This window comes from Streptomyces flavidovirens DSM 40150 (genome assembly GCF_000429085.1).
GTDB lineage: Bacteria > Actinomycetota > Actinomycetes > Streptomycetales > Streptomycetaceae > Streptomyces > Streptomyces flavidovirens.
Window position 1 is genome coordinate 230,687 of the sequence record NZ_AUBE01000005.1, and the last position, 115,343, is coordinate 346,029.

At 70.8% G+C, this 115,343-nt stretch carries 101 protein-coding genes, 2 pseudogenes and 1 riboswitch (1 of these 104 cut by a window edge); of the genes and pseudogenes, 63 read left to right on the forward strand and 40 right to left on the reverse strand.

The genetic code is table 11. The features are described 5' to 3' along the window. Positions 1–30: 30 nt before the first annotated feature. The 7 genes and pseudogenes from G412_RS0110260 to G412_RS33880 all read left to right on the forward strand — a co-directional run bounded on the left by G412_RS0110260 (position 31) and on the right by G412_RS33880 (position 5,485). Entirely contained in the window at positions 31–939 is a 909-nt protein-coding gene (locus G412_RS0110260) for a dihydrodipicolinate synthase family protein (protein WP_028812022.1), read from the forward strand. Positions 940–1,011: 72 nt separating this feature from the next. Beyond that, positions 1,012–2,016: a proline racemase family protein gene (locus G412_RS0110265; protein WP_028812023.1), complete on the forward strand. Its 1,005-nt coding sequence runs from the start codon at positions 1,012–1,014 to the stop codon at positions 2,014–2,016. Positions 2,017–2,226: 210 nt separating this feature from the next. Then, entirely contained in the window at positions 2,227–2,712 is a 486-nt protein-coding gene (locus G412_RS41705; RefSeq protein ID WP_425274464.1) for an aldehyde dehydrogenase family protein, read from the forward strand. Beyond that, on the forward strand, positions 2,670–2,852 hold the full coding sequence (locus G412_RS41370; protein ID WP_279626764.1) for an aldehyde dehydrogenase family protein: 183 nt from the start codon (positions 2,670–2,672) through the stop codon (positions 2,850–2,852). The genes G412_RS41705 and G412_RS41370 overlap by 43 nt, the downstream gene beginning before the upstream one ends. A 213-nt stretch (positions 2,853–3,065) precedes the next feature. Then, complete coding sequence (locus G412_RS40775; RefSeq protein ID WP_028812025.1) at positions 3,066–3,323, forward strand: hypothetical protein; 258 nt, start codon at positions 3,066–3,068, stop codon at positions 3,321–3,323. Between the two features lie 24 nt (positions 3,324–3,347). Beyond that, positions 3,348–4,070, forward strand: coding sequence for a GntR family transcriptional regulator (locus tag G412_RS33875; protein ID WP_037648294.1), 723 nt, complete (start codon positions 3,348–3,350; stop codon positions 4,068–4,070). A gap of 149 nt (positions 4,071–4,219) precedes the next feature. Then, positions 4,220–5,485, forward strand: a pseudogene (locus G412_RS33880) (alpha/beta fold hydrolase). A 443-nt stretch (positions 5,486–5,928) separates the two neighbouring features. Here the strand turns inward: G412_RS33880 and G412_RS0110290 are convergent. Further along, complete coding sequence (locus tag G412_RS0110290; RefSeq protein ID WP_028812026.1) at positions 5,929–8,307, reverse strand: collagenase; 2,379 nt, start codon at positions 8,305–8,307, stop codon at positions 5,929–5,931. A 318-nt stretch (positions 8,308–8,625) separates the two neighbouring features. Between G412_RS0110290 and G412_RS0110295 the strand changes: the two genes are divergently transcribed. Next, entirely contained in the window at positions 8,626–9,018 is a 393-nt protein-coding gene (locus G412_RS0110295; protein WP_028812027.1) for an MmcQ/YjbR family DNA-binding protein, read from the forward strand. 565 nt (positions 9,019–9,583) lie between these two features. Here the strand turns inward: G412_RS0110295 and helR are convergent. The 3 genes from helR to G412_RS0110315 all read right to left on the reverse strand — a co-directional run bounded on the left by helR (position 9,584) and on the right by G412_RS0110315 (position 14,117). After that, entirely contained in the window at positions 9,584–11,746 is a 2,163-nt protein-coding gene (helR, locus tag G412_RS0110305; protein ID WP_028812028.1) for an RNA polymerase recycling motor ATPase HelR, read from the reverse strand. Positions 11,747–12,017: 271 nt separating this feature from the next. Beyond that, positions 12,018–13,229, reverse strand: coding sequence for a glycosyltransferase (locus tag G412_RS0110310; protein ID WP_208857855.1), 1,212 nt, complete (start codon positions 13,227–13,229; stop codon positions 12,018–12,020). A 234-nt stretch (positions 13,230–13,463) separates the two neighbouring features. Continuing rightward, positions 13,464–14,117, reverse strand: coding sequence for a GntR family transcriptional regulator (locus G412_RS0110315; RefSeq protein WP_051338252.1), 654 nt, complete (start codon positions 14,115–14,117; stop codon positions 13,464–13,466). A 109-nt stretch (positions 14,118–14,226) separates the two neighbouring features. Here G412_RS0110315 and G412_RS0110320 point away from each other — a divergent pair, with 109 nt between their 5' ends. The 6 genes from G412_RS0110320 (at position 14,227) to G412_RS0110345 (ending at position 21,205) form a co-directional block, all read left to right on the forward strand. Beyond that, a complete protein-coding gene (locus G412_RS0110320) occupies positions 14,227–15,474 on the forward strand; it encodes a sarcosine oxidase subunit beta family protein (protein ID WP_028812031.1) in 1,248 nt (415 codons plus the stop codon). 26 nt (positions 15,475–15,500) lie between these two features. Beyond that, positions 15,501–15,824: a sarcosine oxidase subunit delta family protein gene (locus tag G412_RS41585; RefSeq protein ID WP_028812032.1), complete on the forward strand. Its 324-nt coding sequence runs from the start codon at positions 15,501–15,503 to the stop codon at positions 15,822–15,824. Continuing rightward, positions 15,824–18,685, forward strand: coding sequence for a 2Fe-2S iron-sulfur cluster-binding protein (locus G412_RS0110330; RefSeq protein ID WP_028812033.1), 2,862 nt, complete (start codon positions 15,824–15,826; stop codon positions 18,683–18,685). Before G412_RS41585 ends, G412_RS0110330 begins: the two co-directional genes overlap by 1 nt. Then, the gene (locus G412_RS0110335; protein ID WP_028812034.1) at positions 18,675–19,268 is read left to right on the forward strand and encodes a sarcosine oxidase subunit gamma; all 594 of its coding nucleotides are present in this window, start codon (positions 18,675–18,677) and stop codon (positions 19,266–19,268) included. Before G412_RS0110330 ends, G412_RS0110335 begins: the two co-directional genes overlap by 11 nt. Before the next feature lie 227 nt (positions 19,269–19,495). Beyond that, complete coding sequence (locus G412_RS0110340; RefSeq protein ID WP_028812035.1) at positions 19,496–19,981, forward strand: cation:proton antiporter regulatory subunit; 486 nt, start codon at positions 19,496–19,498, stop codon at positions 19,979–19,981. 6 nt (positions 19,982–19,987) lie between these two features. Further along, a complete protein-coding gene (locus G412_RS0110345; protein ID WP_028812036.1) occupies positions 19,988–21,205 on the forward strand; it encodes a cation:proton antiporter in 1,218 nt (405 codons plus the stop codon). Between the two features lie 66 nt (positions 21,206–21,271). Here the strand turns inward: G412_RS0110345 and sbnA are convergent, their stop codons facing one another. The 6 genes from sbnA to G412_RS0110375 all read right to left on the reverse strand — a co-directional run bounded on the left by sbnA (position 21,272) and on the right by G412_RS0110375 (position 31,972). Continuing rightward, positions 21,272–22,291 carry a 2,3-diaminopropionate biosynthesis protein SbnA gene (gene sbnA, locus G412_RS33885; RefSeq protein ID WP_051338253.1) on the reverse strand — a complete coding sequence of 340 codons (1,020 nt, stop codon included), beginning with the start codon at positions 22,289–22,291 and terminating at the stop codon, positions 21,272–21,274. A 46-nt stretch (positions 22,292–22,337) separates the two neighbouring features. Then, positions 22,338–23,408, reverse strand: a complete 1,071-nt coding sequence (gene sbnB, locus G412_RS0110355; protein WP_051338254.1) for a 2,3-diaminopropionate biosynthesis protein SbnB — start codon at positions 23,406–23,408, stop codon at positions 22,338–22,340. Further along, positions 23,405–24,409 (reverse strand): TauD/TfdA family dioxygenase, encoded by a 1,005-nt coding sequence (locus tag G412_RS0110360; protein WP_028812038.1) that lies wholly within the window; start codon positions 24,407–24,409, stop codon positions 23,405–23,407. The genes sbnB and G412_RS0110360 overlap by 4 nt, the downstream gene beginning before the upstream one ends. A 67-nt stretch (positions 24,410–24,476) precedes the next feature. After that, positions 24,477–27,770, reverse strand: coding sequence for a non-ribosomal peptide synthetase (locus G412_RS0110365; protein ID WP_028812039.1), 3,294 nt, complete (start codon positions 27,768–27,770; stop codon positions 24,477–24,479). Between the two features lie 17 nt (positions 27,771–27,787). Further along, complete coding sequence (locus G412_RS0110370) at positions 27,788–30,319, reverse strand: Pls/PosA family non-ribosomal peptide synthetase (protein ID WP_028812040.1); 2,532 nt, start codon at positions 30,317–30,319, stop codon at positions 27,788–27,790. 144 nt (positions 30,320–30,463) lie between these two features. Continuing rightward, complete coding sequence (locus tag G412_RS0110375; protein ID WP_028812041.1) at positions 30,464–31,972, reverse strand: glutamate synthase subunit beta; 1,509 nt, start codon at positions 31,970–31,972, stop codon at positions 30,464–30,466. A 250-nt stretch (positions 31,973–32,222) separates the two neighbouring features. Between G412_RS0110375 and G412_RS0110380 the strand changes: the two genes are divergently transcribed. Further along, the gene (locus G412_RS0110380) at positions 32,223–34,358 is read left to right on the forward strand and encodes a tetratricopeptide repeat protein (protein WP_028812042.1); all 2,136 of its coding nucleotides are present in this window, start codon (positions 32,223–32,225) and stop codon (positions 34,356–34,358) included. Here the strand turns inward: G412_RS0110380 and G412_RS41710 are convergent. Next, positions 34,339–36,117, reverse strand: a complete 1,779-nt coding sequence (locus G412_RS41710; RefSeq protein WP_028812043.1) for a glycosyltransferase family protein — start codon at positions 36,115–36,117, stop codon at positions 34,339–34,341. The two genes, G412_RS0110380 and G412_RS41710, sit on opposite strands and share 20 nt — an antisense overlap. Before the next feature lie 1,003 nt (positions 36,118–37,120). On the opposite strand from G412_RS41710, the gene G412_RS0110390 reads away from it, so the two are divergent. Next, positions 37,121–37,405, forward strand: coding sequence for a hypothetical protein (locus G412_RS0110390; RefSeq protein ID WP_157839075.1), 285 nt, complete (start codon positions 37,121–37,123; stop codon positions 37,403–37,405). Continuing rightward, positions 37,398–38,240 (forward strand): DUF2637 domain-containing protein, encoded by an 843-nt coding sequence (locus G412_RS33890; protein WP_078606899.1) that lies wholly within the window; start codon positions 37,398–37,400, stop codon positions 38,238–38,240. Before G412_RS0110390 ends, G412_RS33890 begins: the two co-directional genes overlap by 8 nt. Positions 38,241–38,621: 381 nt before the next feature. On the opposite strand, the gene G412_RS0110405 is transcribed toward G412_RS33890, so the two are convergent. Together G412_RS0110405 and G412_RS0110410 are read right to left on the reverse strand one after the other, a co-directional pair. Further along, positions 38,622–40,067, reverse strand: coding sequence for a glyceraldehyde-3-phosphate dehydrogenase (locus G412_RS0110405; protein ID WP_028812045.1), 1,446 nt, complete (start codon positions 40,065–40,067; stop codon positions 38,622–38,624). 485 nt (positions 40,068–40,552) lie between these two features. After that, the gene (locus G412_RS0110410; RefSeq protein ID WP_028812046.1) at positions 40,553–41,014 is read right to left on the reverse strand and encodes a hypothetical protein; all 462 of its coding nucleotides are present in this window, start codon (positions 41,012–41,014) and stop codon (positions 40,553–40,555) included. A gap of 347 nt (positions 41,015–41,361) precedes the next feature. Between G412_RS0110410 and bdeA the strand changes: the two genes are divergently transcribed. The 11 genes from bdeA to G412_RS33895 all read left to right on the forward strand — a co-directional run bounded on the left by bdeA (position 41,362) and on the right by G412_RS33895 (position 54,175). Further along, positions 41,362–42,306: a bis(hydroxyethyl) terephthalate hydrolase gene (gene bdeA / locus G412_RS0110415; RefSeq protein ID WP_037648298.1), complete on the forward strand. Its 945-nt coding sequence runs from the start codon at positions 41,362–41,364 to the stop codon at positions 42,304–42,306. Between the two features lie 256 nt (positions 42,307–42,562). Next, a complete protein-coding gene (locus G412_RS0110420) occupies positions 42,563–45,358 on the forward strand; it encodes a LuxR C-terminal-related transcriptional regulator (protein WP_028812048.1) in 2,796 nt (931 codons plus the stop codon). Positions 45,359–45,689: 331 nt separating this feature from the next. Next, entirely contained in the window at positions 45,690–47,999 is a 2,310-nt protein-coding gene (locus tag G412_RS0110425) for a nitrate- and nitrite sensing domain-containing protein (protein WP_244282899.1), read from the forward strand. Further along, positions 47,996–48,400: a roadblock/LC7 domain-containing protein gene (locus G412_RS0110430; RefSeq protein ID WP_028812050.1), complete on the forward strand. Its 405-nt coding sequence runs from the start codon at positions 47,996–47,998 to the stop codon at positions 48,398–48,400. The genes G412_RS0110425 and G412_RS0110430 overlap by 4 nt, the downstream gene beginning before the upstream one ends. Next, entirely contained in the window at positions 48,400–48,765 is a 366-nt protein-coding gene (locus tag G412_RS0110435; RefSeq protein WP_028812051.1) for a DUF742 domain-containing protein, read from the forward strand. The genes G412_RS0110430 and G412_RS0110435 overlap by 1 nt, the downstream gene beginning before the upstream one ends. Then, positions 48,752–49,342 (forward strand): GTP-binding protein, encoded by a 591-nt coding sequence (locus tag G412_RS0110440; RefSeq protein ID WP_028812052.1) that lies wholly within the window; start codon positions 48,752–48,754, stop codon positions 49,340–49,342. Before G412_RS0110435 ends, G412_RS0110440 begins: the two co-directional genes overlap by 14 nt. Positions 49,343–49,436: 94 nt before the next feature. Next, positions 49,437–50,219 (forward strand): amino acid ABC transporter ATP-binding protein, encoded by a 783-nt coding sequence (locus G412_RS0110445; RefSeq protein WP_037648301.1) that lies wholly within the window; start codon positions 49,437–49,439, stop codon positions 50,217–50,219. 77 nt (positions 50,220–50,296) lie between these two features. Further along, positions 50,297–51,136: a glutamate ABC transporter substrate-binding protein gene (locus G412_RS0110450; protein WP_028812054.1), complete on the forward strand. Its 840-nt coding sequence runs from the start codon at positions 50,297–50,299 to the stop codon at positions 51,134–51,136. Between the two features lie 76 nt (positions 51,137–51,212). After that, positions 51,213–51,878 (forward strand): amino acid ABC transporter permease, encoded by a 666-nt coding sequence (locus tag G412_RS0110455; protein ID WP_028812055.1) that lies wholly within the window; start codon positions 51,213–51,215, stop codon positions 51,876–51,878. Continuing rightward, positions 51,875–52,789, forward strand: coding sequence for an amino acid ABC transporter permease (locus G412_RS0110460; RefSeq protein ID WP_028812056.1), 915 nt, complete (start codon positions 51,875–51,877; stop codon positions 52,787–52,789). Before G412_RS0110455 ends, G412_RS0110460 begins: the two co-directional genes overlap by 4 nt. Before the next feature lie 117 nt (positions 52,790–52,906). Further along, entirely contained in the window at positions 52,907–54,175 is a 1,269-nt protein-coding gene (locus G412_RS33895; RefSeq protein ID WP_244282900.1) for a cytochrome P450, read from the forward strand. A 19-nt stretch (positions 54,176–54,194) separates the two neighbouring features. Here the strand turns inward: G412_RS33895 and G412_RS0110470 are convergent, their stop codons facing one another. From G412_RS0110470 to G412_RS0110480, 3 genes are all read right to left on the reverse strand, one after another. Further along, positions 54,195–54,791 (reverse strand): type-2Aa cytolytic delta-endotoxin, encoded by a 597-nt coding sequence (locus tag G412_RS0110470; RefSeq protein WP_028812057.1) that lies wholly within the window; start codon positions 54,789–54,791, stop codon positions 54,195–54,197. A gap of 98 nt (positions 54,792–54,889) precedes the next feature. Then, positions 54,890–57,640 carry a SpoIIE family protein phosphatase gene (locus G412_RS0110475; protein ID WP_028812058.1) on the reverse strand — a complete coding sequence of 917 codons (2,751 nt, stop codon included), beginning with the start codon at positions 57,638–57,640 and terminating at the stop codon, positions 54,890–54,892. A 132-nt stretch (positions 57,641–57,772) separates the two neighbouring features. Next, entirely contained in the window at positions 57,773–58,570 is a 798-nt protein-coding gene (locus tag G412_RS0110480; protein ID WP_028812059.1) for a LysM peptidoglycan-binding domain-containing protein, read from the reverse strand. Positions 58,571–58,574: 4 nt separating this feature from the next. Next, positions 58,575–58,739: riboswitch (cyclic di-AMP (ydaO/yuaA leader) on the reverse strand. A 475-nt stretch (positions 58,740–59,214) separates the two neighbouring features. Here G412_RS0110480 and G412_RS0110485 point away from each other — a divergent pair. Further along, positions 59,215–60,012: an SDR family NAD(P)-dependent oxidoreductase gene (locus G412_RS0110485; protein WP_028812060.1), complete on the forward strand. Its 798-nt coding sequence runs from the start codon at positions 59,215–59,217 to the stop codon at positions 60,010–60,012. Between the two features lie 17 nt (positions 60,013–60,029). On the opposite strand, the gene G412_RS0110490 is transcribed toward G412_RS0110485, so the two are convergent. The 3 genes from G412_RS0110490 to G412_RS0110500 form a co-directional block, all read right to left on the reverse strand. After that, positions 60,030–60,920, reverse strand: coding sequence for an SDR family oxidoreductase (locus G412_RS0110490; RefSeq protein ID WP_028812061.1), 891 nt, complete (start codon positions 60,918–60,920; stop codon positions 60,030–60,032). Positions 60,921–61,054: 134 nt separating this feature from the next. Beyond that, entirely contained in the window at positions 61,055–62,197 is a 1,143-nt protein-coding gene (locus G412_RS0110495; RefSeq protein WP_028812062.1) for a glycoside hydrolase family 12 protein, read from the reverse strand. A gap of 141 nt (positions 62,198–62,338) precedes the next feature. Then, complete coding sequence (locus G412_RS0110500; protein ID WP_028812063.1) at positions 62,339–63,364, reverse strand: LacI family DNA-binding transcriptional regulator; 1,026 nt, start codon at positions 63,362–63,364, stop codon at positions 62,339–62,341. A gap of 195 nt (positions 63,365–63,559) precedes the next feature. On the opposite strand from G412_RS0110500, the gene G412_RS0110505 reads away from it, so the two are divergent. The 3 genes from G412_RS0110505 to G412_RS0110515 all read left to right on the forward strand — a co-directional run bounded on the left by G412_RS0110505 (position 63,560) and on the right by G412_RS0110515 (position 68,781). Beyond that, positions 63,560–64,771: a glycosyltransferase gene (locus tag G412_RS0110505; protein WP_028812064.1), complete on the forward strand. Its 1,212-nt coding sequence runs from the start codon at positions 63,560–63,562 to the stop codon at positions 64,769–64,771. Positions 64,772–64,839: 68 nt separating this feature from the next. Then, positions 64,840–66,480 (forward strand): phosphoglucomutase (alpha-D-glucose-1,6-bisphosphate-dependent), encoded by a 1,641-nt coding sequence (gene pgm, locus G412_RS0110510; protein ID WP_028812065.1) that lies wholly within the window; start codon positions 64,840–64,842, stop codon positions 66,478–66,480. A 78-nt stretch (positions 66,481–66,558) separates the two neighbouring features. Continuing rightward, the gene (locus tag G412_RS0110515) at positions 66,559–68,781 is read left to right on the forward strand and encodes an NADP-dependent isocitrate dehydrogenase (protein ID WP_028812066.1); all 2,223 of its coding nucleotides are present in this window, start codon (positions 66,559–66,561) and stop codon (positions 68,779–68,781) included. Positions 68,782–68,864: 83 nt separating this feature from the next. Here G412_RS0110515 and G412_RS0110520 read toward each other — a convergent pair whose 3' ends face one another. Next, positions 68,865–69,845 carry a TIGR03557 family F420-dependent LLM class oxidoreductase gene (locus G412_RS0110520; RefSeq protein ID WP_028812067.1) on the reverse strand — a complete coding sequence of 327 codons (981 nt, stop codon included), beginning with the start codon at positions 69,843–69,845 and terminating at the stop codon, positions 68,865–68,867. Between the two features lie 298 nt (positions 69,846–70,143). Here G412_RS0110520 and G412_RS0110525 point away from each other — a divergent pair, with 298 nt between their 5' ends. After that, positions 70,144–70,560: a CBS domain-containing protein gene (locus G412_RS0110525; protein ID WP_028812068.1), complete on the forward strand. Its 417-nt coding sequence runs from the start codon at positions 70,144–70,146 to the stop codon at positions 70,558–70,560. 76 nt (positions 70,561–70,636) lie between these two features. Beyond that, positions 70,637–71,461, forward strand: coding sequence for a PhzF family phenazine biosynthesis protein (locus G412_RS0110530; protein WP_028812069.1), 825 nt, complete (start codon positions 70,637–70,639; stop codon positions 71,459–71,461). Positions 71,462–71,589: 128 nt separating this feature from the next. On the opposite strand, the gene G412_RS0110535 is transcribed toward G412_RS0110530, so the two are convergent. Further along, the gene (locus G412_RS0110535; protein ID WP_028812070.1) at positions 71,590–72,153 is read right to left on the reverse strand and encodes a hemerythrin domain-containing protein; all 564 of its coding nucleotides are present in this window, start codon (positions 72,151–72,153) and stop codon (positions 71,590–71,592) included. A gap of 127 nt (positions 72,154–72,280) precedes the next feature. Here G412_RS0110535 and G412_RS0110540 point away from each other — a divergent pair, with 127 nt between their 5' ends. Beyond that, positions 72,281–72,811: a hypothetical protein gene (locus G412_RS0110540; RefSeq protein WP_028812071.1), complete on the forward strand. Its 531-nt coding sequence runs from the start codon at positions 72,281–72,283 to the stop codon at positions 72,809–72,811. A 53-nt stretch (positions 72,812–72,864) separates the two neighbouring features. On the opposite strand, the gene G412_RS0110545 is transcribed toward G412_RS0110540, so the two are convergent. Then, complete coding sequence (locus tag G412_RS0110545; RefSeq protein ID WP_028812072.1) at positions 72,865–73,050, reverse strand: DUF2795 domain-containing protein; 186 nt, start codon at positions 73,048–73,050, stop codon at positions 72,865–72,867. A gap of 84 nt (positions 73,051–73,134) precedes the next feature. Next, the gene (locus tag G412_RS0110550; protein ID WP_028812073.1) at positions 73,135–73,581 is read right to left on the reverse strand and encodes a DUF6098 family protein; all 447 of its coding nucleotides are present in this window, start codon (positions 73,579–73,581) and stop codon (positions 73,135–73,137) included. 86 nt (positions 73,582–73,667) lie between these two features. Here G412_RS0110550 and G412_RS0110555 point away from each other — a divergent pair, with 86 nt between their 5' ends. The 12 genes from G412_RS0110555 (at position 73,668) to G412_RS0110610 (ending at position 86,264) form a co-directional block, all read left to right on the forward strand. Beyond that, complete coding sequence (locus G412_RS0110555) at positions 73,668–73,973, forward strand: hypothetical protein (protein WP_028812074.1); 306 nt, start codon at positions 73,668–73,670, stop codon at positions 73,971–73,973. 128 nt (positions 73,974–74,101) lie between these two features. Then, a complete protein-coding gene (locus G412_RS0110560; RefSeq protein ID WP_028812075.1) occupies positions 74,102–75,064 on the forward strand; it encodes an NAD-dependent epimerase/dehydratase family protein in 963 nt (320 codons plus the stop codon). A 78-nt stretch (positions 75,065–75,142) separates the two neighbouring features. Beyond that, complete coding sequence (locus G412_RS0110565) at positions 75,143–76,816, forward strand: carbamoyltransferase family protein (RefSeq protein ID WP_028812076.1); 1,674 nt, start codon at positions 75,143–75,145, stop codon at positions 76,814–76,816. Beyond that, on the forward strand, positions 76,813–77,886 hold the full coding sequence (locus tag G412_RS0110570) for a glycosyltransferase family 2 protein (RefSeq protein ID WP_028812077.1): 1,074 nt from the start codon (positions 76,813–76,815) through the stop codon (positions 77,884–77,886). Before G412_RS0110565 ends, G412_RS0110570 begins: the two co-directional genes overlap by 4 nt. A gap of 236 nt (positions 77,887–78,122) precedes the next feature. Continuing rightward, positions 78,123–78,815: a D-glycero-alpha-D-manno-heptose-1,7-bisphosphate 7-phosphatase gene (locus G412_RS33900; protein ID WP_078606911.1), complete on the forward strand. Its 693-nt coding sequence runs from the start codon at positions 78,123–78,125 to the stop codon at positions 78,813–78,815. After that, on the forward strand, positions 78,812–79,894 hold the full coding sequence (locus G412_RS33905) for a glycosyltransferase family 9 protein (protein ID WP_051338255.1): 1,083 nt from the start codon (positions 78,812–78,814) through the stop codon (positions 79,892–79,894). The genes G412_RS33900 and G412_RS33905 overlap by 4 nt, the downstream gene beginning before the upstream one ends. Further along, positions 79,891–80,856, forward strand: coding sequence for a glycosyltransferase (locus G412_RS0110585; protein WP_028812078.1), 966 nt, complete (start codon positions 79,891–79,893; stop codon positions 80,854–80,856). The genes G412_RS33905 and G412_RS0110585 overlap by 4 nt, the downstream gene beginning before the upstream one ends. Then, positions 80,853–82,115 (forward strand): glycosyltransferase, encoded by a 1,263-nt coding sequence (locus G412_RS0110590; protein WP_051338256.1) that lies wholly within the window; start codon positions 80,853–80,855, stop codon positions 82,113–82,115. The genes G412_RS0110585 and G412_RS0110590 overlap by 4 nt, the downstream gene beginning before the upstream one ends. Before the next feature lie 98 nt (positions 82,116–82,213). Continuing rightward, positions 82,214–82,846, forward strand: coding sequence for a D-sedoheptulose-7-phosphate isomerase (locus tag G412_RS0110595; protein WP_028812080.1), 633 nt, complete (start codon positions 82,214–82,216; stop codon positions 82,844–82,846). Continuing rightward, the gene (gene rfaE2, locus G412_RS0110600; RefSeq protein WP_028812081.1) at positions 82,843–84,246 is read left to right on the forward strand and encodes a D-glycero-beta-D-manno-heptose 1-phosphate adenylyltransferase; all 1,404 of its coding nucleotides are present in this window, start codon (positions 82,843–82,845) and stop codon (positions 84,244–84,246) included. The genes G412_RS0110595 and rfaE2 overlap by 4 nt, the downstream gene beginning before the upstream one ends. Before the next feature lie 45 nt (positions 84,247–84,291). Beyond that, positions 84,292–85,347 (forward strand): glycosyltransferase family 9 protein, encoded by a 1,056-nt coding sequence (locus G412_RS33910; protein ID WP_037648309.1) that lies wholly within the window; start codon positions 84,292–84,294, stop codon positions 85,345–85,347. A gap of 35 nt (positions 85,348–85,382) precedes the next feature. After that, positions 85,383–86,264, forward strand: a complete 882-nt coding sequence (locus G412_RS0110610) for a glycosyltransferase family 2 protein (protein WP_051338276.1) — start codon at positions 85,383–85,385, stop codon at positions 86,262–86,264. Between the two features lie 95 nt (positions 86,265–86,359). Here G412_RS0110610 and G412_RS0110615 read toward each other — a convergent pair whose 3' ends face one another. Next, a complete protein-coding gene (locus G412_RS0110615) occupies positions 86,360–87,649 on the reverse strand; it encodes an MFS transporter (RefSeq protein ID WP_028812083.1) in 1,290 nt (429 codons plus the stop codon). Positions 87,650–88,291: 642 nt separating this feature from the next. On the opposite strand from G412_RS0110615, the gene G412_RS0110620 reads away from it, so the two are divergent. Next, positions 88,292–89,041 carry an SDR family oxidoreductase gene (locus tag G412_RS0110620; protein WP_028812084.1) on the forward strand — a complete coding sequence of 250 codons (750 nt, stop codon included), beginning with the start codon at positions 88,292–88,294 and terminating at the stop codon, positions 89,039–89,041. Between the two features lie 38 nt (positions 89,042–89,079). Continuing rightward, positions 89,080–89,889, forward strand: coding sequence for an SDR family oxidoreductase (locus tag G412_RS33915; protein WP_051338257.1), 810 nt, complete (start codon positions 89,080–89,082; stop codon positions 89,887–89,889). Positions 89,890–89,904: 15 nt separating this feature from the next. Here the strand turns inward: G412_RS33915 and G412_RS0110630 are convergent, their stop codons facing one another. Further along, positions 89,905–90,132, reverse strand: a complete 228-nt coding sequence (locus G412_RS0110630; protein ID WP_028812085.1) for a DUF6480 family protein — start codon at positions 90,130–90,132, stop codon at positions 89,905–89,907. A 28-nt stretch (positions 90,133–90,160) separates the two neighbouring features. Continuing rightward, on the reverse strand, positions 90,161–90,568 hold the full coding sequence (locus tag G412_RS0110635) for a ChaB family protein (RefSeq protein ID WP_028812086.1): 408 nt from the start codon (positions 90,566–90,568) through the stop codon (positions 90,161–90,163). A gap of 177 nt (positions 90,569–90,745) precedes the next feature. Here G412_RS0110635 and G412_RS0110640 point away from each other — a divergent pair, with 177 nt between their 5' ends. Next, positions 90,746–91,165, forward strand: a complete 420-nt coding sequence (locus tag G412_RS0110640) for a CBS domain-containing protein (RefSeq protein ID WP_028812087.1) — start codon at positions 90,746–90,748, stop codon at positions 91,163–91,165. A 536-nt stretch (positions 91,166–91,701) separates the two neighbouring features. Here G412_RS0110640 and G412_RS40100 read toward each other — a convergent pair. Beyond that, positions 91,702–91,872: a hypothetical protein gene (locus G412_RS40100; protein WP_167546448.1), complete on the reverse strand. Its 171-nt coding sequence runs from the start codon at positions 91,870–91,872 to the stop codon at positions 91,702–91,704. A gap of 111 nt (positions 91,873–91,983) precedes the next feature. On the opposite strand from G412_RS40100, the gene G412_RS0110650 reads away from it, so the two are divergent. Both G412_RS0110650 and G412_RS0110655 read left to right on the forward strand, forming a co-directional pair. Continuing rightward, positions 91,984–92,424 carry a helix-turn-helix transcriptional regulator gene (locus G412_RS0110650; protein ID WP_028812088.1) on the forward strand — a complete coding sequence of 147 codons (441 nt, stop codon included), beginning with the start codon at positions 91,984–91,986 and terminating at the stop codon, positions 92,422–92,424. A gap of 10 nt (positions 92,425–92,434) precedes the next feature. Continuing rightward, positions 92,435–92,845 (forward strand): VOC family protein, encoded by a 411-nt coding sequence (locus tag G412_RS0110655; RefSeq protein WP_028812089.1) that lies wholly within the window; start codon positions 92,435–92,437, stop codon positions 92,843–92,845. Between the two features lie 27 nt (positions 92,846–92,872). Here G412_RS0110655 and G412_RS0110660 read toward each other — a convergent pair whose 3' ends face one another. Genes G412_RS0110660 through G412_RS0110670 form a run of 3 tightly spaced genes read right to left on the reverse strand, consistent with a single transcriptional unit; the run spans position 92,873 to position 96,518 of the window. Continuing rightward, complete coding sequence (locus G412_RS0110660; protein ID WP_028812090.1) at positions 92,873–94,975, reverse strand: xanthine dehydrogenase family protein molybdopterin-binding subunit; 2,103 nt, start codon at positions 94,973–94,975, stop codon at positions 92,873–92,875. A gap of 17 nt (positions 94,976–94,992) precedes the next feature. Next, the gene (locus G412_RS0110665) at positions 94,993–95,979 is read right to left on the reverse strand and encodes an FAD binding domain-containing protein (RefSeq protein ID WP_028812091.1); all 987 of its coding nucleotides are present in this window, start codon (positions 95,977–95,979) and stop codon (positions 94,993–94,995) included. Next, positions 95,976–96,518, reverse strand: coding sequence for a 2Fe-2S iron-sulfur cluster-binding protein (locus G412_RS0110670; RefSeq protein WP_028812092.1), 543 nt, complete (start codon positions 96,516–96,518; stop codon positions 95,976–95,978). The genes G412_RS0110665 and G412_RS0110670 overlap by 4 nt, the downstream gene beginning before the upstream one ends. 139 nt (positions 96,519–96,657) lie before the next feature. Here G412_RS0110670 and G412_RS0110675 point away from each other — a divergent pair, with 139 nt between their 5' ends. The 6 genes from G412_RS0110675 (at position 96,658) to G412_RS39030 (ending at position 100,141) form a co-directional block, all read left to right on the forward strand. Next, positions 96,658–97,047 (forward strand): VOC family protein, encoded by a 390-nt coding sequence (locus tag G412_RS0110675; protein ID WP_028812093.1) that lies wholly within the window; start codon positions 96,658–96,660, stop codon positions 97,045–97,047. After that, the gene (locus tag G412_RS0110680; protein WP_028812094.1) at positions 97,044–97,238 is read left to right on the forward strand and encodes a hypothetical protein; all 195 of its coding nucleotides are present in this window, start codon (positions 97,044–97,046) and stop codon (positions 97,236–97,238) included. The genes G412_RS0110675 and G412_RS0110680 overlap by 4 nt, the downstream gene beginning before the upstream one ends. Positions 97,239–97,343: 105 nt before the next feature. Beyond that, positions 97,344–97,520 (forward strand): CsbD family protein, encoded by a 177-nt coding sequence (locus tag G412_RS37895; protein WP_078606902.1) that lies wholly within the window; start codon positions 97,344–97,346, stop codon positions 97,518–97,520. An 87-nt stretch (positions 97,521–97,607) separates the two neighbouring features. After that, a complete protein-coding gene (locus G412_RS0110690; protein ID WP_028812095.1) occupies positions 97,608–98,276 on the forward strand; it encodes an HAD family hydrolase in 669 nt (222 codons plus the stop codon). 72 nt (positions 98,277–98,348) lie between these two features. Beyond that, the gene (locus G412_RS33920; protein ID WP_244282911.1) at positions 98,349–99,548 is read left to right on the forward strand and encodes an FUSC family protein; all 1,200 of its coding nucleotides are present in this window, start codon (positions 98,349–98,351) and stop codon (positions 99,546–99,548) included. A 143-nt stretch (positions 99,549–99,691) separates the two neighbouring features. Next, positions 99,692–100,141 (forward strand): ATP-binding protein, encoded by a 450-nt coding sequence (locus G412_RS39030; RefSeq protein WP_208857856.1) that lies wholly within the window; start codon positions 99,692–99,694, stop codon positions 100,139–100,141. Positions 100,142–100,154: 13 nt separating this feature from the next. On the opposite strand, the pseudogene G412_RS33925 reads toward G412_RS39030, so the two are convergent. From G412_RS33925 to G412_RS0110720, 5 genes and pseudogenes are all read right to left on the reverse strand, one after another. Then, positions 100,155–101,027, reverse strand: a pseudogene (locus tag G412_RS33925) (SigB/SigF/SigG family RNA polymerase sigma factor); the annotation flags it as partial. A gap of 121 nt (positions 101,028–101,148) precedes the next feature. Further along, entirely contained in the window at positions 101,149–102,186 is a 1,038-nt protein-coding gene (locus G412_RS0110705; protein ID WP_028812096.1) for an NAD-dependent epimerase/dehydratase family protein, read from the reverse strand. A gap of 160 nt (positions 102,187–102,346) precedes the next feature. After that, positions 102,347–102,688: a hypothetical protein gene (locus G412_RS0110710; protein WP_028812097.1), complete on the reverse strand. Its 342-nt coding sequence runs from the start codon at positions 102,686–102,688 to the stop codon at positions 102,347–102,349. Between the two features lie 33 nt (positions 102,689–102,721). Continuing rightward, positions 102,722–104,452 (reverse strand): aa3-type cytochrome oxidase subunit I, encoded by a 1,731-nt coding sequence (gene ctaD / locus G412_RS0110715; protein ID WP_028812098.1) that lies wholly within the window; start codon positions 104,450–104,452, stop codon positions 102,722–102,724. A 112-nt stretch (positions 104,453–104,564) separates the two neighbouring features. Then, complete coding sequence (locus tag G412_RS0110720) at positions 104,565–105,746, reverse strand: DUF6777 domain-containing protein (protein ID WP_078606904.1); 1,182 nt, start codon at positions 105,744–105,746, stop codon at positions 104,565–104,567. A 154-nt stretch (positions 105,747–105,900) separates the two neighbouring features. Here G412_RS0110720 and G412_RS0110725 point away from each other — a divergent pair, with 154 nt between their 5' ends. Continuing rightward, a complete protein-coding gene (locus tag G412_RS0110725) occupies positions 105,901–107,196 on the forward strand; it encodes a streptophobe family protein (RefSeq protein WP_028812100.1) in 1,296 nt (431 codons plus the stop codon). A 14-nt stretch (positions 107,197–107,210) separates the two neighbouring features. Here the strand turns inward: G412_RS0110725 and G412_RS0110730 are convergent, their stop codons facing one another. The 4 genes from G412_RS0110730 to G412_RS0110745 form a co-directional block, all read right to left on the reverse strand. Then, positions 107,211–108,221, reverse strand: a complete 1,011-nt coding sequence (locus G412_RS0110730; protein WP_028812101.1) for a serine/threonine-protein kinase — start codon at positions 108,219–108,221, stop codon at positions 107,211–107,213. Further along, a complete protein-coding gene (locus tag G412_RS41715; RefSeq protein WP_425274461.1) occupies positions 108,221–109,270 on the reverse strand; it encodes a hypothetical protein in 1,050 nt (349 codons plus the stop codon). The genes G412_RS0110730 and G412_RS41715 overlap by 1 nt, the downstream gene beginning before the upstream one ends. 12 nt (positions 109,271–109,282) lie before the next feature. After that, a complete protein-coding gene (locus tag G412_RS0110740) occupies positions 109,283–111,631 on the reverse strand; it encodes an FHA domain-containing protein (RefSeq protein WP_028812102.1) in 2,349 nt (782 codons plus the stop codon). 135 nt (positions 111,632–111,766) lie between these two features. Then, positions 111,767–112,246 carry an SPW repeat protein gene (locus tag G412_RS0110745; protein ID WP_028812103.1) on the reverse strand — a complete coding sequence of 160 codons (480 nt, stop codon included), beginning with the start codon at positions 112,244–112,246 and terminating at the stop codon, positions 111,767–111,769. 121 nt (positions 112,247–112,367) lie between these two features. Here G412_RS0110745 and G412_RS0110750 point away from each other — a divergent pair, with 121 nt between their 5' ends. Then, complete coding sequence (locus G412_RS0110750) at positions 112,368–113,093, forward strand: class I SAM-dependent methyltransferase (RefSeq protein ID WP_028812104.1); 726 nt, start codon at positions 112,368–112,370, stop codon at positions 113,091–113,093. A gap of 18 nt (positions 113,094–113,111) precedes the next feature. Here the strand turns inward: G412_RS0110750 and G412_RS33935 are convergent, their stop codons facing one another. Then, positions 113,112–113,552, reverse strand: coding sequence for a lysozyme family protein (locus G412_RS33935; RefSeq protein ID WP_051338258.1), 441 nt, complete (start codon positions 113,550–113,552; stop codon positions 113,112–113,114). Positions 113,553–114,046: 494 nt separating this feature from the next. Between G412_RS33935 and G412_RS0110760 the strand changes: the two genes are divergently transcribed. From G412_RS0110760 to G412_RS0110770, 3 genes are all read left to right on the forward strand, one after another. Then, positions 114,047–114,271: a hypothetical protein gene (locus tag G412_RS0110760; RefSeq protein ID WP_028812105.1), complete on the forward strand. Its 225-nt coding sequence runs from the start codon at positions 114,047–114,049 to the stop codon at positions 114,269–114,271. 183 nt (positions 114,272–114,454) lie between these two features. Beyond that, the gene (locus G412_RS0110765; protein ID WP_028812106.1) at positions 114,455–115,261 is read left to right on the forward strand and encodes an HlyD family efflux transporter periplasmic adaptor subunit; all 807 of its coding nucleotides are present in this window, start codon (positions 114,455–114,457) and stop codon (positions 115,259–115,261) included. Further along, positions 115,258–115,343: the 5' portion of an NHLP family bacteriocin export ABC transporter peptidase/permease/ATPase subunit gene (locus G412_RS0110770; protein WP_028812107.1), read on the forward strand. The gene runs 2,182 nt beyond the window's last position; the window shows 86 of its 2,268 coding nt (coding positions 1–86); it begins with the start codon at positions 115,258–115,260; its stop codon lies off the right edge, out of view. Before G412_RS0110765 ends, G412_RS0110770 begins: the two co-directional genes overlap by 4 nt.

Below are 115,343 nucleotides of genomic sequence, written 5' to 3' on the forward strand. Positions count from 1 at the left end.
ATGTCACCCGCCATAGAAGGGCTCACCGGCATGACCGCCACCACCTGGAACAACTCCCGACCCTGGCGCGGCATCATGGTCGCCACCGCGCTCCCCCTGCGCGCGGACCTCTCCGTCGACTACGACGCCTACGCCGAGCACGTCCGCCGGCTCATCGAGAACGGCTGCGACGGCGTGGTCCCCAACGGCTCGCTCGGCGAGTACCAGACCCTGACCGACGAGGAGCGGGCCCGCGTGGTCCACACCGCGGTAGAGGCCGCGGGCGACGGAGCACGGGTGATGCCCGGCGTCGCCGCGTACGGCAGTGCCGAGGCCCGGCGCTGGGCGGAGCAGGCGGCCGAGGCGGGCGCGGGCTCCGTACTGCTCCTGCCGCCGAACGCCTACCGCGCCGACGAGGCGGCCGTACGCGCACATTACGCCGACGTGGCCCGGGCCGGCCTCCCCGTGGTGGCGTACAACAACCCCATCGACACCAAGGTCGACCTGACCCCCGCCCTGCTCGCCCGGCTCCACGGCGACGGGCACATCGTGGCGGTGAAGGAGTTCACCGGCGATGTCCGCCGCGCGTACGAGATCGCCGAACTCGCCCCGGACCTTGACCTGTTGGTCGGTGCGGACGACGTCCTGCTGGAACTCGCCGTGGCCGGTGCGGTCGGCTGGATCGCGGGTTACCCCAACGCCTTCCCGGCCACCTGCGCCACGCTCTACCACGCAGCGATGGCCGGAGACCTGCGGACAGCGGTTCCCCTCTACAAGTCGCTGCACCCGCTGCTGCGCTGGGACTCGAAGACCGAGTTCGTGCAGTCGATCAAGCTGTCCATGGACATCGTCGGGCGTCAGGGCGGCCCGGTCCGCCCTCCGCGCGTCCCGCTCACGGGCCCGGTCGAGGCCGGGGTACGGGAGGCGACCGAGAAGGCCGTCGCCGACGGTCACCACTGATCACTGGTCACTGATCACCGATCACCTGATCACCCCCGATCACCGATCACCTGATCGCCGAAAGGATCCTCCGTGCGCACCCGCCACGTCTTCCACGCAGTCGACTCGCACACCGAGGGCATGCCCACGCGCGTCATCACCGGTGGCGTCGGGGTGATCCCCGGCACCACCATGGCCGAGCGCCGTCTCCATTTCATGGAACACCTCGACCACGTACGGACGCTGCTGATGTACGAGCCGCGTGGCCACGCCGCCATGAGCGGCGCGATCCTGCAGCCGCCCACCCGCCCCGACGCCGACTACGGCGTTCTCTACATCGAGGTCTCCGGTGTGCTGCCGATGTGCGGACACGGCACCATCGGGGTGGCCACGGTCCTCGTCGAGACGGGCATGGTGCCGGTCACCGAACCCGTCACCACCGTCCGCCTCGACACCCCGGCCGGTCTGGTCACCGTCGACGTACAGGTGACGGACGGTGCGGCCACCTCTGTCACGCTCACCAATGTGCCCGCGTTCTGCGCCGGGCTCGACCGCAAGGTGGACGTCCCCGGCTACGGGACGGTGACCTACGACCTCGCGTTCGGCGGCAACTTCTACGCCTTCGTGCGACTGGACGAACTCGGGCTGCCCTTCGACCGTACCCGCAAGGACGACCTGCTGGCCGCGGGCCTGGCCATCATGGAGGCGATCAACGCGTCGCCGACCCGGCCGGTCCATCCGGAGCAACCGGACATCGCCGGCGTCAAGCACGTCTACCTGGCGGCGCCCGGCTCCGACGCCGTCCGCTCCCGCCACGCGATGGCCATCCATCCGGGATGGTTCGACCGCTCGCCGTGCGGCACCGGCACCTCCGCCCGCATGGCTCAGCTCCACGCCCGAGGCGAGCTTCCCCTCGGCCGTGACTTCGTCAACGAGTCGTTCATCGGTACGGAGTTCACCGGCCGGCTGATCGGGGAGACGGAGGTCGGCGGTGTTCCCGCGGTCGTCCCCACCGTCACCGGCCGGGCCTGGATCACCGGCACCACGCAGTACTTCCTCGACCCGGCCGATCCGTTTCCCGGAGGCTTCCTCCTGTGACCGCAGACGTCACCTCTCTCATCTCCCCCGCCATCCGGCCGACCCAACCGACGTACCCGTCCGGATCACCACCCCTGGTGCCTTCGCCGCAGTGGATACCGTGGGGCGGGCCCGCGCGGCCCAGCCCGGCTGGCTGACCGGCGGGGAGGTCGCCCGGCCGTCGGCCCTCGGCGCGGTCGGCGCCGCCGTCGAGGGCCGACGGCCGACGAACTGGCCGCGCTCGCCGCACGCGAGGCGGGCAAGCCGCTTACCGAAGCCAGGGGGCCGAAGTCGCGCGGACCGCCGCGATCTGGCGGTAGTACGCCCAGGCCCCTTACGAGCCCACCGGGGCCAGCCCACGACCCCGCAGCCGGTGCGGGGCTGCTCCTTACCCGTCGCCGCCCGCACGGGGTGGCGGGCCTGATCACCCCGTGGAAAGTTCCCCTTCGCCATCCCGAGCTGGAGGCCGCACGCGCCCTCGCGGTAGGCAACGCGGTCGTGCTCAAGCCCGCTCCCGAGCAACGGCCTGCGCTCAGCGCCTCGTCGAGCCCCCCAACAGAGCCTGCCCGCCGCCGGTGTGTTCACTTGCTGCCCGGCGGCGCCACCGAAGGCAACGCGCTCGTCTCCGCCCCGACGCCGCCTCCTTCACCAGCTCGACCACCTTCGGCCGGGCGTTGGCGCGCACCGTCCCCGTTCAGGCCGAGATGGGCGGCCTGAACGCGGCGGTGGTCCTCCCGGACGCCGACATCGAGCAGGCGGCGGCCCACATCGCCGCCGCGATCTCCGGGTACGGTCGGCCGCCGCCTTCGACCGACAAGGCGAGGCGCTCGACGAGCCGCTGCGGGCGGTCCCGGTAGGGGACCCGGCCGACGCGGCGACGGTATGCGGGCCGCTCATCAGCGAACACGCCCTCGGCAGGTCAGCGTCTCCTGGCACGGTCTTGCGCGCTCGTCGGCGGCACCGTCTCCCCAGGCCCCGGCTGGGACGCGGCACCTGGTACGCGGCACGGACCCTGGTCGAGACGGTGCCGCCAGGCCAACCGGCTGCTGCGAGAAGAGGTCTTCGGTCCCATGGCGGCCCTGCTGCCCGCCGATGACCTCGCCCACGCGGTACGGCTCACCAACTCGGTTCCGTACGACAACTCCCCGTCCTCCGGCGTCGACTTCCACCTGCCGTTCGGCGGCGTCAAGGCGCCCAAGCGCCAACGCGCCAAGGCGTCAAGCCACGGCCACCGCGAACAGGGCCGGTCGGCTCTGGACTTCCGCACCGCGAGTCGCACCTACACCCCCTGTCACCCGCTGGAGCAACGTGACATTGTACTCTGGTGATCTCGGCGGTACGAAGGGAACACCATGGGGCACTTGACACAGCGCGACCTCAACGCCACCCGCGAGCGGCTGCGCGACCAGGTTGCCCACGCCCTGCGAGCTGCCCTGATCTCCGGCGAACTGCGGCCGGGCCAGGTGTACTCCGCACCCGCACTCGCCGAGGACTTCGGGATCTCAGCGACGCCCGTACGCGAGGCGATGCTCGACCTGGCTCGGGAGGGCCTGGTCGAGCCCGTCCGCAACAAGGGATTCCGGGTCACCGAGGTCTCCGAGAGCGACCTGGACCAGTACACGGCGATCCGCGCCCTGATCGAGGTACCGACGGTGGGGCAGGTCACCCGCAGCGCCACCCGCGAGGAGCTGGAGGCGCTGCGGCCGGTCGCCGAGGAGATCGTTCGGGCCGCCCGCGACCACGACCTGATCGGCTACCTGGAGGCCGACCGTCGCTTTCACCTCTCGCTGCTCGCACTCTGCGGCAACGAGAGGCTGGTCGAAACCGTCGGTGACCTGCGCAAGCGGTCCCGCCTGTACGGGCTCACAGCCCTGGACGAGAGCGGCGAGCTGATTTCCTCGGCCGACGAGCACCTGGAGCTGCTCGACCTGATGCTGGCGGGCGACGCGAAGGGTGCCGAGAAGTGCATGACCCGGCACCTGGGCCACGTCCGCTCCCTGTGGGCCAGGGGTGAGAGCGCGGAGGGCTCCGGAGGCCGGCGATCCCGGCTGGCGAAGCGGGCCGCGACCGGCTGACAGGGGAGGTCTCCATAACGCGCGTTATGCGCACGTGGGGGCTTCCCGACAATCCCCGTCCGCGGTACAGCCCGAATCGTGCCCAGACACGCAATGTCACACCGCACATCGCGCGGCTACTCGACCGGACTCGACCGGGAAAGGGATCCATGAACCCCGCGTACGCGACCGTCGATCACGTCTTCACCACCCCCCTGGACCACTCGGCCCCGCACGGCCCGACCATCCAGCTCTTCGCCCGCGAGGTGGCCGATCCGGGCCGGGTAGGGGATCAACTGCCGTGGCTGCTCTACCTGCAGGGCGGTCCGGGAGGCAAGTCACCCCGCCCGTACGCCGGTTCACCCGGCTGGCTACCCCATGCGCTCAAGACCCACCGTGTGCTCCTTCTCGACCAGCGCGGCACCGGCCGCTCCACACCCGTCACAGCGCGGGCGGCCTCCCGCTTCTCCTCCCCGGCCCGACTCGCCAACCACCTGAGCCACTTTCGCGCGGACGCGATCGTCGCCGACGCCGAACTGATCCGCCGGCGGCTGTGCGGCGACGAACCGTGGGAGACGCTCGGCCAGAGCTACGGCGGCTTCATCACGCTCACCTATCTGTCGCAGGCACCAGAAGGGCTGCGCGCCTGCTACGTAACCGGAGGCCTTCCCGGCCTGTCCGCCACAGCCGACGACGTGTACGCGCGCACCTACCCCCGAGTACGGGACCGCGTCCTCGACTTCTACGCCCGCTACCCGGACGACGCCGGCCGGCTGCGCGAGATCGCCCGCATCCTGACCGCCACCGACGTTCGCCTGCCCGACGGCGACCGGCTCACCACCCGCCGCCTGCTCACCCTCGGTCTCGCCCTCGGCATGGGGGACGGCTTCGAACGGATCCACTAGCTGCTCGACGAATCCCTGGACATGCGTGGCGAGTTGACCGACACCTTTCTCCAGCAGGTGATGGGCCTGACCGGCTTCACCGACAACCCACTGTTCGCCGTCCTGCAGGAGACGTTGTACGGGCAGGGGGACAAGCCCACCGGCTGGGCAGCGTCCCGCGCGATGACAGGCTTTCCGGAGTTCGCCGAAGACGCGGACCCCTTCCTCCTCACCGGCGAAATGATCTACCCCTGGATGTTCCGGGAGATCAAGGGCCTGCGCCCCTTCGCCGACGCCGCCGGCCTCCTGGCCGAACGCGCGGACTGGCCGCCGCTGTACGACCCTCGCCGCCTCGCCGCCAACCGGGTCCCGCTGGCCGCGATCGTCTACCACGACGACATGTACGTGGACGCCGAGCTCTCCCTGCGCACCGCGCGCGATGTCGGCGCCACCCGCGTGTGGGTCACCAACGAATGGGAGCACGACGGCGTCACCGCCTCCGGTGACCGTGTGCTGTCGCGCCTGATGGACCTGGCGGCGGGCCGCGCGTAACGCGTAACACTCCGCACACGACTCCTCGACCTGCCTCCGACGGGAGAGGCATGGTCAAACCGCCCCGCCGCCCGCCGCCCGCCGCCCCTTGCCCCAGCGCTCCTCCTCGCGCCCTGCCTGTCCGCCCCCGCCGCGGCCACCTAATCGCCCAAGCCGCCTGCCTCCGCGAGCGATTGCGCGCTACCAGGAAGGACCGTACGCCGCCCAACTCGCCCCAGCCGCCCGCCCTTGATGCACCGCGTCGGCTACGACCGCTTCCGGTCCTGCGCACCGCTGTCGTACAGACCCCGGCAGTCGGCGAACGCCTCGTCCACCAATGACAGGCCCCGTTGCGTGAGCGGGGGAGGACGGCGCACGGCTGGAGGAGGCGGTCACGGCCTTCCTCGAACACGGCCTGCGCGTGGAGGCCGCGGCGGGCAGCCTGTTCGTCCAGCAATTGGATCTCAGCTGCGCAGGGGCCCTTCGCAGGCGTAACGAGCCGTGCCCGAACGGCCGTTGGGCCAGATGTCGACCGGTCCGAACGAACAGTTCATGTCCTCGAAGTTGTCCCCGCCGCTCTCACTGCGCTCCAGGACGAAGTAGTCGACAGTCTCCGACATGTCCTTGAAGACGAGATCAGGACTGGTGGCGTCGCTGAGGTTGGCAGTGATACGCCCGGTGCACACGAATCGGCGCTTGCCCGTGGTGTCCGCCGTGTCCTTGCACGCCGGCGTGGACTGTGTGGCGGAGACGAAGGCCGACCGGATCTGTTCGGCCGTCGAATGCCGCAGGGAAGCCGTCGGCAGGAACGAGGTGTTGGGCACGAACAGGTCGTCCACCTTGGCGATCTGCGCGTCGAGGAACGCGTCGTACGCGCGCTGCAGCGCCGCGTCCGCACCCAGCCGGGCCCGCCAGGCGTCGAAGGCCGTCGGATTGTCGGCGCGCAGGTGCCCGTACATCTCCTGGAGCAGCGCCGGCCGGTCCCGCCACAGGAACTCGAAGAAGGTGCCCGCGTAGGAGTAGAAGCGGAAACCGTCTCCGTCGTACGTGGCGTGCAGCAGTTCGTTGACGGTCATCCGGGGGCCGCCGCCGGCCGTGTCGTTGATGACGCTGCGGACCAGCGATTTGCGGACCGCGACGCCGTCGTCCCGCGTCGCACCGTCGAAGAACTCGGCCGTACCCTCGTCCATCGCGGTCGTACGGTCACCGGTGTACCAGGCACCCTCGCCGAAGTAACCGGGCACGGCGAACCGGCCGTTGAGGTAGTGCACGTACTCGTGCCGGAACAGCTCCTCAAGCGTGAGGGACGAGTCCTGTGGCACCCGGCGCTGGTAGGTGTAGAACGTCGCACCACGCTCGATGTAGACGCCGCCGTTCGCCGTCCCCATGCCAGTGAGGATCGGGTGGTAGACCTCGTAGTCCCTGCGGGACGCGTACAGCACGATGTTGAGCGTGGTGTTCGTGTCGCCGGTCAGCGGCTGCTTCGTGCCGAGGACTCGGTGGAACTGCGCCTTGACCTGCTTGCTCGCGTAGTAGAGCTGGTCGACGGTGGTGCGGTCGAGAGCAGTGCGGACCTTGATGGCTCCGTTGTCGTAGGTGTACGTGTACGGGAAGATCCGCCGCTCGATGTCCTCCGTGCACACCTGGTACGGCTTGCACGCCTCGTAGAAGTTGAGCCAGGAGACGGTCTTTCCCCAGGGCTCGCTGCCCAGACCGAAGTTGCTCTCGGTCGTACCCAGGAGCGCGCCGAGGTCGGGCACGATCGTCGGCTTGAGCGCTGCTATCTGCCCGAAGCGGCCGTACTCGCCGAGGGCGTCGCGCACGACCCACTCATTGGCGGTGCCCTTGAGATGGACGTGACCGGCGAAGGCCTTGAAGGCGTTGCGGTACGAGGCGTTCTGTGTGACCACGGTGTGGAAGGCGGTGTCCTTGTTGCCGGGGTAGACCCCCAGGTAGTTCACGGAGAGCGCGGCCAGGGCCGCGTTGCCCCAGGCGGAGTCCTTGTTGGTCTCCGGGTGGTACCGGTCCATCGTGGCCAGCACCTTCTTGATCAGCCCCAGTTGTGAGTGGCGCAGGCCGGGGGCGCTGGCGGCGTAGAGCGCTTCGCGCAGGGTGTTGGCGTTGGAGCGCGTGACGTCGAAGGTACGGGCGGCCGTACCGAAGGCGTTGACGGCTCGGCGTATCGCCTCGACGGTCGGCGTGTCGGTGAGGTCGATCTCGTCACGCGAGAAGTCGTGGAACGCCGCCGCGTGCAGGAACGTGAACATCTCGTACAGGTGGCTGCCGTTCTTTCCGTCGTGCGACGCGGCCAGCGCGGAGACGCGGCGGGCGACGGCTTGGACGTGGGCGTCCGACATGACCCGGGCGAGCCTGGGATCCCAGGTCCAGATGAGCGTGCGCAGGCAGCCGTCGGCGGTCACCGCGGGGTCGGCGAGGAAGTCGGCGAAGTGCTCGGGGCTCAGGCCGGCGACACCGTCGAGCGTGCAGGGGACTCCGGCGGCATGAACGCCGGTACGGGGAGCGGCGCCAGGGGCGGTCTGCGGCCCTGGGATGCGGCCCGCGGCGTTGCGGCTGCCGCCGGGGGCCGGGGCGGGGCGTGCGACGGCCTTCGGGGCTTCGGCCAGTCGCTGGACCTCGTCGAACGGGTTGTCACCATGGGCGACGGGAGCGGCGGCCGCGGCCGGTCGGCCGCCGAACGTGGCGGGGAGGCTCCGCGGGTCTTCGGACGCCTGGACGGCCTGGACGTCCTGGGCGGTCTGGGCGGTTTGTGTGGCTGTGGCGAGGAGCGTCGCCGCGATGGCGCCGGCGAGCAGAGAGGTGCGCACGGTTCTGAGCTGGGACACCGGTGACTCCTGTGTGGGAGGTGAACGAAGGGGGGTGTGACAGCGGTACGGAGCAGTGAAACGACGTAACGCACGCGGGAGTTGAGAGGACCCACGCTCTGCGATGTGACCCGTAACATAGTAATGTGAAATTGCACTGACAACCCTTGTGCACCTCTGAATCAGCCCAGGGCGCACGCGGCCCGCTGCCGCCGCGCCGTGAGTCGAGTGACCCGGTGGGTCCGTAGCCGCTCCTCCCGGATGCTTCCGCTCGCTCGGGCTAGCGTGGTGGAACGGCTGTCCGCGCGGGCAGTGTGACCTGCGGTAGGAGGAGGCGTAGTGAAGGCTGCGGTGCGCAAGTGGGAGGCGGTGCGGGCGTTCGCTCTTGGGCTGCCGGGAGCCGGGGAAGAATTCCCCTGGGGCCCCGAGGACTGCGTAGTGAAGGTGAACAAAAAGATCTTCGTCTTTCTCGGCAACGCGGACGGGCCCCAGCCTCCCGGACTGTCCGTCAAGCTGAAGGACCCGGCGCTGCACGAGCACGCGATGACCGCGCCGGGGGCCGAGCCCACCGGTTACGGACTCGGCAAGGCCGGCTGGGTCTCCGTGCCACTGGGAGAGAAGGGAGCGCCGACGGCCGAGGTGCTGTGCGAGTGGGTTGAGGAGAGCTACCGGACCGTCGCCCTCAAGCAGCAGGTCAAGGAACTCGACGCGCGGATCGAGGCCAACGGCTAGACGAGCCGCGCGTGTCCGGAGGACTGCCGGTCAGCGGGTCGGCGACCGTACGCCACGCCGGCGGGGGCTGCTCGCGTACGACGTCGCCATCTGTGGGCCGGACGCCGTGCGGGTCGGCCGGTTCCGGCTGGAGCCGGATCGCGGGCTCGACCGGCTCGCCCTCGCGCCGACACTGTGATCGTCCCCTGCCATGGCGGACGTCGACGAGAGCCCGCCCCGCCGACCTGGTCGGCGCGGTGCCATCGCGGCAGCTACCGGTAAGGCCGGGCACCGCCACGGCGCTGCGCCGGCACTTCAGCCGCACGGCCGGCGTGCTCCGGACACCTACCGCCGCACGTCCGCGAGCACTGGGCCCATGGCCGCCCATGGCCGCCCGGAACCTTCCCGGCAGGTTGAGCCCGAGCGGCACAGCAACGCGCTACGGCTTCGTGACCGCGTCACCCGTACCGGCGCGGAGTCGGTCCCGTACCACCGAGATGGCTACGACCAGCGCTGCCACCAGCACGGAGAAAAACACCTGGTCGCGCCCCGCGCCGCCATGGGAGGGCGGTTCGTCCGGGCGTCGTCAGGAGCTCGTGAGGATGACGAGTTGCTGGGTTGCCCGGGTCATCGCGACATAACGGTCGACCGCTCCCTCAACGCCCTTGCCGAACGCCTCTGGGTCGATGAGGACGACCAGGTCGAACTCGAGCCCCTTCGACAGCTCCGGGGTCAGCGACCGGACGCGGGACGTCGTCCGGAATGTGCTGCCCTCAATCTCACCAGCGCCGATGACGCAGGCGATCCCGTCGGCATGTGCGGCGAGCCAGGTGTCGAGCATCGAGCTCAGATCCGAAGCGGGTCCGTGTACGACGGGGATATCGCTGCTCCGGATGGAGGTCGGCACGTTGGCGTCCGGGAGCACGGCCCGGATGACCGGCTCGGCTTCCGCCGTGATTTCTTGCGGCGTCCGGTAGTTGATGCTCAGGGAGGCCAGGCTGATCCGGTCGAGCCCGATCCGTTCGAGCCGTTCCTGCCACGACTCCGTGAATCCGTGCCTCGCCTGGGCACGGTCTCCGACGATGGTGAAGCTCCGGGACGGGCACCGGAGCAGCAACATCTGCCACTCCGCGTCGGTCAGTTCCTGGGCCTCGTCCACGACGATGTGCGCGAACGGACCGGCGAGGAGGTCCGGGGCGGCGGCGGGCGACGCGGTCGCGTCGACCAGGGTGTCCTTCATGTCCTGCCCGTGCAGCATCGTCACCGCACCTTCCCCATCGGCATCGGCCTCAAGCAGGGCGTCGATGACGCTGGCCATGTGCTCGCGTTCGGCGGCGACAAAGGCGTTGTGCCGAAGCTTACGCCGCGACGCCTCCAGGTCACCGAGCCGCTGCCGCGCCGCGTCCAGGAGCGGCAGGTCGGACACCGTCCAGGCCTGGGCGTCCCGGCGCTGCAACTGCTGTACGTCGTCGGGGCTGAGCCAGGGAGCGCACTTCCGCAGGTAGGCGGGTACCGACCACAGGTCTCCGACGAGGTCAGCCGCTTCGAGCAGCGGCCACGCGCGGTTGAAGGCCGTGAGCAACTCCCGGTTCTTCAGCAGCGACTTGCGCAGCAGGTCGGCCGGGGCGTCGCCGTCGTGCTTGTCCATCAGGATCGTAAGCAGCTCCTCCCAGACCTGGTCGCGCGCCTCGTTGTGCGGAGTACCTGGTTCTGCTGCTTCGAACGCCACGGCCCAGTCGTCGGCGCTCAGCCAGATGTCGGACCAGTGGGTAGTGACCGTCATCCCCCGGGTGGGCGGCTCCTCGTAGAACCTGACGGCCGTCTCGATCGCCTTCACCAGGTTCGCGGACGACTTCAGGAGGGCCACCTTCGGGTCGTCCTCGAGCAGTGCTGCGGCACCCTCGGCGACGAGGTCCCGCAGGGTGCAGGTCTGCACGCCCTCCTCTCCGAGGCTGGGGAGGACATCGGCGACGTAACCCAGGTAGGGCCGGCTCGGACCGACGAACAGCACGCCGCCCCGGCGGTGACCGAGGCGAGGGTCGGAGTAGAGGAGGTAGGCGGAGCGGTGCAGAGCGACGACGGTCTTCCCCGTGCCCGGACCGCCGTCGACGACGAGAGCGCCGCGGGATCCCGCGCGGATGATGGCGTCCTGGTCGGCCTGGATGGTGCCGAGCACGTCTCGCATCCGTGGCGACCGGCTGCTGCCCAGGCCGGCGATGAAGGCGGACTGGTCATCGAGCGCGGCGTGCCCGGCAAACCCGTCCGAGGTGAACACCTCGTCCCAGTAGTCGCTGATCCGGCCGCCGGTCCAGCGGTACCTGCGGCGGCTTGCCAGACCCATCGGGTTGGCGTGGGTGGCTCCGAAGAACGGCTCAGCCGCGGGGGAGCGCCAGTCGAGCAGCAGCCGACGGCCCGCGCTGTCCGTAAGGCCGAGCCGTCCGACGTACACGGGCTCGGGGTTGTCCGCGCTGACCATGTGCCCGAGGCACAGGTCCAGACCGAAGCGACGCAGTGCGCGCAGGCGGGCGGTCAGCCGGTGGATCTCCACGTCCCGGTCCATCGCCTGCCGGCCCATGCCGCCGGGCGCCTTGCGCTCGGCATCGAGGCGGTCGGACAGCTCGCCGACCGACTGCTCCAGGCACTGCGCGATGGCCGCGAAGTGCTGCTCATCGCCGGCGATCAGCGTTGGGTCGGCCTTGGGGGAGAGGCGGTCGGGAAGGTCAAACGCGCTGGTGGTCAGGGGGTGCAGGGGGTTCACGGCATCAGCTCCGATATGAGGTCGCTCGCGACCATTGCGCGCGGCAAGGCGTCTGGACCGGCGTGACGAACCTGGCGGCCATGGCGGGCAACGCTCCGCCTGACGTGGACCCGTGGCCGTTGTCGGCTCAGCTCGCCAGGGTGTGCGGTTCTCGCGTTCTGGGGTCTTGGGCTCTGGGCTCTGGGCTCTGGGTCCCGCGCCCTCGGTCCTCGGGCCTCGCTCCGTGGTCCCGCGTGGTTCACGCGGACACCGGCGGCGTTTCTCAGCCGGCCGCGTCGAGCAGCAGCTTCGCGGCCACCGTTGTCCCGTCGGTGCGGATCGTGCCGGCCACGGCGGTCGCTCGTGCGCGGGTTTCGGGGGTCAGGGCCGTCCTGAGCGCGGCCGACAGGGACTCGGTGGTCGGAGCAGGGCCGTCGTGTGCCGCGCCGATGCCCAGGTCGGCCACCCGGCAGGCCCAGTACGGCTGGTCCGCCACCTGGGGTACCACCACCTGCGGCGCGCCGGCCCGCGCGGCCGTCGTCGTGGTGCCCGCACCGCCGTGGTGCACGACAGCGGCCACCCGGCCGAACAGTGCCTGCTGGTTGACCTCGCCGACGGCGAAGCAGTCGTCCCGGTCGTCGATCAGGGCCAGGTCGGCCCAGCCACTGGCCACCACCACGCGGCGGCCCTGCGCACGGACCGCCTCGATGGCCACCCGGGCGGCGTCCTGCGAGTCGCGCATGGGCATGCTGCCGAAGCCCACGTACACCGGTGGATCCCCGGCGTCCAGGAACGCCACCAACTCGGCGGGGAGCGGGCGTTCGTCGGGCAGGAACCACGCGCCGGTCTGTACGACATCGAGGTCCGCCGGCTCCTGCCACGGGTCCAGGGTGGGGTCTGTCGCCAGCCATGGCCGGTCGCCGATGACGTAGTCGCGGATGTTGGCCACCGGGGACAGGCCGATCGACGCCCGGTTCGTGTTGAGCGCCGCACCGAACAACGCGTTGATGCTCCGGGCGTCCAGGTCCCACAGCTTCCGGTTGTCGGTCACCTCCGGCGGGAACGGCCGGCCCGGATACGCCAGTGGCGGGTGGTGCGGCGACGGCAGGGTGAGCTGCTGAAACGTCACGGACACGGAGGGGATGCCCAGTTTCTCGGCCACGGACAGCGCGCCGGCCGCCGCAGGCATCGCGCCGGTCGCCACCAGCACATCGCACCCCTCGGCCGCCGCGGTGACCGCCTCGAACTGGCCGGCGATCAACTCGGCCGCGCGCCGGGGCAGGTTCGCCGGCGACGGCGGCGGCGAACCGGTGGTCAGCGCGCGCGCCGACCGGCCCACCGGCACCAGCGGCACGCCGACACCGGCCAGCCGCTGCGCGAAGTCCTCGTCCGGCGGCGCGCACACCCGAACCTCCGCGCCGAGTGCCCGTAACCGCACCGCGAGTCCCACCAGCGGTTCAACGTCGCCGCGCGACCCATACGTAGACAACAACACACGCACTTCGTGACTCCCACATTCCCGCAGGTTCTGGCTTCGGCCGCCGATTCTGCGGCATAGACCGGGTCTTGCCGCAAGGCCCCCCGTGCGCTATATGTTGAGAGTGGAAAGGAGCGGGTACTCCCCTTTCCCCCTTTCTCGTCCGCTGTGGACGGACAATCTCCTGCGAAGCGGCGCCACCCCCCGGCCTACTGGCGTGCGGGCGAGTCTCTACGGGCGTGGCCTGCGGGGTCAGATGACGCTGCGGATCGCCGCCTCGAACCCTTCCACGTGGCCTGCGGCAAGGGCCGCGGCCTTCTGTGCATCGTGGTCGATGATGGCGCGCAACAGCGGCCCGTGCTCGTGCACGTGACCTGCCAGACCCGGCAGCCGGTCGATGAACAGACACCAGATCCGCGTGGCCAGATTGTCGTACCTGACCAAGGTGTCCTCGAGGTAGGGATTGCGGGTTGCGGCGTAGATGGCACGGTGCACGGTCATGTCGAGCCGAATCAGGTCCTCGCCGCCGTCGGATGTGTCCGCCAGTTGTGCGAGCAACCGGTTGAGTTCGCCGCGGTCGCCCTCGCCTGCGCGTTGGGCCGCCAGGGCCGCAGCGAGGGGCTCAAGCTGCTGACGGACCTCTGAGATGTGTCTGAGATCGGCGATCTGCACCTCGGTGGCAAAGGTCCCGCGCCGGGGGTAGGAGACGATGAGGCGTTCGTGCTCCAGCCGTTTCAGCGCCTCCCGGACCGGGGTGCGCCCGAAACCGAGTTCGGCGGCGATCCGCTCGTCATTGATGGGTTCTCCAGGGCGGATCCGGAGGGTCACAAGACGGTCCGAGATGGAGCGATAGGCCTGGTCGGCCAGCGTTCCAAGGCCCTGACCAGCGACGGTCGACGAAGTCACTCCACATCCTTCCTTGACGCGGCCCGATCCGCCCTCCTAGGGTATCGCAACAGAAAATTGATATATCAGTCGGCTTTTAGTTTGGTGCGGCCGAGGAGGCTGGTCAGTAATGCGCCCCCACGACAACGCTCCCCCCACGCCCGGCGACGTCCTGCCCGACCACCCTGAATTCCTGTGGCGCAATCCCGACCCCAAGCCGTCCTATGACGTCGTCATCGTCGGCGGCGGCGGACACGGCCTGGCCACCGCCTACTACCTGGCCAAGAACCACGGCATCACCAACATCGCGGTTCTGGAAAAGGGATGGCTCGCGGGCGGCAACATGGCCCGCAACACCACCATCATCCGCTCCAACTACCTGTGGGACGAAAGCTCCGGCATCTACGAGCACTCGCTGAAGCTGTGGGAGACCCTCGAAGAGGACCTCGACTACCCCATCCTGTTCAGCCAGCGCGGCGTACTCAACCTCGCCCACAGCCTGCAGGACATCCGCGACAGCAAACGCCGTGTCTATGCCAACCAGCTCAACGGCATCGACGCCGAGTGGCTGGAACCGGACGAGGTCGCCAAGGTCTGCCCCATCGTCAACATCTCACCCGACGTGCGCTACCCGGTGCTCGGTGCCACCTACCAGCCCCGTGCGGGCATCGCCAAGCACGACTACGTCGCCTGGGGCTTCGCACGCAGGGCCAACAGCTACGGCATCGACCTGATCCAGGACTGCGAAGTCACGGGCATCGACATCCACAACGGCCGCGTGGCAGGGGTGCGGACCACGCGTGGCCACATCGCCGCCGGGAAGGTCGCACTCGCTGCCGCAGGGCACTCCTCCGTACTGGCCTCCATGGCCGGCCTGCGGCTCCCCCTGCAGAGCCACCCGCTTCAGGCGCTGGTCTCGGAACTGCTGGAACCGGTGCACCCGACCGTCGTGATGTCGAACGCCGTGCACGTGTACGTCTCCCAGGCACACAAGGGCGAGCTCGTCATGGGAGCCGGCATCGACAGCTACAACGGCTACGGACAACGCGGCGCGTTCCACATCCTGGAACGCCAGATGGCCGCCGCGCTGGAACTCTTCCCCGTCTTCGCCCGCGCCCACATGCTGCGCACCTGGGCCGGCATCGTCGATGTCACGCCGGACGCCTCTCCCATCGTCGGCCAGACCCCCATCCAGGACCTCTACCTCAACTGCGGCTGGGGCACCGGCGGCTTCAAGGCCACACCGGGCGTCGGCTGGTGCTACGCGCACACCATCGCCACCGGCGAACCGCACCCGTACAACGCGCCCTTCACCCTCTCTCGCTTCACCACCGGCGCCCTGGTCGACGAGCACGGCGCGGCCGGCGTCGCCCACTGACCGCCACCCCGGCCAAGGAGACCGACATGCAGCTCATAGCCTGCCCCTGGTGCGGTGAGCGCGAGGAGACCGAATTCCGCTACGGAGGACAGGCCCACGTCGCCTACCCCGACGACCCGTACGCGCTCGATGACGAGCAGTGGGCCCAGTACGTCTTCTTCCGCGACAACCCCAAGGGCCCGTTCGCCGAGCGGTGGGTGCACTCGGCCGGCTGCCGGCGCTGGTTCAACGCCCTGCGCGACACCGTCACCCACGAGTTCCTCAGGGTTTATGTCATCAGTGCCCAGCACCCCCTCACCACGAGCACCGCACCCGCCGCGCAGCAGCGGAAGGGTCAGGAGGCGATCTGATGAACAGCCCATTCCGTGCCCGTGGCCACGGGCACATCGACCGTGACACCACACTCTCCTTCACCTTCGACGGCACCGCCTACACCGGGCACCCCGGCGACACCCTCGCCTCGGCCCTGCTGGCCAACGGGGTGCACCAGGTGGCCCGCAGCATCAAGTACGGAAGGCCGCGCGGTGTCCTGGCCGCCGGAGCCGAAGAGCCCAACGCGCTCGTGCAGATCGAAGTCCCCTTCCCCGAGCCCATGCTCACGGCCACCACCGTGGAGCTGTACGAAGGCCTCGTCGCGCGGGGGCTGTCCGGCCAGGGCCGGCTGAGCAGCCGGCCGGACACGGCCCGCTACGACACCATGCACGCCCACTGCGACATTCTGGTCGTCGGCGCCGGCCCGGCCGGACTGGCCGCCACCCTGGCGGCCGCCCGGGCCGGAGCCCGCGTGGTTCTCGTCGACGAACTTCCCCGGCCCGGCGGGTCGTTGCTCGGCACCCGGGAACTGCTCGACGGCGTACCGGCGACCGCGTGGGTGAGTGATGTCGCCGCGGAGATCGCCGCCTGTTCCGACGTGCGGGTACTGCAGCGCACCACCGCGTTCGGTTGCTACGACGACGGCCTTGTCCTGGCCCTGGAGAAGCGCACGGACCACCTCGGTGCCGCGGCGCCCGCCCACATCTCGCGGCAAAGGATCTGGCGCATCCGTGCCAAGCAAGTCGTCTTCGCCACCGGTGCCTACGAGCGGCCGGTCGCCTTCGACGACAACGACCGCCCCGGTGTCATGCTGGCAGGATCGGCGCGTGCGTACCTCAACCGCTTCGGCGTACTGTCCGGGCGGCAGGCCGTCGTGTTCACCACGAACGACAGCGTCTATCCGGCAGCGCTCGAACTGGCCGACGCGGGCCTTCGGACCGCCGCGGTGATCGACGCCCGCGAGGAGGTGCCGGCGTACTGGCGCACCGCGTGCGACGAGCGGGGCATCGACGTACGCGCGGGCCACGTCGTCACCGGAACCAGCGGGATCGAGCGCCTCTCCCGCGCCCACGTCGCGGCCTTCAGCCACGGACGCCTCGGCGACCGGCAGGGAATCGACTGCGATCTGCTGCTCGTCTCCGGTGGCTGGAATCCGGCCGTGGCGCTGTTCAGCCAGGCCCGCGGCACCCTGGACTACGACGCGGGGATCGGTGCCTTCGTGCCCGCGCAGGCGCCCGGCAATGTCCGTACGGCGGGAGCGGCAAGCGGCACCTTCACCCTGACCGGCTGCCTGGCCGACGGCGCGGACGCCGCCCGGCGAGCCCTGTCGGCCATCGGCAGGACCGGCCGGACGGTCGCCCTGCCGGCCGCCGCCCCGCTTCCGGACGCGGCACCCGGCAGGGTGCTGTGGCGGGTCCCGAGCCCGCGGGACAGCCCGGACGGCTCGCACCAGTTCGTCGACCTGCAGCGTGACGCGCTCGTCGCCGACGTGCTGCGGGCGACGGGGGCAGGCTTGCGGTCGGTGGAGCACGTCAAGCGCTACACCACCATCGGCACCGCCCACGACCAGGGCCGCACGTCGGGCGTGATGGCCTCCGGCATCGTCGCCGAGGCGCTCGGGATGGACGTCGCCGAGCTCGGCACCACCCGCTTCCGCCCGCCCGCCGTGCCGGTCGCCTTCGCCGCCCTCGCGGGCCGCAACCGCGGGGAGCTTTTCGATCCGGTACGGGTGACCGCGCTGCACCCCTGGCATGTCGAGCACGGCGCCCTGTTCGAGGACGTCGGCCAGTGGAAGCGTCCCTGGTACTACCCGCAGGCAGGCGAGACCATGGACGAGGCGGTCCTGCGCGAGTGCCGGGCGGCCCGCACGGGCGTCGCGCTGATGGACGGCTCCACACTCGGCAAGATCAACGTGCAGGGCCCGGACGCCGGCGTGCTCCTTGACCGGCTCTACACGAACATGATGAGCACGCTCAAGGTGGGCCGGGTCCGCTACGGCGTGATGTGCGGCATCGACGGCATGGCCCTCGACGACGGCACCGTGATCCGTGTGGCCGAGCAGGAATTCCTGCTGACCACCACCACCGGCAACGCGGCCAGGATCCTCGAATGGATGGAGGAATGGCTGCAGACGGAGTGGCCCGGCCTGCGCGTCCACCTCACCTCCGTCACCGAGCACTGGGCGACCATCCCCCTGGTCGGCCCCCGCTCCCGCGACGTGCTGGCGGTGGTGGCTCCCGGCCTGGACGTCGACAACGACGCCTTCCCGTTCATGTCCTGGCGGGACGCCACCGTCGCCGGCATCCCGGCGCGGGTGTGCCGCATCAGCTTCTCCGGTGAACTCGCCTACGAGATCAACGTGCCCGCCTGGGACGGCATCACCGTATGGAAGGCCCTGTACGCGGCCGGCAGCGCGTACGGCATCACTCCGTACGGCACAGAGACGATGCACGTACTGCGCGCCGAGAAGGCCTACCCGATCATCGGGCAGGACACCGACGGCACCATCACCCCGCAGGATCTGGGCATGTCGTGGGTCGTTTCCAAGAAGAAGCCGGACTTCATCGGCAAGCGGTCCTTCTCCCGCGAAGAAAACCGACGCGGCGACCGCAAGCAACTGGTGGGCCTGCTGCCCGCCGACGAGCAAGTCCTCCTGCCCGAAGGCGCCCAGATCATCGCCACCAGCAGCATTCCGGCGCCACCGGTACCCATGCTGGGCCACGTCACCTCCAGCTACCGCAGCGACGCCCTGCAGCGGACGTTCGCCCTCGCCCTGGTGCGCTCGGGAACTCGGCGCATCGGCGAAACCCTCTACGTCCCGCTGGACGGTCGGACCGTCCCTGTGACCGTGACCGAACCTGTGCTCTTCGACAAGGAGGGAACTCGCCGTGACGGTTGAGACGCCCACGCGCTACAGCCCGCTCTCCGCGTGGCAGGACGCCCTGGCCCGCCTGCCCACCGGAGTGCAGGTGAGGGAACTGCCCTTCCTCACCCAGCTCAACCTGCGGCTGCAGCCCGGCAGTGCTGCGGCACAGGCCGTCGAGGCTGCCTTGGGCCTCACGCTGCCGGGCCCCCTGCGCGCCGGGATGTCCGGCGACGTAAAGCTGCTGTGGATGGGCCCGGACGAGTGGCTGCTGGTGGCGCCCGAGGGCCGGCAGCACGATCTCGTCGCGCAACTGCGGTCGGCCATCGGTGACGAGTTCGCCACCGTCACCGACGTGTCGGCGCAGCGCACCACGCTGGCCCTGTCCGGGCACCTCGTCCGCGAGGTGCTGGCTCAGGGCTGTGCGATTGATCTGGATCCGCGGGTGACGCCCGTCGGCTCGTGCCTGACAACGGTGCTGGCACAGGCCCCGATCACCCTGGTGGTACGGGGAGACGCAGCCTCCAGCGTGTGGCTGCTGGTCCGCTCCTCGTTCGCGTCCTACCTGGCCACCTGGCTCGTCGACGCCTGCACGGAATACCGGGGCGGCACCGGATGAGGGTCAGTGTCTTCGCCAAGTTCGTGTGTGCGGCGGAGCAGGAAAAACCGCTGGGGGAGCAGAGCCGCGTACCTCTCGAGCAGACATGGCTTGCCGCATCCGCGCCGTAAACCTGCGTGATGCACAATCGCCTGCCCAACGGGCACTCGTGCACGCGCTGACAGGCTGTACCCGAGCGACCGCCGTGAAACCCGCACACCTGCACCCACGTTGTTTTGGAGCACGCCATGGAGCCCACGGCTCACACCCGTAAAACCGTCCTGCCCGGAGTCGGCACCCGCTACGACCTGGAAACCGAAGCCGGCCGCCATCTCTCGGTCGTCATCCACCAGGACGGGCGGCGGATCCTCGCCTTCCACGATCCCGAAGAGGACGACAACTGCCGGGACTCGGCCGCGCTCGCGCCGCACGAGTCGACGGCCCTGGGCAAGCTGCTGACCCCCGACCCGGTCGCACATCTCCATCAGCACATGGAGATCGACCTGGTCACCGAACACATCGAGGTCACCAAACGCTCGCCGTACGCGGGACGCACGCTCGGCTCGACCCGGGCGCGCTCGCGCACCGGCGCCTCCATCGTCGCCGTCCTGCGCCGTACGACGGCCGTCCCGTCACCCGCCCCCGACTTCCGCTTCGCCATCGGTGACACCCTCGTCGTCGTCGGTACGCGAGAAGGCGTCGACGCCGTCGCCGAACTGATCACCGGAGGATAGCCGCCCGTGCACGACACCACCGCCATGCTCATCGAACTCGGGGCCGTCATCCTTGGTCTGGGCATCCTGGGACGCCTCGCCGGCCGAGTCGGATTCTCACCCATACCTCTCTACCTGCTCGCCGGCCTGGCCTTCGGCCACGGCGGCATACTCCCGCTCCAGGCCAGCGAGGAGTTCATCGCCACCGGCGCCGAAATAGGCGTCATCCTCCTGCTCCTCCTCCTCGGCCTGGAGTACAGCGCCTCCGAACTCGTCACCAACCTCAAGACCCAATACCCCTCCGGCGCCGTCGACTTCGTCCTCAACGCCGTACCCGGCGCCGCCGCAGCCCTGATCCTCGGCTGGGGACCGGTCGCCGCCGTCGCACTGGCCGGAGTCACCTGGATCTCCTCCTCCGGCGTCATCGCCAAGGTCCTCGGCGACCTCGCCCGCCTCGGCAACCGGGAAACCCCCGTCGTCCTCGGCGTTCTGGTCATCGAAGACCTGGCCATGGCCGTCTACCTGCCCATCCTCACCGCCCTGCTCGCCGGAGTGAGCCTCGCGGGCGGCACGATCACCCTGCTGATCTCGCTGGGAACCGTCGGCGCTGTCCTGTACCTGGCCCTGCGCCACGGCCGCCTCATCAGCAAGGCCGTCTCCTCCGACAACGCCGAGATGCTCCTCCTGGTCGTCCTCGGCCTCACGCTCCTCGTCGCCGGGATCGCCCAGGAACTCCAGGTCTCCGCGGCCGTCGGCGCCTTCCTCGTCGGCATCGCCCTGTCCGGAGAGGTCGCCGAAGGTGCCAGCAACCTGCTGACCCCGCTCCGCGACCTGTTCGCCGCCGTCTTCTTCGTCTTCTTCGGTCTGTCCACCGACCCTGCCGACATCCCGCCCGTCCTCGTCCCCGCGCTGATCCTCGCCGTCGTCACCGCCCTCACGAAGATCATCACCGGTTGGTACGCCGCCCGCCGCGCTGGCATCGGCACGCGTGGCCGCTGGCGCGCCGGAGGCACCCTCGTCGCCCGCGGCGAGTTCTCCATCGTCATCGCCGGCCTCGCCGTCGGCGTTGAACCCCGCGTCGGCCCCCTGGCCACCGCCTACGTACTGATCCTCGTCATCATCGGCCCGCTCGCCGCCCGCTGGACCGAACCCCTCGCCCGCCGCCTCACCCGCCGCCCGGCCAACCCGGCGCCCGCCGCTGCCCCGGAGGCGGAACGAGCCGACGCCGTCCACACGGCCACCTGATGCGCCCCCTTCGCGCGGTGGCAGCCGGCTTGGGCCTTGTCACCGGCTGCCGTCCGCTGTTGCCGGTCAGGTGGTGGTGGCGCCTCGTCCGCGAGGGTCGGTGCCGGCAGGCCGGGAACCGGCCGGTGGCTCGTCGGAGTCGAACACGTCCTCGCCGTAGAGGGCCTGCAGCCAGTTGGTCTGGTACAGGGTGTCGAGGTAGCGCTCCCCGAGGTCCGCGGCGATGGCCACCGCGGTGAGGTCACGGGTGTCGTGCTGGTCGAGCCACCCCATCGCGCCGCTGACCACCGTTCCGGTGGAGCCGCCGAACAGGAATCCGCGTCTGGCCAGACGACGGCAGGCACGGATGGTGTTCGCCTCTTCGACGTGGATGACCTCGTCGACGTACGACTCGTCGAGCAGCGGTGGACGGACGCTCATGCCCAGTCCCGGAATCATCCGGCGGCCGGGGGGCCCGCCGAACGACACCGAGCCGACGCTGTCGATCGCGACGATCCGCACCGGACGGTGCCACTCCTGGAAGTAACGCGCGCAGCCCATCAGGGTGCCCGTGGTGCCGGCCCCGATGAACAGCACGTCCAGACGCGGGAACCCGCGAGCGATCTCCGGCGCCGTCCTGCGGTAGTGCGCCTTCCAGTTGCTCGGATTGGTGTACTGGCTGAGCCACACGTACCGGTCGTCCAAGTCGCACAGCGCGCGGACGTAGTCGAGCCGCGCGCCGAGGAAGCCCCGCTCGTTCTGGGCGGCGATGACGTGCACCTGGCTGCCCAGCGCCTCCATCATCAGCCTGGTCGCCAGGTTGCAGCGGGAGTCGGTCACGCACAGAAACCGGTAGCCCTTGCTCGCGGCGATCACGCTCAGCGCCACGCCCAGGTTCCCGGACGACGATTCGACGATGACCGACTCCGGTTTCAGGACGCCGTCCCGTTCGGCGGTCTCGACCATCTCGATCGCGGTCTTCAGCTTGATCGATCCGGCGAAGTTGAAGCCCTCGCACTTCAGGAAGAGCGAGTGCCCGAAGATCGGCCGGAGGTCGACGTAGAGGTCCTCCTCGTTGAAGGCCTGGGGAACGGATATGACGGGCACGATGGCCTCCTCATCTGCTGCGAAGCGCTCTCGGGCGTCTGTCGGTTCAGCCGTGTCGCCGCAGTTCGTGGAAGAAATCGTCGACGACGTGCAGTCCCCCGGAACGGGCCACCTCGTCGTAGACGTACTTGCCCACCGCCAGATCGAGAACCCCCAGGCCGAACGGCGAGAACACGACCGGCCGGTCGCTCGGAACCGTGACCCGTCCCTCCATCACGTCGTCCAGCGTGCCGTGCAGGAAGTCCCGGTTGCCCGTGAGCTGCTCGGCCAGGTGGGGCGAGGTGTTGGCCTTGAGGCAGTGCTCGACGTCGTCGACGATGTTGAACGAGTCGAGGATGATCTCCGGTGCCAGATCCCGCAGCGACACGTGCAGCACCAGCGGGTTGTGCTCGAACCACGACAGGTCGCTGACGTGCGGCTGCGCGGCGACGGTGGCGAAGACCACCAGGTCGCTGTAACGGATCAGCTCTTCGGCGCTGTCGTGCACGGTGATCCGCCCCGTGGTCCGCGACTGCTCCAGGTAGCAGCGGAGCCCGGCCGCGCTGTCGGCGGACAGGTCGTGCACGCCGACCTCGTCGAACGACCAGCCGGTGGCCGCCAGGAAGTCGTACACGTAACGGGCGATCAGGCCCGCGCCGACGAACCCGACGCGCGTCGGACGCGGTCGGTCGTTGCTGAGCCACTGGGCCGCCAGGACCGCCGAGGAGGCCGTCCGGGTGGCACTGATGATGGAGCCTTCCAGGCAGGCGAACGGGTAGCCGGTGCCATGGTCGTTGAGGATCAGCACCGCCGAGGCCCTCGGGATGCCGGCCGCCACGTTGTCCGGGAAGCTGGAGATCCACTTCAGGCCGTCCACCCGCATCGGCTCCCCGATCGAGGCGGGCAGCGCGATGATCCGGGAGGACGGGCGGTCGGGGAACCGCAGGAAGTAGGACGGCGGGTTCACGCTGTCACCGGCGCTGTGCAGCCGGTACGTGGCTTCCACCAGCTCCACGATCTGTTTCTCGCGCCCCTGCAGTACGCCCTCGACCTGGGCGCCGGAGACGACGGCGAACGTCGGCACGCCGACCGGCTCGCGCAGGGTGAATTCCATCGCGGGGGAACGCCTGGCAGTCATGGCGTGGTCACCTCCACGGTCGGCGAGCAGTCGGCCAGGCGCAACGGGTCGGCCATCCCGACGAGCACCTCGCGGGGTCCCTCGTAGGGCTCCCTGCTGTGTGCGGTGCGGACGTTGTCGACGATCATCAGGTCGCCGGCCTGCCACGGCTCGCGTACGGTGTTGTCCTCGTAGACCTTGTTGAGCAGTTGTACGACGTCTTCGCCGATGGGATCGCCGCCGCCGAACCGGGTGTTGAACGGCAGACCGTCGGCGCCGTACACGTCCACGAGGTACTCGCGCACCTCGGGGGCCATCGTCCACTCGTTGAGGAACGCGATCTGGTTGAACCAGCAGCGTGCGCCGGTGACCGGGTGACGCACCACAGCGCTGCGGCGCTGCCTGGTGCGCAGGGACCCGTCCGGCTGCCGGTCGAATGCGATCGCGTTGGCACGGCAGTAGCTCTCGACAGCGCCGACGTCGTCCGTGCCGAACGACTCGGCCACGGATGCCCCGATCTCGTCGTTGTAGCTGCGGGTGAGCAGCCAGCCTTCCCGCTCGAACCGCTCGGTCAGCTCGGCGGGCAGCGCCTCCAGTACGGCCGACGAGTCGGCCACCGCGGTCGCCCCGCCCTCCGTGGGCGCGTCGAGGCACGCGAACAGCATCAGACCGGGGAACTCCAGGGCGTAGCTCAGCTCGTGGTGCATGCACATCGGCTGGTTCGGCGGCCACTGGGACGAGGAGTACACGCCGGGGGCGTAGGTCCGCCGGGCCGCGAAGGCCTCCTTCTCGGCCATCAGGGCTGTGGCCAACTGCCGGAAGACGGTGCCCGTCACGTCCGCGTCGTGCAGGCCGAGGCCTCGGACCAGGACCGCACCGTACTCGGTGACGCGGGCGTGCAGTTCCTCCCGGTGCTCGGCCACCCAGCGGGCCGGGTCGCCTGCGGTCCCGGCCCGCAACACCGGGGGTTTGCCTGCTTCCAGCGCGAGGTCGAGCGGTGACGCCGGGGATGAGGTCGGCATCGCGTTCTCCTTTCGTTCGTGCCGGTCAGTTCGCGTCGGTCACTTCCTGTGCGTCAGTTCCTGTGCGTCAGTTCATGTCCGCCACGTCAGGAAGCCGGTCGTCGACGGCCCGCAGCACGGCCTTCGCCGCTTCCGCCGGGCGGGTGCGCGGGAAGTGGTGACCGCCGTCGGTGAGCTCATACAGGTCGACGTGGTCGGCCAGCAGTTGCCAGTCGCGGTGCCGCTCCCGGAACCCCGTGGTGACCGGATCGTCGGCGGCCACGATCACCGTGACCGGTGCGGCCAGTTTCACCGCCGGGGGGCTGCCCAGAGCGTCCGCGAAATAGCGGTGGGCGGACACCACGTCGTGCCGGTAGGCGGCGGCAATGTGCTCGACCTGCCCGGCATCGAGCCGACCGAGCCCCAAGTAGGCGCTGTCCGCGCTCAGTTCGGCGGCGATCCTGGCGTCGCTCCAACCCGTCAGCTCGGTGACGGCGGCGCGCCGGCCGGCGGCGTCACCGGGCAACTGGGCCGCCACGAACACCCGTTGGACATCCACCCCTTGCTCCTGAAGTCTGCGCGCCGTCTCCAGTGCCGGCGCGGCACCCGAGGAGTGGCCCCACAGCAGGATCCCGGTCAGGCCGAGGCGGCTGATCTCGGCGCTCACCTCCTCGACCACGTACGACAGTGAAGCGAAGGTTCTGCCCCCGGCGCTCACGTCGTGGCTCGGCGGCTCGACGGCGTACACCGCCGGTCCGATGCCCCGCAGGGCTCTGGCCATCGGCTCGAAGCTCACCGCGCCGCCGCCGGCGGGCGGGAAGCAGATGAGGGCGCCGGTCCGGGCACTGTCCGGTTCCGACAGGGGTTGCAGCAGTCCGGCGGACTGCTCGGGTCCGCCGTCGAGCAGCTGGGCCAGGTCGGCGAGCACCGGGTGACGTGCGACGTCCTTGACGGACACCGCGCGGTCCAGGGCGACCGCCAGCTTCACCGCCGACAACGAGGTGCCGCCCCGGTCGAAGAAGTGGTCCAGCCGCCCGATCCGGTGCTGCGGGATGCCGAGCACCTCCGCCCAGGCGGCCGCCAGCCGCTGTTCGGCCGGCGTCGTCGGCGTGCTGCGGTCCTCGCCGGCCGCGTCGAGTTCGCCGGCCAGCGCCGTCAGCGTCTTCCGGTCGGTCTTGCCGTTGGCGGTCGTCGGCAGACTTTCCCGCCAGTGGACGGCCGATGGGATCATGTACTCGGGCAGCGACGCGCCGAGCCGGTCGAGCAGGACGCCGGCGTCGAGCGGCCGGGGGCCGGTGCAGAAGGCGACCAGGTGCGCGCTCCGGCCGGGCCGCTCGGTGATCACCACCGCACCGTCGCGGACACCGGGCACCCGCAGCAGCGTGTTCTCGACCTCGCCGATCTCGATCCGGAAGCCACGGATCTTGACCTGGCTGTCCCGGCGGCCGAGGAAGTCCAGCTTGCCACCGGGCAGCCAGCGGCCGTAGTCGCCGCCCCGGTAGAGGCGCCGCCCGGCGCCGTGCGGATCGGTCATGAAGGCCTGCCGGGTGCGCTCGGGGTCATTGACGTACCCGCGGCCGACACAGACGCCGGAGAAGGCGATCACGCCGGGGGCCCCGAGCGGCACCGGTGACAGCTGCTCGTCGACGACGTAGACGCGCACGTTGTTGACGCACCGGCCGAGCGGCACCCGCTCGGTGTCCGGAACCCGGTGCATGACCTCGTGGTTGGTGTCGTCCGAGGTCTCCGTCAGGCCGTAGGCGTTGACCAGCCGGATGCCCGGCTCGGCCGCGAACCAGCGCTGTACGAGCTCCTTCTTCAGCGCCTCGCCGGTGGCCGACACGTACCGCAGGTCCGGCAGCTCACGGGGGTGCTGCTCCAGGCGGGACAGTACGACGTCGAGGTAGGACGGCACGACCTGCAGCACCGTGACCCGGCCGTCGGCGATCCTGTCCACGAACCGCCGGACGTCCAGGATCTCCTCCTGCTCGACCAGCAGGGTCCGCCCTCCCACCAGAAGCGCGGACAGGAGCTGCCACAGCGATATGTCGAAGCACTGGGGTGCCGTCTGGGCGACCACCTGCCCCTCGCCGATCTCCAGGTCGTCGATCTTGGCGTAGAGGTGGTTGAGCATGCCCGCGTGTTCACACATCGCACCCTTGGGCTCGCCGGTGGAGCCGGAGGTGAAGTAGATGTACGCCGCCTGGTCCGGTGCCACACGGACGCCGAGATCGGCGCCGGTGCGGTCCTCGGCGTAAGCCTCGTGTACGTGGAGCTTTCGCACTCCGGGTGACGAGCCGGGGGACGGAGAGCCGGGGGACGACGAACCGAGGGCCTGGTCGAGCGTGGCGGTGCTGCCGCGTTCGGTCAGCACGAGCCCGCACCCGGCACGGGAGAGGGTGGCCGCGATGCGCTCGGCCGGGAAGTGCGGCTCGATGGGCAGGTACACCCCGCCGGCCTTGAAGACGGCGAGAACGGCGGCCATCCAGTCCAGGTTGCGCTCGGTCACCACGGCGACGACACCTTCGCGCCGCAGGCCCCTGGCCAGCAGGGCGCGGCCGAGCCGGTTGGCTCGTTCGTTGAGCTCCCGGTACGTCCACTGCCGGTCGCCGTGCACGGCCGCGACGGCCTCGGGGTGGGCCCGTACCCGCTCCTCGAACAGCTCGTGGACCCTGCGGTCCGGCAGGTCCCGGTGCGGCCCGGCCAGTCCTTCGGTCTGGAACCGGAGCTCCTCGGCGGAGAGCAGGGTCTGCCGCCGGTGCTCCGCGTCCGGGTCGGCGGCGATCAGGGCGAGCGCGGTGAGGTGGTAGCCGGCGATCCTGCCGGCGGCGTCCGCGTCCAACGCGTCGGAGCGGTACCGCAACCGCAGCGAGAGACCCCCGTCGTCTCGCGACACCCCCAGCCCCACGACGACGTGTCCGGGGAGGCCGCCGTCGCCGCCGGCCGGGTCGAACACCGCCTCGGTCGACGGCCCGGCCAGGCGCAGTTCGTGCCTGAGTTCGTCGACCGGGAAGTCCTTGTGCGCCAGCAGTTCCGACTCGGCCCGGCGGGTTCGTACCAGCAGTTCCCGCCAGGATTCCGGTGCGGCGGTCAGCCGGCAGGGCAGCGGCGGGCCGCCCCCGGCGGTGACGTAGCCCGTGCTGACGTCGGGATCGCCGGCCAGAGCCGCGAGCACCTTGGTGTGCGCGGCGAGCACCACCGAGGTCAACGGCATCGCCAGGTCCCCGGCGAGCCGGTGCAGCGCTGCCGCGACGCCGTCCGGGACCGCCGCCTGGTACGTGGCGATCCCCGGCGCAGGGTCCGGCGCCCAGCGGGGGAGCACGGTGGAGCCACCGGCGGTGAGCACACCGCTCCAGAACTTCCGGCCGGCCTCGGTCCGCATGCCCGTTCTCCCTCCGCTCACCGTCGCCGCGTCGCGGGATCGTCGTGGCCGTCGTCGCGCGACGCGGCGGCGGGATTTCCGCCCCACCGGGCGTGCCGCGGCATGTCCTCGCCCTTCATCAGGAAGGAGTCGGCGGCGAGCACCGCGCCGTCGCCCATCGTCACGCCGTAGTGGACGAGGGCACCGACACCGACGGTGCAACCGGCGCCGATCGCGCTGTGGTCGGACTTGAAGGTGCCGTCCTCCTGCGAATGGCACTGGATTTTGCTCCCGGCATTGAGGGTGCAGTCGCTTCCGATGGTGGTGAGCGTCCGCTCCGTCACATAGCAGCCGTCGTCGAACACCCTGCTGCCGAGCCGGACTCCGAGCGACCGCCAGATCATGTTCTTGAAAGGAGTGCCGTTGAATACGTTCAGGTAGTGGTCGGGCACTTTCCACAGGCGTTCGTGCCACCAGAAGTACGGGTCGTAGATGGAGCACAGCCGGGGCTTCAGCGGGCGGAATCCGGTGAAGCAGCGCTCCAGCAGGACGAAATAGGCCGCGGTGGACAGGAGGCCGAGGACCAGCGACACGGCTATCGCAAGCTGTCCGGCTACGCCGTGCAGGTCGACGGCGGCGAGGCCGAGCACCGTGAGGAAGAAGACATGGAGCCACCGTACGAAGAGGCAGCAGCCCATGGTGCGGATGTTGTAGCGGTTCTTCGCGGCGAGGTTCCGGCGCAGGTTGTCTCCGGTCCGCAGATGGTCGAACCGGGAATCGCGTTCCACCGAGCGGGGAATTTCGAAACACGGGGAGCCGAGCAGCCCGACGCCTTCCCGTACTGCGCCATCGAGAGGGACCATCACCTTCGTCCCGAGCAGGCAGTTGTCGCCGGTCTTCGCGCCCGAGGGATAGGCGATGTGGTTTCCCAGGAAGTTGTGCGGCCCGATCGACGCCCGCGACACACGGAATGACGTGCTGGAAAATTCCGCGTTCATGATGGAAAGACCGTCGGCAACCATCGTTCCGCTGCCCACGGAGGCCAGATACGGGGTCTCGTGCTGTACGTCCGAGCCGAAATTCGACCCGGTCTGCTCCACTCGCGACAGGTCGTATCCGAGACCGCGCAGATAGTCGACGATGTAGGAGCTGTCACCGCAGAGCCAGAGGAAGAACTTCACGTTCGTCAGGCGCGTGATCGCCCTGTGCACCGAGTAGTGGAGGCCGTACAGCGGATAGATCCTTTCGGGCCGCATCACGAGGTTCAGCAGGCGTGGAACGGTGAGCAGCGTGGCGAGGCCGACGACGACGTAGCCGAAGAACAGCACGAGGGACGTGATCAGCGCGTCGAGGTAGAGCTTTGGCGACGTGAAGCCCACGGTGCCGGGGGCCAGCGCGTCGCCCAGCGCCGGGACCTCGGTCAACAGCATGTACAAGCCCCCCACGGTCAGTGGCACGTACAGCAGGAAAAGCTGGAGCAGGGTCAGTACGCCGTACCAGGCACGGCGCAGTGTGCCGCAGTGCGCCGGAGCGACCCGCACGTAGTCGACTTCGGTGCGCTGGGCGGGCGATCCGTGCCAGCGCTCACCGTCCGGGACCCGCTGGCCGCTGTACAGCGCCGACGTATGGCCCAGTTGCGCGCCGTCCCCCATCGACGTGTCGATGTCGAGGACGGTTTTCTCGCCGGCGAATACGTCCCGGCCGAGGGTGACCCGGCCGGTCTCTATACGTCCGGCGTGGGCCCGGTAGCACAGGAAGTGCGAGTCCTTGCGGATCACCGTACCGGTGCCGATTCTGAGCAGGTCGGTGCAGACCGGAACGGTGCGGGAGAGGATCGTGACGTGCTTGCCGATCCGGGCACCGAGTGCCCGCAGGTACAGCACGTACAGGGGATTGCCGACGAAGAAGACCATCGGGTTGGCGTGAAGCAGAACCTTGACGGTCCAGAAGCGCAGATACGTCAGCCCCCATACCGGGAATTCACGGGCCCTCCACCGGCCGATCAGGATCCATTTGGCGACGACCGGGAAGGTGCACAGACCCACGAAGGCGGCACCGCCGAAGAGAAGCGAACGCAGGTAGATACCGGCCGGCCCCGAAGCGTCGGAGACCCACGCGTACCCCCGGCCGGTGATGGCTGCCGCCAGGAACGAATAGCCGAGGAACAGCAGCAACTGGGCCGTTCCGCAGAGGACATAACGCAGCGTGCCGGCCGGTTCCACCTCCTGGGTCTGCACCGGAATCGACGGCTCAGCAGGAGCGGGGGCGGTTTCCTCAAGTGCCATCGCGAGACTACGGATCGTCGGAGTCCGGTAAATGTCCTTCATCGAGACCGACGGGAGGTCCGCGCGTTTCCTGACCCTCGCGCAGAAATGAGCCATGACGAGGGAATTGGCGCCCAAGTCGTCGAAGAAGTGGCTGTCCACCGACACCCGCTCGACACGGACGACCTCGGCCAGTACTGCGGCAAGGTTCTTCTCGGTGTCGGTCAGCGGGCCGGCATATCCGCGCTCGGCGAATGCTGATTCATCCGGCGCGGGCGGCAGAACCTCGACAGATTCTTCTTCCATGCGAACCCCTGAAGAGAATTCCTCCGGTCGCACATCATCCTCACCCAGTCTCCGTCGTCCACCGCCGGGCTGCCACTCGACTCGGGCCCGGTCGCCGGTCAAACCCGTTTGAACACGGACAGTTGATGACTGGTCAGAGGAGAGTTACGCCGTCAGGGGCCGGTCCGCCGGGGAGACCGGCGCCGGCAGCACCGTGGAGCCGGTCAGGTAACGGTCGGTGGCCGCGGCGGCGGCGCGTCCCTCCGCGATGGCCCACACCACCAGCGACTGGCCGCGTCCCGCGTCACCCGCGATGAACACGCCCTCCGCCCCGCTGCGCCCGTTCTGCGTCCGCTGTTGCGCCGGCACGGCGGCGAAGGCGGTGTCCCGCGCGAAGTTCCCCCGGCCGTCCAGTGTGAGCCCGAGCTGCTCCATCAGGCCGCTGTCCCGCTCGGGGCCGCGGAAACCGAGCGCGAGCAGCACCAGCTCGGCCGGAATCCTCCGCTCAGTACCCGCCAGCGGGCTCCTGGACGCCGGCTCCACCTCCGTCAGGTGCACAGCGCATACGTGACCCGCCGGTTCCCCCTCGAAGCGGAAGGTGGCGCAGGAGAAGACCCTCGGGTCCGTGCCGTGGCGCTCCCGGGCCTCGTGATGGGCGTGGGAGATCCGATAGACCTTCGGGTACACGGGCCACGGCTCGGTCTCGGGCCGGGTGTCGCCCGGCACGGGGTTGATGTCGAGCTGCGTCACGGAGGCCGCACCCTGGCGCAGCGCGGTGCCCAGGCAGTCCGATCCGGTGTCCCCGCCGCCGACGATCACCACGTGCCTGCCCTCGGCGGTGAGGGGCGGCGAGGCGCGGTCACCCTCCCTGGTGTGGTTGGACAGGGTCAGGTAGTCCATCGCCTGATGGACGCCGTTCAGTTCGCGGCCGGGAACAGACAGTTCCCGCCGCTCCGTGGCGCCGACGGCCACGACCACCGCGTCATGGCGCCTCCGCAGCGCGGCGGCGTCCAGGGCGCTGCCGACCCGCACACCGGTGCGGAACTTCGTGCCCTCGGCCCGCATCTGCTCGATCCGGCGGTCCAGGTGCCGCTTCTCCATCTTGAACTCGGGAATGCCGTAGCGCAGCAACCCGCCGATGCGGTCGGCGCGCTCGTACACCGCGACCGTGTGACCGGCCCGTGTGAGCTGCTGGGCCGCCGCCAGCCCGGCCGGCCCCGACCCGATGACGGCGACGGTCTTCCCGCTCAGCCGCTGCGGCGGCCGCGGTGGCACGTACTCCCGCTCCCAGGCGTGGTCGGCGATGGCCTGTTCGACGTTCTTGATCGTGACCGGATCGGCGTTGACGGCCAGTACACAGGCGTCCTCGCACGGTGCCGGGCACAGCCGCCCGGTGAACTCGGGAAAGTTGTTGGTCGCGTGCAGCCGCTCGGCCGCGGCGCGCCAGTCGCCGCGCGCCGCGTACGCGTTCCACTCGGGGATGAGGTTTCCCAGCGGACAGCCGCTGTGGCAGAACGGTATGCCGCAGTCCATGCAGCGCCCCGCCTGCTCGGACACCAGAGGAAGCAGCGGCTGCCCCGAGTGGACCTCGTTCCAGTCGCTCAGCCGTTCCCCGACGGGGCGTGCCCCGCTGGGCCTGCGGGGGGTTCTGAGGAAGCCGTAGGGATCTGTCATACGCGCCGCCTCCAGCGCCCGTCCGCAGTGCATTACGGCACTTTCATTACATTACGCTCCTTTTGCTCATACTTCACCCCGGAGGGGACTGCCGACCGAACACCCCCTGGCGTCGGAGCGGTTGTACTCATGAGGCACACCATCCGCGCATGGCGCAGCAGCTACCGTTGGGGCCTGATGTCGGATGCGGTACACGGTGCACGCGTGGCACCACGGGCCGCGACTTCGGGAGGACTGGGGTGGAAACGCAATGCTGGATCCCATGTCGTTGGCGGCCATTACGGCGGTGCTGGGCGCGGCCGGGTCGGGGATGGCGAACGAGGCGGGGAAGCGCGCCTGGGAGTCCGCGGGCGGACTGGTGCGGCGGATCGCCGGACGAGACGTAGCCGCACCGACCAGCGGCGCCGAAAGGGAGGCCGTGGCGCGTGTGGTCTTCGAGGGGGTACACCGTGACCCTCAGCTTGCCCTGACGTGGGAGGCGTTCACCCGGGGCATGCCACCGACGCGTGGCGCCGCCGGACGTCCCCAGCTTCCGCCCTCGGTACGGTTCTTCACCGACCGGCGGGAGGCGATGAAGCTTCTCGACGAGGAGGCGTCGCGCCCCGCCGACGGCCGGCCCCGGGTGGCGCTCCTGCACGGCGCCGAGGCCATGGGCACCAGCACCCTCGCTGTGCACTGGGGAAACAAAGAGGCACAGCGCTATCCAGACGGTCAGCTCTACGTCGACCTGCACGGCGGATCCAGCAGCACCGCACTCGACGCCTTCTCGGCGTTGCGCCGTCTGCTGCGGCAGCTCGGTGTGCCCGATGAAGAGATTCCGCCTTCGGGCGAGGGGCGGATCGAGCAATTCCGGCGCCTCGTCTCCGGCCGGCGACTGCTGGTCATTGCCGACCATGCCCATTCCGCCGCTCAGCTCCGACCGCTCATCACCGCGGCACCCGGCCTGTTCACCCTCGTGGTCTCCCGCCACCCACTGCCCGGCCTCGACGCGCTGCGCATCCCCGTCGGCCCCCTGGCGGACAAGGACGCGAGGAGACTGCTGACCGAGATCGCCGGCAAGCCGGCGGTCGCCGCGGCGCGTGCCGTGCTGCCGCCTCTCCTCGCCCGGTGCGGTGGCTCGCCCTACGCTCTGCGGGCTGCCGCGCTCCGGCTCGCCCAGCCGATGCCGGCGCCCCACGTGCGGGAGGAATCCGCGATGCACGAGGACGAGCCTGTCCGTACCGCCGTCGAGGACGCCTATCGCTCACTGGACGCGGACGCGGCCCGCGTGTACCGACTGATGAGCCTGCGTGCGTGGCCCGCCATCACCCCAGCCGCGGCAGCGCACGCCGCCCAGACCGACGACCGCGACGCCGCCCGCATCCTCGCTGAACTCGCCGGCCGGCAGCTGCTGGAGCACACGGACGACGGCCGCTTCCGATACCGCCCAGCCGTACGGCGGCACGCCGAGCAGGCCGCTGTACGCGACGACGGCATCCCGGCATGCGCGAGCGCCGTGGCGCGGGTCGTCGACGGGTACCTGTATCTCGCCCTGAGCGCGGCACGCGGCGCCCTGCCGGAAAGCTGGCGCGTCCCGTCACTGCCCGTACCGCCGGACCGGAGCGACTACACCGACCGTGGACAAGCGCTGTCGGTTCTCGCCGCCGAGTCCGGCAATATCGTCGAGGCGATGCGAGCAGCCGAGGAGTTCGGAAACCATGACACCGTCATGGCCCTCGGCCAGGCTCTCTGGCCGCTGCAGCTCAAAGCAGGCCACCACGACGAACTGCTGCCCGCGCTGCGCCTCGCGTCCAGCACAGCCGCCGCGCACCAGCCCGGCTCCCGCGCCGCAGGAGCACTGAAGGCGCAACTCGCCCACACCCTGACGGAGTTGCAGCGCTACGAAGAAGCGGAGGCGCTGGCGCTCGCGGCCGCCGCGGACGAGCGGACGGCCGGCCACATCCGAGGCCGTGCCTCATCGGTCGAGTTCCTCGGGCTGCTGCGGCTGCGACAGTGGCGCTTCGCCGAGGCGTACGCCTGCTTCGACGAAGCGGGGGAGATCTACGACGGGATCGGCCCCGACGACGAAGGCGCGGCCGACCTCCCCCGCGCCCGCGCCCTGCTCGAACGCCACCGAGGCCGTGCACTGCGGGGCATGGGAAGGCACCAGGAAGCGCGCGAGCACCTGGAGGGCGCGCTGCGATTCTTCCGGGAGTGCGGAGAGGCGTACAACACGGCACGTGTGCTCACCGATCTCGCTGAGACCCGCCTCGACACACAGGACCATGCCGCAGCGCTGCCGCTCGTCGAGGAGGCCATCGCGAAACTCGTGGGTGAAGGGGGGGAATACCACCTCGCCTACCTGAGGGCCATGCGCGAGCGGTGCCTCAGCCGGTTTCAGGGGTGACAGTGACGGGATGACTGGCGGTGCCGGTCCGGACGATCAGCCCCTGGGCGACGAGTGTGTCCAGTGGGTTGCCGGCGGCCAGCCACGCATGCAGCGCGGAAGCGCAGGCCGCGGGATCGACGTCCGCCGACGGCTGGGAATCCAGCCGCAAAAGGCGACCCTCGCGCAAGCGGACGGTGCAGGCGCCGGGCCCGGTGATGTAGGCGGCGAGGGCGCAGTCCGGGTGCAGTTGCAGTACCCCGGCCGTCCACTGTGCGGGCGAGCCGAGGCGCGGGTCCTCAGGGGCGCCGTACCGGAGGATGACATCGGCGAGGCCGAGAGCGTCCACATCGCGCGTGTCCTCATGGACAGCCGTATGTATGTCACCGTCGCCTGCCGGCTCGTACGCCGCACCGGCATAGCGCTCCACCACAACCTCTCGGGCCCCCGGCAACCGCGTCAGAACACGCAAGGGCGCCGTACGGCAGACGGGCTCGTACGGGGGGAGTGGCAGCGGGTCCAGGAGCGCGGGCCAGGACGGTTCGGGCATACCCATCAGGTCGTAGAAGAGCTGACGCAACCTGGCAGCGGACTCGCCGGGCAGCGAGCTGGTGAACTCCCCGGGTCCCGGCACCGGACTGCGCTGCGCGCCCAGTGACTCCAACTGAGGCAACAGCGGGGCGCACGGGTCCAGACGCGGCGCCCTGCGGACGAAATCGGCCGCCGGTGACAGCGGGTCGAGCCCGGACAAAGGAGCGGCACCCAGCAGTACGGGAGTGCCGAGAGCCGCCGCGTAGTAGGTGACGGCCCCGTGATCGCCGATGACCGCGTCAGCCGCGATCAGCGTCTGTCGCCAGCCTTCCAGCGGATCGATCAGCACCAGTCCACCGCGCCGGGCCCGGTCGAGCCAGGCACGAATCTGACCGGGACCGTGCCCATGCCAGGTATTGGGGTGCAGGACGGCGGCGAGGCGGTATTCGTCCGCCGGGAGCTCGGCGGTCAGGCGTGGCAGCAAAGACGGCAGAACGTCATCACCGCCGCCGTCGCCGAAGAGGGATTCCGGGTTCCAGGTGGAGTTGAGTACGACGAGCCGCTGGCCGCGCCGCACCCCCAGCGCCCTGCGGAACCTCTCCCGGTACGGACGAGCCGCAAGCATCCGGTCGAAGCAGGGATCCCCGGCGATTACGGCTGTAGGGGCAGCCTCAGGGCATGCGGCCCGCAGGCGATCGAGCTGCTCGGGATGGGAGAGAACCAGGGCGTCCGCGAGGGGAAGACCGGTTTCGTCCGACAGGAGCCACTCCGGGGACAGCCCGAAGACCGGCACCGGGGCTTCCGGCTTCCGGCTTCCGGCTTCCGGCTTCCGGCTTCCGGCTTCCGGCTTCCGGCTTCCGGCTTCCGGCTTCGCCAGCCTCTTAGTGTACCCAACACCATGCGAAATGACTACCAATGCCCCTTTCAATCCCTGGAGTTGACCGCCAAAGCTGGCCGAGATCGCGAGGTCGACCGGCGTATCGCGAGCCTGTTCCCAGGGCAGGACCGGCACCCCTGTGTCAGCGAGGAGTGCGGCGATTCCTGAGCGGAAAGCGGAGGATTCCGGGCACGTGGCCAGGAGCTGTACGCGCAAGTCGTCATGGAACAGCGGGAGAACGTCCAGCAGCCGTGTGATCGAGGTGACGTTGTGCGCCACGAGCAGCACCTTCTGGCACTGCCCCCGCGTGGCCCACCGAACGGCGTCGTTCCCGACCGGAACGCGTATCCACTCGGTTCGTCCCTGGTTCATTCCGTGTCCCTCGGTGCTCGCGCCTTACTGATCCCCGGTGTGGTTGGCCAAGTGGCCGCCGAAGCTTAACGCGGCGAGACAGCGACGGGACGCTCTTGAATCTGATTATGATCAGCTACGGTCTGGAGCACCGCCGAGGCACTCGTCACGCAGGTGTGCGACTGGGGTGGCCTCGATCAGCGCTCAGCGTGAGCGGTGGCCGAAGAGCCGGTCTCGGAAGCCTGGTCATCGGTTGGGCGTTGACACTCCGGTGCGTACGGCTCGCTGCCACAGACGCGGCACACCCCGCTGGGCCGGCAGTCCGAGCTCCCCGAAGGCCTGGTGCGCGGTGCGCTCCACGCCGTGGTGGATCTGGGCGGTGCCTGGGGGCCAGGGTGTGAGTCCGTCAGAACCCTGCTGAGGTTGCGGCGCCGCCGCAGTTCGGCGACATCGGCGCGTGGCATCCGGCCGACCGGCGACGGGACGACAGTCCACAGCACGGTGCATGCCGAAACGCCGGCAAGGGTGAGCCACAGCATGGTGTCTGCCATGAGAATTCCTGTTCCCGCCACCGATCATGGCGGCAATCGAAGACCAGCACTTCCGCAAGTTCTATCCCTGAAGGCGACAGTCCGCATAACGCTCGGGCATATTCCGGGTTACGTCGATCTCTTCGATTACAGCCGTGAGGACCCACGGAAGACATAAGCGGACTAACGGTGGCCTCCGTGACGGTGTCACAGCATTGCTCCTCATGTATGAGGATCTTCAGTTCAACAGTCCGGGGTAACGCACGCCAACGTCAAGACTCAGGCGTCATCTGCGGCGCGAAGTGCGCAGGTGGAAGCCGGGAGGCTTATAGCTCATGTCCCTGCAGAACTGATAAACCACTTGAAGGAAGTCATCCATATGCGACAAGGCCGCCACCCGTTTGCCGCGCATCCTGCTTAATCGGCAGACAGTTGGATGGACTATGACGAAGTCAAACCACTCCGAAACAGGCTTGCACCGCTTGATCAGTTCCATGAGCGATACGACCGCCCCTGCCGTACGGGTCGGAGATATGACTGTTTCTGTCGTACGGATGGGGTCGTGGGTGTTCACGCCGGCCTCTGCCCGCCTGGCTCGGCAAGCGAACGCCACCTTGCACGACAAAGACCGGTGCGTCGATCTACAGTACTCGTCCTCGATTGTTGAAGATTTCCTGACGGCGATGGCAAGCATCGAGGATGACTTCGCCGCCCTGTCCACCTCCGCCCTGCCTGAGCGGCACGACAATGACCGGACGGGGCAGAGCTTTCATGCATGAGACGCGGCGCGGCCGCCACAGCCGGGTCGACCCGCCCTCACCTCCAAGCTCTGACGCCGCCTGGACCCCGCCCGTTACCGGCACTTCGTACACCGGAGCCGGCGATCAGCTTTTCTCCTCGATCGACCCGTGGGACCCGGCAGAGGAACTCGCCCACCTTCTGCAAGAGGCCATCGCCGCCGAGGCGAGCACCGCCACCCTGACTGATGCCGGTGCGCCTTCGGGCACGGAAACCGACGACGCCCAGCCCGAGGGGCTGGGCGACTTACCGCTTGCGGGCCTGACGGAGATCACGGCAGAACTACCGCCCGTGCGCCCCGCGACGCCGGGCCGTCGCAGACCCCGCTCGCGCAAGCGCCCGGCCACCGGCGCACTGCAGCGGACGAGTTTCGCCCTGGCCGCGCTCGCCGCCGTCGTCGTCTCCATGGTGTGCGTCTTCGGCGGCATGGTCACCTACGACCCGCTGCGCCACCTCGCCCGGTATCGCACCACAGCAGGCGCGGTCAGCTGGTGGCCGCTGCTCGTGTACGGGCCGTGGATGGTCGCATCCCTGTCCATCCTGCGGGCCGCCCTCCACCAACGCCGAGCGGCACACTCCTGGGGAGTCGTACTGCTCTTCTCCACTGTCTCCATGGTTCTTTGCGTAGCGCAGGCGCCCCGCACCCCGGTCGACGCCGCAGCAGCCGCACTGCCCTCCCTCGCCGCTCTTGCCTGCTTCCAGCAACTCGTCCGCCAGATCACCCTCACCCGGCCACCCCGCCAGACCGCGCCCCGCCACAGGAGCCCCGCCTCCCCACTCCAACGCCCCGCGAGCCAAAGCGGGAAGCCGACGTAGCCGGAGTCACGGGCACGGTCTCTTGATGCTGTGTCAGAGGCCGGAGGGACCGACGAGCGCTGCAGCAAGGCTGAGGACGGTGGCCAAGAGGGCCAGAGTCAGCACCAGGAGCCGCAGGGACGACACCACGCGCTCCCACCGGTCCGCTCCGTGAGCGGGATCCTCAAGCAAGGGAGCATTGTCCGGCCAGTTCTGTTCCACGGGCTTCGTCGTTCGCACATCGTTGTCTTGACAGTTCATTCCCTGCCAACGCGGCCGCGCCGACCGTGGTGACGGCACCGCAGGAACCGTCATCTGATCGACGCGGCCGATACGTCGTACGTCCTGCGTACCCCGGTTTGCCGGGCAGCCCGCAGGCTGCTCCTCCGCAGTCCGCCGAGATCAGACCGCCGGGGCCGGGAAGGTCGGGTACTCCACCCCGGAGACGTGCTGGACAACGCGGATGACCTGGCAGGAGTATCCGAACTCGTTGTCGTACCACAGGTAGAGGATCGCGTTGTCGCCGTCCACCTTGGTGGCGCCGGCGTCGACGATCGAGGCGTGGCGCGAGCCGATGAAGTCGTTCGAGACCGCGTCGGGGGCCGTGGTGAAGTCGATCTGGCGCTTGAGCGGCGAGGTCAGCGACACGTTGCGGAGGTAGTCGAGGACCTCCTCGCGGTTGGTCTCGCGGCCGAGGCGCAGGCTGAGGATCGCGATCGAGACGTCCGGCACCGGGACGCGGATCGAGCTGCCGGTGATCGGCGCCTTGAGGTCGGGCAGCGCCTTGGCGACGGCGGAGGCGGCACCGGTCTCGGTGATGACCATGTTGAGCGGCGCCGAGCGACCGCGACGGTCCGCCTTGTGGTAGTTGTCCAGCAGGTTCTGGTCGTTGGTGAACGAGTGGACCGTCTCCACGTGGCCGCGCAGGACGCCGTACTCGTCCGCCATCGCCTTCAGCGGCGGGACGATCGCGTTGGTGGTGCAGGACGCGCAGGACAGGATCTGCTCGTCCGGCTTGATCGTGTCGTGGTTGACGCCGTGGACGATGTTGGGCACATCGCCCTTGCCCGGCGCGGTCAGGACGACCTTGTCGATGCCGGGGCGCAGGTGCGTCGACAGGCCCTCGCGGTCGCGCCACTTGCCGGTGTTGTCGATGAGGATGGCGTCCTTGATGCCGTACGCCGTGTAGTCCACCTCGGACGGGTCGCCGGCGTAGATCACCTTGATCTCGTTGCCGTTGGCGATGATCGTGCTGTTCGCCTCGTCGACGGTGATCGTGCCCTGGAACTGGCCGTGAATGGAGTCACGGCGCAGCAGCGAGGCGCGCTTGACGATGTCCTGGTCGCCGCCCCGGCGGACGACGATGGCACGGAGCCGCAGGCCGTTGCCGGAGCCTGCCTTCTCGATGAGCAGGCGGGCGACGAGGCGGCCGATGCGGCCGAAGCCGTAGAGGACGACGTCGCGGGGCTCGCGGCGCTCGATCTTGTTGGCACCCGTGGCGCCGGCGACGGCCTCGGCGGTGAACTCCTCCACCGAGAGACCGCGGTCGTCACTCTTGTACGTCGCGGCGAGCATGCCGATGTCGATCTGGGAAGGGCCGAGATCGAGTGTGGTCAGAGCCTGCAGGAACGGCAGCGTCTCGGTGACCGAGAGTTCCTCACCGGCGATCTGCCGGGCGAATCGGTGGGTCTTGAGAATGCTGACCACCGACTTGTTCACCAAGGAGCGGCTGTGAAGGAGGACCGTGATGTCCCTCTTCCGGTGCAGCTTCCCGATGACGGGGATCATCGACTCCGCGATCTCCTCGCGGGTCTTCCAGTTGGTGAACGAGTCGTCGTTGACAGTCACAGGTTTATCTTTCGAGCTAGGCGGCGCTCATATGCTAACCCCACGTTGGTTTGATCATTCAAGCGGTCTCATCCGCGTGAGATGTATGTCCTGGTTTGCAATGGTGCGCCCCGTCTGGCCCCTTGTGCGATGTGCGCCGCGAGAGCTGGTGAGAAGGCCCTTGCCGGAGTCGACGGCGGAAAATACGGCCCTGGCAGTATCTTCTAGTCCGATTTATTTATTGCCCGAAGGAGACGGTCGCGCTCACTCGATCCGGTTTTCTGGCCGGCCGTGGGCGTACCACTCGCGCGTAAATGCCGTTGTAACGGCATGGACAGCACATTCACCGCCAACGCGAATTTCGCGAGTCACGCCATTCCGTCTCGGTCGTACGCCGAACTCGCCGGTGCCTACTGGATGGATTCACCGATCTACTCCGCGCGCGCCGCTGATCGGCAGGCCGGTGAGCGGAGGAATCCCGGACCGGGCGAAGCGCAAGGGGATGCCTACTCGTCGACAAGAGCGGCGAGCCTCCCGACCGCCTGATGGAGCGCCAGTTCCAGTGCCGTCGGGAGGTGCAGCGCGCCGCTGCCGTCGGGAGGGACGAGCCATCGCAGGGAACCCGCGGCCCGGCAGGGCGGGGGAACCGAGATCCAGGCACCTTCGCCGGCGTAGCGGATACCTCGCCCGATCCAGGAGGTCATCGGATCCGGGGGGAGGAAGAACCCGACCCGGTGGGCGGCGAAGTCCGCGAGTGTGGGGCCGGGTTTCGGCAAGGGGATCCGCAGGAGAGCGTCGAGGGCGAGAAGGCCGAGTTCTTCCGGCACGCTGAGCACGTCCCAGAACCGTCCGGCGGGCAGTAATACTGTGCCATTTTCTCCGTGGGCCCATTCCCGCTTGCACGCCTGGGGGTCCGTCGCGGACGCGGCGAGCCACTCAAGAGCTTGTTCGGGAGGCGTATTTCTCATGTCTCTCCTCTTCGACCCAGAAACCGAATGAGCGGACAGCACCGCCGGGGGAGTGGACCGCTACCAATTCCCTGGCCACGCCCTGGTCATATTCATAGATATTTCTGGCTGATGGAAGGGGTGGCGGGAGGTGGCGTTTCTCTGGCACACGGCACACGCGGCACACGGGGCAGCGCGACGCAGGTGATTCCGCCGATGCCACCGCGCCGGGCGTACGGCGACAGTGGCACCCGCCAGCGAATACGGCGGTGCCCGCCCCCCACGTACGACCGGCCCAGTCCTCGGCGACGAGTGCCGTGCCGGGCCCGGCGCAGCGGCTCCGCCACGACCGAGAGGACGACTCAGTCGTGCAGCAGTTCACCAGCGAGAACAGCGGTGGCGCTCACAGCGCCCCGGCGCACCACCGACACGGAAAGGGCCGCTTCCGGTCGCTCATGGCCGGCTTGGCGGCGCTCCTTGTCGCCGGCGGGCTCAGCACCGTAGCGACCCCCGCGGCCCGGGCGGCGGACAATCCGTACGAACGCGGCCCCGCCCCCACCACAGCGAGCATCGAAGCGCCCTCCGGCCCCTACGCGGTCTCGCGGACCGCCGTCTCCTCCCTGGGCGTCACCGGTTTCGGCGGCGGGACCGTCTACTACCCGACCTCCACCAGCGACGGCACGTTCGGCGCCGTGGCGGTCTCTCCCGGATTCACCGCGAGCCAGTCGTCCATCGCCTGGCTCGGTCCGCGCCTCGCCTCCCAGGGCTTCGTGGTCTTCACCATCGACACCCTCTCCAGGTACGACCAGCCCGGCAGCAGGGGCCGCCAACTGCTCGCCGCACTCGACTACTTGACCGAGCGCAGCACCGTACGCGGCCGGATCGACAGCAGCAGACTGGGCGTGATGGGCCACTCGATGGGCGGCGGCGGCTCGCTGGAGGCGGCCAAGAGCCGGCCGTCCCTCCAGGCCGCCATCCCGCTCACCGGGTGGAACACCGACAAGACCTGGCCGGAGATCCAGACCCCGACCCTGGTCGTGGGGGCCGACGGCGACACGGTCGCGCCGGTCGCCTCGCACTCCGAGCCCTTCTACGAGAGCCTGCCCTCCTCGCTCGACAAGGCGTACCTGGAACTCAACAACGCGACGCACTACACGCCGAACTCCTCCAACACCACCATCGCCAAGTACAGCATTTCCTGGCTCAAGCGGTTCATCGACAATGACACCCGCTACGAGCAGTTCCTCTGCCCGCTGCCCCGCCCGAGCCTGACCATCGAGGAGTACCGCGGCAACTGCCCGCACGCTTCCTGACGTTCTTCCGCAGTCCAGCGACGCCGGTGCCGGTCGCGTGCCCCGCGGCCGGTACACCGGCACGCCGTTCGTCCGTACCGTGTGCGCCGGCACAGACTTGGCCCGCCGACGCTGGGCACGCGCCCAGCACCGACCCGTCCGACCCCGCGTTTGCCCAGGTGAGACGGGGGTCCGGACCTCCCGCGCTCCCACTGACACCAGGCTTCCGTCACTGCTTACGCGGAAGTAACGTGAGTGGCGTGACCGGAAAACGACCGTGAGCAGCCCTCTCCGGCTATACGGCCGGTGTTCTGAACTGGAAGCCGTGGCAGCCCTGTCGGACCGGCTGCGGTCCGGCCGCGGCGGCGCGCTGCTGTTCGCCGCGGAGCCCGGATTCGGCCGCACCGCGCTGCTGGGCCGCGCCGCCGGCGACTTCGGGGCCGGTCCCGTCCTGCACACCAGAGCCGTACCGGCCGAGAGCCGCCTGCCCTACAGCGGAGTGCACGCGCTGCTGTGTGCCGCCGGTGACGTGCTCGGCGCCGCACCCGCCGGCATCCTGCGCTCCGGCCTCGGGCCGGGCGGCCTGCTGGAGTTACTGCGCGCACTCGCCGCCGGGCGGCCGCTGCTCGTCTGCGTCGACGACGCCCACCTGTGGGACGCCCAGTCGCGCGCCGCCCTCGGATTCGCGGCCCGGCGCCCGGACGCCCTGCGCGCGGTCGGGCTGCTGCTGTCCGCGGCCGGACACCGGTCGTACGATCCCGACTTCGAGGGGGTGCCCGTCGTCCGCCTCGGCCCGCTCCCCGACAGCGCCGCGCGTGACCTGCTGGACGAGCTGGCGGGGGCGGGCACGGACCCGGCGGTACGGGAGGCACTGCTGTACGAGGCCGGGGGCAACCCGGCCCTGCTGGAGGTACTCGCCGGCCGCCTGTCACCGGACCAGCTCTCCGGGCACGCGCCGCTGCCCCGGCCGCTCGCCGGCGGAGACGCCCTGCTGCGCACGGTCGGTGGCAGGCTGGCCGACCTGCCGCCGGACACCACGTTTGTGCTGCTGCTGGCAGCCGCCGCACAGGAGCAGACCCCCGAAGCCGGGGGAGCGGACGCGGACCTGGTCCTGCGCGCCGCCCGGAACGCCGGTATCGACCCGGATGCGCTGGACACGGGGGAGGCGGCAGGGGTGGCACGTACCGACGGGGACCTGATCCGCTTCGAGAGCCCGCTGCTGCGACGCGCCGTTCACTCCGGTGCCTCTTCGGCTCGCCGTCGCGCCGCCCACCAACTGCTCGCGAACGCCCTCGCGGGGGACCGGCACCGCTTCCCGCGGCTGCTGCACCGCGCCCTGGCCGCCGACGGCCCCGCCCCCCGCCTCGCCGCCGAACTGGCCGCGGCCGCCGCCACCGCGGACCCGTGGATTCCCCGTCTGCGGCGCTCTCTGGCCCTCGCCCGGGCGGCCGAACTCACCACGGCCGACGACAGCGTCCGCATGTCACGCATGACGGACGCGGCGGAGCAGGCCCGGCTGGCCGGCCACCCGCACCGGGCGCGCGAGCTGCTGGCCGCCGCTCGTGAGGGGACGGCCCATGACGCCGTACGCGGTCGGGCGGAACTCGTCACCGGCGCCCTGGCGCTGGGCGACGGCCCCGCCGGGGACGCCTACGGGGCGCTGCTGGTGGCGGCCGGCCTGCTCGGCCCGTACGAGCCCGAACGCGCTCTCGAAGCCCGGCTCGCTGCCATGGAAGCGGCCTGGGCCGCCGGTGACGCGCCGGCCTGCGTGGCCGCGCTCGGCGGCGGCGCGGACCCGGCGCCGGTCAGGTCCGCGACGTACCGGGCACGCCACGACCCACCGGCGCGGGCGCCGTCCCCCGCCCTGGGCGAGGACGGGGCGGGCCGTGACTACCGGGCCGGAATGCTGGCCGCCCTGGAGGCCAGGCCCGACGAGGCCCGGCGGGCGCTGCGCCGCGTACTGGACCGGGCCGTCAGCGACGACGATCCGGTGCGGCTGCTGCGCGCCGGGGCCGCCGCGCTCGTCCTCGGTGACATCCGGGCGGCATGCCGGGTCAACGCGCGGGGTCTGGCCGTCGGCCGGGCCCAGGGGCTCGTCGCCCTCGTGCCCAAACTCCTGGAGCACCTGGCCTACGCCGAGTTACGGGCCGGCCGGCACGCCCGCGCCGGAGCGCACGCCCGCGAGGGACTGCGCGCCGCCCACCGCGCCGGGCAGCGCAACGCCGCCGCCCACCAGCACGCGATCCTCGCGCTGGTCGCATCGGTCGAGAGCGACGCCGCGGCCGTGGCCGCACATGTCGCGGCGACCATGGCAACCGCCGGCCCGCACGGACTCGTCCAGGCCGCCACCCTGGCCGAGTGGGCCTCGGCCCGAGCCGATCTGGGGCGCGGCCGCGCTGTCGAAGCCGCGGCCCGGCTCGGCCCGTTGGTACGAGCGGGACCGCGCCGGGGGCATTTCGCCGTCCGCATGCTGGCCGTTCCCTGCTTCGTCGAGGCCACCGCGCTCGCCGGGCAGCCCGACGACGCACGTGCGGCCGTCGCGGAGTTCGCCGCCTGGACGGCCCACGGCGGTGATCCGCAGGCACCCGCGCTGCTCGCCCGCTGCCGTGCGCTGCTCGCGGGCCCTGAGGAGGCCGAAGCCCTGTACGCCCACGCCCTGGCCAGACATGAACTGGCCGACGGCGACTTCGAGTGGGCCCGCACCCAGCTGCTGTACGGGAAGTGGCTGCGGCGCCGGCGTCGTCCGCGTGCGGCGAGGGGCCGCCTGAGGGACGCGCTGGTCGCCTTCGAGCGCTCCGAAGCCCGTACGTGGGCCGACCAGACGCGAGCGGAGCTGCGGGCCACCGGCGACCTGGCCGGGGGTGAACCGGCGGGGAGTCTGTCCTGCCTGACGCCCCAGCAGCTACGGATCGCCCACTGCGTCGCCGAAGGTGCGACCAACCGTGAAGTGGCGCTGCGCCTGTCCGTCAGCCCCCGGACCGTCGACCACCACCTGCGCAATGTCTTCGCGCTGCTGGGTGTGCGCTCCCGTGTGGAGCTGTCCCGGTTGGTGGACCGTACCGGTGGTAACTGACGCACGCGCGCGGAGACGGTCACGCGGGGCGTATCGGTTGAACTCCGATATGGCCTCCGGTCCGCAACGGCCTTCGCCGCAATTACCACGCACTGATCGCGGAGGCAACCACTCCCCTTCCCGGCATGGCTGGTTATGATCTGCATCCCCACGTCTCACCCCCTGCCGGTCCGGTCGTCCCCAAGTCCCGCTCCCCGTCTCCCGCCGGCCCGGCCGCTGGTCCTTCTCTCCGCTCTCCCTGCGTCCCCGAGGACTGATGTCTCCCATAGCACCCGAAGGCTCACGCGTTACGCCGAGAAGTCGCCGCCGGCGTACCGTTCGCCTGCGCACCATGCTCATCTGGCTGGCGGTGGTCCCCACCACCGCGATGAGTGCCCAAGTGGCCGTGACCGCCGAGAGGTTGCTGGGCCAGTCCGAGCACCTGCGCGCCGATGTGGCGGCCGGCGAGCGGATCGGCGTACCGGCGTACGACCTCATGGTCGAGTTGCAGGCCGAGCGGACGATGACGGCCGCGCGGTGGGCGGGCTCCCCGGTGTCCCGGAACGAGCTGCGCGGCCGGCGCGCGGCAACCGACCGGGCCGCCGCCGAATTCCGCAGGGCGGTGACCACCGGGCAGGCGAGGTCGGCCCAGTCGGACCACCACGTCAGCGAGGTGCGGGAGGGCCTCGACGATCTGGACACCTACCGCGAGCGCGCGGATGCCCGCAGCGGCAGCGTCGACCGTACGATCCGCTACTACTCCGGCGTGATCAGCCATATGATCCACGTCTACCAACAGGAATTCAGCCACACGCAGGACGCCGAGCTCACGCAGGAGAGCCGGCTGGTCGCCACCATGTTCTCGGCGTCGGAGCTGGTGGCACGCGAGGAGGCGATCCTCGCGTCGGCCGGGCCGTCCAGGGAGATGACAGCGACGAGGTTCGCCGAATACGTCAACGCCGTCGGAGCCCACAGGTACCTGTACGACACGTCGGTTGTGCCGTATCTGCCCGCAGAGGACAAAAAGTTCTTCGAGGAGATCACCGGCTCGGGCGCCTGGCAGGCGAAGACCCGCATCGAGGACATCGTGATGTCCGAGCACGAAGACATCGCCTCCGGCGTGCGTCTGCCTCTGGAGGCCGCCGGCTGGCGGACGGCGCACGACAAGCTGGACACACAGTTGGCCACGCTCAACGCCGCCCGTTCGCGAGGCGTGTTCGCACGCGCCGACGCCAAGGCCGCGGAGCTGGAGGCCGAGGTCACCTGGCTGCTCGCGGGAAGCGGCGGGGCGCTGCTGGTCGTCGCCGGCGTCGTCGTGTTCACCACGCGCTCGGTGCTGCGCCGCCTGCGCGGCCTGCACGAGCGCACCGTGGCCATCGCCGAGGAGACACTTCCGGACGTCGTGGCCCGGTTGCAGCGCGGGCAGCCCGTCGACGCCGGCGCGCTGCCCAGTCCCACCGGTGAGCAGGACGAGGTGGGACGGATCAGCGACGCCTTCGCCCGGGTCGTCGCCGTGTCCGTCGACGGGCACAGGCAGCTCTCCGACGAGCGTCACGGTTTCGGTATGTTCGCCGCGGGCATCGCCTCACGCACCGGAAACCTGGTCAGCCGTCAGCTCAGCCTCACCGAGGACATGCAGGACGCCTTCGGCCACGACGAATCGCTCCTCGCCCAGTTGATGCGCTCCGACCAGCTGACCGTGGGCATGCGGCGGCAGATCGAGAACCTGCTCATCCTGGCGGGCGGCGAGATCCCGGACCCGCACACCGAGCCCATGCGCGTCGCCGACCTGCTGCGCGAGGCCGCCGCGGAGGTCGAGGACTTCCGGCGGATCGAACGTCAGGCCCTGGACGAGATCAGCGTGGAACCGCGTGTGATCAGCCAGATCAGCCACCTGCTGGCGGAGCTGCTGGACAACGCCACCCGGTTCTCCCCGCCGAGGTCGAAGGTCGTCATCCGGGCCGAACTGGTCGCCGACGGTCTGTCGATCGAGATCGAGGACCGCGGACCGCGCGTGACGCCCGCGAGCTACGAGGAGATGAACCGGCGGCTCCACTCCGCTCCGCCGTACGCCGTCCTGGCACAGAACGCGCACCGCCTGGGTCTCTTCGTGGTCGGCCACCTCGCCGACCACCTCCCGGCCACGGTCACCCTGCGACGCTCGGTATACGGCGGCACCTCGGCCGTGGTCATCATCCCGAGCGAGCTGCTCGTACCGACGGAGCGGGAACCGGCGCGCGAGCCGGCATCGCCCGTCCGCCCGCAGGCCGTCCCCGAACGCCCCGGCCCCCAGCCGCGCCGCATCGGCGAACGCAAGCCCGAGCCGTCCCCGCCAGGGGCGCCCAAGTCCGCGCTGCCGAGCCGCCGGACGCCGGAGCGGGCCCCCGAGAGGACGCACGAGCGGACCGACGAGCCGGCGCACGAGCGGCCGGCAGAGGGCGCGCGCCCGGCCCGGCCCACGGCACCGGTCGGCGACTCGCGTCCGGCCCTGCCCGAGCGCGTACCGCACACCCACATCGCCGAACAGCTCCGCGAACCACGCGCGCCGCAGGCAACGGCCGGTCAGGACACGGCGACACCCGAAGAGGTGGCCGACGCCTGGGCCGACTACGAACAAGGGACCCAGAAAGTGGAAGCAGAGCTCCGACAGGACCAGCCATGACGACGACACCGAACGACATGATCTACAGCATCCTGGACAACAACCTGACCAGGATCGCCGGCATCGAGGGGGCCGTGCTCCTCTCCAACGACGGGATCAAGCTCAGCGCCTACCTCCTGGAACGGGACCAGGCGGAGCGCATCGCCGCCGCGTCCTCCGGCATCGCGGCCACGATGAAGGCGATATCCAGAGAGATCGACGGCGGCGGGGTGATCCGCCAGCTGGTCGAGATGGACGACCGCTATCTGTGCATCGTGGGCTGCGGGGAGGGCAGCACGCTCATCGTCGTGACCTCCCGCAAGGCACGGCTGGGGGAGCTGGGCGGTGAGGCGGTACGGACGGCTCAGGCGCTCGGCGAGTGGCTGGGCACACCTGAGCGCACCCAGGCGCTCCCGTCGTAATGCCGGACGATCCGCAGCACCGCGACCGCCGCCGGACGCGGCTGTACGCCCTCACCGATGGCCGTACAGCCGCTCCGCACACCGTCCTGACCATGGACACCACGATCACGGCGGCGGTCGCCGCGGACGCCCATGGCGGTCTGCCCACCGAGTGGCAGGCCATCCTCTCCATGTGCCCCGCTCCGGACGGGCGGGCCGTCGCCGAGATCGCGGCCCGGATGCACATGCGCCTCACTCCGATGACGGTCCTGCTCGGTGAACTCGTGGATCGCGGGCTGATCCACCACCGGCCGCCCCTGGAAGGGGCCGAGACCACCAATGTCCACCTGCTCATGAGAATCAGGGACAGCCTTGCCCACCTATGACACCCCTGCCCGGGAAGCCGCCCCCGTCAAGATCCTCATCGCCGGTGGCTTCGGCGTCGGAAAGACGACGCTGGTCGAGACGGTCTCCGAGATCGAGCCGTTGCGTACGGAGGAGCGGCTGACGGCCGCGGGTGCCGCCGTCGACGACCTCGACGGCATCGAGTCCAAGACGGTCACCACCGTGGCGATGGACTTCGGGCGGATCACCCTCACCGACGCCGGAGTCGTCCTCTACCTGTTCGGCACACCGGGCCAGGAACGCTTCTGGTTCATGTGGGACGACCTGCTCAACGGCGCTTTCGGCGCGGTCGTACTGGTCGACACCCGGCGCCTGGACCGCAGCTTCCCGGCCGTCGACTTCTTCGAGAGCCGCGGGCTTCCCTTCGTGGTCGGCGCGAACTGCTTCCACGGCGAGCAGCCGTACACCGCTGAGGAGATCGGGGCCGCGCTGCATCTGCGTGACCCGAACACGCCCATCCTCATGCTCGACGCCCGCTCCCGTGACGACGTCCGCGACGCCCTGCTCGCGCTCCTCGACCTGCTCATCGCCAAGGCCGGCACGGCCGCGGCGGTCTAGCACCCGCCTCTGCCCCCGGTGGCCGCGCGGGCCTCCCTTCCCGCTTGGCCTTCTCGGCGTGCGTCCGGCCGAAGTCGGACGGAGTATGAAGCCGATGAGCGGAGTAGCTGTGACCAAGGGAAACCCGACGCCGGGCACGAACGACGCCCTCGTCGTGCTGAAAGGCGTCAACAAGCACTTCGGCGCGCTGCACGTCCTCCAGGACATCAACCTGACCATCTCCCGTGGCGAGGTCGTCGTCGTCATCGGGCCGTCCGGGTCGGGCAAGTCCACGCTGTGCCGCGCCATCAACCGGCTGGAGGCCATCGACTCCGGCGAGATCGCCATCGACGGCAGGCCGCTGCCGGCCGAGGGCCGTGAGCTGGCCGCGCTGCGGGCCGACGTGGGCATGGTCTTCCAGTCCTTCAACCTCTTCGCCCACATGACCGTGCTGCGGAACGTGATGCTGGGCCAGATCAAGGTCCGTAAGAAGGACAAGAAGGAAGCCGAGGAACGGGCCCGCTCGCTCCTCGAACGGGTGGGCGTGACCACCCAGGCGGACAAGTACCCCGCGCAGCTCTCCGGCGGTCAGCAGCAGCGCGTGGCGATCGCCCGGGCGCTGGCCATGGAACCGAAGGTCATGCTCTTCGACGAGCCGACCTCGGCGCTCGACCCCGAGATGATCAACGAGGTGCTGGAGGTGATGCAGCAGCTCGCCCGTGACGGCATGACGATGGTCGTCGTCACTCACGAGATGGGCTTCGCCCGGTCGGCCGCCAACCGTGTGGTCTTCATGGCGGACGGCAGGATCGTGGAAGAGACGACGCCCGACCAGTTCTTCACCAACCCGCGCAGCGACCGGGCCAAGGACTTCCTGTCGAAGATCCTCCACCACTGAGGTCTCCGTGGGCCCCTTCCTCCCCGGCGCTGACTCGCCCGCAATCTCCCCCACATCAATCCCCAGGGATGATCACCATGAAGATGCTCAAGGTCACTGCCGCGGCGGCCACCGCGCTCGCACTGTCCCTGACCGCCACGGCCTGCGGTTCCGGCGACGGTGACGAGAGTGCTCCGGGCAGTGGCGGCAACAAGATCACCGTCGGCATCAAGTTCGACCAGCCGGGCCTGGGCCTGCAGACCCCGGACGGCAAGTACACGGGTTTCGACGTCGACGTGGCGACCTACGTCGCCAGGGAACTCGGCCACGAGCCCGGCGACATCGAGTGGAAGGAGGCCAAGAGCGCCGACCGCGAGACGCTCCTGGAGCGCGGTGACGTCGACTTCATCGCGGCCACCTACTCGATCAATGAGGAGCGGGAGAAGAAGGTCGACTTCGCCGGTCCCTACCTCCTGGCCCACCAGGACATCCTCGTACGCGCGGACGACAACTCCATCAAGAGGCCCGAGGACCTGAACGACAAGAAGCTCTGCTCGGTCTCCGGGTCCACCTCCGCGCAGAACGTGAAGACGAAGCTCGCGCCGCGCGCTCAGCTACAGGAGTACGGCGGCTACTCGGAGTGCCTGACCGGCCTGGAGAACAGGGTCATCGACGCCCTGACGACCGACGACTCCATCCTCGCCGGCTACGCCTCCCAGAAGGAACACCAGGGCAAGTTCAAGCTGGGCGGCTTCAAGCTGAGCAACGAGAACTACGGCATCGGTGTCCAGAAGGGCAGCGAGCTCAAGGAGAGGATCAACACCGCCCTGGAGAAGATGGTGTCGGACGGCTCCTGGGAGGAGTACGTCAAGAAGAACTTCGGCCCGGCCAACTACAAGAACGAGCCGGCCCCGGAGATCGGCAACGTCGTCCGCTGAAGCGGATCACTGACCGGCGCGCCGCACCACGCTGTGGCGCGCCACCCCCTTGACCCCTGCGGAAGTGCGGGAGATCGTGTTCGACTTTCTTGAAGGTTACGATCTGCTGGGAGCCTTCTGGGTGACGGTCCAGCTCACCGTCTACTCGGCCGTCGGCTCTCTCATCTGGGGAACGCTCCTGGCCGCCATGCGGGCCAGCCCGGTCCCCCTGATGCGCGGCTTCGGTGCCGGCTACGTCAACGTGGTGCGGAACATTCCGCTGACGGTGATCATCGTCTTCACCTCGCTGGGCCTCTTCCAGACGCTCGGCGTCAGCCTCGGCGCCGACGACTTCAAGACCATCAACTTCAGGCTCGCCGTGCTCGGCATGATCGCCTACACCTCCGCGTTCGTCTGCGAGGCGCTGCGCTCCGGCATCAACACGGTGCCCGTCGGCCAGTCGGAGGCGGCGCGCGCCATCGGCCTGAGCTTCCCCCAGGTGCTGTCGCTCATCGTCCTTCCGCAGGCCTTCCGTTCCGTGGTGGGCCCGCTGGCGAACGTACTGATCGCCCTGACCAAGAACACCACCGTGGCTGCCGCGATCGGTGTCGCCGAGGCTGCGACGCTGATGCGGGAAATGATCGAGAACGAGGCGCAGCTCATTCTCATCTCGGCCATCTTCGCGCTCGGATTCATCTGCCTCACCCTCCCGACCGGGCTCCTCCTCGGCTGGGTGAGCAAGAAGGTGGCGGTGCGGCGATGACCTCCGTTCTGTACGACGTACCGGGGCCCCGCGCCAAGCGGCGCAATGTCCTGTTCACGGTCGTGTTCCTGGTCGCGCTCGCCGCACTGGTCTGGTGGGTGGTGCGCAGCCTCGCCGACAAGAAGCAGCTCGAATGGACCAAGTGGGAGCCGTTCTTCACCGACTCCCGCGCCTGGACGACGTACATCCTGCCGGGTCTGGAGAACACGCTCATCGGCGCCGCCCTCGCCATGGTCATCGCGCTGCCCCTCGGAGCGCTCTTCGGTATCGCCCGGCTCTCCGACCACTGGTGGGTGCGGGGCGTGGCCGGCACGGTCGTGGAGTTCTTCCGCGCCATCCCGGTGCTCATCCTGATGCTCTTCGCCAACGCGGCGTACGCCGAGTTCACCGACGTCAGTCCCGAGAACCGGCCGTTGTACGCCGTGGTCACCGGCCTCGTCCTCTACAACGCCTCGGTGCTCGCCGAGGTGGTGCGGGCCGGAATCCTGTCCCTGCCGGCCGGACAGACCGACGCTTCCAAGGCGATCGGCATGCGCAAGGGCCAGATGATGCGGTACGTCCTGCTGCCGCAGTCGGTCACCGCGATGCTGCCCGCGCTCGTCAGCCAGCTCGTGGTCATCGTGAAGGACACCGCGCTCGGCGGGGCGCTGCTCGGATTCGCCGAACTGCTGGCATCCGTCCGCCCGATGAGCGCGAACTACGGCGCGAACACCATCGCCAGCTTCACCGTGGTCGCCGTGATCTTCGTCCTGCTGAACTTCGCGCTCACCACGTTCGCGAGCTGGCTGGAGGGCAGACTGCGGCGCGGCAAGAAATCCACCGGCGCGGTGGTCGGCGCCGACGCGGTCGCGGAGCTCGCGACGCCGGGCGAGCACGTCGCACCCCACGGGCGGGACACACCGCGAAGCTGAACGCACGGTGGGCGGGCCTGCGCCCGGCCGGCGGAGCAGTGACACCCGGCAGGCGATATTGTGCGGCCCGAGAGGTGGCTGACCACGGCCGATGCGAGGAAGGGGGTGGGTTCCGTCATGGCCATACCCATGGGCACTGTGGATCTTTTCGACCAGGGGTACGTGCTCGACCCCTTCCCGGTCTGGGACGCTCTTCGGGAGAACGCGCCGGTGCACTACGAACCGGACACCGGACTGTGGCTGGTGAGCCGGTACGACGACGTACGGGCGATACTGCTCGACACGGACACTTTCCTGCCGGACAACGCGATGGACGCCATCGGCCGCTTCTCGGTGCCTACCCTGCGCGTCCTCGCCAAGGTCAGGTTCGCCCTGCCGCCCACCCTCGCCAGCAACAGCGGCGAGAGCCACGCCGGATACCGGCGCATCATGAACCGGCTGCTCGGTGCCCGGGCCGTCACCGCGTCTGTGCCGATGGTCGAGCAGGTGACCGGCGAGTGCCTGGACGAGCTGGAGCAACGGCTCGACGCCGACGGTGTGTGCGACCTCGCCACCACGCTCGCCCGCGACGTTCCGTTGCGGGTACTGCTGCGGATCCTCAGCCTCGAACAGGCCGCTGACGTCGGCACCGACACCCTGGCGCGGTGGAGCGACGCCTCGCTGGAGCTGTTCTGGGGACGCCCGGACGACGCCCGCCAGCGCGAGCTGGCAGGGGAAGCGGCCGACTTCTACTCCTGGCTCAGGGACCTCGTGACCGAGCCCGGCCCCGCGGCGGACACACTGCTCGGCGCACTGGCGGCGCACCGGCTGCCGGACGGCGAGCCGCTGGGCGTGGCCGAGTCCGCCGCGGTGCTCTACTTCATGCTCATCGCCGGTCAGGCCACCACCAGGCAGATGATGAGCATCATGTACCGGCGCGCGCTCGGCGAACCCGCCGTGTGGCGGCGCTTCGCCGAGGAGCCGGGCAGCGTCGAGCCCTGGACCGAGGAGATGCTGCGGCGGGAGCCCCCGATCACCACGTGGCGCAGGGTCACCGGTCGGCCGGTCACCCTGCGCGGGGTGGACCTCCCGGCGGGGGCGCCGCTGCTGCTGATGCTGGCCTCCACCGGCTCGGACCCCGACGTGTTCGAGAACCCCGAGCGGCTGTGTCCCCACCGGCCGAACCGTCGCAGTCATCTGTCCTTCGGCGTGGGCCGGCACCGGTGCTCCGGCGCCGAACTGGCCAGGACGGAGGCCGGCGTGATGCTGCGGATGACCGCGGCCCGGCTGCCCGGCCTGCGGCTCGCGGACACCTCCCCGGCCCCGGAGATGCTGGGGCTGCTGTCCTTCCGGGCGCCGTTGAGCGTGCCGGTGGAACGCGCCGCGCCCCACCCCGCCGGAGGGTGAGACGCGGCGGCTTCGCCGGTCAGGCCGCGGACGGCACCTCCTGGCGCACAGTGATCGCGTTGAGGCGGATCGTGTACCGCGCGGTGTCCGCGACGGTCAGGGACCGGACGTCCTCCACGCCCAGCGCGACGGTCACATTGGCGCAGAAGGCGATGGCGTAGAGAGAGTCCCCGGTCTCCTCGTCCTGGAGCGCGAACAGCAGGTTGTAGTAGTAGCTCGTACGGTCCGCCTCCTCCCGGTAGAAGGAGAGGTGCGTGCCCTCCTGCCGGCCAAGGTCCACGAAGGCTTCGGTGAGCGCCTGCTCGGCCTTGTCCCAGAAGACGGGGCTGGCGCACGGGAGCGGAAGAGCCTGGCGTACCGCCTCCTTCAGGGAGAGGACCATGACGCTGACGGGGGCGGTTTCCTGCAGACCCCAGCCACGGATGATCTTTACGGTCGAGCAGCCGGGGATGCCGCTCGCCGCCCGGCTGATCTCACCGAAGTCGAAGTCCACGGTCGCCGGGGCGATCGCGTGCTGGAACCCCGCCTCGATGCTCCGTGCCCGGTCCATGAAAGACGACCCCACTTCGAAGACCGTCTTGAAAGTCGTCTTCTCGGTGGCGATCCGGTCAGCCATTGCTGCTCCTGGTGTGTCGGAAATGATCGCGCCCGGTCGGCAAGTATGCCGTTCGCCCTCCCGCCCGTCGCACGGGGCACGGTCCGTCCCGGCATCGGTCACAACGGCTCGCCGGGCAACCAGGACAGATCATCCAGATCCGGCTCCGGCACGGGCCGCTGACCGTCGGTCAGGGACTGCTCGATCCACATGACCTTGCCCGTCGGCGTGTATCTGGTTCCCCACCGTCCGGCGAACTGGGAGACGAGGAACAGACCGCGCCCGCCCTCGTCCGTCGTGGCCGCGCGCCGCAGGTGCGGGGCGGTGCTGCTGCCGTCGGACACCTCGCAGATCAGACCGCGTTCGTACATCAGCCGCACGTGGATCGGCTCGGAGCCGTAGCGGATCGCGTTGGTGATCAGCTCGCTCAGCATGAGCTCCGTCGAGAACCCGATCTCCCCGAGCCCCCACGTCTCGAGCTGACGGCCGCACGCGGCGCGGACCGGAGCGACGGCCGCGGGGTCGGAGGGGACGTCCCAGTCGGCGACCCGGGCGGGGTCCAGCAGATGGGTACGGGCCACCAGCAGCGCGATGTCGTCGCTGCGGTGCGGGGGCAGCATCGCACTGAACACGGCCTGGCAGGTCTCCTCGGGTGCCGGGTTCGCCGGGTCCTCCAGCGTGTGGCGCAGGAGCCGCAGACCGGTGTCGATGTCGCGGCCGCGGTGCTCGATGAGGCCGTCGGTGTACAGGACGAGCCGGCTGCCCTCGGGCAGCCGCACTTCGGCGGTCTCGAAGGGCAGGCCGTGAAGGCCCAGGGGCGGGAAGACCGGCACTTCCAGAAATTCCACCGTGCCGTCGGGATGCACCAGCGCGGGGGCGAAGTGCCCCGCCGTGGCCATGGTGCACAGTCCGGAGACCGGATCGTAGATGGCGTACAGGCAGGTGGCGCCCGCGATGCCGTCACCGCCGTCGTCCCCCTCCTCCTCGTCGATGCGGGAGACCAGCTCGTCCAGATGGCCCAGCAGCTCGTCCGGCGACAGGTCGAGAGCGGAGAAGTTGTGGACCGCGGTGCGCAGCCGGCCCATGGTGGCGGCGGCGTGCAGGCCGTGGCCGACGACGTCGCCGACGACCAGAGCGACCCGCGCCCCCGGCAGGGTGATGACGTCGAACCAGTCGCCGCCCACCCCGGCCTGCGCGGGAAGATAGCGGTACGCGACATCCAGGGCGTCCTGCTCGGGCAGGACGCGGGGCAGCAGACTGCGCTGGAGGGTCACGGCCATGGCGTGTTCGCGGGTGAAGCGACGCGCGTTGTCGATGGCGACCGCGGCGCGGGCGGCGAGCTCCTCGGCGAAGGCCAGATCTTCCTCCCCGAAACGTTCGGTGGACTCCGAGCGCCAGAAGTTGGCCATGCCGAGAACGACACCACGCGCCTGCAACGGCACCGACACCAGGGAACGGATGCCGTACGCGAGAGCGCGGTCGGCCCCCACGGGATCCTGGGACCGCCAGCCGTGGGCGACCGTCAGATCGGCCTCCAGCACCGCATGGCCGCTCGCCAGGGCCGCTGCCATCGGCGTCGTGGGGACGACGAACCTGATCAGGTCGCCCACCGGCTGGAAGGGGCGGTCCTCGCTGCCGCCGCTCACGGCGGCGCGGCGCATCTCGGTGTGGGCGCCCGTCGGCTCCTCACCGCGCAGAACGGGGTCCAGCAGCTCCACCGTGGCGAAGTCCGCGAACCGGGGGACCGCGACCTCGGACAGCTCCTCGGCGGTACGCCCCACGTCCAGCGTGGTCCCGATCCGCATTCCAGCCTCGTACAGCAGCTTCAGGCGCTCGCGGGCCACCTCGGCCGCGCCGGACAGCGCCAGCAGCTCGGTGGTGTCGCGGAGCGTCGCGACAGTGCCGGGGGGACCGCCGTACGGGGCGGTGGGCCGTGTGTTGACGGCCAGCAGCCGGTCACCGGCCAGGCGGACCTCGTCGGTCACGGCACGGCCCGAGGTCAGCAGCTGCGCGATGGGGGCGTCGAGGCCCAGGTCGGTGACGTGCCGCCCCTCCGGGCCGGCGGGCAGTTCCAGGAGCCTGCGTGCCTCGTCGTTGACCAGGGTCAGCCGGCCGTCGTCCGCGATGATGAGCACGCCTTCCCGGACAGCGTGCAAAACCGCGTCGTGGTGCTCGTACATTCGGGTCATCTCGGTGGGCCCGAGGCCGTGCGTCTGCCGCCGCAGCCTCCTGCTCACCAGCACGGAACTGCCGGTGGCGAGGGCCAGCGCGCCGGCGGCGGAGGCGAGGAGCATCGGCAGATGGCGGTCGACCGCGTCCCCGACGTTCTTGACCGTGACACCGGCGGTGACCAGGCCGACGACGGAGCCGTCGGCGTCGGTGACGGGGACGACGGCCCGCGCCGCGTCGTTCGGGGCGCCCTTGAAGATCTCCGTGAAGGCTGTCCCGGACGTGGCGCGTTCCACGCCCTCGGCGCGCCTGCCGATCAGCGTGGGATCGGTGTCGACGTACCGGGTGCCGTCCGGTGCCATCACCGCCATGAAATCCACCCCCGCCCCACGCTGGGCCGCCTCCGTGTGCGCGCGCAGCGCGGCGGTGGGATCGGGCGACCGCAGGGCCTCGGCGGTGCCCGGGGCGTCCGCGAAGGCCTCAGCGGCGGCGAGCGACCGGTTGCGGGCGTCGCCCTCGCTGTCCTGGCGTGTCTGGAACGCGAGCGCGACCACCGCGGCGGTGATCAGCAGCACCGCGACCACGATCTGCAGGAAGAGCACCTGGCCGGCGGCACTGCGCACGTGCAGCCGGGAACGCACTCCTCGCCGAGACGAGCGCGGTGACCCGACACCCCTGGGTCGTCCGGGACGTCCGCTCATGCCCCATTTTTAGCATTACGAGGCTTTTTGGGGGCACTCGTGTCTCGTGGACGACGACCGGCCTGCCTCCTCCAGCGAGGCGCCCTCAGGGGCACTGCTGGAGCAGGCAGGCCGTGATGTGTCAGTGCCGGTTTAGTACGGGCCGTTCACGTTGTCGATCGAGCCGTACCGGTCCGCGGCGTAATTGCACGCGGCGGTGATGTTGGCGACGGGGTCGTAGCTGTCCATCGACGTACCGGGCACGTGGTAGGCCGCGAACGTGGGCGCGATGACCTGGAGCAGGCCCTTGGACGGCGTACCGGCCGCGGCGTTGGAGTCCCAGTTGTTGATGGCCATCGGGTTGCCCGAGGACTCCCGCATGATGTTGCGGTGGATGCCCTCGTACGTGCCGGGGATGCCGTGCTCGGCCATGATGGCCAGCGACTCCTTGATCCAGCCGTCCAGGTCGTTCGTGTACGTCGTCGTCTTGGCGACGGCGGCGCGGGTCTCGGAGCGGTCGGCCCGCTCGGCGGCCGGGGTGGCCTTCGCCGGCGCCTTGGCCTTCGGCTTGGCCTTCGGCTTGGCCTTGGGCTCGGCCTTCGCGCCGATCGTCAGCTTGAGACCGGGGTGGATCAGCGACGGGTCGTCACCGACGACTTCCCGGTTGTCCTGGTACAGCTTCTTCCAGCTGCTCAGGGAGTGCGCGTCCGCGATCTTGGAAAGCGAGTCGCCGGCGACCACGGAATAGGTCGTGGGCCCGGCCTTCTTCGCGGCGGCCGGGGCGGCGGCGGCCGAGGTCGCGGCCTTCTCGGCGGCGGCGGGCTGTGCCGCGGCGGCCGTGGTCGCGCCGATCAGCGGCAGAGCCAGTGCGGCGCCACCCGTACCCACGGCGATGAAGCCGCGAGTGAGCGATCTGACCTTGGAACGACGGTGCTTACCCTTGGGGGGCATGACGAATTCCTCTCCGTCGCCTGCGAGGTGAGCTGTCGGGTTCGGGCTGGAGATGCCCGGTCGCGCGGTCTGTGCGACTTCACCCCAAGCCGTTCCGGATTCGTTCCGGACCGGCGGCTTACCTGGGTCCCCCGCTCCTGCCGTACGTGAGTGTGAGTGGGTGCGGTTTCCGGACGGCGGCAGGATTCGGCGGTCCACCCGGATTGACGGTGACGTTAAGCGAGAGAGGCGGGGAAGAACAAGCCCCGCATTCCGTAGCGCAAACGTGTGGCGTATCAGAACGGGGGAACTCCCGTCACTGTCCGTGGGCGGCAAAGCCAACTTTCTTCCTCTGGAAGGAAACTGACGCCGAACGAACTACCACATTCCGTTGCCGACGTGACTCGCATCACGGGGCGGCGACCGCGCAACGACCTTTCAGGCAAACCGCCCACAGCGGTCATTCCTGGCCGGAAGTGCGCATCACGGGTCGACTTGAGGGTGATTTTCCCCAATCTTCCGCCTGTCAAGGGGGGTTGGCCCGTAGCTCGACGTATCGCGGGAGTGGTGGCGGGACCGCACCGGGGCTGCCGGGCGGTCGCCCACCGCACAAGACAAACAGGGACATGTTGATACATCGCGGCTTGCGCGGGTACTCGCCGCTCATGAACGAAACCAGGCCTCTGGCCGTCGTTACCGGTGCCTCCAGCGGAATCGGTTTCGAGCTGGCCAAGCAATTCGCCGAAAATGGATTCGACCTTGTGCTGTCCGCCGAAAACTCCGGTCTTGGTATTGCCGCGGACGAAGTGCGGGCTCATGGAGCCGACGTGCACATGGTGAAGGCCGACCTGGCCACACCGGAAGGCGCCGAACGACTGCTCGGCGCCATCGCGGCGACCGGGCGCCCCGTTGCCGCCGCCGCGCTCAACGCCGGCGTGGGACAGGGCGGGGCCTTCCTCGACACGGACCTCGCCGACGAGGTGCGCGTCATCGACCTCAACATCACGTCCACCGTGCGGCTGGCGAAGGGCCTGCTGCCGGACATGGTCGCTCGTGACGAGGGACGGCTCCTGTTCACGTCCTCCATCGCCGCGACCGTGCCGGGCTCCTTCCAGGCCGTGTACAACGCCACCAAGTCCTTCGTCCAGTCGTTCGCACAGGCGTTGCAGAACGAACTCAAGGACACCGGGGTGACGGTCACATCCGTCATGCCCGGCCCGACGGAGACGCACTTCTTCCACCGCGCCGGCATGGACGACACCCGGGTCGGGCGGCAGAAGAAGGACGACCCCGAGGACGTGGCCCGGCAGGGCTTCGAGGCGCTGATGGCGGGCCGGAAGAAGATCGTGGCCGGTTCCGTGAAGACCAAGGCGCAGGGGCTCGTGAGCAAGATCGTCCCTGACAGCGTCAAGGCGGCCGCGCACCGGAAAATGGCAGAACCCCGATCCGGTGAATCGAAGTGAGCCCCGTGCGCGTCGCTTTACGGAAGTGGCGTGCCGCCGGTGGCGTTGACGATCTCGGCCGTGATGTAGCTCGCCCGCGGGGAAGCGAGGAATACATACGCCGGGGCCATTTCGGCCGGCTGGGCGGGCCGCCCCAGAGGAGACTGCTTTCCGAACTCCGTGGTGTCCGGCATGGTCGCCGGAATCAGCGGCGTCCACACCGGGCCGGGAGCGACCGCGTTGACGCGGATTCCGCTGGACGCGACCATTTGCGCAAGCCCCTGAGTGAAGGCCACGATGGCCGATTTCGTCATGGCGTAGTCGAGCAGATGCGGGCTGGGCTTGTACGCCTGAACGGAAGTCGAGTTGATGACACATCCCCCCTCGGGAATGTGGGGGAGAGCCATTTTCGACAGCCAGAACATGCCGTAGAGATTGGTCTTCATCACCCGGTCGAATTGCTCGGTCGTGATGGCGCCGATGCCGTCCGGCTGGGACATCTGATACGCGGCGTTGTTCACCAGAATGTTGATGCGGCCGAATTCCGCGACAGCGCGCTCAATGAGCGCCCGGCACTGCTCCTCGTCCCGGATGTCACAGCTCACCGCGACAGCCTTGCGGCCCGCCTCTTCGACGAGTCGTGAGGTCTCCGCGGCCTCTTTCTCCTCCTCCGGCAGGTGAGTCAGCAGTACGTCGGCGCCCTCACGCGCGAAGGCCAGACACACCGCCCGGCCGATTCCCGAGTCGCCTCCGGTCACCACTGCGGCGAGGCCCTTCAACAGCCCGCTTCCCCGATAGGAGTCCTCGCCGTGATCCGGCGGCGGGTCCATCGGGCCCGTCCAGCCGGGGTGCGCCTGTTCCTGGTCAGGGAGCTTTGGCTGGGGGTGCTTGGTGACGGGGTTCTCCACCTCGCGGCTCTCGTCCTTCATGCCGGCCTCCTGTTTGGTTGGGTTTGACCACACTTGCGTTCCCCCGAGCCGAGCACTCGAATCGCCCCCCGGCGCACTGGCCTCCTGCACCGTCCGGCCGGGCGCCGTACCGGCCGGACGGTGCAGGCCCGTTTCTAGGCCACCGCGCACGCGGTCCCATTGAGGCTGAACTGCGTCGGCTTGGCGAAGGTGCCCGCGTACGTCCCCTGGAAACCGAAGGACTGGCTGCCGTTGGCCGCGATCTGGGCGTTGGAGGCGGTGTTCGTCGCGGTCACCGTCCCGGACGACGGGTTGATGACGGCGTTCCAGGCGTGGGTGACGCGCTGGCCGGCGGGAAGGCCGAAGACCACCCTCCATCCGTTGACGGGTGTCGCGCTCGCGTTGGTGACCGTCACATGGGCGGTGAAGCCGCCCGGCCAGGAGTTCGTGGCGTACGTGACACGGCAGGCGGCCGGGGTTCCGGGATCACCCGGACCCGGACCGCCGCCGTCGCCGTTGACGGTGGAGGAGAAGGACTCCACCTTCAGGCCGGCCCCGTTCTCCCAGGGTTCGAAGCCGGCCTGCACGCTGGTGACGTACCACGACTCCTGTGCCAGCCCGCGCGCCACGGCCTGGTCGACGAAGTCCATGACGTCGAAGCTCCAGCTCGCGATCGCCGAGGGCGCCACAAAGGAGATCACGTCATTGCGGCCGTTGTTGCCGGTCCAGACCTCCCAGCCGCGGCCGGCCACCGTGGCCGTGCCGGTCTTCGAGCCGATCGGATTGACGGGGCCCACCCGGTTGAACCAGATCATGATCTCGGTCTGGCTCACGCCGTCCGTCCTGGGCGTCGGGTCGAGCCAGATGTCGTAGGACGCGTTGTAGACGGCGTTGCTGACGTACCCGTAGGAGATGCTGCTCGGCGCGCTGCTGATCGAGTTCACCCGCTTCGGCAGGCTGGTGCCGGGGGAGCAGTTCGTGTAGTGGCAGCCGTTGTAGACGGAGGGGTACGACTTGGGCGCCCCGTTCGTCGGTACGGATCCGTCGGCGCGCGTGAGCTCGAAGCCGGTCGCGGTCGCGTTGACACACTGCGTGGCGCCGGTGCCCCAGCGGTTGTTCTGGACCACGTAGCGGCCCTGGATGGTGGTGGTACCGAACTGATCGCATATCAGGGTGTCGGCCTCTGCGGGTGCTGCCGTCGTCACGAGAGCGGCCAGTGACGCCAGGGCCACCAGCATCGTCATGACGGCGGTGCGGACGGAGCGGACGGAGCGGACACAGCGGGGTAGCGGTCTCATGTGGCTCCTTCGGTGAGAAGCATGCGGGGAGGTGCGATGGGAGCGCTCCCAGTATTCCGAGAGGTAAGAGGGGCGACAAGTGTCCTGACGCACAAGGGAGTTGGATGTGGACCCGTACCGGAACGGCGCATGCGACGCGCGTCAGGCAGAGGCGCGCCGCACCAGCTCGGTACGCAGGATGACGTGACGACAGGCCGCACCGCGGTCGTCGATGTCCTCCAGCAGTACGCGTGCCATCGCGCGGCCCATCTCCTCCACCGGCTGCCGGACCGTGGTGAGCTGCGGATCGGTGTGCTGGGCGAGCGGAGAGTCGTCGAAACCCACGAGGGCCACATCCTCGGGCACCCGGCGGCCTGCCGCCCGCAGGGTGTACAGGGCGCCCGCCGCCATGATGTCCGACGCGGCGAACACCGCGTCCAGCCCCGGATGGCGCTCCAGCAGCTCGGCCATCGCCCGGCGCCCGCTCTCCTCGGTGAAGTCGCCCTGCGCGATCCACGACGCCTCCACCTCACCGAAGGTGTTTCGCATCGCGTCCTCGTAGCCGCGCAGCCGGCACTGCGCGACGTACATGTCCGGCGGGCCGGTCACCGTGGCGATGGCGCGCCGCCCCGCGTCGAGCAGGTAGCGGACCGCCGACCGGGCGCCGCCGACGTTGTCGGAGTCGACGTACGACACCGGCTCGTCGCTGGAGCGCCGGTCACTGAGGACGGTCGGCAGTTCCAGCTCGGCGAGCAGGTCGGGGAGCGGATCACTGCCGTGTACGGACACGAGCAGCACCCCGTCCACCCGGCCGGCGCGCGCGTACTGCACGAACCGCTGCCGTTCCTTCTCGCCGCGCACCAGCGTCAGCAGCAGCTGGATCTCGGTGTCGGCCAGTGCGGCGCCGACGGCGCGGACGATGTCGGAGAAGAACGGCTCCGCGAAGAACCGCCGCTCGGTCTCCGTGATCACCAGCGCCACCGCACCGGTGCGGCTGCCGGCCAGGGCGCGGGCGGCCTGATTGGGAACGTAACCGAGCTCGGCGATCGCCCGCTGGACCGTCAGCCGGGTCGTGGCCCGCACGCCGGGCGCGTTGTTGATGACACGGGAGACCGTGCCCCGCCCGACACCCGCGAACGCGGCGACTTCTTCGAGCGTGGGCGGGGCCGTACGTCCTCTCGCCACCATCGCGCGCGACCTCCAGACATGTCCGGTCCCCCCAGCGCCTGTTGGCACGAGGACAGGTCACATCGAATCACCGGAACGTCCCCCACCCCAACCCGTTGATCACATCGGTCGGTGCGTCACCGCACCGGCGTGGTGTACCAAAGAGGATGATTTGACCGGAAAGTGCTGTCGAGCGGGCGAACGGTGATCTCTGGCATGCGCGTCCTGTGTACTGCGATTCTCTCCCCGTCCCACACGCGTGAGGCCCTTCGCTTCGCGCGCCTGCTGTCCGGCGCGGGTCATGAAGTGCACGTCGCCACCGAGGAGCACCTGCTCGGTTTCTTCCTGGACCAGGGCGTCGCCGCCACGGCGTGCCTGCCGAACCTGTTCGGCGAGGCGATGACGGCCGGTGAGGAAACGCGGGACGCCGTGGGGCTCCTGCGGACCGGTGCGGCGTCCCCGGACGCGGCGGCGCTCGTACTGGCGGGTCCGCACCTGCTCGGTCAGATCGAGGCACTGGACGCGGCGGCCCGCGACTTCAAGCCTGATCTGCTGCTGCGTGACGCGATGGACCTCGGCGCCTGCCTCGTGGCCGAGAAACTGGGCATCCCGCAGGTGGCGATGGTGTCCGGCGCGAAGGGTTTCACCGACCCGGCGGCTCTGCTGCCGCACCTCAACCAGTGGCGTTCCACCGCCGGTCTGCCGCCGCAGGACGATCCGATGTCCCTGACGCCCCACGGGCACCTGGACTACCTGCCGCCCTCCTGCACCTTCGCTCCGCATCTGCCACCCGCGCACGCGTACCGTCAGCCGGCCTTCGCCGACCCCCGCGCGAAACTCCCCAGCTGGATGGTCGGCCTGCCCATTGACCGGCCACTCGTGTACGCCGGTACCGGCTGCGCACTGCCGCTCTTCGCGCCCTCGCCCGACGGGCAACAGCCACGGCCCGGGCAGCCGGACCCGGCGACCGTACTGCGGTCCATGACCGAGGGACTGTCGCGGCTGGACTGCACAGCCGTGGTGTCCACCAGCGGGGTGACCGTCGCCGGTCTCGATCCCGCGCCCCATGTGCATGTCGTCGACCACGTACCGCAACCGCTCCTGCTGGAAGCGGCCGACCTGTTCCTCGCCCACGGCGGATACACCGCCGTGCTGGAGTCGATCAGCACCGCGACCCCCATGGCGGTGCTGCCCCAGACGGCCGACCAGCCCATGAACGCCCGGCGCGTCACGGAGCTGGGCATCGGCGGCGAGATCACCGATCCCACCCCGTCCGGCATCGCGGCGACCTGCCGCCGCCTGCTCGACGACGGCTCGGTCCTGCGGCGAGTGAAGCAGGCCCGCCTGGCCTGTCTGGCTCTGCCCACCCTCGAAACAGCCGTGGATGACTTGGAAAGCCTGGTCAATCACCACGCGGCACCACAATGAAAGGCACGTGTGGTACCCACGGGTGACTGACGTCGACACCGGCACCAACGATCTGGAGGAGTGGGCAGATGACGCACGAACGAGCGGGACAGCAGGCCGGACCGGACGATCTCACCGATGTGGCCCGGCTGGTGACCGCGTACTACGCGCTGCACCCGGATCCACGGGAACCGGGCCAGCGGGTCGCGTTCGGAACGTCCGGGCACCGTGGATCGTCGCTGGCCACCGCGTTCAACGAGGACCACATCGCCGCGACCAGCCAGGCGATCTGCGAGTACCGCAGCCAACAGGGCGTCGACGGCCCGCTCTTCCTCGGAGCCGACACCCACGCCCTGTCCGAGCCGGCCCGCGTGACGGCCGTCGAGGTCTTCGCCGCCAACGACGTGACCGTGCTCATCGACACGGCCGACGGCTACACCCCCACCCCGGCGGTGTCCCATGCCATCCTCGCCCACAACCGCGGCCGCACCTCGGGCCTCGCCGACGGCGTGGTCGTCACCCCCTCCCACAATCCCCCCGCGGACGGCGGGTTCAAGTACAACCCGCCCAGCGGCGGCCCCGCCGGCTCGCAGGCGACCGGCTGGATCCAGGACCGCGCCAACGCGATCATCGCGGACGGCCTGAAGGACGTACGGCGCCTGCCCTACGCCCGCGCCCTCGCCGTGCCCACCACCGGGCGGTACGACTTCCTGGACAGGTACGTCACCGACCTGCCGTCCGTCCTCGACCTGGACGCCGTACGCGCCGCGGGCGTGCGCATCGGCGCCGACCCACTGGGCGGGGCGTCGGTCGCGTACTGGGGCCGCATCGCCGAGCAGCACCGTCTCGACCTGACCGTGATCAACCCGCGGACCGACCCCACCTGGCGCTTCATGACGCTGGACTGGGACGGCAAGATCCGCATGGACTGCTCGTCGCCCTACGCGATGGCCTCCCTGATCGAGGGGCGCGGCCGCTTCCAGATCGCCACGGGCAACGACGCCGACGCCGACCGGCACGGCATCGTCACGCCGGACGCCGGTCTGATGAACCCCAACCACTACCTCGCCACCGCCATCTCCTACCTCTACGCGCACCGCGACCAGTGGCCCGCCGACGCCGGCGTCGGCAAGACACTGGTGTCCTCCGGAATGATCGATCGGGTCGCCGCCGATCTCGGCCGCGAACTCGTCGAAGTACCGGTGGGCTTCAAGTGGTTCGTGGACGGACTGGCCGGCGGCTCGCTCGGCTTCGGCGGGGAGGAGTCGGCCGGAGCCTCCTTCCTGCGCCGCGACGGCTCGGTGTGGACCACCGACAAGGACGGCATCATCCTGGCCCTGCTCGCCTCCGAGATCCTCGCGGTCACCGGCAAGTCGCCGTCCGAGCACTACGCGGCGCTCACTGCCCGCTTCGGCGAGCCCGCCTACGCCCGCGTCGATGCCCCCGCGACCCGCGAGGAGAAGGCGGTACTGGCACGCCTCTCGCCCGAGCAGATCACCGCCGGCACCCTGGCGGGGGAGCCCGTCACCGCAGTCCTGACCGAGGCGCCCGGCAACGGCGCTCCCATCGGCGGCATCAAGGTCACCACCGACAACGCCTGGTTCGCCGCCCGCCCGTCGGGCACCGAGGACGTCTACAAGGTTTACGCCGAGTCCTTCCTCGGCCCGGACCACCTCGCCCGTGTCCAGGAGGAGGCCAAGGCCGTCGTATCGAAGGCGCTGGCGGGCTGACCGGCCCCTGTCGAGAGAGGTACGGTCTAGAGATATCTTGATGTCAAGCAATGTTGCAGACGTGGAGCGGAGCACCCGGTGACTGACTCGACCATCATCTACACACACACCGACGAGGCCCCGGCCCTGGCGACGTATTCGTTCTTGCCTGTGGTCGAGGCCTACGCCTCGACGGCCGGGGTCACGGTGGAGAGCCGCGACATCTCGCTCGCGGGGCGCATCATCGCCCTCTTCCCCGAGTACCTCCAGGACAACCAGCGCATCGAGGACGCCCTCGCCGAGCTCGGTGAGCTGGCCAAGACGCCCGGCGCGAACATCATCAAGCTTCCGAACATCTCGGCCTCGATCCCGCAGCTGAAGGCCGCGATCGCCGAGCTCCAGCAGCAGGGCTACGCGCTGCCGGACTACCCGGACGACCCGAAGACCGACGAGGACAAGGACGTCCGCGCGCGCTACGACAAGGTCAAGGGCAGCGCCGTCAATCCCGTGCTGCGCGAGGGCAATTCCGACCGCCGCGCCCCCGCGTCGGTCAAGAACTACGCCCGGAAGCACCCGCACCGCATGGGCGCCTGGACGGCCGATTCGAAGACGAACGTCGCCCACATGGACGCCGACGACTTCCGCTCCACCGAGAAGTCCGCGGTCATCGCCGAGCCGGGCTCGCTGCGCATCGAGCTCGTGGGGGACGACGGCACCACGACCGTCCTGCGTGAGTCGGTGCCCGTCCTGGCGGGCGAGGTCGTCGACGCGGCCGTCATGCGCGTCGCGGCGCTGCGCGAGTTCTTCGCGGCGCAGGTCGCCCGCGCCAAGGCCGAGGGCGTTCTCTTCTCGGTGCACCTGAAGGCCACGATGATGAAGGTCTCCGACCCGATCATCTTCGGCCACGTGGTGCGCGCCTTCTTCCCGAAGACGTTCGCGAAGTACGGCGAGGTGCTCGCCGCCGCCGGTCTGTCGCCCAACGACGGCCTCGGCGGCATCCTCAAGGGCCTGGACTCGGTGCCCCACCTCGGCGCCGAGATCAAGGCGTCCTTCGAGGCCGAGCTCGCCGAGGGCCCGGCCCTCGCGATGGTCGACTCCGACAAGGGCATCACCAACCTGCACGTACCGAGCGACGTCATCGTCGACGCCTCCATGCCGGCGATGATCCGCACATCCGGTCACATGTGGGGCCCGGACGGCCAGGAGGCCGACACCCTCGCGGTCCTCCCGGACAGCAGCTACGCCGGCATCTACCAGGTCGTCATCGACGACTGCCGCGCGAACGGCGCGTTCGACCCGTCCACAATGGGCTCGGTGCCGAACGTCGGCCTCATGGCCCAGAAGGCCGAGGAGTACGGCAGCCACGACAAGACCTTCGAGATCCTGGCCACCGGCACGGTCCGGGTCGTCGACGCGGCCGGCAACGCCGTACTGGAGCAGGCCGTCGGCGCCGGCGACATCTTCCGCATGTGCCAGACCAAGGACCTGCCGATCCAGGACTGGGTCAAGCTGGCCGTCACCCGCGCCCGCGCGACCGGCGTCCCGGCCGTCTTCTGGCTCGACGAGACCCGCGCGCACGACGCGCAGCTCATCGCGAAGGTCAGGACGTACCTCGCCGAGCACGACACCGAGGGCCTCCAGATCGAGATCATGTCGCCGGTCGAGGCGACCGCGTTCTCCCTGGAGCGCATCCGCCGCGGCGAGGACACCATCTCGGTCACCGGCAACGTCCTGCGTGACTACCTGACCGACCTGTTCCCGATCCTTGAGCTCGGTACGAGCGCGAAGATGCTCTCCATCGTCCCGCTCATGAACGGCGGCGGCCTGTTCGAGACCGGCGCCGGCGGCTCCGCGCCCAAGCACGTCCAGCAGCTCGTCAAGGAGAACTACCTGCGCTGGGACAGCCTGGGCGAGTTCCTCGCGCTCGCGGTGAGCTTCGAGCACCTCGCGCAGACGACGGACAACGCGCGCGCCCAGGTGCTCGCCGACACCCTCGACCGCGCGACCGCGACCTTCCTGGAGGAGGACAAGTCGCCGAGCCGTCGCGTCGGTGGCATCGACAACCGCGGCAGCCACTTCTACCTGTCGCTGTACTGGGCGCAGGAGCTGGCGAAGCAGACCGAGGACGCGCAGCTCGCGGAGGCCTTCGCAGGCCTCGCCAAGACGCTGGCCGAGCAGGAGCAGACCATCGTCGACGAGCTGATCGCGGTGCAGGGATCGCCGGCCGACATCGGTGGCTACTACCGGCCCGACGCGGCCAAGGCCGAAGCCGTGATGCGTCCGTCGAAGACGTTCAACCAGGCCATCGCGACGCTCGCCTGACGCGACAGCACCTGTCACGTCCTGCTTTGCCGTCCGCCCCGGCCCGCGTCACGCGGGCCGGGGCGGACCCGTTTCCACAGGCTTCAGGCGCGTGCGCCGCTCGGCTTCAACCGCGGGATGCGGCCCGCGAGTTCCCGCTGGTAGAAGTCGATGAAGCCGTCCGGATCGGGTCCCGCGTTCTGCATGACCAGCCGGTCGAAGCCCGCGTCGACGAACTGCTGCGCCACCTCGACGTACCGGGCCGGGTCCGCGCCGCACGCGAACTTCTCCAGGATGTCCTCCTCGCGCACCGTCGTGGTCGCCGCCTCGAAGTTGACCGGGTTGGGCAGCTCGCTCATGACCTTCCACCCGGTCACAGCCCAGCGTGACGTCTCCAGGACGGCCTTCGCGGCGGCGTGCTCGTCGGGCGCCCAGGCCATCGGAACCTCCACGTAGCGCGGGCCGCTGCCGCCCGCGTCGCGGTACTGCCGGACGATCTCCGGCTTGTCCTCGGTGGCGAACAGACCGTCACCGAGCTCCGCGGCGATCCGCGTCGACGCCGGGCCGCTCGCGGCCACCGCGATCAGCGGCAGTTCCTCGGGGAGGTCGAACACGCGGGCGTCCTCCAACCGCAGGTGCTTGCCGTCGTACGACTGGTAGCCGCCGCGCCACAGCAGCCGGATGATCTCCAGGGCCTCCCTCAGCATCTCGTGCCGCGTGGCTACGGTGTCGGGGAAGCCCACGCCGGTGACGTGCTCGTTGAGCCGCTCACCGGAGCCGACGCCCAGCACGAAGCGGCCGTCCGACAACAGGGCGAGGGTCGCCGCCGCCTGGGCGATGATCGCGGGGTGGTAGCGCACGGTCGGGCACGTCACGCCGGTCGCCAGCCCGATCCGCGAGGTCTTCGCCGCGATACTGCCCAGCACCGTCCACGCGAACGGGGAGTGGCCCTGGTTGTCGAGCCAGGGATGGTAGTGATCGCTGATCTCGACGAAGTCGAAGCCGGCCTCCTCCGCCAGCACCGCCTGCCGCACCAGCTCCGCCGGGCCGAACGCCTCGGCGGCAAGCTTGTATCCGATCTGCATGTACTCCTCTTTCCTCGCGTCCTCGCGTTTCCTTGCGCACCAACCGTTCGTCCGCGCAGAGGTACCCCTTCTGCCCGTGGCGCGCTTCGCCTTTCACCCGCTCGGCCCCCAGGGTCCGCCCGCCCGGTGCGCGGCCGCTGGTCCGAGCGCCGGGCCGGGCAATCGGATGACGCCGGTCCGGTGACGCCGTGGCGTGTTGGCCGCTGTCCGTGGGCGGGCGTAGGAAGGGTGAGGGAGCCGGTCCGGGGTGGCGAAGCCCCGGGCGGCTCCCTTCGCCACGAGGATGGGAAGACGACACGTGACAACTGCCAGAGAGATCATGACCCCCGGCACCGAGTGCATCGGAGCGGAGGAGACGGTGCTGGTCGCCGCCCGGAAGATGACGGAGCTGGGCGTGGGCGCCCTGCCGATCTGCGGGACCGACAACAAGCTCAAGGGCATGCTGACCGACCGCGACATCGTCGTGAAGGTCCTGGGGGCAGGCAAGGACCCCGCCACGACCACCGCAGGGGAACTCGCGCAGGGCGAGGCGGTGACGATCGGCGCCGACGACGACGCCGGCGAGATCCTGCGCACGATGACCTCGCACAAGGTCCGCCGGCTGCCCGTCATCGACGGCCACGACCTCGTCGGCATCGTGGCGCAGGCCGATGTGGCCCGGGCCCTGCCCGATCCGCAGGTGGGCGACCTGCTCGAAGCCCTTTCCACCGACTGACACAGCCTGCCAAAAAGGTCCACTCATCGCGGATTGGACTTGGTCGGGCTTCTATTGGCATCGCTACGGTTCGGGCATGCGTATCTACATCGTCGATGCCTTCACCGACCGTCCGTTCGCCGGGAACCCGGCGGGTGTGTGTCTCCTGCCCGCCGGGAAGTGGCCGGAAGACAGCTGGATGCAGCAGGTCGCTGCCGAACTGAACCACTCCGAGACCGCCTTCGCTCTCCCGCTGCCCGACACCGCCGAGGCCGACTGGGAGATCCGCTGGTTCGCCCCGCTCGTCGAGACCAATCTGTGCGGCCATGCCACATTGGCCACCGCACATGTGCTGCGCGCCGAGCGGGGACTCGTCGGTACCGTGCGCTTCAGCAGCCGGGAGAGCGGCGTCCTCCTCGCGCATGCCGACGACGAAGACAGCATCACGCTGGACTTCCCGGCCGCTCCGGGCACCGAAGTGCCCGTACCGCAAGGACTGGCCGAGGCGCTCGGGACCGAGCCCGAAGCCACCTTCCGTACCGGCGCGCTCGGTGATCTGCTGACCGTTCTGCGCGACGAGGCCGCCGTCCGCGCCGTGACGCCCGATCTGGACGCGGTGGCCGCCCTGACGCGCCGCGAGGGCCTGCGGGGCGTCATCATCACCGCCCCGGCCGGGGCAGACGCGGCGTACGACTTCGTCTCCCGCTTCTTCTCGCCGGCCGAGGGCATCCTTGAGGATCCCGTCACGGGCAGCGCCCACACCGCGCTCGCCCCGTACTGGTCCGGGCGGCTGGGCCGCGACGGACTCACCGGCCTGCAGGCATCGGCGCGCGGTGGACTGGTCCGCACGGCCGTGCGCGGCGACCGCGTTCACCTCACCGGGAACGCCGTCACGGTGCTGGACGGTGTCCTGCACTCCTAGGGCCGGTCCGGCGGATCGTGGACCGGAAAGGCCCGGGACCGGAACGGCCTGGGCCGGACGCGTCTTATGTCGCGTCCGGCCCGGGTGCGGCGCTCCGGTGAAGGCGCCGGTATGCGTCCTCAGAACGGTCAGGAACTCTTGCCCCGGCCGGACATCGCGTCGCGCATCCGGTCCACGAGTCCCATTCCGGGAGCCAGCAGCTTGTTGGCCGGCGGCTGGTCCGGGGCGGACGGGTGCGGACGGGTCGGCGCCATCTTCTTGGCCTGCCGGACCTTGTCACCCAGTTCGTTCAGCATCTCGGCGGAACAGGCTTCGCGCAGCCGGGGGAAGAGATTGTTCTCCTCGTCCAGGATGTGCGTTCTGATCTCCGTCATCAGCTTGCCCACGAGCATGTCGAACTGCGGGTCGTCCGCCTCGCAGCTCTCCATGTCCTTCATGGTCTGCTCGGCCTCGGCGTGGTCCTCCAGCTCCTTGTCCGCCAGCGCGTCGCCGCCCGGGATGTGCTGGCGGACCGCCGGGTAGAGGTACGCCTCCTCCGCCACCGAGTGCCGGACCAGTTCCATGGTGACCTGGTCCGCGTACACCTTCCGCTGGCTGTCGCCGACCGGAAGTTCCTCAATATTGGTGAACAGCTCCTCCACTTCCTGATGGTCAGTGGTCAATTCCGCGATGACGTCTCCGCCATGTCCCATGGTGTCGCTCCTCTGTGTGGTTGATGTGGCCCAGGACACTGTCCGTTCGTGACCCGCGCCATTTCCCCGCGGAAAGCCGGGGGGTAGCGTTCCGGACTTCTCCCCCATGAATTCGGACGGCCCGGACATGCCCGCAGATCTCTCCCCGCTGATAGCGGCGACCGCTCAGTGGCTGACCCGCGCCTACCCGCCGGGCGGCGGCGCGATGGACTCCGCCCTGTGCGAGGCGCAGGCGCGGCAGGCGGTGACCGTCGCGGCCTGGCTGTGCTATCCGACCCCCATGGACGCCGCCCTGGTCTCGGTGGCGGGGCCCGGCGGCTCTGCCCGGCTGGAATGGGTCTCCGGGGCCGACGGCGCGGCCACCGACGCCGGCCCGGACGCGTACGCCTGGCGTACCTGGGTCGACGAGGTCGTGGCGAGCTGGGCGGCATGCCTGCTCAGCGCCCCCGAACTGGCCGCGGCAGCGGTCACCGCGCTGGCGGACTCCCGGCACGCGGACAGCCCGCCGGTCGAGTTCCGGCGCCTGGTCGCGCCCGATGCACGGGACCGGCGGGCCGCCGCGCTCCTGCGGCACCCCGATCTCCTCGCGCCCGTGGCCGGGCTCCACCACGACCGGCTTCTCGACCGCCTGAAGCCCGGGCCGGCGCTGACCGCCTGAAACCCGGGCCGACGCGGACCGGCTGAGGGGAGCCGGCCCGGCTGGGGGCAGGATTACTTGCCGACTTCCTTGTTGATGGCCGCCGGGGAGTCGTACTCCTTTTCCGGCAGAGCCTTGAGCGCTTCCTTGATCTCCGGGCGGGCGCCGTTCTTCTCCGCCTTTTCGAGGATCTCCTTCTTGGAGGCGGGGTAACTCACGCCGCCGAGGGACTTCTGCATTTCGATCGGGTTCACGTTCATGGGCCGATATATGCCACGGCCGCCGCGCGCGGATACCTTCCGCCGACGCAGTCACCACGATGGAGCAAAGCGCGCGCCCGCCCGCTAGGCCTCGCGCCGCAGAGAGCCCCACACACCTTCCTGCCGGGCGACTTCGTCAGCGGCCTCCTCGATCACCCGTACGTCGATCCAGCCCACCGGCTCGACGTCCCCGACCAGCGGCTCGTTGTCGGGGCCCCGGCCCGTCTCCCGGCCGCGCAGCGCCCAGGGATGCACGTCCGGACCCTTCTCGCGCGGCAGATGCGAGTAGTCGTGCAGCCTGCGGGCCACCCACACCTTCACCGGCCGGTCCTGCCACCACGGCTCGACGTCCAGGGAGTTCGCGCTCAGACCCGGCATGGGGACACCCGTCAGATCGTCCCGGCTCGACACCGATTCCAGGTCCGCCGCGGGGCCGCGTGACCAGCGTACGTACAAATGATCATGGCGCTCGACGAGGACGGTCAAGTCGTCGAGCGTGCGCAGAACAGGCAGGTCGTCCGGGGTATTCATGCCAGTACTCACTCCTCGGCACGTGCACTTGGTCGTCCCTTGTGAACCGTAGGCATGCATGTGCGCAAAGGGGAAACCGGTAACCCATGGCACGCAGCAAGCGCTACGCGGTCGCCGCTTCCGGGCAGTGGGTGGACGACGAGGACGGCCGTCGGCTGCCCGCCGGTGAGGTCCACGCCTGGGAGCAGGGCATGAACCAGACCGTGTGCGGCCTGTCGCTCAGCCGCTCACAACTTGGGCGCTTCGCGCACATCGCCTGGTCCGACGTGCTGCCGGAGTCCGGAGGCGCCGCCGACCGCGTCCAGCGCGTGTGCCCGCGTTGCGCGTCCGTCGCCGGGCGGCGGGGCACCGATGCCCGCCCCGCGTGGCATCGCACGAACCCCCGGCCGTGAAGGAATCTCCGGCCGCCGAGGCTCCTCACTCTCCGTGAGTCACTCGGATGCTCTACATCACCGCGCCTCATGCCGCGCGGGGGCCGACTCTGATCGGAGGCTCACCCCTCGGGTCGGAGGAGATCGAAATGAACGCCGCTTTCTCACGGGACTGGGAACACGCCGTCGTCACCGGCGGTGCGGGCTTCGTCGGTTCGCACCTGTGCACCGCGCTGCTTGACGCGGGCGCCGCCGTCACCTGCGTCGACGACTTCAGCACCGGCCGGCCCGAGAACATATCAGCACTGCTCGACCGCCCCGGATTCACCCTGGTGCGGGCGAACGTCTCGCAGCCGTTCGACGTCGGACGGCCGCCCGATCTCGTACTGCACTTCGCCTCCCCGGCGTCCCCCGCCGACTACCTGCGGCTGCCGCTGCACACCATGGAGGTCGGCAGTCTCGGTACGCGCAACGCCCTGGCCCTCGCCCACGGCGCCGGAGCCCGCTTCCTGCTCGCCTCCACCTCCGAGGTCTACGGCGACCCCCAGCAGCACCCGCAGAACGAGCGGTACTGGGGCAACGTCAACCCGGTCGGTCCGCGCAGCGTGTACGACGAGGCGAAGCGCTTCGGTGAGGCGCTGACCACCGCGGAGGCCGACGCCCAGGGCACCGACACCGGCATCGTGCGGCTCTTCAACACCTACGGGCCCCGCATGCGCGGCTACGACGGCCGCGCCGTACCGACCTTCATCCGCCAGGCCCTCGCCGGCGAGCCGCTCACCGTCACCGGCGACGGGCTCCAGACCCGGTCGCTGTGTTACGTCGACGACACCGTGCGCGGCATTCTCGCGGCGGCGGCCCACGGCATGCGCGGTCCCGTCAACATCGGCAACCCCACCGAGATCACCATGCTCGAACTGGCGCGGCTCGTCATCGAGCTCACCGGATCCAGCTCCGAGATCTGCTTCATCGAACGGCCGACGGACGACCCCGCCGTGCGCTGCCCGGACATCACGCTGGCCCGCGACAAGCTCGAATGGGAGCCGCGCGTGCCCGCCGAAGAAGGCCTGCGACGCACCATCGCCTGGTATCGCGCCCACATGGACAGCTGATCCGGCCGAACGCCCTCCCGCCCGCGCCCCTGGCGCGACCCGGCTTCGCCCCGATTCGCCGAAAGGCCTGGGACCCCCATGCGCATCCTCGGAATCAACGCTCTCTTCCACGACCCCGCAGCCGCCCTCGTCATCGACGGCCGGACCGTCGCCGCGGCGGAGGAGGAGCGGTTCTCGCGGCGCAAGCACGGCAAGCGGCCGGTGCCCTTCTCCGCCTGGGAACTGCCGGAGAAAGCCGCCGCCTGGTGCCTGAAGCGCGCGAACCTGCGCCCGCAGGACCTCGACGCGGTGGCCTACTCCTTCGACCCGGAACTCGCCAGGGCCGCCGAGGCCATGGGCCTGGACGACCCCTGGGACCACCTGCGGCTGACGTACGCCCGGCAGGCCCCCGCGTTCCTCAAGGCCGCCCTGCCGGGCCTCGACCCCGGCATCGTCCGGTTCGTACCGCACCACATGGCACACGCCGCGTCGAGCGCGTTCGCCGCCTCGGACGCCGAGACGTCGTCGGTACTGGTCCTCGACGGCCGGGGGGAACGCGCCTCGCACCTCGCCGCCCGCCGGATCCAGGGCCGCCTGGAGGCGTACCACGCACAAGACCTGCCGCACTCGCTGGGACTGGTCTACGAGGAGCTCACCGAGCACCTCGGATTCCTGCGCTCCTCCGACGAGTTCAAGGTCATGGCGCTCGCCTCGCACGGCACACCGCGCATGCTGCCCGAGCTGCGCCGCCACGTGTATCCCACCGGCGACGGCGGCTTCCACGCCACGGCGGTGCCCTGGCACGAACTGTGCGCGCCGCGCGGCCCGGACGAACCGTGGACCCAGGACCACGCGGACGTCGCGGCCAGCGCCCAGGCCGTCCTGGAGGAGACCCTGCTCGACCTCGTGCGCTGGCTGCACGGCAAGACGCACGACAGCGTCCTGACCCTCGCCGGAGGCGTCGCGCTCAACTGCGTCGCCAACTCCCGGATCGCCCGCGAAGGCCCCTTCTCCCGCGTGTGGGTACAGCCCGCCGCCGGTGACGCGGGGACCGCGCTGGGCAGCGCCCTGCTGCTCGCCGCCGACGGAGGGGACGAGCCGGAGCCCATGGCAGGCGCGGACCTCGGCCGCGACTGGTCGGACGCGGAGCTCGGAGCCTGGCTGAAGACGGCGGCCGTGCCGTTCGACCGGCCGGCGGACATCGCCGCGACCGTGGCCCGGGCGCTGGCGGACAACGCCATCGTGGCCTGGTTCCAGGGCCGCTCGGAGTACGGACCCAGGGCGCTCGGCCACCGCTCGCTGCTGGCCCACCCCGGCCACGCGGGCAATCTGGAACGGCTCAACGACGTCAAGGGCCGCGAGCAGTTCCGGCCGGTCGCGCCCATGGTGCTGGCCGACCGGGCCCCCGAGATCTTCGACGGCCCGATGCCGAGCCCGTACATGCTGTTCGTCCACGACGTGGCCGAGGAGTGGCGCGGCCGCATCCCGGCCGTCGTGCACGTCGACGGCACCGCCCGCATCCAGACCGTGGACCCGGCGACCGAGCCGCTGGTGGCCCGGATGCTCAGCGAGTTCGAGCGGCTCACGGGTCTGCCCGTGGTGGTCAACACCAGCCTCAACACGGCGGGCAGGCCCATGGTCGACGACCCGCGCGACGCACTGGAGTGCTTCGGCTCCTCACCCGTGGACCTGCTGGCGATCGGCCCCTACGCGATCCGGCGCGGTGAGTTCTTCCACTCGTCGGACACGTACAACGACGGGGCGACGCGATGACTCCCTACGAAGAGGAGACGGTGGCCCCCGCGTACGCCGTGGTGATTCCGACGCTCGGACGCCGCAGCCTGAACGCGTGCCTGCGGGCCCTGGCCGACGCCACCGGGCCGAAGCCGGCCCAGGTGGTCCTCGTCGACGACCGGCGCGAGCCCGGCGGCGTACCCCTGCCGGTCGACATCCCGCAGGCCCTGCGGTCCGTCACCACCGTGGTGGCCGGCCGGGCGCGGGGGCCGGCCGCGGCGCGCAACAGGGGCTGGCGGGAAGCCGGGCCCGTGCCGTGGGCCGTCTTCCTGGACGACGACGTCGTGCCGGGCCCGACCTGGGCCGAGGACCTCGCCAGGGACCTGGCGGCGGCGACGTACCGGACCGCCGCCGTCACCGCGCGCATCACCGTGCCGCTGCCGGCCGACCGGCGGCCCACGGACTGGGAACGCAACACCGCCGGGCTGGCCACCGCGCGGTGGATCACCGCCGACATGGCCTACCGCCGGGAAGCACTCGAAGCCGTCGGCGGCTTCGACGAACGCTTCCGGCGGGCCTTCCGCGAGGACGCGGACCTCGCGCTGCGGGTGCTGGCGGCGGGCTGGACGGTGGACGCCGGACAGCGCAACACGGTCCATCCCGTCCGCCCGGCCGACCGCATGATCTCCGTACGCCTCCAGCGGGGCAACGCGGACGACGTGCTGATGAACCGGCGGCACGGCCGCGACTGGTGGACCCGCTCCGACGCGCCACGCGGGCGCCTGCCCCGCCACCTCCTGGTGACCGGCTCCGCGCTGACGGCCCTGTCCTGCGCCGTCGCCGGCCGGCGCGGCGCGGCCGCGGTGTGCGCCGCCGGATGGCTGGCCGGTACGGCCGAATTCGCCTGGGCGCGGATCGCACCCGGCCCGCGAACCCCGGACGAGGTCGCCACGATGGTTCTCACCAGCGTGCTCATCCCGCCCGCCGCCACGTGGCACTGGCTGCGCGGCCACGCCAAGTACCACCGGGCCCTCCCGCTCGGCCCGCACGAGGCCGCGGCCCCGCCGCGCGCCCCGCACGAGCCGGTCCAGGTACGGGTGCGCCCATGACCTGCCACCCCGGGCCCCGGCCGACGGCGGCCGCGCCGGCATCCGCGAGCGGCCCCTGGCTGTTCGAGTGCCTCCCGAACGGCCGCGCCGGGCTGTCCGGGCACACCTCCGGGCACACATCCGGGCACACCGACGGGCCACCGGCCGGGGGCGCCCCCGTGGCTCCTGGCTCGCACGCTCCTCGTGACGGGCGCCCGGACAGGGGCCCAGTTGCCTGTGCCGGTAGTCGCGCGGAGGTGCGCGGCCAGGAGGTGTCGTCGGCCGGGGACGGACCGCCCAGCGGGTGCCCGGCCGGAAGCACGGGCGGAAGTCCGGGCGCACGCGCCGGCCGTTCCCCCGGCGCCCGCCCGGACGGGCCGCCCGCGGCGGTGGCCGAGGGCCGTGGGGTTCCGGAGGCGGTGCTCTTCGACCGGGACGGCACGCTGGTCGTCGACGTGCCGTACAACGGGGACCCGGCGCGGGTGGAGCTCATGCCGTCGGCGCGGGAAGCCGTCGCCGCCGTGCGGGCCCGCGGGATTCCGGTGGGCGTGGTGAGCAACCAGTCGGGCGTCGGCCGTGGGTTGCTGACCCGGCGGCAGGTCGAGGCCGTGCAGCGGCGGGTGGAGGATCTCCTCGGGCCGTTCGCCGTGTGGGCGGTATGTCCGCACGCGCCGGACGACGGCTGCGGCTGCCGCAAGCCCGCACCCGGTCTCGTGCTGGCCGCCTGCGCACGGCTCGGCGTGTCCGCCGCACGCACCGTCGTCATCGGGGACATCGGCTCCGATGTGGAGGCCGCCCGCGCCGCCGGCGCGCGCGGGGTGCTCGTACCGACCGCTGTGACGCGTCCAGAGGAGACCGCGGCGGCCGGCGAGACGGCCACCGGCCTGCTTGAGGCGGTGCGGCTGGTGCTGTCCGCCGACGCCGCCCACCGGACGGGGGGCCCGCGATGACCGCACCCCGGACGCTCGTCGTCCGCCTGGACAGCGCCGGCGACGTACTGCTCGCCGGTCCCGCCGTCCGGGCCGTCGCCGCCGGATCCTCGCACACCGCCCTGCTGTGCGGGCCGCTCGGCGTCCAGGCGGCGCGGCTGCTCCCCGGTGTCGACGAGGTGCTGGTGTACGACGCTCCCTGGGTCGGGGTCGAGCCCGCGCCCGTGACCCGCGAGGCGACCCGGAAGCTCCTGGAGACGCTGGCCGCCCGCCGCTTCGACCGCGCCCTCGTACTCGTCTCGTACCACCAGAGCCCCCTCCCGGCCGCCCTGCTGCTGAAACTCGCGGGTGTGCGATGGACGGCCGCCGACAGCGAGGACTACCCCGGCGTCCTCCTGGACCTGCGGCACCACCGGCTGCCCCACCGTCACGAGGCCGAGGCCGCCCTCGACCTGGCGCGGGACGCCGGCTTCGCGCTGCCCCCCGGCGACGACGGGACGCTGCGCATCAGCCCCCCGCCCGACACCACGCACCTCACCGGACCCGGCCCGTACGTCGTCCTGCACCCCGGCGCCGCCGTCCCGGCCCGCGCGTGGAGCGCCGCACGGGCCGCACGGGCCGCCGCCGCACTCTGCGCCGAGGGCCACCGGGTCGTCGTGACCGGCGGCCGGACGGAGAAGGACCTGACCGCCGAAGTCGCCGGAAAGCACGCCCTCGACCTCGGCGGAGCCACCGACCTGCACCAACTGGCCGGGGTCCTCGCCGGAGCCCGCGTCGCGGTGGTCGGCAACACCGGCCCCGCGCACCTCGCCGCCGCCGTCGGTACGCCCGTCGCCTCCCTGTTCGCGCCGGTCGTACCGGCCGAGCGCTGGGGCCCGTACGGCGTACCCCACGTACTGCTCGGCGACCAGGGCGCGCCGTGCGCCGGGACCAGGGCCCGGCGCTGCCCGGCACCGGGGCACCCCTGCCTCGACGGGGTCGGCGACGCGGAGGTGCTCGCCGCCGTGGCCGCGCTCGGCGGCCGTACGCGGCCCGAAGCGGGCTGCCCGGCGGTACCGGGCGGCGTATCCGAAAAGGAACGAGGAGGAGCGAGCGCATGAACATCCTGCTGTGGCACGTACACGGTTCCTGGACCACGGCGTTCGTCCAGGGACCGCACACCTATCTCGTTCCCGTCACACCCGGCCGCGATCCCGACGGGCTCGGCCGGGCCCGTACCTTCACCTGGCCCGACTCGGTACGTGAGATGACGCCCGAGCAGCTACGCGACGCGCCGGTCGACCTCGTCGTCCTCCAGCGGCCGCACGAGATGGAACTCGCCGAACGCTGGCTGGGCGGGCGCCGGCCGGGGCGCGACGTACCCGCCGTGTATCTGGAGCACAACGCGCCGGACGGCGACGTCCCGGACACCCGCCACCCGTTCGCGGACCGCGACGACCTGACGCTCGTCCACGTCACCCACTTCAACCGGCTGTTCTGGGACAACGGCTCCACCCGCACCGAGGTCATCGAGCACGGCATCGTCGACCCCGGCCACCAGTACACCGGCTGGCTCCCGCGCGCCGCCGTCGTCGTCAACGACCCGGTCCGGCGCGGCCGTTACACCGGCACCGACCTGCTGCCCGCCCTGTCCGAGTCGACGCCGCTGGACGTCTTCGGCATGCGGACGGAGGGCCTGGCCCGGCACCTGGGCATACCCGACGACCGGTGCCACGCCACCGATCTTCCCCAGCGTGAGATGCACGCGGCCCTGGCCGAGCGCCGGCTGTATCTGCACCCCGTGCGCTGGACGTCGCTCGGTCTGTCCCTGCTGGAGGCCATGCACCTGGGCATGCCCGTCGTGGCCCTCGCCACCACGGAGGCGGTCGAGGCGGTCCCGCCCGGCACCGGGACGCTGTCCACCCGGCCCGAAGTACTGGCGCGCGCCGCCCGGCACTACCTGGAGGAGCCGGAAGCCGCGGCCGAGGACGGCGCGCGCGGCCGCCAGGCCGCACTCGAACGGTACGGGCTCAAACGCTTCCTCAACGACTGGGAGCGCGTGATGACGGAGGTGCGCTCATGACATCCCTCGGCCCCATCAGCGCCAGCGCCGGCAACACCGCCGCCCTGTCGGTCGCGCTCATCTCCGAGCACGCGAGCCCGCTCGCCGTACTCGGCGGAGTGGACGCGGGCGGCCAGAACGTCCATGTCGCGCGCCTTGCGGGCGCACTCGCCGACCGAGGTCACAGCGTCACCGTCTACACCCGGCGGGACGCGCGCGACCTGCCGGACCGGGTGCCACTGCGAGCGGGCGTCGAGGTGCACCATGTGCCCGCGGGACCGCCGGAGCAGATCCCCAAGGACGAACTCCTGCCCCACATGCTGGCGTTCGGCCGCTACCTGGCGAGGGAGTGGCAGGTACGGCCGCCCGACCTCGTCCACTCGCACTTCTGGATGTCGGGGCTCGCCGCGCTCCACGCCACGCGCGAACTGCGGCTGCCGCTCCTGCACACGTATCACGCGCTCGGAACGGTGAAGCGGCGCCACCAGCGGCGCGCCGACACCAGCCCGCCCGCGCGGATCGCCTGCGAACGGGAGGTGGGCCTGGGCTGCGACCGCATCGTCGCCACGTGCCGCGACGAGGTAGCCGAACTCGGCCGGATGGGCATTCCCGCCGGCAAGGTCAGCGTCGTACCGTGCGGCGTCGACACCGGTGAGTTCACGCCGTACGGTCCGGTCGCGGACCGGGACAGCACGTACCGGCACCGGCTGATCCAACTGGGCCGCCTGGTACCCCGCAAGGGCGCCGCTGTCTCCATCGGCGCGCTGGCCGGCCTGCCCGACACGGAACTCCTGATCGTCGGCGGGCCCACGGCGGACCGGCTCGACGACGACCCCGAGGTACGCAGACTTCGCGGCATCGCCCAGGACGCCGGGGCCGCCGACCGGGTGCGCTTCCTGGGCGGCGTACCGAGCGAGGAGGTGGCGCCGCTGCTGCGGACCGCCGATGTGGTGCTGTGCCCGGGCGACTACGAGCCGTTCGGCATCGTGCCGCTGGAGGCGATGGCCTGCGGCAAGCCGGTCGTCGCCAGCGGGGTGGGCGGGCAGCTCGACACCGTCGCCGACCCGGCCACCGGACGGCTGGTGCCGCCCGGCGACCCCGAGGCACTCGCCCACGCCGTCGGCGAACTGCTCGCCGATCCCGCGCTGCGGGAGGCGTGCGGGGAGGCCGGCCGCCGACGGGTGCTGAGCCGTTACGGCTGGGCGAGAGTCGCGGCGGCCACCGAGTCCGTGTACTGCGAGGTGCTCGCCCCGCAGCCCGCCGTCACGGGGGCGCTCTGAACCCCGGTCCCCCGCAGCGTTCCCGACCGCGCAGCACCGATGTCCGAAGGAGGTGCGGGTCCGGCCGTCGTCCCCCGGACGCGGTACGCCCGACCAGCATGAACGAATCCCTTGTACGCGACGCGGCGCACCGGCACTGCCAGTCACTGCAGGACGCGCTCACCGGCTTCCGCCACCAGAGCCTCGGCACGCTCGCCGCCTGGGGCAGAGAACTCGCCGCCGTACTGCCCGTCGGCGGCCGGCTGCTGGCCGCGGGCAACGGCGGCAGCGCGGCCCAGGCCCAGCACCTGACCGCGGAGCTGGTGGGACGCTACCGGCAGGAGCGCCCCGCCTATTCGGCCATCGCCCTGCACGCCGAGACCTCCAGCGTGACGGCGATCGGAAACGACTACGGGTTCGACCAGGTGTACGCCCGCCAGGTGTCCGCCCACGGCCGCCCCGGCGACATCCTGGTGCTCCTGTCGACCTCCGGCCGCAGCGCCAACCTGATCACGGCGGCGGTGACGGGCCGCGCGGCGGGACTGCGCGTATGGGCGATGACCGGGCCGGGCCCCAACCCGCTGGCCGAGGCGGCCGACGAGGCGCTGTGCGTCGACGCCGGCACGACGGCGACCGTGCAGGAGACGCATCTCGTCGCCGTACACCTGCTGTGCGAGTGCTTCGACGCGGCGGGCGGGGCGCCCGCCGGGGCCTCGGCGCGGCCCGTCGCAGCGGACCGGAGGATGTCATGAGTGCCCGCAAGCCCCTGGTGGTCGTCGGGGACGTCCTGCTCGACGAGGACATCGAAGGCGTCTCCACCCGGCTGTCCCCGGACGCACCCGCCCCCGTCGTCGACGTGACCGGCGACCAGAGCCATCCCGGCGGCGCCGGGCTGGCCGCGGCGCTCGCCGCCTGGGGCGGCCGCGAGGTGATCCTGGTGACCGCGCTCGGCGACGACCCGGCCAGTGAAGCCGTACGCCGTGCCCTGCGCGGCCGGGTCCAGCTGGTGGAGATCCCGCTGGAAGGCACCCTGCCGGTGAAGACACGGGTACTGGCGGGCGGCCGTCCGCTGGTGCGGATCGACCGCGGCGGCGGAACACCCGGCGAACCGGACGACGCGGTGCGCGAGGCGCTCGCCCAGGCCCACGCCGTACTCGTCGCCGACTACGGCAGGCACACGGCGAGCGCCGTACGCCCGCACCTGGAGGCCGTGGCCCGCCGCACACCGCTGGTGTGGGACCCCCACCTCAGGGGCGACGACCCGGTGCCGGGGGCGAGGATCGTGACCCCGAACGGTGCGGAAGCCTGCGCCCTCAGCCCCGCCGACGGCCAGTCCCTGCGGGCCTACGCCCGGCGCGGAGCCGACCTGGCGGAGCGCTGGCGGGCGGCCGCCGTCGCCGTGACGCTGGGGGAGCGCGGCGTCCTGCTGACCCGGCCCGGCGCCGGTACGCCGATGCTCGTCCCGGCGCCGTACCGCGCCCAGGGCGACCCGTGCGGCGCCGGTGACTGCTTCGCCGCCGCCACGGCGGCGGCGCTGGCGGACGGGCTGCTCCCGGAAGAGGCCGTGCAGCGGGCCGTCGCCGAAGCCGCCGCCTTCGTCGGCGCGGGCGGCGCGGGCAACCCGGCGCTGTGGCGGACCAAGTCCGCGTCCGGCCCCGACGAGGAGGCGCCGGAGACGGACCCCTTCGCGCTCGCGGAGCGGGTCAGGGCGCGCGGCGGCACGGTGGTCGCGACCGGCGGCTGCTTCGACCTGCTGCACGCCGGTCATGTCGGGCTGCTGGAGAGTGCCCGGCGTATCGGCGACTGCCTCATCGTGTGCCTCAACTCCGACGCGTCGCTCGCGCGCCGCAAGGGGCCGGGGCGCCCGCTCAACCCGGTGGCGGACCGGCTGCGCGTCCTCGCGGCACTCGGCAGCGTCGACGCCGTCGCGGTCTTCGAGGAGGACACACCGGCGGCGCTGCTCAGCCGGCTGCGGCCCGACGTCTGGGTGAAGGGCGGCGACTACTCCGTCGAAGACCTTCCCGAGGCGGAGGTGCTGCGCGCGTGGGGCGGACAGGCGGTCGTACTCCCCTACCTCGTCGGCCGCTCCACCACGCTGCTGGCCCACCGGGCGGCGCAGGCGGCCGTACGGGTGCGGCCGTCCGCGCCCTGACGCCAACGACGCCCATGAGGCCAATGACGAGAGGCATCCATCGACATGAGTGCCGAGAAGCGGACACAGCCGCTCACGCGCGGCGGCGACGCCCGGCCGCGTGTGCTGGTACTGCGGGCGCTCGGGCTCGGCGATCTGCTGACGGCGGTGCCTGCCCTGCGGGCGTTGCGGCGCGGCCTGCCCGGACACGAGGTGGTGCTGGCGGCGCCCGGGCGGCTGGCCGCGGCGGCGGCCGCGACCGGCCTGGTGGACCGGCTGCTGCCCGCGTCCGCCCCCGGACGGGCGGTGCCCGCCGAGCTGGCCTGGGACGGCCCCGAGCCCGACGTCGCCGTGGACCTGCACGGCAACGGCCCCCCGAGCCACCTGCTGCTCCAGCGACTGCGGCCGCGGCGGCTCTTCGCGTACGCCCACCCCGGAACACCCGGCATCGCGGGCCCGTCCTGGCGGGCCGACGAACACGAGAGGGACCGCTGGTGCCGGCTGCTCGACTGGTACGGCATCCCGGCGGACCCCGGCGACGTGTGGATCCCGCCGCCCACGGCCGCCTCCCCGGCGCCGGGCGCGGTAGTGGTGCACCCCGGCGCCGACGCGGCGGCCCGCCGCTGGCCGAGGGAGAGGTTCGCGGCCGTGGCGCAGGCGCTGCACCGCTCGGGCCACGAGATCGTGGTGACCGCCGGGGCGGGGGAGGGGCCGCTGGCCCGGCATGTGGCGGCGGAGGCGGGACTGCCCCCGGACGCGGTGCTCGGCGGCGCGGACGACGTGCCCTTCGGCCGGCTCGCCGCGCTCGTCGCCCGGGCCCGCTGCGTGGTCGTCGGCGACACCGGTCTCGCCCACCTCGCGACGGCGCTCGGCACACCGTCGGTCGTCCTCTTCGGCCCGGTCGCCCCGCGCCTGTGGGGCCCGCCGGCCGGCGCACGGCACCGGGTGCTGTGGCATCCCGGCGGCGACGATTCGCCGCGTCCCGGTGACGCCCACGGCCCCCTGCCGGACGAACGGCTGCTGCGGATCACCGTGGAGGAGGTCGTCGACGCGGTACGAGGACTGCCGGACCCCGACCGCCCGGCGGCGGACCGGCCACTGGTACCGGAGGGCTCGTGGTGAGCGGGCAGCCGACGCGGCGCACCCGGACCGGCACCGTGGCCGGCGAACAGCCGGCGCAGCACCCGCGGACCGGGATCGTGGTGATCACCAGGAACCGGCGTACGAGCCTGCTGGCCACCCTGGACCGGCTGGCCGCGCTGCCGGAACGGCCACCGGTCGTGGTGGTCGACAACGGTTCCACGGACGGCACGGCGGACGCGGTGCGCGCCCTGCACCCGGCCGTGCGACTGCTCACACCCGGCCGCAACCTGGCCGCGGCAGGGCGTACGTACGGCGCCGCCGCACTCAGCACGCCGTACATCGCCTTCAGCGACGACGACTCGTGGTGGGAGCCGGGAGCCCTCGACCGGGCCGCCGACGTGCTGGACACCCATCCCCGCCTGGGGCTGGTGTCCGCCGCCACACTCGTGGGGCCCGAGGCGAGGCCCGATCCGCTCAACGCGGCACTGCGCAACTCGCCGCTGGGCCAGGAGCCGGACCTGCCCGGCCGTTCCGTGCTCGGCTTCCTCGCGTGCGCGGCCGTGGTGCGGCGGACGGCGTTCCTGGAGGTGGGCGGCTTCCACCCACTGCTGGGGATCGGCGGTGAGGAGCAACTGCTCGCCATCGACCTCGACACGCACGGCTGGGGGGTGGCGCACTGCCCCGGCGTCGTGGCCCGGCACGCCCCGGACGGGGCGCCCCGCCCCGGCCGGGTCGCCCGGATGCGGCGTAACGAACTGCTCACCGCGTGGCTGCGGCGGCCACTGCGGGAGGCCCTCGCGCAGACGGTGCGGCTGGCCCTCGACAGCCGGGACGATCCGCAGGCGCGGCTCGCGTTGGCCGACGCCGCACGGCGGCTGCCCGCGGCGCTGGCGCGCCGGCGCCGGGTGCCGGGCCGGGTGGAGCGTCGTATCCGGCTGCTGGAGACGTCGTCGTGAGCCGCTGACGGCCGGCCGCCCCGCCGCCCGGTGCGCCGGGGCGGCGGCGGGAATCAGGCGGCGGGAATCAGGCGGCGGGAATCAGGCGGCGGGAATCAGGCGGCCGGAATCAGGGCCGGCTGTCCGGCCAGGACAGGCTGCTCCGTCCGCACGATGACGGTCGCCGCCGTCCGCCGGCGGCGGAGCACGAAGCCCGCCCCGATCGCGCCGGCGATGATCAGACCACCGGACACGAGGGCGCCCCGCGCCCCGGCCAGCTCCATCAGCAGGCCGAGCGCCGGCGGTCCCGCGAGACCCCACGACGTACGGATGGTGCCCCAGACGCCGAGGACACGGCCCCGCATGTGGGCGGGCGGGTCCGTCTGGAGGACCGTCGTGCCCGCGGTGTCGGAAATCGACTCGACCACGGCCATGGGCAGGACCAGCACCAGCAGCACCGCCAGCGAGGGCGAGAATCCGGCCACGACCTGGAGGAGTGCCCCGGCGGCCGCGAGCGTACCCACGAGCCGTACGGACGGCTTGCGCAGCCGGGCGCCGAGCACCGCGCCGACGATGCCGCCGACGGCGAGGACGGTGGAGACGGTGCCGAACGCCCCGGCGCCGCCGGCGAGCGGGCCGGTGACGAGTACGGCCAGGGTGAGCCCGTAGTTCCGTCCGAAGACCGCGCTGAGTCCGGTGATGCCCGCGAGGGCGACCAGCCGGGGGCGGCGCATGAAGTACACGACGCCCTGCCGCACGGTCATGTCCTGGTCCGCGCCGCCCGCATCACGTGCGTCCTCCTTGCCGAGCGCGGTACGCGGCGCCGCCGGCGGGGTGGTCCCGGCGCCCCGGACCGCCTTGTGCACCGGACGGAGGAAGGGGATGACGCAGGCCACGAAGAGGAAGGAGAAGCCGTTGGCGGCGTACGCGGCCGCCGTGCCGAGGAAGCCCACCGTGATACCGGCGAGAGCGGCACCGGCGAGGCGGCCCGCGTTGTGCACGAGCGAGCCGACGCCGATGGCGGACGGGACGTCCTCCGTACGGACGAGATCGTTGCCGAGGAGCGAACAGGCCGGTCCGTCGACGGTTGCGATCAGCCCGGTGACGGCGGCCAGGGTCATCAGGACTGCGAGGTTGAGCTGGTCCACCGCGACCAGGACGGCCGTCACGAACGCGACGGCGCCGAGCAGCGCCTGGCTGACGGCGGCCGTGAGCTTGCGGGGCCACCGGTCGACGGCGGCGCCGCCCGCGAGGCTCATCAGCAGGCCGGGAGCCGCCTGGACGGACATGGACAGTCCTGTCGCGGCGGCGGACCCGGTGATCTGGAGGACCAGCAGGTTCTGGACCGTCAGCTGCATCCAGGTACCGGCGTTGGAAACGAAGTTGGCGACGGACCACCAGCGCATGCTGCGGTACTTCAGGGAGCGCCACGGCGAGTGGTCGTCCGCCCCGGTCTTCGAGGGACGGCCGAAGCGCAGCCGGTGGGCCGGCTCGACGGCGTCGGGGACATGCGCGGAGGCGGGGACAAGGGCAGGGGCGGGCGCGGGGCCGGCAGGCGAAGAAGGCACAGTGAGGTATTCGGAGACGAGCCGGGGCTCAAGTGGCGGAACGGCGGAAGCTCGGGACACCGGCTGCTCTGCGCGGCCGCTCCACCGGATCTGGCTGGTGCTGGGCCGCTGCCCGGCGGACCCATGACGCCTGTTCGGGGCGAGAAGGTCCGGTCCGGGGGACGGCCTGGACCATCGTGGCAGAAGGGTTCGGCCGGTGCGGTCCGTAAGGCATCGCGCCACGGTCGCCGCTGGCCACGATCCCGTGTGGCGTAAGGGATGCGGTACTGCTGGTGGGCTTGCTCACAGGAACCGGGCGGGCCCTGCGACGCGTCAGCCGCCGGGCCCGCAGGCGTGACCGCGACCACACCCGGCCGGCCCCCGCGCGGTGGCGTACTCCGGCGTGCCGGACACGCCCGCGGGCCTCACAGTGAGGTACGGGGCGGTTGCCGAGCGCACATCGCCCCGTCCGGCACGACGGAGGCAACGGAAGGCAGCGGCATGGAAAGCGGAGTGCGGGTCGACCTTCACGGCAAGCAGGCACTGGTGACCGGCGGCGCGCGGGGGCTGGGGGCCTCGATCGCGCGGCGGCTGGCCGGGGCCGGGGCATCCGTACTGGTGGCGGACCTGCGCAAGGACCTGGCGCGGGACCTCTGCAACGAACTGGGCGCGGTGGGGCGCGGCGACGCGCGCTTCGTCGAGCTGGACGTCCGCGACGCCGCGGCGGTCGCGGAGGTCTTCAAGGACCTGGAGGCCGAAGGGCAGGCGGTGGACATCCTGGTCAACAACGCGGCCGTGGACGTCTCCAAGCCCATCGAGCACCTGACGGCCGACGAAGTCACGCGGGTCGTCACGACGAACCTGCTGGGGCCGATGTACCTGTGCCTGGAAACCTACCGGCGCATGGTCGCGCGCGGCGGCGGCCACATCGTCAACATCCTCTCCACGGCGGCGAACCGCACCTGGACCGAGGCCGGCCCGTACGCGGCGGGCAAGTCGGGCCTGCGCGCCTTCACCCACACGCTCTTCCAGGAGGCGCAGCGGGACTGTCCGGGGATCGGCGTCACCGGCATCATCGCGGGCGGTATGGAAACACCGTTCATCATGGAGCGCTTTCCCGACGCCGACACCTCGATGCTGCAGAGCCCGGACATCGTGGCCGACACGGTGCTGTACGCCCTGTCCGTCCCGGCCGGCAGCGCGGTGTCCGAACTGGTCGTCGTACCGCGCAAGGAGCCGTCCTGGCCCTGATTCCGCCATCCGTCCCGCTCACGAGAAGGATCCCGCGCATGTCCAGTCCCGGGAACGCAGCCTCGCCAGTCGCCGTCATCACCGGCGCGGACTCCGGTATCGGGCGCGCCACGGCCGTCCGCCTCGCCGCGCAGGGCATGGATATCGGCATCACCTTCCACACCGACCGGGAGGGCGCCGAAGCGACGGCGGAAGAGGTACGCGGGTACGGCCGCCGCGCGTGCGTCGCGGCCCTGGATCTCAGGCTGCTGCCCGACGCGGCCGACGTGATCGATGAGCTGGCCCGCGAGCTGGGCCGTATCGACGTCCTGATCAACAACGCGGGCACCGGCACCGCCACACCGTTCCTCGACCTCGATCTCGCCAAGATCCGCCAGGTTGTCGACGTGGACATGATCGGCCCGTTCCTGTGCGGTCAGCGGGCGGCACGCCGCATGATCCAGCAGGGCGACGGAGGCAGGATCGTCAACGTCACCTCGGTCCACGAAACCGCGCCCCGCGTCGGCGCGGCGCCCTACTGCGCGGCTAAGGGCGGTCTCGGCCTGCTGACGCAGGTGATGGCCCTCGAGCTCGCCGAGTACGGCATCACGGTCAACGCGGTCGCTCCCGGCGAGATCGCCACACCGATGACCGGCCAGGAGGACACGGACGTACGCACGGAGGTACGCCGCGGCATTCCGCTGGGGCGCCCCGGCGACGCGCGCGAGGTGGCCTCCGTCATCGCCTTTCTGGCGAGCCCGGACGCCTCGTACGTCACGGGCGCGTCATGGCAGGTCGACGGCGGCATGCTGCGCATGGGGCCCATGGCGGGCTCCCACCTGGACGACGACTCCTGGCGCCGTCCCTGAAGGTCCGGGCTGCGGCTACATGAGTACCGCGAACGCCAGGAAGAAGGCCGCGCACAGCACCACGATCACGCCGATGGCGATCAGCGGGCCCTTGGACCAGCCACGCGGAGGTTCCACGCGCGGACCGGTGCCGGAGCTGGTGCTCGCCTCGCCGGGCGGCGTCTCGCCGGGAGGCACGCCGCCGCCCGGTTCGAGGCCGGGGGTCCGGTCCGGCTCGGGATCTGGGTTCTGTGGTGTATTCATATCGGGCAAGTGCCCCAAAATGCCCGAATCAATTACCCGTCCGGGCCTGCCGCGTCTTCGCGCGGTTCGCCTTGCGGATGGCCTCCAGCAACTCGGGCTTGGTCATCCGGGAACGCCCGTCGACGCCGAGCCGCTTGGCCAGGTCGTACAGATGCTGCTTCGACGCCTGCTCGTCCACGCCCTCGCCGCTGCGCCCGCCCAGCTCCCGAGGCCGCGCCGCCCTGGGATCCGACGGCCCCTTGCGGCCCTTCTCCTTGCGCTCCCAGTGATCGCCGACCTTCTCGTACTTGTGCTTGAGCGCGCTGAAAGCCACCCGGTGAGCGCGCTCTCCCTCGCCGTACTCCTCGACAGCGGAGTCGTGCGCCTTGATCCAGGTGCGCTGCGCCTCCTCGGCGGACCGCTCCAGGGTCGACGGAAGTTCCTGCTCTCCCGGCACGGAGCTCACCCCTCTCTCCGATCGAACCAATACGAGTGAGATACGGGTGCCCCAGTTGGTCGGCGGAATTCAGCCGTCCGGCCAGGAAGCGGCGCGGGACGCTTGGGAGGGCCGTGCACGGGTATCCGCGCACCAGTGGGGGCCGCGGCTACCGCCGCCCGTCCAGTGGAGGACCCGATGGGTCAGAAGGTTCGAGAAATCATGACGAGCGCCCCGGTCACCGTGGGCGTACTCACGGCAGTGAGCGAGGTCGCGCACCGGATGCGCGAGGAGAACATCGGCGCGGTTCTCGTCGCCGAGGGCGACGAACTGCGCGGGCTGGTCACCGACCGGGATCTGGTGGTCCGCGTACTCGCCGAAGGGAAGGATCCGGGCGACACGACGGTGCGCGACGTGTGCAGCCCCGACCTGGTCACCGTCACGGCTGACGACGAGGTCGACCGCGCCATCGAGCTGATGCGTGAACACTCGCTGCGCCGGCTGCCGGTGGTGGAAGGAACTACCGCGGTGGGCATCGTATCCCTGGGGGACCTGGCGATCGAGCGCGACCCCGGCTCCGCTCTGGGCGACGTGAGCGCCGCCGCACCCAATACGTAGTACCTGACCGATACGCGGTACGTGACCCGAGAGCGGCCACCGCCGGAACCGGGCAGCCGAACGGGTGGCGCGCCGTTCCGGCGAAGTGTGGCTGCCGTATCCCCCTCCGCGGCGCGGGCAGGGTGTTGCCCGTTGACTCAGTAAGCGCCCCCGAAGCGGAGTTGCTGAGCCGGGCCCCCGGGTGCCACCGGGGGCTCCGGTTTGTCCGCGGGCCGCTCGCTCAGATCACGGGCTCCGGGGCCGGGACCGGCCCCGGCAGCGGGCCGGGCTCAGGCTTGGGCTGCGGCGGCGGGACCGGCGCGGGCGGGTCCGGTTCGGGCCGGGGCGGAGCCGGGGGCGCCGGATCGGGGCCGGGCGCCGGCACCGGACCGGGCGCCGGCCCCGGTTGCGGACCGGGACCCGGCGCGGGGGTCGGGGTGGGCGGGACGGGATCGTTCGGCGGTGTGCCCATGAGACATCCTCAATACATCTGGCCCCTGACGGGCCGTGAACCCGCGGGGCGAGGGGGCCACCGCCTCGCCCCGCGGCTGCTCCCGTCAGCGTCGGCGGGCCGACCACCCGGCGCCCACACCCGCCACATGCAGGGCGAGAAGGGCGAGCCCGACGAGCATGAGGCTCATCGGTCCGAAGACCGCTTCCGTCGACGTCTCGGTCGCGTGGATGATAAAGGCGATGATGAAGACCACCGCCGCCGCGAATGCCAGCATGTGCTTCTCCTGCCACTTGACGGCGCACCACGCGTAGTTCGGGTGGCTGTGCCGCTACCGGCCTTTTTCCCCGCCGCATGCCGGTCATTCCTCCGGTGGTAGCGTCGTCACATGAACCCGGAAGACCTCGCCGACCTCGCGCACCTGCGCCGGGCGCGGGATCTGATCGACCGGGAGTACGCCCAGCCGCTCGATGTGCCGACGATGGCCCGCCACGCGCTCATGTCGCCGGCGCACTTCTCGCGACGGTTCCGGGCGGCCTATGGCGAGACGCCGTACAGCTATCTCATGACCCGCCGCATCGAGCGGGCGATGGCGCTGCTGCGCGGGGGGATGAGCGTGACCGACGCGTGCATGGCGGTCGGCTGTACCTCGCTCGGCTCATTCAGCTCGCGGTTCACCGAGGTCGTGAGGGAGACGCCGAGCGCGTACCGCGGCCGGGAGCACCACGCCGTGGCGGCGATGCCCGCGTGCGTGGCCAAGGTGCACACCCGCCCGACGAGAAATCCGCCGAGCAGGATCCGAGAAGCGGGCCCTGCCGGCGCTGCCTAGTGTGGGCGACATGACCATCGCACTCCAGTACTGCCACATCACCGTCAACGACGTGGACGAATCGCTCGCCTTCTACCGCGGCGCGCTCGGCCTCGAAGTGCGCAATGACGTCGCTTCCGGCGGGTTCCGCTGGGTCACTCTCGGCAGCCCGACTCAGCCGGGCCTCGAAATCGTGCTCTCGGAGCCGCACGCCGGCCGTTCCCGGTCCGACGGCGACGCCCTGCAGGAACTCCTCACCAAGGGCGTCCTGCCGATGACCGTCTTCAGCACCGACGATCTCGACGCGACCTTCGAGCGGGTACGGGCGTCCGGAGCCGAGGTGCTCCAGGAGCCCATCGATCAGCCCTGGGGGCCGCGCGACTGCGCGTTCCGCGACCCCTCCGGCAACATGGTGCGGATCCAGCAGGCGGCCAGGGCGTAAGCCGCCGTCCCCCGCCGGGCGCCGCGCTCAGCTCGCCGGATCCAGATACGGCAGCACCTTGTCCGGCGTCAGCGGCAGGTCCCGCAGCCGGGCTCCCGTCGCGTGGTGCACGGCGTTGGCGATGGCCGCCGCCGTGCCGACGATGCCGATCTCACCGATGCCCTTGCTGCCCATCGGATTGAGGTGCGGATCGTCCTCGTCGATCCAGTACGCCTCGATCGCCGGCACGTCCGCGCACGAGGGCACGTGATACGAGGCCAGATCGTGCTCCGCGAAGTCCCCGAAGGCGGGATCCATGGTGCTTTCCTCGGTCAGCGCCATGCCGATCCCCATGGCCATCGCGCCGATGAACTGGGAGCGTGCGGTACGGGGATTGAGGATGCGCCCGGCGGCGTACACGCCGAGGAGGCGGCGTACGCGGACCTCGCCCGTCACGGTGTCCGCCTGCACCTCGGCGAACTGGGCGCCGAACGCGTGCCGGGCGTACGGCGAATCCTCCGCCACTTCCGGCTCGGTGTCCGCCGCGGCGGTGAGACCCTCGGCCGGCACACCGTCGTACCGCTCAAGACGCTCGGCCAGCAGCGCGCACGCCTTGTGCACGGACCAGCCCCACGACGCCGTCCCCGACGAGCCGCCCGCCAGCGGCGCCGCGGGCAGGTCGCTGCTGCCGATCTCCACGCGCACCGACTCCAGGGGCGCGCCCAGCACATCGGCGGCGATCTGCGCGAGCACGGTCCGGGCCCCGGTGCCGATGTCGGTGGCGTTGACCCGGATCACGTACGTACCGTCGGGGGCGGCGTGCGCGGTGGCGGCGGACGGGCTGATGAGTACCGGATAGGTGGCCGCGGCGACTCCGGTGCCGAGCAGGAGATCGCCCTCGCGGCGGATGCCGGGCCGCGGGTCGCGCCGGTCCCAGCCGAAGCGCCGCGCTCCGTCCCGCAGGCACTCGGCCAGGTGGCGGCTGCTGAAGGGCTTGCCGCTGTCGGGTTCGGTGTCCGGGTCGTTGCGCAGGCGCAGTTCCACCGGGTCGAGACCGGTGGCGACGGCGAGTTCGTCCATCGCCGACTCCAGCGCGTACATCCCGGACGCCTCGCCCGGAGCACGCATCCACGACGGGGACGGTACGTCCAGGGCGACGACCTGGTGACTGGTGCGGCTGTGCGGAGAGGTGTACATGACCCGCGCCGGAACGGCCGCCTGCTCCACGAACTCCTTGACCGTCGACGTCTGCGTGACCACCTCGTGGGCGAGCGCGGTGATGACGCCGTCGGCCCCGGCCCCCAGCCGCACGCGCTGCACGGTCGGCGCCCGGTGGCCCACGACCGCCGCGAGCTGACGGCGGGGGAGCGCCAGCTTGACGGGCCGCCCGGTGTGCCGGGCGGCCATGGCCGCCAGCACCACCTGCGGGCGCGGCGTGCCCTTGGAGCCGAACCCGCCGCCCACGTGCTCGGAGACGACGGTGACCTGCCCCTGCTCAAGACCGAAGACCTGGGCGAGGGTGTCCCGTACCTTCGTGGAGCCCTGACTGGAATCGCGCGCGGTCAGATGTCCGTCGTCCCACCACGCGGTCGAGGCGTGCGGCTCCATGGGGTGGTTGTGCAGCGCGCTCATGGTGTACGTCGCGTCGACGCGCACGGCGGCCGCCGGATAGGCCGCGTCGAAGTCGCCGCGTTCCCGGACGGCGGGGACCTCGCTGTTCGCCTCCTGCGGTGTGTAGAGGCCGGGGTGGTCCGCGGTCAGCCGTACGTCGTGCTCCTCGGCCGCGTACTCGACCCGCAGCGCCTCGGCTGCCGCACTGGCGTTCTCCGGCGTGTCGGCGACCACCAGGGCGACGTACCAGCCGCGGTGGGGGACGCGGTCGTTCTGGAGGACCGCGAGTGTGGGGTCGTCCGGCTCCTTGAGGCGCGGCGCGTTCTCGTGGCTGAGCACGGCGTGCACGCCCGGCAGGGCCAGCACCTCTTCGGCGTGTACGGCGGTGACCCGGCCGCGCGCGACGGTGGCGGGCACGGGCACGGCGTAGGCGCAGCCCGGCGGGGTGTGCTCGACCGCGTAGCGTGCGGCGCCGGTGACCTTGTCGCGGGCCTCCGAGCGGACGGCGGGCGTGCCCAGTGGGGGCGGTGGGTGCGTCATGACGGATGGTCACGTCCTCAGGTACGGGAAGCGAGCTCGGCCAGCACGCTGATGGCGAGGTTCCGGGCGAGCGGCACTTTGAAGCCGTTGTCACGCAGCGGCTCGGCCGCGGCAAGCTCGGCGTCGGCCGCGCGGGCGTACGTCTCCTCGGTGGCGGGCGCCCCGCGCAGCACCTCCTCGGCCGCGCGGGCACGCCAGGGCACGTGGGCGAGCCCGCCGAAGGCGAGTGCGGCGTCCCGGACCACGCCGCCCTCGACGCGCAGGACGGCGGCGACAGAGGCGAGCGCGAAGGCGTACGAGGCGCGGTCGCGGGCCTTGCGGTAGCCGCACCGGGTGCCGGGCAGGGCGGGCGGGAGGGTCACGCCGGTGATCAGCTCGCCCGGACGGATGACGGTGTCCTGATCGGGACGGTCGCCGGGCAGCCGGTGGAAGTCGGTGACCGCGACGGTGCGGGCGCCCTGCGGGCCGTGCAGGTGGACGGCGGCGTCGAGAGCGGCCAGTGCGACAGCCATGTCGGAGGGATGGGTGGCGACGCAGTGCGCCGAGTGGCCGAGCACCGCGAGATCACGGTGAACGCCTTCGCGGGCGGGGCAGCCGGTGCCGGGCTCGCGCTTGTTGCAGGGCTTCGAGACGTCCTGGAAGTACGTGCAGCGGGTGCGCTGGAGCAGGTTTCCGCCGGTCGTGGCGGTGTTGCGCAACTGCCCCGAGGCGCCGGAGAGCAGGGCCTGCGACAAGGCGGCGTAGCGCGTGCGCACCGCCGGATGGGCGGCCAGATCGCTGTTGCGTACGGTCGCGCCGATGTGCAGCCCGCCGTCGGGCGTCTCGTCGATCCCGTCCAGCGGCAGCCGGCTGACATCGATGAGGAAGTCCGGCGCCGCGACCCCCAGTTTCATCAGGTCGACGAGGTTGGTGCCGCCGCCGAGGTATTGCGCCCTCGGATGGCCGGCGAAGGCGCCGATCGCCTCGTCGGCGCTCTCGGCACGGAAGTACGCGAACGGCTTCACGTCGCCACCTCCCCGATCGCGTCCACGATGTTCGGATACGCGCCGCAGCGGCAGAGGTTGCCGCTCATGCGCTCCCGGATCTCGTGCGCGGTGAGGGCGGCGGGAGCGCCGGGAGGGTGCTCGGGGGGCGTGACGTACGAGGGGTGCCCCTCGGCGGCTTCGGCCAGCATCCCGACGGCGGAACAGATCTGCCCCGGCGTGCAGTAGCCGCACTGCAGGGCGTCCCGCGCGACGAACGCCTGCTGGACCGGATGAAGCCGCTCGCCGTCGGCGAGGCCTTCGACGGTGGTGACGTGCGCGCCGTTGTGGGCGGCGGCGAGCAGCAGGCAGCTGTTGGCGCGCCGGCCGTCGACGAGCACGGTGCAGGCACCGCACTGGCCGTGGTCACACCCTTTTTTCGCACCCGTGAGGCCCACCTGCTCACGCAGCGCGTCCAGGAGCGTGGTGCGGTGGTCGAGCGTCAGCGTGTGCGGGGTGCCGTTGACGTGAAGGGTGAGGACAGAGCTGTGCGCGGTCTCCTGCTGGCTGGTTGGCTCCACTCCGTCGCGCCTTTCGGTCCGAAGGTCTCGCCTCGTACCTCTTCCTATCAAAATGTTCCCCTTTGCGCGTTTCGGTTCAGCCGGTCCTGGAGGGGTACTGGGGTGGGACGCACGCCAGAGCAAGAGCGAGGAGACCGGTATGGCCATCGCGAAGTACTGCCTCGTGGCCGTGGACTGTCCGGATCCGCAGGCACTCGCCGGTTTCTACGCCGCGGTGCTGGGCGGCGAGGTGAAGAACGACAACGAGGACTGGTACGAGCTGCACGTACCGGGCGGCGCCCGTATCGCCTTCCAGCGTGCGCCGGGTTTCCGGCCGCCGGACTGGCCACGGGCCGACGAGAACTCGCAGCAGATGCATCTGGACTTCGACGTACCGGACATCGAGGCGGCGCAGGCGCAGGTGCTCGCACTCGGCGCCACCCCGCTCGACGTGGACGACAACGACGGGAAGCGGGGCTTTCGGGTGTACGCCGATCCGGCGGGCCACCCGTTCTGCCTCTGCCGCGAAGAGGAGGACCAAAACCCATGAGTGACCCGGCGACCGAAGACCCGCAGGAGACCGGCAAGCCCCTGCCGAGGGACCTGCCCGATCAGCAGGCAGGAGACGGCGAGGACCCGCTGGACGAGACCGGCGGCCGTACTGAGGACGCACGCGAACCCGAGACCGGGCAGGCACCCGACACCGGCCAGGGGCCGGTCCCCGACGAGCCGTCCGGCTGAATGAGCGCAACGTGACGGAACGCTCCCGGATTGCAGGCACGGGGTGACCGGCGCAAGGTGGACGAGCCAGGTCAGTCACCTCTGATCGCTGTGGAAGGAACCCTCGTGAGCAAGGCAAAAGCGAAGGCGAAGCAGGTCAAGGGCAAGATGAAGGAAGCCGCGGGCAAGACCGCCGACGACCGGTCCATGCAGGCGGAAGGCCGCGGCGACCAGCTGCGGGGCAAGGCCCAGGAAACGGCCGCGAGGGCCGGCGAGCGGGTCAAGAAGTCGCCCAACAAGTAACCCCCGTACCGGACAGGTACGGAAAACGGGCCGCGCGGCCCCAGCCGCGCGGCCCGTTGGTCTGCTCCGTGAGGAAGGAACGGCGACATGGACCGCGCGGCTGTCTTCGACGTCGACGGAACACTGGTCGACACCAACCATCTGCATGTGACGTCCTGGTGGGAGGCGTTCCGCCAGGCCGGACACGACGTCGTGATGCACGACATCCACCGGGCCGTCGGCCTGCCGGGCCACGACCTCATCGCCCATCTGCTCGGAGAAGAACGCGACACCGGCCAGGACGACCGCATCAGCGCCGCCCACAAGACGCTGTACGCGACGTACGCGGACCGGCTGTCCGCCCTGCCCCGGGCCGGCCGGCTGCTGCGCACTCTCGCCGGGCAGGGCTGGACCGTCATCCTCGCCACCTCGGCGAGCGGCGGGGAACTCGACGCGCTGCGCCGTGCCATCGACGCCGACGACGCGATCACCGCCACCGCGAGTTCCGAGGACGTCGACGAGGGCAAGCCGGCTCCCGAGCCGGTCGAGCGGGCACTGGAACTGGCCGGCGTGCCCGCGGACCGCGCGGTGTTCGTCGGCGACACGGTGTGGGACATGGCGGCCGCCACCCGGGCGGGCGTGCTCGCTGTGGCGCTGCGATGCGGCGGCATCCCCCAGCGCGACCTGGAGGAAGCCGGGGCCGCAGCCGTCTACCGGGACCCCGCCGACCTGCTCGCGCGGCTCGACGACAGTCCGGTCGCCCGGCTGCGGGCGTGATTGGACGGCGCTCGTACGGGAACGCGTGCCCCGTCGTAGGCAGGCACGGCTCCGGAGGCGTCAGTGGCAGGCATGGAGAGTGACCACCGGTCGCACACGGGTGGCGCCGCGTTCGGCCGTATGTGGCGGTGGCTGTCCTCGGAGGCGTCGGCCATCGGGCGCTCCGCCCGCCGCGCGGCAGCCGGCCCCGGACCGGAGCGCGACGTGGTCACCCAGTCCCTGAAGGCGGCAGGCGCCGCGGCGGCCGCCTGGGCGCTGGCAGGCTGGTGGTGGAAGGCGCCCATGGCCCTGATGGCCCCCTGGACGGCGGTCGTACTCGTACAGAGCACCGTCTACCGGTCGCTGCGGTCCGGGGTGCAGCAGCTCGCCGTGATCGCCGTGGGCACCGTACTCGCGGCGGGAGCAGCCAATCTGACGGGCAACACCATGGCCGCCATGGCCCTGGTGCTGCCGGTCGCCGTCCTGCTCGGCAACTACGCGCGCTTCGGTGAGCACGGCCTGTACGCACCGACCACCGCACTGTTCGTACTGGCCTACGGGTCCCACTCGGCGCTCGACGTCCTGCACCGGCTGTTCGAGTCGGCCGTCGGCGCGGTCATCGGCATCGCGGTGAACGCGCTGATTCTCCCGCCGGTCCACCTGCGCAGCGTCCGGGACTCGCTGCGCAGACTGCCCGCGCAGAGCGCGGAGCTGCTGCACGCCATTGCCGACGGTCTGCGGGAAGGGTACGGGCGCCAGCAGGCCGAGGCCTGGCACGACCGTGCGCGGCGGCTCACGGGCATCTTGTCGGACCTGCGCGACGCGCGGCTGTGGACCCGCGAGAGCTACCGCCTCAATCCGGGCCGCAGGATGCGCCGTACCGGCCCGGCGCTGCCCCCCGCCGAGTGGGACCAGGCGTGGGAACGGATCGCCGACCCGCTCGTGGCCCTCACCCGCACCCTCGCCAGTACGGTCAGCGACGAGCCCACGCTGAGGCCGCTTCCCGACGCGGCCCTGGCGCACCTCTCGGACCTCCTGCGGGCGGCGGGCGACGTGTGCGCGGCCGATCTGGCTGTCCTCGAAGGCCGGGACCGCAGGGCGCGGGAAGAACGCGGGCTCGCACTGGAGTCCGCCTGGGCCGCCCACGGGCGGCTGAAGCGGCAGCTCCTGGAGCAGGACAGCGAGACGGCCACGTCGCTGGGGGGACTCGTCGCGGAGTCGCAGCAACTCCTGTACGAGCTCGCGCCGGTGGAGAGCGACGCCGGCGCATATGGCGACCGGGACAGTGGGTAAAGCGCCGCTTTTGGGGCACCCGGTGGCCAAAGCCACAAAAGGCCCTCAAAAGAGGCCCTCAAAAGTTTGAGGCCTGAGATTCCGGGGCTTGAGGCCTGATATTCCGGGGCCCTGAGACCTGAACCAAGACGAGGGGGTACGTCATGGTCCTGAGTGACGTCCTCCAGTCGCGCGGGCAGACCCGTCGGCTGACCCTGTGCGGCACCGAGGACGTGGTGGGGCGCTGCCGGGACTTCAGCCGGGAGGCCCTGGCCGACTGGCAGTGGATCCCGGCTGCCGGCGAAGAGGAGCAGGCGGTCGTCGACGATGTGCTGCTGCTCGTGTCCGAGGTGGTCACCAACGCCTGTTTGCACGCCGGTGGGCCTCGGGAGTTCGTACTGAACTGCACAGCCGCCCGGCTGCGCATCGAGGTCACCGACGGCAGCCCGGTGCATCCGTCGCCCCGGCCGTCCGGTGTGGCCGCCCCCGGCGGGCACGGCCTGACCGTGCTGCGGCGCCTTGCCCGGAGCTGGGGCTCTCTGCCGCGGGGAAGCGGCAAGACGGTGTGGGTGGAGGTGGCGGCGCCGCGCGGCTCCCGGCAACGGGGGGCCTAGCGGCCAGGCCGTCGTCCTCCGCCAGGAGCGCCTCGCGCAGCGTCGTCAGGATGCGCGTGAGGAGCCGGGACACCTGCATCTGCGAGATGCCCATCCGCTCGCCGATCTCCCGCTGGGTCAGTTCCTCCACGAACCGCATGGTGAGGATCATCCGGTCCCGCTCCGCAAGGCCGGTCACCAGCGGTTTCAGCGCCACGACGCACTCGACGGTGTCGTACGCGCGGACCTCCTGGCCGAGGCAGCACTGCGCGAAGCCCGCGGGCGCGTCCTCGAAGACCACGTCGAGGGACCGGGCGTTGTAACCGTTCGCGGCCCGCCGGCCCTCCCGGACCTCGGCCTCGTCCACGCCCAGATGGGCCGCCAGCTCGGCCGCTGTCGGCTCCCGGCCCAGACCCTGCTCCAGGATGTCGGACGCCCGGGCGATGTCGATCCGCAGCTCCTGGAGCCGGCGCGGTACGCGGACGTCCCAGCTGTTGTCGCGGAAGAAGCGTTTGATCTCGCCCTCGATCGTCGGCAGCGCGAAGGACGGGAACTCCACCGCGCGCCCGACGTCGAAACGGTCGATGGCCTTGATCAGCCCGATGGTGCCCACCTGGACGACGTCTTCCATGGGCTGGTTCCGGTTGCGAAACCGTGAGGCGGCGTACTTCACCAGGCTGAGGTTGATCTCCACCAAGGTGTTGCGCACGTACGCGTACTCGGGCGTTCCCTCCTTCAGTGACGCCAGGCGCTCGAACAGTGAGTCGGAGAGGGTGCGGGCGTCCAGCGTGCAGAGGGTGCGTGGATCCGGGATGTCCGGAAAACCGGCCAGTCCCGGTGGTCGTGAGCCGGGGGCGGTGGATTCGGATTCGGATTCGGGTTCACGGGTACGCAGTCGGCTGGACATGAGGCTCCTTCGACGCGCTGGGGGAACCGTCGTACGAGCGTCCTGCCGATATCTTACCCAAATGGGCGTTTAGTCGCTTTCTTGCGAGGCGTGTGGCGAGGACCGGGCCTCGCCCGGCCGACTAGCTCACCTTGCGGCCCGCGAGCGGCGCCGTCTGTTCGCCGCTGCCCTTGCGTACGCCGTCCAGGAACTCCCGGATCGCGTCGGTGGACGTACGCAGCGGCTGCCAGTCGAGTTCCCGGTGCGCGCGGGACGAGTCCAGCACGGGCAGCCGCAGCACCGCGTCGAACAGGTGCGGCGACGCGGGGACGAGGTGCGCGGTCCAGGCCGCCGCCAGCGCGGCGCGGACCACTCCCGTGGGCACCCGCACCACCTTCGCCTGCAGCAGGTCCCCCAGAACCCGCGGGTCGACGACGGGATCGGCGGCCAGGTTGAACGCGCCGCTCACCTCGCGCAGCACGGCCTGCCGGTAGGCCTGCGCGGCGTCGTCGGTGTGCAGGGCCTGCAGGACGAGTCCCTTCAGGTCCGGCACCCAGGGCAGCAGGTCCGGCCGTACCAGCGGGCCGGGCAGGAACCGTCCGGCGAAGATGCGCCGCTGCTCGCTCGCCGACGTCTCCTTGAACAGGAACGCCGGACGCATGCGTACGACGCGGACGTGCGGGTGCTCGTACTCGAAGGTGTCCAGCACCCGTTCGAGGTAGGCCTTCTCGCGGCAGTACGCGGCGTCCGGCCAGCCGTGGGTGGGCCAGGACTCGTCGACGCCGGGGGCCTCCTTGGGGCCCGGCGAGTACGCGCCGACCGACGAGGCGTGGACGAGTGCGGGCACTCCGGCGACCGCGACCGCCTTGAAGACCCTGAGGGAGCCGAGGACGTTCGTCTGCCAGGTGACCACCGGGTCGTGGGTCGGCTGGAAGCGCCAGGCGAGGTGGACCACGGCGTCGGCGCCGGCGAAGTAACCGGCGAGCCCGTCACCGTTCTCCTCCTCGCCCAGGTCCACAGCGGCCCATTCGGTCCGCGGGAAGGTCAGGTCGGGGACCCTGCGCGCGAGGCCGAGGACGGAGCCGACCTGTGGATCCTCCGAGAGTGCGCGCACCACACTCGTGCCGACGTTTCCGGTGGCGCCCGTGACGACCACCCGCAGCCCTGTTGTCTCGTTCATGAGGCACTCCGTGACCTTGCTCGTCGTTGCCGTGCTCCCGAACCAGGCGGACCTCCTTCGGGTCCCCAGAACAGAACGGGTGAAACGGACGGCCCGGCAGCCCTGCTCACGTACCCTCGCGCCACCGCCGGTCCTCACCAACGCGCGGCCGGGCGGGGTGTTACCGGACGAGCAGAGTGAGCGCGGCGCACGCCCCGCTCGCCGCGCCGGCGCACACGACGGCCACCGCCACGCAACGCGCCCTGAGCTGCCGGTAGCGCTCGGTGTACTCCCCGCGCAGTGTTGTGGCGCGGGCCGACACGCGCACCAGCATGGCGCGCGAGGCGGCGAGCCGCTCGGCCGTGTAGACGCGCTCCACGTCCTCGCGCTGCGCGGTGGTCAGCCACGGCAGCTGCTCGGTGAACCGGCCGGCATGGCGGCGCGCATCCGCCACCTCGGCACTCCACAGGAGATAGCCCTCCAACTGGGCCAGACCGCGGTCGCTCTCCATCTCGGGCTCCACGCTCGCTCCTCCCTGCCCATTCCGGGCGGTGTCCTACTGCTTGTCTCCCGGAGCCACCGTCGCGGAAGCGTCGGGGCGGTTGTGCGCCTGGTCGAGGGCGGCGATCAGCGGGTGGTGCAGGTCGAAGGCGGGGGACTCGGAACGGATCCGGGGGAGGGTGACGAAATTGTGGCGGGGCGGCGGGCAGGAGGTGGCCCACTCCAGTGAGCGGCCGTAACCCCAGGGGTCGTCGACCTTCACCGGCTCGCCGTACTTCGCGGTCTTCCAGACGTTGTAGAAGAACGGAAGCAGCGACATGCCCAGCAGGAACGAGCTGATCGACGAGACCGTGTTCAGTGCGGTGAAGCCGTCGGCGGCTAGGTAGTCGGCGTACCGGCGCGGCATGCCCTCGGCGCCGAGCCAGTGCTGCACCAGGAACGTGCCGTGGAAGCCCACGAACAGCGTCCAGAAGGTGATCTTGCCAAGCCGCTCGTCCAGCAGCTTGCCGGTGAACTTCGGCCACCAGAAGTGGAAGCCCGCGAACATCGCGAAGACCACGGTGCCGAACACGACGTAGTGGAAGTGCGCGACGACGAAGTACGTGTCGGTAACATGGAAGTCCAGCGGCGGCGAGGCCAGGATGATGCCGGTCAGACCGCCGAAGAGGAACGTGACCAGGAAGCCGGTCGCCCACAGCATCGGCGTCTCGAAACTGAGCGAGCCCTTCCACATCGTGCCGATCCAGTTGAAGAACTTCACCCCGGTCGGCACGGCGATCAGGAACGTCATGAACGAGAAGAACGGCAACAGCACGGCGCCGGTCGGGAACATGTGGTGCGCCCACACGGTCGCCGAGAGACCGGCGATCGCGATCGTCGCGCCCACCAGACCGATGTAACCGAAGATCGGCTTGCGGCTGAAGACTGGGATGATCTCGGTGACGATGCCGAAGAACGGCAGCGCGATGATGTACACCTCCGGGTGCCCGAAGAACCAGAACAGGTGCTGCCACAGCAGCGATCCGCCGTTGGCCGGGGAAAAGATCTGCGCACCGAACTTGCGGTCCGCCTCCAGGGCGAGGAGCGCCGCCGCGAGCACCGGGAAGGCGAGCAGCACCAGTACCGCGGTCAGCAGGATGTTCCAGGTGAAGATCGGCATCCGGAACATCGTCATGCCGGGTGCGCGCATGCAGATGATCGTGGTGATGAAGTTGACAGAGCCGAGGATCGTGCCGAAGCCGGAGAAGGCCAGACCCATGATCCACATGTCGGCGCCGACACCCGGCGTATGAACCGCGTCGTTCAGCGGGGAGTAGGCGAACCAGCCGAAGTCCGGCGTGCCGTCCGGAGTGAGCAGACCCCCCACCGCGATGGTCGAGCCGAAGAGGTACAGCCAGTACGCGAACATGTTCAGCCGCGGGAACGCCACGTCGGGCGCGCCGATCTGCAGCGGCATGATCCAGTTGGCGAATCCGGCGAACAGCGGCGTCGCGAACATCAGCAGCATGATCGTGCCGTGCATCGTGAACGCCTGGTTGAACTGTTCGTTCGAAATGATCTGAATGCCCGGCCGGGCGAGCTCGGCGCGCATGAAGAGCGCCATCACGCCGCCGATGACGAAGAACATGAACGACGTGGTCAGGTAGAGCGAACCGATCGTCTTGTGGTCGGTGGTGGTCAGCCACTTGATGACGACGCTGCCCCGCCGGTGAGGGTGGACCGGAAGCTCGTCCTCGTAGCTCTCCGGTTCCGGTCCGGCCGATCCTGCGGTGTTCATCGTCGTCATTACGACGTTCCTCCGGTTGAAATTCGCGTGTGGCGGCCCGCCGGCCCCCTGCCCGGCAGCAAACCAGTCGCGCGACGCCGATGCGCGCCCAGAGGCTGATGCGACGTCAACTTCACCCGTTCGGCGGGTCGGAGACCGGAGTGTCGGGAGCGGGCGGCAGCGGCGTCACCGGGGACGCCGGCGCGGGGGAGTCCGGGGCCGGGGACTCAGGGTCGGTCTCGGGCGACGCCGGCTCCGAGGCGGGGGACTCCGGCAACGGCGATTCGGGCGACGCCGGCGTCAACGGCGACTCGTCCGGGGACCGCGGTGGGGAAGTCGTGTCCGTCGTGGTGGGCGGCGTGGTCTGCTCGTCGCCGTCGCCCGTGTCGCCCCTGTCGCGGGTGAACCAGTCCTCGTTCTCCGGGTCGTACACGATGAATTCCTTCACCGGCTTGTCCGCGGGCGCCACCGTCACCACGTCCGTGGGCCGGTACCCGGGCCACGATGTGCCCGCCCGCTTGGGCGTGCCCTGGATGGCGACCGGCGGGCGCAGCGGATTGCCGCACGCACAGCGCACCCGCGGTACGCCCCGGTCGTCGACGAGGACCGCGGTGCCGGCCTGCAGTACGGCCTGGTAGGGCGTGGGAGCGCCGTTGCGGTAGCCGTGGTTGGTGACCCGGGTGTCCATCCGGAGCTGCACGGGTGTCAGCGACCGCAGATACGCGGGTACGCCGGTGGGATCGACGTCCAGGACGGAGGCGAACGCCGCGTTCTTGTCCTGCTGGGAGGTGAGCGCGGAGATCTGCTTCTCCACGTTGCAACTGGCGACGTTCCGGGTCCCGCCGTACAGACCCGGGGCCGAACCGTCCACCGCACGGGTGACGTTGGTCCGGGTCGGGGACACACCCGGCTGCACGCCCGGCGGTGTGGTCGGTGACGCCGTCGCCGCGGAGGTGTTCCGCGCCGTCGACTCGGTGTACGGATCGGGCCCGGACGAGGCGGCGGGCTCCAGGAACACCTCGCCGCTCGCGACCTGACCGCCGTCCGGGCGGGTGAGGACGACGGTCAGCACCACCGCGACCACAATGGCGGCCGCGATGGCCGCGATCCGCGGCACGGACCGCCACCAGGGGCGGCCGGGGCCTCCGGGTCCGCCCGCGTCACCGGGACCGCCCGTACCGCCGTCGCCCGGAGGGCCGGACGGCGGGCCGGAAGGCGTGCCGGGCGGGGGTGGTGCGCCCGGTCGCGAAGGACCGGAGAGCGGGCCGGAGGGGGGCCCTTTGGGGCGGTCGGACGACGGCGGCTGGGCACTCACTGGCGGTTCTCCCCCACGTAGGGATCGGTCGCGATGCGTGAACTTCTTCCCACCCTGCGTGCTTGTCGCGCGCTTCGCACCCGTACGGCCCGCAAGCTGACGCGGTCGGCCCCCTCCAGCGGCGGAGTGCCCGGCGTGTGCTTAGCGTGGCAGCGTGAGCCAGCAGGAGTTCAGCGACCACAGCCGCGCCACCAGCGCCGCACACGTCTGGCGTGACGCCCTCGTGGCGGTGCTCGCCGGCCTGGCGGCCATGGCCGCTACGGCGGCCCTCGGCCTGTGGGCCGCGGGCGCGGCCGACCTGCCGGGAGGCGCTTTCCCGCGCGTCGTCGCGGCCGTCGTCGTGATGGCGGCCGGCGGCTCCGTCGACATCTCCGGCGACGCGGGAGCCTTCGCGGAAACACGGGCCGATCTGTCGGTGCTGCCGCTCTCCGTGAGCCTCGCCGGGGCTCTGGTGATCGCCACGCTCTTCCTGCGGCCGCTGCGGCACCGGGCCGTCGCCAGTACGCGCGAACTCGCCGGGCGGGCCGCGTGGCTCGCGGCCGTGTGGGTACTGGCGCTCCTCGTCCTCTCGCTCCTCGCGCGGCACACCTTCAGCATCCCGCTGCAGGACCCGACGGGCGGCCTCCTCGAGGACGTGATCGCCGACGCCGCACCGGAGGTCGGGTTCCGGACCGACATCCCCGTCACCCTGCTCTTCGGACTGCTCTGGCTGGCGGGCCTCCTCGTCCTCGCCCTCCTGGTGTCGCGCAGAGCCCCGCTCCCCGCCCGCCTCGTGCGCTTCCAGGAGCCCGTACGCCCGGCCGCCTTCGCCATGGTCGTGCTGCTGCTCTCGTACGTCGTCCTGGGCCTGATCCTCGCGCTCGTCGTCGTGGTGACGCACGGCCACCGGGCCGAGACGTTCGCCGTGATCCTGCTCGGACTGCCGAACCTCGCCTGGCTCGCCCTCACGCTGGGTCTCGGCGGGTCCTGGGAGGGGAAGGTGGACGGGCCCTTCGGGCTGCCGATGCCGCGGGTTCTGGACGAGGTACTCCGTACGCCGGACATCTCCACCCTCAATCTCGGCACGCTCACCGAGCACGACGGACGGGCGTGGTGGCTGCTGGTCGCCGCCGTGGTCCTGGTGCCGGCCGCCGCGTTCCTGATGGCCGTCCGCTCACCCGCACGGACGAGGCCCTGGCAGCACGCCGTACACATGGCCGTCGCCCTGGCCCTGACGGTGCTGATGATCTGCCTGGTCGCGCGCCTCTCCGCGCATTACGGCCTGTCGCTGCTGGGCATCGGCGAGCTTCTGGACCTGGGGGGCGGTCTCGGCGGGGAGGTCTCGCTGCGGCCGCGCCTGTGGACGACGCTCGGCCTGGCCGTGCTGTGGGGGCTGGTGGCCGGCTTCCTCGGCAGTCTGGCGGCGGCACGGGTCCGCCGGCGGGGCGAGGTCGCGACAGAGGCTTCCTGACGCCGCGGGCCCGGCTACTCGCCGTACCCCTCGGGAAAGACCGGCAGGGCCCAGCGCGGCGGCGGGGGCGGGGCTTCGGCGGCGGCGGACCGCCTGCCGGCGTACTGGTCCGCGCGGGTGGACGGACGGCCCTCGGGTCCGATGCCGGCCGCCGCGGCGCGCAGCGCGGCCACGAACTGCAGGCAGGAGCCGTACCGGTCGTCCGGGCTCTTGGCGAGCGCCTTCGCCAGTACGCCGTCGACAGCGGCCGGGAGGTCCGGACGCTGCCCGGTCAGGGGTGGCGGCGGGTCGAACTGATGGGCCCACAGCAGCGCCATGTCGTCGTCGCGCTGGAAAGGCGGTGTCCCGGCCATCGTTTCGTGGACGACGCAGGCGAGGCTGTAGACATCGCATCTGCCGTCCACCGGGCGTCCCGAAATCTGCTCCGGCGCCACGTAGTCGAGCGTGCCGACGAACTGGCCGACGGTGGTGAAACCGGTCAGCGACAGCGACTTCTTCGTCAGGCCGAAGTCCGTGAGATACACGTGTTCCGGGTGGTCGCTGTCCGTGCCCTCCGCGACCAGGATGTTGCCGGGTTTCACATCCCGGTGCACGAGGTCGTGGGCGTGGGCGGCGTCGAGCGCGGACGCCACCTGGGCGGCGATCCGCGACGCCGTCCCGATCGGCAGCGGGCCCTGGCGGTCGAGCAGAGCACGGAGGTCCTGACCGGCGACGAACCGCATGGCGATGTAGAGGACGCCCTCGGTCTCGCCGGCCTCGAAGACCGGCACGATGTGCGGATGGTCGATCGCGGCGGCCACCCGCGACTCGTGGGTGAACCGCCGGCGGAAGGTGTCGTTGCGCGCGAGTTCGGGCGCGAGCAGCTTCAGGGCGACCGTACGGTCCAGGCGCAGGTCCTTGGCACGGTAGACGACGGCCATGCCGCCGCGGCCGATTTCGCTCTCCACGAGGTAGCCGGCGATCTGCGTTCCGAGCAGTTCGGACGGCCTTCCGGCCAGGCCGGACTGGTGGGGGGCGCGTGCCATTACCCGTCACCGGGCCGGGTGGGCGGATGCGGGGCGGGCGCGTCGCCGGGCGGCTTCACGACCCGCGTGGCCTCGCGGCCACGGCTGTCGCCGTCGCCCCCGGCATCGTCCGGCGGCCCCGCTCCGCCGCCGGTAACCCGCGTGGGCTCCGGCTGGGCGGCGCTGCTGCTGCCGGGCGAGCGGTTCGGGCCGGTGGTGGGGCCGGTCGGCGGGTTGAGTTCGGACGCTCGCCCGTCGCCCGCCTGCCCGTTACCGGGGTCGACGATTCGCGTGGGCTCTGGCGGGGCCGGATCCGGGGCCCGGCTGTCGCCGGGCCGACCCTCGGGGCCGGCCGTCGGCGGGGCGGCGGCACGCGTGGGGTTCGGTGGTGACGGGCGGGCGTCGTTGGGGGTGGCGGGGGTGACCACTTGGGTCGGTTCCGGGGGTGGGGTGGTGGTGCGGTTGGGGTTCGGTGGTGACGGGCGGGGGTCGTCGGGGGTGGCGGGGGTGACCACTTGGGTTGGTTCGGGGGGGCGTGCGGTGACCTCGGTGGGTTCGCGGGGCGGTGGGTCGCTGTCGCTGTTGGCGGGGGACGACGGGGCTGCGTACGTAATGAGGTGTGTGCCGTCGCAGTACACCCACCGCTCGTGCTCCGCGTCGTACAGCCACACCGATTCGCCGTCGACCACCATCCCCACGCGCAGCCCGCGCGTGCGGCGGCGGAAGCCCTCGCCGTCCGTGCGGCCCGCGGTCAGGTCCTCCGCCGCTCGCCGGTACTGGCTCACGGACTCCTCGACGCGGGCCAGCAGCGGCCGCGGGTCCGCCGTACGGGCCATCGGCTGCCCCGCCGCCGGGGGCTCCTGCGGTACGGACACGAGCAGGCGGCCGTCCACCCAGGCCGACCAGCCGTTGGCACACAGGATCTGCCCCCACTCCCCCCGCCGGCCGATCAGCTGCACGGGAAGCAGCGGGTCGAGCGGTTCCGTGGGCCGGGACACGTCCGGCTCCTCCCAGGCGGCGAGCCCGTCCCGTGGGACGACATGCGTGGGGCGGAAGTCGGCAGTCGTCATGGCGCCCCGTTCCTACTTCCGCATGACGGCGGGTTCGTGCCGCCGGAGCAGCTTCGCGACGAAGTACCCGAAGACGGCGCAGAGCACCACCATCATCCCCATGTTGAGCAGCCACACCCCCGCCGAGTGCCCGAACAGCGGATCCGCCGTCAGCTCGCCGGGAACGATGCTGCCAAGACCGATGGTCCCGGCCATCGCGCCCAGCGCCCACCGCGACGGGACCAGCCACGCCAGCTGCTCGACCCCGGCGACCCCGTCCAGCTTCAGCAGCGCGCCGCAGAACACGACCTGGACGATGGCGAGGAGGACCAGCAGCGGCATGGTGACCTCCTCCTTGCGCACCAGCGCCGACACCAGCAGACCCAGCATCATCGCCGTGAACGACAGCATGGCGACGGCCACGGTGATCTCCGCCAGTGGCGGCATGAGTACCCCTTCGCCGCCCGGCGCGCTGAGATCGACGCCGACCAGGGCGACCAGCGTCAGGACGACGGCCTGAAGGACCGTGATGGTGCCCAGCACGACCACCTTGGACATCAGGTACGCCGATCTGGACAGGCCGACGGCACGTTCCCGCTGGTAGATCACCCGTTCCTTGACCAGCTCGCGCACCGCGTTGGCGGCGCCGGTCAGCACCCCGCCCACGCAGAGGATGAGCAGCGCGTTCATCGCGGTGTCCTGCGTCAGCTTCGAGCCGGCCAGGGCCCGTGCCATCGCTCCCATGACGAACGGCAGGGCGATCATGATCGCCAGGAAGGTCCGGTCGGCGCTCAGCGCGGCGGCGTACCGCCGTATCAGCGTCCGCAACTGCGCGCCCCGGCTGCGGGGCCGCGGCGGCGGCGCGACGACGGCCGGGGCGGGGGCCCGCGGCAGGTGCGGCTGCGTGCTGGCGTTCGCGATGTACTGCTGGCGGAACGGGGACTGGCGGTACTGCCCCGCCCAGTCGCGGTCGCGGTCGTTCTCGAAGGCCTCGAACGCCTCCGGCCACTGCTCGAACCCGAAGAAGGCGAGCGCGTCCTCCGGCGGCCCGTAGTAGGCGATCTTGCCGCCCGGGGCGAGCATCAGCAGCCGGTCGCACACGTCGAGGCTGAGCACGCTGTGCGTGACGACGACGACCGTGCGGCCGTCGTCGGCGAGGCCGCGCAGCATGTGCATGACCGAGCGGTCCATGCCGGGGTCGAGCCCGGAGGTCGGCTCGTCGAGGAAGAGGAGCGACGGCTTCGTGAGCAGCTCCAGCGCCACGCTGACCCGCTTGCGCTGGCCGCCGGAGAGGCTGTGGATCGGCTGGGAGGCCCGCTGCTCAAGACCCAGCTCACGGATGACTTCCGCGACCCGCGCCCGCCGTTCGCTCTTCGCGGTGTCCTCGGGGAAGCGGAGCTCGGCGGCGTAGCCGAGGGCCCGTCGCACGGTCAACTGGGAGTGCAGGATGTCGTCCTGCGGTACGAGGCCGATGCGCTGGCGCAGCTCGGCGTAGTCCCGGTACAGGTCACGGCCGTCGTACAGGACCGTGCCCCGGTCGGCGGGGCGCAGCCCGGTCAGCGCGTTGAGGAGGGTGGACTTGCCGGATCCGCTCGGCCCCACCACCGCGAGCAGGCACTTCTCACCGACGGGGAACGACACGTCGTCGAGGAGTGTCTTGCGGCCCTTGTCGACCGTGACCGCCAGGTCTTGCACGTCCAGCGAGACCTCGCCGGTGTCGACGAACTCCTGCAGCGTGTCGCCGACCAGGCAGAACGCGGAGTGTCCGATGCCGACGATGTCACCGGGGGAGACCTCGGCGACGGTGACGGGCAGGCCGTTGAGGAAGGTGCCGTTGTGACTGCCGAGGTCGGCGATCTCGTACGTACCGTCGGGACGCGCCCGCAGCTCGGCGTGCCTGCGCGAGACGACCAGATCGTCGACGACGAGGTCGTTGTCGGCGGCCCGGCCGATGCGTACGGTACGGGCCGGCAGCGGCCGTACGGTGGTCGGCTGCCGGAAGGTGCCGGTCGCGGACGGCATGGAGACGGCGGACGGGCGTTCCGGCGCGGAGGGCGGGGTGTCATGTCCCAGGAGAACCGCGCGTGGCCCGTCGGCCGGGCTGCCGAAGCGGATGACGCTGCCGGGGCCGACGTCCCACTCGTGGATCCGCCTGCCTTCGGCGTACGTGCCATTGGTGCTGTGCTCGTCCTCCAGCGTCCAGTGGTCCGCCTCCGGGCGCAGCACCGCGTGATGCCATGACACGCGGGCGTCATCGATGACGATGTCACTCAGAGGGTCGCGCCCGACGTGGTAGTCCCTGCTCGGACTGATCAGCGTCGAGCCTGCCTCGGTTTCGAGGACCAGCTCGGGCGCGGTCGGCGCGACTGGCCGCTGTCCCATGTTCGAATTCTATCCATTGGTCCCGGTTTCCGCCCGGCCGCCGGAGAGCCTTCGTGCCGACCTCGACCCGACGTAGCCCGGGCCCCGGCCGTGCTGCCGGCCGGGGCCCAGGTGGTTGGGGGGCTGCGGGGGGTGTCAGCCCATCGTGCCGACGTCGGTGTTCCGGCGCCCGCGGCCACGGGCGCGGCTACGGCCGGATTCGCTGCCGTGCATGGCCGCCATGGCCAGGCCGAGCAGCAGGGCCACGGCACCGACGATCACATTGCTGACGACGCTGCGCGTGGTGTCGACGTTGCCCGCCACGACCCACGGGGCGACGATCGTCCATGCACCGATGGCGGCGGCGGTCCAGGCCATGGCGTGGGTCCGCTCGTACGCCGAGCTGAACCCGCCCATGCACAGGGCGTAGGCAATACCGGTGATCAGGTTGCACACGGCCAGGGTGGTCAGGCCGTTGAACCCGGCTATCCACGGCGACGCCGCGAGGTACACACCCGTGAGGAGGGCCAGTGTCTCGATCGCCTGGGCGCGGGGAGTGGTGGTCGCCCGCTCGAACCGGGACCGCATCTCGGCGACGTCGGGGTGTTGCTCGATGCTGCTGGGGTGAGTGGTCATGACAGGCTGCCTCCACGTAGAAAGCCCTTATCTGCCCTTTACGTCATCATTAACGCTCAATCGCCCATTTTGGTCAACGGGTGGGGCGGGCGCGAATGGATCTCTGGCTACGCTGGGCTCCGTGTTCACCTCCCAGGGACCCACCTTCCGCGAGCTGACCGTGCAGGCTCTCTCCTCCATCGAGCGCGGCTACGACCTGCTGGCCCCGAAGTTCGACCACACCCCCTTCCGCACGCCGGACCGGTTCCTGGACGCGGTCGCCGGCGCCCTGGAGCCTCTCGGGCCTTTCGGCGCGGGGCTCGACGTCTGCTGCGGCACCGGGGCGGGCGCACGCGTACTGCGCCCGCTGTGCCGGGAGCGCGTCACCGGGGTCGACTTCAGCGCCGGGATGCTGGCCGCGGCCCGCGAAGCCTTCGACGACGGGCGGACGCCCGCAGTGGAGTGGACGCGGGCCGACGCCCGCGCCCTGCCGTTCACCGAGGAATTCGATCTGGCGGTGAGCTTCGGGGCGTTCGGGCATTTCCTGCCCGCCGAGCGGCCCGCGCTGTTCGCCGGAGTCCACCGGGCGCTGCGGCCCGGCGGACTGTTCGCCTTCCCCATCGGCGCGCCGCAGCCCATCCGTTCGCCGTTGTACTGGGCGCTGCTCGGCTTCGACTCCGTCATGCGCGTACGCAACGCGCTGTGGCGGCCGCGGTTCGTCATGTACTACCGGACGTTCCCGCTGCGGGGTGTACGGGACGACTTGGCCGGGGCCGGGTTCACGGTGCGGCTGCGGCCCCTGGAGGAATTCGGCCGCCGTAGCGACGGGAGCCCCAACTGGCGGCTGGTGCTGGCCCAGAAGGAGTGAGGGAGCGGGTGCGGCGGTTCAGTACCCCTTGGGCGGCCGGTCCGGATCGGCCTGCTGGACCCGTTCGGCGAAGTTCGACCCGGACTGGTTGACGCCGTACTTCGCGCGCACGTAGTTGATCGTGGCGCACATGCAGGCCACCACGTCGTACGGAGTGGTCGCGGTGTCCTCCTGGTGGTACGCGGCGAACGTCGGCGGGATGCGCTGCGTGGCCCCGCGCGAGCAGTTCTGCGGATGCCCGTCGGCCACGACCGGGCCGTGCGCGTTGGAGTCCTTGGTGTTCACCCGCCAGCGCGGGTGGTTGGACGCGGATTCACGCAGCGCGATCGTGACGAGCGCGGGCACGCCGTACTCCGGGTCCATGCCGGTCAGTTCACAGGCCCGCCGGGCATGCGTACGCATGGCGGCCTCGCCGCATTCGTCGTCGGGATCGTCGTACGTGACCTCGCTCAGCTCCATGGGTGCCCCCTCTTGCCGCAGTTCGCGGCGGACGTTCGCTCGTGACCGGTTTCCTACCCATGTCGCTGATGACCTAGGCAGCCCGTTCCGGCAGGAAGTCGCTCAGTTTCTCCCCTCTTTGCGAAGTGGCTTTCCGTGATGAGCGGGTCACATCAGCGAATCTGCACATCGAATGCGCAGGCGGCACACGGTCTCCAAATTGCCGCACCGCGCTGACCTGCGGTTATGTGGGTCTGCGTGGGAATGTCCCCATCGGTCTCGCGCCGGGCGAAGGCCGTCCCGCATTCATCTCGGGCGATCTCGTGAAGAACCTGTCACCAAGCCATGGACGGCCGTGCACGTCGCGGTAATTCCACGCGGAGATGTGCCCGGACCCGCAATGACACGACTGGCTGCCCAACGCGCTCACGTGCTTTGATCCTTCGCACTGAGGGCCTGTCCGTCAGGGCCGGTCCCGGTAATTCGAATATTCACCGCGAAGGGAAACTCGCATCATGAACTTCTCCCGGGTTGCCACCCAGGAAATCTCCGACAACGACCTGGACAACGTGTCCGGCGGCCTCCTGGGCGGCGTGGTCGGCAACGCCACCGGCGTCCTCAACTCCGTCGTCCCCGTCTCGGGCACCGTCGGCTCCGCCGTCGGCACCGTCGAGGGCGTCACCGGCCTCAACACGGGCGCGGTCACGGGCATCGCCACCGCCACGGTTGCCGGCGTCTGATGTCGCCCTGCGCCGCCGAGCGGCGCGGTCACCAGCGGTGACTTACGGCCCGTCGGCGCCCCCTCCTTGCCGACAGGCCGGGCCGTACGCCCCCGGATCCGCCCAGGGCCGGGGGCGTACGGCCGTTCCGAATTTCCTGACAGACCATCGCAGTCGGCCCATTCGCGGTTGAGGAAGAGTGTCGTGCAGTTTCGCCAACAGGCGCTTTCCAAGCTGCAATCGCCCGAAGAAATTGATCTGCCGGTGCGATTCGCCCGCCCCCAGGGCCGGCTTGTTCTGACCGTCACGGTCATCGTCATGATTGCCTCGGCCGTCTGGGCCGTGACCGGCACCGTGTCGTCCACACTCGGCGCCCCCGGAATCCTCACCCACGCCCAGGGCAGTTACGTCCTCCAGAGCCCCGTGGCCGGCCAGGTCACCGCCGTACTCGCCGAGGAAGGCGAGCGCGTCGCCGCCAACGCGCCCCTGCTGAAGGTCCGTACCGCGCAGGGGGACACCGTCGTGCGCACCATCGCCGCCGGCCGGCTGACGACGCTCGTCACCGCCATCGGTTCCGTGGTGACCACCGGAGCGGACGTGGCGGCGGTGGAACGGGTGGCGAAGGCCGGCGACCCCCTCATGGCGATGCTGTACGTACCGGCCGAGCGCGGGGCCACCGTGCCCGTCGGCGCCGCCGTCGACCTCACCGTCCAGTCGGTCGCGACGCAGCAGTACGGCGTACTGCGCGGCCGGGTCGCATCCGTCGGCAGGACCGCCCAGACCCGCCAGCGGATCACCGGCTTCCTGGGCAGCAGCCAGCTCGGCGAGGAGTTCTCGAAGCAGGGCCAGCCCGTGTCCGTACTCGTACAGCTCGACCGGTCGAAGGCCTCGAAGTCGGGCTACTCCTGGTCGACTTCCCAAGGTCCGCCGTACGCCGTCGAATCCATGACCCTCGCCACCGGCGCCATCCACCTCGCCGAGCAGCATCCGATCGATTGGCTGCTTCCGTGACCGCACCGAACGATTCCGCTGCGCCGCCGCAGCAGCAGCCGGGACGCCGCAGACACCGCCCGGAGCCCGCGTCGGGCGGGCG

Coding starts and splice junctions, on each gene's coding strand:
- G412_RS0110260 (WP_028812022.1), top strand. CDS start 31: ATGACCGCCACCACCTGGAACAACTCCCGACCCTGGCGCGGCATCATG.
- G412_RS40775 (WP_028812025.1), top strand. CDS start 3,066: ATGGCGGCCCTGCTGCCCGCCGATGACCTCGCCCACGCGGTACGGCTC.
- G412_RS33875 (WP_037648294.1), top strand. CDS start 3,348: ATGGGGCACTTGACACAGCGCGACCTCAACGCCACCCGCGAGCGGCTG.
- G412_RS0110320 (WP_028812031.1), top strand. CDS start 14,227: ATGCGCCCCCACGACAACGCTCCCCCCACGCCCGGCGACGTCCTGCCC.
- G412_RS41585 (WP_028812032.1), top strand. CDS start 15,501: ATGCAGCTCATAGCCTGCCCCTGGTGCGGTGAGCGCGAGGAGACCGAA.
- G412_RS0110330 (WP_028812033.1), top strand. CDS start 15,824: ATGAACAGCCCATTCCGTGCCCGTGGCCACGGGCACATCGACCGTGAC.
- G412_RS0110340 (WP_028812035.1), top strand. CDS start 19,496: ATGGAGCCCACGGCTCACACCCGTAAAACCGTCCTGCCCGGAGTCGGC.
- sbnB (WP_051338254.1), bottom strand. CDS start 23,408: ATGACTGCCAGGCGTTCCCCCGCGATGGAATTCACCCTGCGCGAGCCG.
- G412_RS0110360 (WP_028812038.1), bottom strand. CDS start 24,409: ATGCCGACCTCATCCCCGGCGTCACCGCTCGACCTCGCGCTGGAAGCA.
- G412_RS0110365 (WP_028812039.1), bottom strand. CDS start 27,770: ATGCGGACCGAGGCCGGCCGGAAGTTCTGGAGCGGTGTGCTCACCGCC.
- G412_RS0110370 (WP_028812040.1), bottom strand. CDS start 30,319: ATGGAAGAAGAATCTGTCGAGGTTCTGCCGCCCGCGCCGGATGAATCA.
- G412_RS0110375 (WP_028812041.1), bottom strand. CDS start 31,972: ATGACAGATCCCTACGGCTTCCTCAGAACCCCCCGCAGGCCCAGCGGG.
- G412_RS0110380 (WP_028812042.1), top strand. CDS start 32,223: ATGCTGGATCCCATGTCGTTGGCGGCCATTACGGCGGTGCTGGGCGCG.
- G412_RS41710 (WP_028812043.1), bottom strand. CDS start 36,117: ATGAACCAGGGACGAACCGAGTGGATACGCGTTCCGGTCGGGAACGAC.
- G412_RS0110390 (WP_157839075.1), top strand. CDS start 37,121: ATGAGCGATACGACCGCCCCTGCCGTACGGGTCGGAGATATGACTGTT.
- G412_RS33890 (WP_078606899.1), top strand. CDS start 37,398: ATGCATGAGACGCGGCGCGGCCGCCACAGCCGGGTCGACCCGCCCTCA.
- G412_RS0110410 (WP_028812046.1), bottom strand. CDS start 41,014: ATGAGAAATACGCCTCCCGAACAAGCTCTTGAGTGGCTCGCCGCGTCC.
- G412_RS0110425 (WP_244282899.1), top strand. CDS start 45,690: ATGCTCATCTGGCTGGCGGTGGTCCCCACCACCGCGATGAGTGCCCAA.
- G412_RS0110430 (WP_028812050.1), top strand. CDS start 47,996: ATGACGACGACACCGAACGACATGATCTACAGCATCCTGGACAACAAC.
- G412_RS0110435 (WP_028812051.1), top strand. CDS start 48,400: ATGCCGGACGATCCGCAGCACCGCGACCGCCGCCGGACGCGGCTGTAC.
- G412_RS0110445 (WP_037648301.1), top strand. CDS start 49,437: ATGAGCGGAGTAGCTGTGACCAAGGGAAACCCGACGCCGGGCACGAAC.
- G412_RS0110450 (WP_028812054.1), top strand. CDS start 50,297: ATGAAGATGCTCAAGGTCACTGCCGCGGCGGCCACCGCGCTCGCACTG.
- G412_RS0110460 (WP_028812056.1), top strand. CDS start 51,875: ATGACCTCCGTTCTGTACGACGTACCGGGGCCCCGCGCCAAGCGGCGC.
- G412_RS33895 (WP_244282900.1), top strand. CDS start 52,907: ATGGCCATACCCATGGGCACTGTGGATCTTTTCGACCAGGGGTACGTG.
- G412_RS0110470 (WP_028812057.1), bottom strand. CDS start 54,791: ATGGCTGACCGGATCGCCACCGAGAAGACGACTTTCAAGACGGTCTTC.
- G412_RS0110475 (WP_028812058.1), bottom strand. CDS start 57,640: ATGAGCGGACGTCCCGGACGACCCAGGGGTGTCGGGTCACCGCGCTCG.
- G412_RS0110480 (WP_028812059.1), bottom strand. CDS start 58,570: ATGCCCCCCAAGGGTAAGCACCGTCGTTCCAAGGTCAGATCGCTCACT.
- G412_RS0110485 (WP_028812060.1), top strand. CDS start 59,215: ATGAACGAAACCAGGCCTCTGGCCGTCGTTACCGGTGCCTCCAGCGGA.
- G412_RS0110490 (WP_028812061.1), bottom strand. CDS start 60,920: ATGAAGGACGAGAGCCGCGAGGTGGAGAACCCCGTCACCAAGCACCCC.
- G412_RS0110495 (WP_028812062.1), bottom strand. CDS start 62,197: ATGAGACCGCTACCCCGCTGTGTCCGCTCCGTCCGCTCCGTCCGCACC.
- G412_RS0110500 (WP_028812063.1), bottom strand. CDS start 63,364: ATGGTGGCGAGAGGACGTACGGCCCCGCCCACGCTCGAAGAAGTCGCC.
- G412_RS0110505 (WP_028812064.1), top strand. CDS start 63,560: ATGCGCGTCCTGTGTACTGCGATTCTCTCCCCGTCCCACACGCGTGAG.
- pgm (WP_028812065.1), top strand. CDS start 64,840: ATGACGCACGAACGAGCGGGACAGCAGGCCGGACCGGACGATCTCACC.
- G412_RS0110520 (WP_028812067.1), bottom strand. CDS start 69,845: ATGCAGATCGGATACAAGCTTGCCGCCGAGGCGTTCGGCCCGGCGGAG.
- G412_RS0110530 (WP_028812069.1), top strand. CDS start 70,637: ATGCGTATCTACATCGTCGATGCCTTCACCGACCGTCCGTTCGCCGGG.
- G412_RS0110535 (WP_028812070.1), bottom strand. CDS start 72,153: ATGGGACATGGCGGAGACGTCATCGCGGAATTGACCACTGACCATCAG.
- G412_RS0110540 (WP_028812071.1), top strand. CDS start 72,281: ATGCCCGCAGATCTCTCCCCGCTGATAGCGGCGACCGCTCAGTGGCTG.
- G412_RS0110545 (WP_028812072.1), bottom strand. CDS start 73,050: ATGAACGTGAACCCGATCGAAATGCAGAAGTCCCTCGGCGGCGTGAGT.
- G412_RS0110550 (WP_028812073.1), bottom strand. CDS start 73,581: ATGAATACCCCGGACGACCTGCCTGTTCTGCGCACGCTCGACGACTTG.
- G412_RS0110555 (WP_028812074.1), top strand. CDS start 73,668: ATGGCACGCAGCAAGCGCTACGCGGTCGCCGCTTCCGGGCAGTGGGTG.
- G412_RS0110560 (WP_028812075.1), top strand. CDS start 74,102: ATGAACGCCGCTTTCTCACGGGACTGGGAACACGCCGTCGTCACCGGC.
- G412_RS0110565 (WP_028812076.1), top strand. CDS start 75,143: ATGCGCATCCTCGGAATCAACGCTCTCTTCCACGACCCCGCAGCCGCC.
- G412_RS0110570 (WP_028812077.1), top strand. CDS start 76,813: ATGACTCCCTACGAAGAGGAGACGGTGGCCCCCGCGTACGCCGTGGTG.
- G412_RS33905 (WP_051338255.1), top strand. CDS start 78,812: ATGACCGCACCCCGGACGCTCGTCGTCCGCCTGGACAGCGCCGGCGAC.
- G412_RS0110585 (WP_028812078.1), top strand. CDS start 79,891: ATGAACATCCTGCTGTGGCACGTACACGGTTCCTGGACCACGGCGTTC.
- G412_RS0110590 (WP_051338256.1), top strand. CDS start 80,853: ATGACATCCCTCGGCCCCATCAGCGCCAGCGCCGGCAACACCGCCGCC.
- G412_RS0110595 (WP_028812080.1), top strand. CDS start 82,214: ATGAACGAATCCCTTGTACGCGACGCGGCGCACCGGCACTGCCAGTCA.
- rfaE2 (WP_028812081.1), top strand. CDS start 82,843: ATGAGTGCCCGCAAGCCCCTGGTGGTCGTCGGGGACGTCCTGCTCGAC.
- G412_RS33910 (WP_037648309.1), top strand. CDS start 84,292: ATGAGTGCCGAGAAGCGGACACAGCCGCTCACGCGCGGCGGCGACGCC.
- G412_RS0110615 (WP_028812083.1), bottom strand. CDS start 87,649: ATGCGCTGGTGGTCCGTCGCCAACTTCGTTTCCAACGCCGGTACCTGG.
- G412_RS0110620 (WP_028812084.1), top strand. CDS start 88,292: ATGGAAAGCGGAGTGCGGGTCGACCTTCACGGCAAGCAGGCACTGGTG.
- G412_RS33915 (WP_051338257.1), top strand. CDS start 89,080: ATGTCCAGTCCCGGGAACGCAGCCTCGCCAGTCGCCGTCATCACCGGC.
- G412_RS0110630 (WP_028812085.1), bottom strand. CDS start 90,132: ATGAATACACCACAGAACCCAGATCCCGAGCCGGACCGGACCCCCGGC.
- G412_RS0110640 (WP_028812087.1), top strand. CDS start 90,746: ATGGGTCAGAAGGTTCGAGAAATCATGACGAGCGCCCCGGTCACCGTG.
- G412_RS40100 (WP_167546448.1), bottom strand. CDS start 91,872: ATGCTGGCATTCGCGGCGGCGGTGGTCTTCATCATCGCCTTTATCATC.
- G412_RS0110650 (WP_028812088.1), top strand. CDS start 91,984: ATGAACCCGGAAGACCTCGCCGACCTCGCGCACCTGCGCCGGGCGCGG.
- G412_RS0110655 (WP_028812089.1), top strand. CDS start 92,435: ATGACCATCGCACTCCAGTACTGCCACATCACCGTCAACGACGTGGAC.
- G412_RS0110660 (WP_028812090.1), bottom strand. CDS start 94,975: ATGACGCACCCACCGCCCCCACTGGGCACGCCCGCCGTCCGCTCGGAG.
- G412_RS0110675 (WP_028812093.1), top strand. CDS start 96,658: ATGGCCATCGCGAAGTACTGCCTCGTGGCCGTGGACTGTCCGGATCCG.
- G412_RS0110680 (WP_028812094.1), top strand. CDS start 97,044: ATGAGTGACCCGGCGACCGAAGACCCGCAGGAGACCGGCAAGCCCCTG.
- G412_RS0110690 (WP_028812095.1), top strand. CDS start 97,608: ATGGACCGCGCGGCTGTCTTCGACGTCGACGGAACACTGGTCGACACC.
- G412_RS33920 (WP_244282911.1), top strand. CDS start 98,349: ATGGAGAGTGACCACCGGTCGCACACGGGTGGCGCCGCGTTCGGCCGT.
- G412_RS39030 (WP_208857856.1), top strand. CDS start 99,692: ATGGTCCTGAGTGACGTCCTCCAGTCGCGCGGGCAGACCCGTCGGCTG.
- G412_RS0110705 (WP_028812096.1), bottom strand. CDS start 102,186: ATGAACGAGACAACAGGGCTGCGGGTGGTCGTCACGGGCGCCACCGGA.
- ctaD (WP_028812098.1), bottom strand. CDS start 104,452: ATGACGACGATGAACACCGCAGGATCGGCCGGACCGGAACCGGAGAGC.
- G412_RS0110730 (WP_028812101.1), bottom strand. CDS start 108,221: ATGGCACGCGCCCCCCACCAGTCCGGCCTGGCCGGAAGGCCGTCCGAA.
- G412_RS41715 (WP_425274461.1), bottom strand. CDS start 109,270: ATGACGACTGCCGACTTCCGCCCCACGCATGTCGTCCCACGGGACGGG.
- G412_RS0110740 (WP_028812102.1), bottom strand. CDS start 111,631: ATGGGACAGCGGCCAGTCGCGCCGACCGCGCCCGAGCTGGTCCTCGAA.
- G412_RS0110745 (WP_028812103.1), bottom strand. CDS start 112,246: ATGACCACTCACCCCAGCAGCATCGAGCAACACCCCGACGTCGCCGAG.
- G412_RS33935 (WP_051338258.1), bottom strand. CDS start 113,552: ATGGAGCTGAGCGAGGTCACGTACGACGATCCCGACGACGAATGCGGC.
- G412_RS0110760 (WP_028812105.1), top strand. CDS start 114,047: ATGAACTTCTCCCGGGTTGCCACCCAGGAAATCTCCGACAACGACCTG.